We start from the raw sequence: 115,343 nt of genomic DNA on the forward strand, positions 1-115,343 counted from the left end.
TATCTGTTCATGCAGGATCTGGCCAAATTTCCGGTTGTCTCCCGGCGGCTCGACTACCCGTATCAGCGTCCGGTTCAAAACCCTGAATTCGAGGAAACGAAATCGGTTTTCGAGGTCATTCAACGGGCCGACCAAATGCTGCATTTGCCTTACCAGTCCTACGAGCCGATTGTACGGTTTTTCAATGAAGCGGCTGTGGACCCGCATGTGCGCGAGATCCACGTTTCGTTGTATAAGATCAGCCCGAATTCTTTTATCCTCAACTCGTTGATCAGCGCATCCAAAAACGGGAAGCGTGTCACGACGTATGTGGAACTGAATACCAAACTGGATATCCAGGAAAACCTGCAATGGTCGAAAAAGATGCGCGACGCGGGGGTGAAGATATTGTTAAGTGTGCCTGGTTTGAAGGTGCATGCGAAAATGGCATTGGTAAAGCGCAAGGTGCATAAAGGCTGGGAGCGTTATGCCTTCCTGGGGACCGGCGGTTTTTACCGGCTTACCAGCCGTGAGATCGTCGATCACGCGCTACTCACCTCGCATCGCGAGCTAACCAATGAGCTCGAACTGCTTTTTGGGTACCTGTCCACGCAGGATGAGCCGAAGAAATACAAATACCTTCCATTCAATACATTACAGGTTACGCAGTTCAACCTTCAAAAGCGGCTGCTCGATTTGATGGACCGGGAGATTGCCAATTGCAATGCGGGGCTTAAATCATTCATTACCATTAAAATCAACCAGTTGCAGGACCATATCCTGATCGACAAACTTTATCAGGCGGGTCAGGCGGGTGTGCCTGTGCATGTGATCGTGAGTGAGAGCTGCGGGTTGATCTCCGGGCTGCCTTCTATCAGTGATAATATTGTGGTGAGCAGGCACGTCGACCGGTATATCGAAAACACGCGGATATTCCATTTCGGTAACCGCGGGAATGATGAGATTTACGTCACATCCTGCGACTGGACACACCGGAACCTGCATCGACGGATAGACATTTGCTTCCCGATACTGGACGAAACACTGAAAAACCAGATGCGGACCGTGCTGCGGAACTATGTGAATGACAACCAGAAATCGGTGCGGCTGGACCTCTACCAGAATAACCTGCGTATTGCCGACGACGCCCGCGGGAAGCTGCGCGCACAGGAGGCCAACTACCGGTTAGTGGAGAAAATTGAGCGGAATGGGCTCTCGCGACGTTCAGAAATATAAGCTTTCCAATGGCTTAAAAAAATTTTATCAGCATTAAATTTCTGAATCGGCTGTCAGATTTAATGGACGGCATTTGTAGAAAACATAAAGAAATTTCGAAGGACTTTTTTCGTTGTCACCGCTTGCATGGTCTTGAAGTGTAAGGGGTATATGCTTATATTTGAAACACATCATTCTGAATCAATCCTAAAAGACATTTTTAAGCATGGGAATAGTAGAGCGAAGAGAGCGGCTTAGAATACAGGTACGCTCAGACATCGTGAAGACAGCCAAGGATATAGCCCGCGAGGATGGCTGGACGGCTGTTTCAATTCGCAAAATTGCTGATGTGATTGAGTACAGCCCGCCTATTCTCTATGAGTATTTTGAAAGCAAAGACAAACTCCTGGAAGCCATCCGCATGGAAGGTTTCGACTATTTACAGACGGAGTTTGTGAAGATAAAAGGGCATTTCAGCAACCCGCAGAAGCAGCTCGTCGAGGTCGCGCAGACGATCTGGCATTTCGCTGTCGAAAATCCGGAGGTTTTTCAGGTGATGTTCAATCTCGAAGGCGCTTATTGCGATTCGAAGAAGGCCTATTCGCAGGCTATGAGCATCAAGGATAACCCTGTTTGGGAAATGATCGCAGGCCTTCGCCCGAAATCGGGTGACCTGGTTACCAAAACATATTACGAATGGTGGTGCCTAACCTTCGGGTTTATCAGCATTACCATGACCACCCAGCCACGTTACGCATTTCCACAGGCCGAGCCTGTTTATATGGAAGGCATCCGGAGATTCATCCGGAGCATTATGTAACAGAAGGCGAAGAATGTTGGCGTATCTCTATTTTACTTTGGTGATAAACCAGTGAATATGGAGGTACGCTTTTCGTTAGCCAGGCGTTTCCGCCGATGATCGAGTCGTGACCGATCACGGTTTCTCCCCCCAGGATTGTCGCATTGGCATACACTACCACATTATCCTCGATCGTCGGGTGCCGCTTGTGTGATGCGAGCGACTTCGAAACGTGCGTCGCACCGAGTGTAACACCCTGGTAGAGCTTCACATTATTACCAATATGCGTCGTTTCACCGATCACCACCCCTGTGCCGTGGTCGATAAAGAATGAATGGCCGATGGTCGCGTTCGGGTGGATGTCGATCCCGGTCTGGCTGTGGGCGAATTCCGTGAGCATGCGCGGGAGCAGCGGAATGCCGCTCTTGGCAAATGAATGTGCAAATCGGTAGGTAGCAATCGCCATAAAACCGGGATACACTGAAATCACCTCTTCGATGCTCACCGAAGCCGGATCATTATCCGTAATCGACTGGGCGTCCTTCAAAAGCGATTCGTAAATACCGGGGATTTGTGCAAACACTTCGTCCAGTATTTCCTCTGTATCGCGTTCCAGCTGAGGCAGAAGCGGTTGCAGCATGCAGTCCAGATCGTGGCGTAAATCAGCATATTTCATAGCCAGATCCTTGGCCGGGCAACTGGGGCAATCCTTGCTGATCGGGAAGAGAAAATTGATCAGATTTTGGATAAATTTCCCCGCGTCCTGCCTTGAAGGCAGCTTATACCGGTATTTTTCGTTCTGCGCGGACAGGCGCTCAAAGAAAAGTGCTTGCTGGGTGGCTGTCATTAAAATAGAGGTTAACCTATACCGTTAAACCATTGCTGGCATTGCTTTTGAGTATCCAACAACGAAATGCACCGAAAAATTTTGAGAGTGGCATCTTCTTTTTTAAAAAGGCCATTTATCAGTTTTTTCTCCCGATAAAATCGTATATTGAAATATCCTGTGAATTTAGGAAATAAGGCAAGATTCTTTACGGCGTATGTTAAGTTTTAAATTACTTCGTTCGGCTATCCTGTTCCTTTCCTTATCCGTTTCACTGAGCTCCTGCTTTTCGCGGTACATTATTTCAGCCAAGGAAGTGCGGAGGCATTATGCTGATAAGAAGGTCAAGCCGAAGGAAATATTCATCAAGAACGACACACTTTCTCTCTCGCTGGCCAGCATGGGGCCTGATACGCTTCCGATGCTGCTGCTCATTCATGGTGCTCCGGGGTCATTATGGGGATATATGAACCTGATGGACGACGAGGACCTGCAAAAGCATTTTCATATCGTTTCGGTAGATAGGGTAGGTTACGGCAAATCGCGCTTGAAAAAACGGCGCTATGTGACGTCGATCGAAACACAGGCTCACGCGCTGCTCCCGGTGTTCTCGCTGAATAAAAGTGACCAGAAGGTGATAGTCCTTGGCCGGTCGTATGGCGCGCCCATTGCTGCGAGACTGGTCTCGTTGGCTTCCGAACAAGTGAAGGAGCTTATCATGGTGTCGCCGGTTATCGACCCTGAAACCGAAAGGTTCTTCTGGTTCTCCAAATGGGGAAGGCTGAGCTTTGTGCAGCTTTTTCTGCCTGCTTCATTCAATGCAGCCACTGCTGAAAAGTATAGTCATGCCGATGAACTGCGCAAGTTGCTGCCGGTTTGGGAAAAGCTCAGCGTCCCTACTACGGTAATTCAGGGCGGCAACGATTGGATTGCCGATCCTTCGAACATCGATTTTGCCAAAAAACATATCAAGAGCAAGCGTGCCCAATACATATTCCTATACAACGCGGGTCACATGATTACTTTTTCCCATGCGGCAATGATCAAGGAAATGCTGCTGAAAAGCAGGCTGTTTCAGGACAAGATCACTGCGTTAGAGCCCAGGGGCGAGGAAATGGGGAATGAATAGGTGTTTCTAACAAGCATTTAAGAAGAAAGCGGCAGATCACAGGACCTGCCGCTTTTCTATTTAATAATTAACCTATGGTAATACGTGAAATTGTATTTCACCTAAAACAACTATATCCCATAGGACGACATTCACGCCGGGCACCATTACAAGTAGCCGGCATTATCTCAATACTTTCTGCGTCACCGAGTCTTTCGCATTGCTTGCGCGGATCAGGTACATGCCTCGTGCAAGGTTGCGCATATCAAATACTTCCTGGACGGAAATCTCGGGTGTTTTACTGGCGATCTCCGTCAGAATGCGGCCGTTCATATCGATCAACTGCAAACGGATGATAGCCCGTTGTTTGCTGTATGCTTTTACGGTTACGAAATTTTCGGTGGGTACGGGGTATGCCTGGACGGCCATCGAAACCTCCGAAGATGAAACAACCGGTGTAGAGGTGATCACGCCGCCATACTCGGATGATTCATAAGGCGGAATTTCAACGGTATCTCCCGGTTTATCGATCACGGTCACCATCCCTTCGCGATAGCTTTCAGAGATTTTCACACCGCCGCGCCATTCCGTGACAACCATGGCAACAAGGTAGTTGCCTACCACTTCGGGAGCTGTCCAAACCAGTTTTTTCTGCGCCGCATCCACTTTAAATGTGCCGGTAGCGCTGATTTCGTTCGGGAACAAATAGGTGTGGTCGAGCATTCGCACGCCGCACGTACCGGGCGAAGGCTTGCTCAGCCGCGCAACCCGCACCGTAATGCTGTCGTTATCCGCGACAGTTGGTTTTAAATCAATGGAAAAGACCTGTTTTACACCTGCTTCGAAAGACAGATAAGGTAATACGGGAGTAGAGTTTGGTTGCTGAGTGTCAATAACCGTCCATATGAATTGGGTGGTTCCGAGCGCGTCGGGAAGATTTATGATATTGGGACTTCGCTCGTCATTCGCGACGGATATCTGATAAATGCCCGAACTATTGAACGTGTAATTGGTCTCATACTTGTGAACAACCGCGCTTCCGGGCAGAACTTCCGGATCGATAGCCACACGCGGCATATCAATTACATTGCCATCGCCCATACATACCTTGATGCTGCCCATAGATTCTGCCGGACCGCCGCCATTAGGATCCAGGTACATCCTTACCGCGATTTTATAGGTTTGCCCGGAGATGTAAGTCGCCATAATCTCCCCGCCTCGCAGGTGGGTAGCGTGCGCATACACCGAAAGCAGGATCAGTAAGAGAATGCTGTAAACTGATTTCATATAGAGGAAAAAGAAGCCGTGAGGTTACATAGTATATATGTTTCAAAACGCGCAGAGAGCGTGTTTTTGTATGGCTTCCTTAAAACAAACTGCTAGTCCTTATAAATCAATATCTCACGTTTGCCGTCACTTTTGATATAACCGCGGTACATTCCTTCACTGTTGAAAGGCATCGCAACATTTCCGTTCCGGTCCACCGCGATCACGCCGCCTTCCCCACCTCTCTCGACCAGCTTTTTCATCACCACTTCGTTGGCTGCGTCGGCCAGGGAAAGTCCTTTGTACTCCATTAAAGCTGAGATATCGTGCGCAACCACCGAGCGGATGAAATACTCGCCATGGCCCGTTGCCGAAACCGCGCAAGTGGCATTGTTGGCGTAAGTTCCGGCACCGATAATCGGCGCGTCGCCGATACGCCCGTACCGCTTGTTGGTCATTCCGCCGGTGGAGGTTCCTGCCGCCAGGTTACCGTATTTATCCAATGCCACACAACCGACAGTTCCGAATTTCTTACCCTCTGTGAAAATAAGGGAGGAAGGGGAGGAAGGGGAGGAGGGGCTCTTTCCCTTTCCTCCTTCCTCCGTTCCTCCCTTTCCTCCATTCTCCTCTTTCGCATTATGATCCAGCTCTGTTTTCTCCTGTGCTTTGGCGCGTTCCAACGCTTTGTACCGGGCTTCGGTGTAGAAGTACGACGGGTCTACGATTTGCAGCCCTTTTTCTTTGGCAAATTGCTCGGCCCCCTTGCCGGCCATCATCACGTGCACCGACTGGTCCATTACCGCAATGGCCGCCGAAATGGGGTTTTTGATGGTCGTAACACCGGCCACGGCACCTGCTTTCAGCGTTTTCCCCTCCATGATGGCGGCGTCCATTTCGTTTTTACCCTCGTTGGTAAAGACAGCACCTTTGCCAGCATTGAACAGCGGCGAATCCTCCATTACGTGAATAGCAGCTTCGACGGCCTGTACGCTCGTGCCGCCCTTTTTGAGCACTTCATAACCTTTCTGCAATGCCAGATCGAGCCCCTCGCGATAGGCCTTCTCGCGCTCGGGGCTCATGTTCGCGCGCGTGATAGTGCCCGCGCCCCCGTGTATGACGAGTGTGATCTTGTCGGAATAGTCCTGCGCGAATGCGGAAATGCAGGAGAATGTAATTAGCAGGGTTAGGGAAAGCTTTTTCATGAAATAGTAATTTGAGTGATGATTTCAAATCTAGTAACTAAAATCCTATATCCCTATCAGACTGATAATCGGTGGGCTAGGCTCTGAATGTACGAAAAGCGCGTTTTTTTAGCAGTAGAGCACATTCTGGTGCTACTTTTGGTAGTTCTGATTAAAATTTATTTAAAAAACCGAAAACTGATGAAAAAAGTAGTGCTTAGCCTGGGAGTTCTTCTGGGCAGCCTGTATGGTCCGGCTCATGCGCAGCAAACGGCCGAATGGAAGTATGTGCAAGGCAAGATCGTAACGCCATGGGCGGAAAAAGTGGTGGCAGCAAACCCGCTTCCCGAATATCCCCGTCCGCAAATGGTACGCCCGAACTGGCAGAATATCAATGGGCTCTGGAACTACGCCATCGTTCCCCAAAGCGCCGGCGATACCAAGCCCTCCACTTTCGATGGTAAGATATTAGTCCCGTTTGCCGTTGAATCCGCATTGTCGGGCGTGGGCAAAACAGTGGGTAAGGATAGTATTCTCTGGTACCAGCGCTTAATCGATTTTGCACCGAAATTGAAGGACCAGCGCGTGCTGATCCATTTCGGAGCGGTGGACTGGAAAGCGGAGGTATTTGTGAATGGCAAACCCGCCGGAAGCCACCAGGGCGGCTATGACCCGTTCAGCTTCGATATTACCGACCTGCTTGTGAAGAAAAAGCAGCAGGAAATCGTCGTGAAAGTATGGGATCCGAGCAGCGACGGCCCACAGCCGCGCGGAAAGCAGATCAAAAACCCGCACGGGATCTGGTACACGCCCGTGACCGGTATCTGGCAGACGGTTTGGCTGGAAACGGTTGCTACCAGCCATATTACCCAAGTTACGCCGGTAGCCGATATCGATAAGCAGACGCTTACTGTAAATACGGAGGTAGCAAGCGCCGGAGCGACTGACAAGGTGAAAATCACTGCGTGGGATGGCGTGAATAAAGTGGCTGAACAAGAGGTAGCGCCTAACCAGCCGGCTACGCTGGCTATCAGCGACGCGAAGCTTTGGTCGCCGGATGCACCGAATCTTTACAATCTGACCGTGACGCTTACCCGCAACGGAAAGCCGGTGGACGAGGTGAAAAGCTACGCTGCGATGCGTAAAATCGGTGTGCAGGTGGATGAGAACGGCATTCAGCGTATGACGCTGAACAACAAGTTCTTGTTCCAATACGGTCCGCTCGACCAGGGTTGGTGGCCCGATGGTCTGTACACGGCGCCTACCGATGAGGCATTGAAGTTCGATATCCTGAAAACGAAGGAAATGGGCTTCAATATGATCCGCAAGCACGTGAAAGTGGAGCCTGCAAGATGGTACCGCTATTGTGATGAGCTTGGAATGCTCGTGTGGCAGGATATGCCGAGCGGTGACCTGGGTAATAACTGGGAAATGCGCCCGGGTATCACCGGCAACGAAACCGACAAAAAGCGTACGCCGGAATCCGAAAATATCTATAAAACAGAATGGAAGGCGATTATGGACGCCAACCGTTTCTTCCCGTCGATTGTGGTTTGGGTACCATTCAACGAGGCTTGGGGACAGTTTAAAACGGCCGAGATTACTAACTGGACCATGCAATACGACCCGTCACGCCTCGTAAACAGCGCCAGCGGCGGTAACTTTGAGCCGGTAGGACATATTATCGATTTGCATAACTATCCTGCGCCGGTGATGCCGCGCCCGGATTTGTTCGGTCAGAAGCAGATTATTGTATTGGGGGAATTTGGCGGACTAGGTTTGCCGGTCGACCAGCACGTTTGGCAACAGAAAGATAACTGGGGTTATCAGAGCTTTAAAAATCAGGAGGAGCTTTATAACCGCTATGCGACGTTCATCGACCGATTTGAACCTTTGATTAAAAAGGGACTTTCAGCAGCTGTTTACACGCAGACTACCGACGTGGAAGTCGAAACCAATGGTTTAATGACTTATGATCGCAAGGTGATTAAGTTTCCTGAGGCTAAGTTGAAACAAATCCATTCGAAGCTTTACGATCCTTCGTTTGTGAAGTTGAAGTGACCGCCGACGGCCGACCGCTGACCGCCGATTTGTAGTAAAGCAATCGGAGGTCGGCCGTCAGTGGTCGGCGGTCATTTTTGAATAAATCGGCGGTCGGTCGTCAGCGGTCGGCCGTCTATTTCCCTTTCAATTGCGCTTCCACAACGGCAATCGCTACCATGTTTACGATCTCCCGCACCGAGCTACCTAATTGCAGCACGTGTACCGGCTTTTTGAGGCCCAGAAGGATCGGTCCGATGGTTTCTAGTTCCGCAGCTTCTTTCAGCAGGTTGTAAGCGATGTTACTGGCGGAAAGGTTCGGGAAGATCAATGTATTCGCACCGCCGTCGACCAGGTCGCTAAACGGGTGATTTTCCTTCAACAACGTGGTATTGAATGCAAGGTGCGCCTGCAATTCACCTTCCACGATCATCGACGGGTTGCGTTTTTTCAGGATTGCCGTGGCGTCACGCATTTTCTCGGCGTCGGCACCTTTGGCGCTGCCGTAGTTGGCATAGGTCACCAATGCAATGCGCGGCTGGATATTAAAACGCTCCACGGCTTTCGCAGTCAGCTCGGTGATCTCAACGATGTCATCGACGGTCGGGTCGAGGTTAACGGTCGTGTCGGAGAAGAACAGCGGGCCTTTCGGTGTGAGCAGAATGTACATACCGGCCACTTTGTTGACGCCTTCCTGCTTGCCGATTACTTGCAATGCCGGGCGGATCGTGTCGGGGTAGGTTCTTGTCAGACCGGAAATGAATGCATCCGCCTCGCCGTTTTCGACCATCATCGAGCCGAAATAGCTTTTGAAATACATGGTCCGTCGCGCTTCGATAGGGGTGAGGCCCTTTCTTTTGCGTTTTTCGAACAGTTTCGCGGCATATTTTTCGATCATCGGCTCGCTTTCCGCTGCCCGTGGGTCGATGATCGATACATCGGCCAGGTCGAGCTTGCTTTCACGGATCAAATGCTGAATGGTTTCCTTGTTACCGAGCAGGATCGGCGTCGCGATGCCTTCGTCGCGCACCTGCTGAGCGGCACGCAATACCTGGATGTTCTCCGCATCCGCAAAAACCACCTTTTTGGGAGCGAGTTTCGCTTTGTTGAGGATCACGCGGGAAATCTGCTCATTGCGCCCCAGACGGCTCGAAAGCTCCTGTTCGTAGGCATCCCAGTCGGTGATTACCTTGCGTGCCACGCCGGTTTCGATCGCGGCTTTCGCCACAGCGGGGGCTACGGTCGTCAGCAGGCGCGGATCTACCGGTTTTGGAATAATATAATTTTTGCCAAAAACGATGTTAGTTTCATTATAGGCAAGGTTTACTATATCAGGAACCGGCTTTTTGGCCAGATCAGCCAATGCGTGCACCGCTGCCAACTTCATTTCCTCATTGATTTCCGTCGCGCGTACGTCGAGCGCACCCCTGAATATGTACGGGAAACCGAGCACGTTATTCACCTGGTTGGGATAATCGGAGCGGCCGGTAGCCATAATCACGTCCTCGCGCGCTTCTACGGCATCAGGATAGGGGATTTCGGGATTGGGGTTGGCCATCGCGAGCACGATCGGATCTTTCGCCATGGATTTTACCATTTCCTTTGAAACGATATTGGCAGTCGAAAGTCCGAGGAACAGGTCGGCACCTACCATTGCTTCTTCGAGCGATTCATAAGCCTTATCTGTCGCGAATTGCTTCTTCATATCCGATAGATCCGTCCGGCCGTTGTGAATGTGGCCTTTGGTATCGAACATGGCGATGTTCTTCGGACTGGCGCCCAGCGAGAGGTACAGCTTCGTACACGATACCGCGGAGGCGCCCGCACCCGATACGACCACGCGGATGTCTTCGATCTTCTTGTCGACGAGTACCAATGCATTGAGCATAGCCGCGGCACTGATGATCGCCGTTCCGTGCTGATCGTCGTGCATGACCGGGATATTCAGCTCTTTTTTGAGCCGTGCTTCAATATCAAAACATTCAGGGGCCTTGATGTCTTCGAGGTTGACGCCCCCGAAGGTAGGTTCGAGAATCTTGACAGTTCTGACAAACTCGTCTACATCTTTCGTGTTGAGTTCTATGTCAAAAACGTCGATATCCGCATATATTTTGAAGAGCAGCCCTTTACCTTCCATCACAGGTTTGGAAGCTTCCGGGCCGATATCACCCAAACCAAGTACGGCGGTTCCGTTGCTGATAACGGCTACCAGATTACCCTTGGCGGTGTATTGATAAGCATTTTCTACATTATCCGCGATTTCCAGACAGGGCTCTGCCACGCCGGGCGAATAGGCAAGCGAAAGGTCGCGTTGGGTACTCGTTTCTTTGGTGGGGATAACCTGTATTTTTCCTGGCCTACCCTTGGAATGGTAGTATAGCGCGTCTTCTTTTCTAATTTTTTTGTTCATACCTAAGTTGACGATGTTTCGTGCAAGGTACAAACAATCGGTTCACCGCAATGAATTCTCAGAAGGTATTCGCGAGAATTTCATCACGGCTTTTTGAGACGCCCGGTTACATTTTTTACTGGAAAGTAGAGAGGTCATCGTCAGCTAACGAGGGGCTTTTGACCATTTTTTTACGCTCTTTGACCGAAGCAATGCGTTTTTTGAGAAAATAGGCAAACACCATGTACAATCCGAACATTCCGATGTAAATGTAGAGCGAAGCGGTATTGGTAATGTCGCCGTGGAATGTGAAAAACAATGCCGTGTTCACGATCGTGACCATCCAGAGCGTGAATGACGCCCAGAAGTGGTTCAGGCCATTGTCTATCAAGATATGGTGCATGTGGTTGCGGTCGGCCACGAAGGGTGAGCCCCCTTTGAAAATACGTACAATAAAAACGCGCAGGGTATCGAAGATCGGGACAATCAGAAGCACCATCACGATGATCGGCGCATTGAAATACGCATTAGGATCGTGCAGGTAACCTACATTCAGCGAGAGGAATTCTACGGCGAAGATCGAAAGTAGGTAGCCTACGATCAGCGAACCTGTGTCGCCCATGAAGATTTTGCTGGTTTTCGAAAAATTGAAACGAAGGAAGCCAAGCAATGAACCCGACATCGCGAATGCAAGGCAGCCGAACGAGAAGTGATCATTGGCGATAAACCAGATACCAAATCCAAGACCTGCGATGAGGCTGATACCGCCGGCCAGACCGTCGATCCCGTCGATCAGGTTGATCGCGTTGATGATTGCGATGAATATGAAAACGGTGAGTGGAATGCTGATAAAGTCCGAAACGCCGTGAATGCCGAAGATACCGTAGAAGTTGTCGACTTTGAAATTCCCCATCGCGACGAGGATCAGCGACGCGAAAATCTGGATAATGAGCTTTTTGGTAGGGTCTACCGCCAGGATATCATCCTTAATTCCGAGGAAGAACAGGATGATTACGCCGGTCATGGCCAGGCTGATCAGGTTCGAATCGAGGATATTCTCCGAATGCGGCCACAGAAAGTAGGCGATCAGCGTAGCTGCGAATATGGCAATGCCTCCCAAAGTAGGCGTTTCCGTCTCATGTGAGCTCCTGAAACCCGGCTTGGCAGTCAAATGCAGCAGGTTAGAGAGGTTAATGATGATGGGTATCGAAATGATCGAAAGGAAGCATCCGATCAGAAATGAGAGAAGGCATTGATAAATGTCGTGATGGACAAGCGTATTGACGTTTCCTTCGGTCAATATTTGCAGAGGTAGTTGTAGTTCCATGTGCCTGTCAAATTAGGAAGTGCGTTGAGGGCGGATCGAAAAATCCAAATCAAATGTCGAAATATAAACCAATAATTGAAATATGCAAATGCCTGAATATCAAAATATTTACTATCTGGTTTAAGGTACTTGAGTTGACTTCCGGGCCCTAAATAAATTGAATAATTTTTCTCAAAGGTTTTAACCACAAAGTGTAAAACCGGGGTTTTAAATTGTTGATTTTCCAGGCTAGCCGATCGTTCTGGTTGGCCGCTATCCGGTTCTTTAGTGTGCTGTTGCTAACCCCTCCGGCCCGCATTTTCACGAGGACTTTGGGCAGGTAGGCAAGCTTGATGTTTTCACGATGAACAAACCGCAGCATCAGTTCATAATCTGCTGCGCTTCCCAGATCGAGGCGGAAACGCCCGTGTGTGTTGTAGACCTCTTTCTTGACGAAAAAGGTTGGGTGTGGCGGCATCCATCCATTCAGAAACGCGCCAACCTTATATGCACCAGAGACCCACTTTCTGCGTACCACCGTTGCATCATTCGCATCAATATATTCCAAATCGCCATAGGAAGCGTCGGCATTGCTGGATGCCAGCGCCTCTGCTACCTCGCTGACCACCGAAGGATATGCGTAAAAATCGTCGGCATTCAGGATTCCTATTACGTCACCGGTTGCCAATTGTATGCCTTTGTTCATGGCATCGTAGATTCCGGCATCGGGTTCACTCAAAAAACGGGCAATTTTGTCACCGTAAGATCGTACAATGTCCTGGGTACCATCCTTGGAGTTTCCATCCACGATAATGTACTCGATATCCGGATAGTCCTGTCCGAGCACGGATTCAATGCTGTGGCGAATCGTCGCTGCGCCGTTATATACAACAGTAAGTATGCTTACTTTCAACTGGTTATCGTTCTTGTTTTGATATACTTCGCAGGATTTCCCTGGTAAATTCCATAAGGCTCCATGTGGCTCGTAGCCACCGATCCGACGGTCAGCAGCGCGTGCGAACCTACTTGTACGCCCGGGCAAACCGTCGCCTGCGCACCGATCCAGGAGCCTGTGCCAAGCGTTATGGGCTTCACAATCAGGTCAAAAGTGCTTTTTCTGTAATTATGGTTGCCGGTCAGAAGCATCGCTCCCTGCGACAGGCATGCATTTGATTCAATAGTCACCAATGTGAGGTTGTCGATCCACACATTTTCGCCGATCCACACGTGGTCGCCTATTTGAAGGAACCAGGGGTATTTCACATTCACCTTCGGCTTGATCACCACTCCTTTGCCGATCTTCGCGCCGAACAAGCGGAGCAATGCGACCTTGAATGCAGAAGGATATGGAATGTGTGTGTGGATAAACAAACGGTTCAGCAAATACCAGATCACGAGCTTCGGATAACCGCCCGGATTGTACCAATCGTTGTTATAAACGGACAGATTGGTTTGGGTTTCTGAGGTCTTTTCCATATTCCGTCCTGAAATGTGATATAATAGCTTCCTTGTCGCGCCCTACCCGGTGATACACCTCGTAAATCTTGGCATCTACCAGGAAACGGTACCAAAACCCCTGTAAAACGTGCCATATGAGCCCCTTTGTTCCATCCAGAAATCCTAATTTGACAAAATACCTGTATGTGAAATAGATAAACGGCCTCGTGAAGAGGGGCATATTGGCATATTTGATTTTCAGAAAACGCGTACGCTGTTCCTGGCTGCCCCAGAAACTGGGTTCGACGGTTTCCTTGCTGTCAAAGTTATATTTAATGTTCAACAGGTCGATGACCTCCCGGATTGCGTAATTGTTATGCTTCTGCGTCCACCAGGTGAGGTTATTGAGCGTATGATCGACGATATCGTGCTGCAATTGAGCGGTGGTGCCGCTGCTGAGTTTGATATGCTCGTCCATCCAGAGCTCCTCACAAATTCCCAGCCCGCGCCGCCACACGCGCAAGAGCCAGATCGGGTAGTACCCGCCGCGACGAATCCATTTCTCCATAAAAATCACCCGACGCTTCACGTAAAGCCCCGAAACATTCTCCGGCACTTGCGCGAGTGAGTGGTTCAGTTCCTGCGCCAGCTCGGGGGTAAGGTACTCGTCCGCGTCCATGCGCATGAGCCACTGAGTCTGGAAAGGGCTATTCCGGATACCGAAATTGAATTGGAATGCGTAAGAAACCCACGGGTTTTGAACGACGGTAGCCCCGAGACTTTCGGCGATTGCCACCGTGTCGTCGGTCGAAAACGAGTCGACGATGAAAATCTTGTCGGTAACCTGTAACAGGCTTTGAATGCACCGGCCGATGTGCTTGGATTCGTTGTGTGTTAAAATGATGACGGATAAATCGACCATATCGGTTACTTTGCCCGTAAATGTAGTTACTTTTTTTGAACTTTCTTGTATTCTTCCAATAACTGGCTGGCAACCACGCGGATGTCAAAATTTTCGGTTACCATCTTGTAGGCTCGATTTGCGATGCCTTCCGCGTAGGGTTTGTCTTGTAATATTTTAAGAAGGCCATCCGCCACACCATCGCTGGTCAGTGGCGTCAGATAGGCAGCGTCGTAGCGGGCAATGTAGTCGCCGAAGCCCACTCGATCCGACACGAGCGCAGGTACGCCCGAGGTCATGGCTTCGAGCACCGCGATCGAAAACCCTTCGGAGTAGGAGGGCGAAACGAACAGATCAGCATCGGCTAATGCCTCCTTCTTGATCGTGTCGGTCAGCATACCTACCAGTTTAATGCGACCTTCGAGGTTATGTTTGCGGATAAAATCTTCGGTTTCTGCCTGGTAGCCGTCATCCGGCCCGGCCAGTATCAGCTGGGCATTGGGTATCTGCTCGTGAACTTTCTGAAATGCGGGCAAAAGCAGGTCGAGGCCCTTCTTGATGTTCAGCCTGGCCAGGAACAATATCATTTGCTGGTCGGGCGAAATGCCGTGCCTGGCTCTGAAAATACCCTTGGCAGGCAGATTAGCCCGGTTATATTCGTCGAGTTTCATGCCATTCGGCACGATCACCATGTTTTTGGGGCGGTAACCCAGGTAACGGATCACATCCTCTTCTTCGTCGGTGTTGTTGATCTGGATCAGATCGGCTTTACCAAGAAGTCTTTTTTGATAAAGTAAAGTCACCAGATCCTTCTTCCATTTGCTGTGCGCTACCGCCCATTTGTCGAGCAGGCCGTGGATGGTGATGACCTTCACTGCCTTCGAAGGAATCAGGAATGGCGCCAGGCTACCGAAATGCCAGATCCCATGCATGTGTATCACGTCGTATTCGTGAATATGCTTTTTCAGGTATTTGTACAATTCGACGGAAAATTCCCGGTAAAAGTTGCTCACGGGCGTGGTGCGTGCCACCGCGATCAGGCGTGCGCCATCGGGCACGGGGTACATTTTCTCGCCGGGCGTCATCGGGCTCAGGATCGTCACCTGGTGGCCTTGCTTTACGACCTCCGTGGTGTGGTCGTAGATGATGCGGGCCGGGCCTCCGATCGCCCATGTATATGCACAAATATTGAGTATTCGCATGCTTGGGGTTTAATGTATAGTTGTGTTCGCTGTGCTCCCGGTCATTGCGCGGCCAGGTCGCAGTACGTCTCGGCCATTTGCGCAGCCACCGGGCCGGACGCGAATGGAGCGATCAGTTTTAAAGATTCTTTTCCCATTCCGGCAATGCGGTCGGGATTTTGGATGAAAAACGTTAAATGATTTTCCAACTCGGCTTGTTGTGTGTGATTGAATGTAAATCCATTCACCCCATGCTGTACCAGATCGCCCGCGCATCCGCAGGTTTCGGATACGATCACGGGCATTCCGCACACCATTGCCTCGTTCACCACCAGTCCCCACGGCTCCGACTTGCTCGGCAGCACCAGCACATCGCTCTGCGCCAGCCAGCCGGGCACCTGGTACCAGGGAAATCCGCCTGCAAACAGGATCCTGCCCTCAAACCCGGAATCGGTCGCGAGCTTTTCCAAATTTTCCTTTTCTGGGCCGCCGCCCACAAAAAGCAGCTGCCAGTCGGCGCCGGTTTGTTTCACAGCCTGGGCAAATGCACGGATTAACGTATCCAGGTTCTTTTCAGGTGCTAGCCTGCCCACGTAGACGAATTTTCTTGCGGCAGCCTTTGGCGTCTTATCAAGCTCTTTTTTAGCTTCTTCGTACCGCTGGCGGATTACTTCTTCATCAATCACTGCCGCGTGTCGTACTTTAATGGCAGCTTTCGCCACGCCCAGGCTTTCCAGGTATTCAGCCGATGTTTTACCAAAGCAAAAAAATGCATTGGCGCGGCCGACGATCACTTTCTTGATTGCCTCTTTCCATCCCGAGCGGTTATGGTCCGCGGAGGACGATTCCGATGAAATCACCACTTTCACGCCTTTGGCACGCGCATAAAACATGAGCAACACCTGTGCCCAGTCAAAATAGCCGGTGATATTGAGTACATCGGGTCGGTACTCATTGAAAACCCTGAAAAGCGCTTTGCGCCGTTCATCGACGCTTGTCTGATCGAGGCTGCGCTCAAAAAGGACCTTATAGGGATAATCATAGACGATCGTATCGTCGTTTTGCATGACTTTCCGGCTCGCCTCATACAAGGCGATCTGCGCAACAAGCAGCTCGTCGGCGGGGTTGGACCGCTTCATAGCGAGGTGGATCTCACTGAAAAGCTTCGATTTATAATGTGCCCATAGTTGGTTGTGAACAATCAGTACGCGCATCATTTCCGAAGGTTAAGGTATTCCTGAAACAAGGGGTACAGATTATCGGCCAGGAAAACCTGCCCGCCGCTGTTGAAATGCACGACGTCCATCTTCCGGTAACGTTCCTTTGAAACACCGAACTGGAATTCATCTATCAGCCTGATATTCTTCTCTTTGGCGAATGCGATGATCTCTTGCCCCTGGTCGTTGAAATGGCCCAGGTCGATCTCCGAAATTTCCGGGTGCAGGTAGATGAACATCGGGATATTCTGCTGTTTGGCGATTTCATAAATCTGCTCGTAACCCGGATTAAATATCAGACCGGGCTTGCGGATACCCGCCTCGTTGAGCTTTTTGGCTTCAACCGTGTCCTCGACCGCTTTTGCGTCGGCCGCCACGTGCGCACTGTCGGTCACGTCGGGTTTTACAATTGCGATATTCTCCTCCTTTTTCTCTGGTTCGGGCGTCAGAAAAAGAGTATCCAGGAAATAAAAGAACATCCAGCGATACCGGTCCCAAAGTTCATAGAGTGCTACTTTATATTGTTTGTCGGGCCAGCCGGGATCGATGCCCACAGGGCTCTGGTGGGACATGATGTCGTGCGCATCGTGGCTGCTCGTCACCAGGCAAATCAGTTTTGCCTTGAATGTGCCGTATTTTTTGAGGTAGGCGGCGATATTATCCGGTCCCCACGATCCGGCGGAGATGTTCAGAACGCGCACACGTTTGTTGAAATCCTTTAAAAAACGCTTTTCTAGCAGGGTAGAAGCAATGCTGTCCTGGTCGGTGAGGCTTCCACCGTTGACGACCGAATCGCCGATCAGCAATATCACGAGGCTGTCCGTCGGCAACACCTCCTCATTCCGCATGGAGAGGCTATTGGTACGCAGCACCTGGCCGAACCGTTTTACGTCCTGGTTTGGTGCATATATATATTCAAAATCAGGATCGGATACGTAGAGAGGCGAATTACAAAAGCCATATTTTACCCTTAATACAACTTCGGTAATCCCGGCAAGAATGACAATGGCAATTAAAAAACCGTAAACAAACTTTAACATCAAGTGAACGTCTTCTGCGTCGAAAGTGAGTGCAAATTTAGGATTACTTTTTCCATTTACTGCTTTTTCGCTTTTCGTTAACTAAATAAGTCAGCATTAAACCCGGCATTATCGCTGTTGCCGACCTTCCTCCCCGGCGTTTACATAACTCCCCAACTACGTGGCACGGCAACAACGCCGGAATATCCCCGGACGTCTTGTGTTCAAGGCTCTGCCACTGGCACAAGTCTTTATCAAGGTGCGGTTTCAGTTTTGTATTAATCAAAACCTAAAAAAACGTATCATGGGATTTATAGAATCAAAAACGGGGATGAACGCCGAGCCGGTGAAGCTCTTTGTGCACGAGGTAGGGCAGGGTAAACCCGTCATATTCATTTCAGGCTGGCCGCTTAGCCATGAAATGTGGGAGTACCAGTTCAATGTTTTGCCTAAACACGGTATTCGCTGCATAGGCTACGACCGCCGTGGCTTTGGAAAGTCGGACAAACCGTGGAATGGCTACGATTACGACACGCTGGCTGCCGATCTTAAATCGGTAATCGATTCGTTGAATCTGGACGATGTGATTCTCGTCGGGTTTTCGATGGGAGGAGGCGAGGTAGTGCGTTACCTGAGCAAATATGGCAGCAGCAAAGTTTCGAAGGTTGTCCTGATCAGTACCGTACTTCCCTACATGCTCAAAACCGACGATAATCCGGATGGTGTGCCTCAGGATTTGTTTGATGGTTTTGTGAAAGAGATAGAGGACGACCGGCCCAAATTCCTGGCTGGCTTTGCCAGGGATTTTTATGGAAACGGATTCCTGAACAATGCCGTTAGTGACGAGCTGCTGCAATGGCATGGCATGCTGGCGTTGCAAGGTTCGGGGCGTGCCACCACGCAGTGCATCCGCAGTTTCAGCGCCACCGATTTCCGGAATGAAATATCATTGCTGGATATACCCGTGCTCATTATTCACGGCGAAGATGATAAGACGGTCCCTGTTGACGTGAGCAGCGAGCGGACATCTCAAATGCTGCCTGGCGCTGAGTACATCGTTTACGAAAGTGCTCCGCATGGCCTTTTTGTCACGCATAAGGAACGGCTGAATGAGAATCTGATCCAGTTCATCAACCAGGAAGTGGTGACGATCAGTAACCCGTACACCGACATTTCGTCTTAGCATCCGCAAATCCGATTGTAAGCATGCAGGGGCGAACCGTTAGATTCGCCCCTGCTTTTTTATGCGATCATTTCTATCAGCTCGATGCGGTTCCCGAACGGGTCGCGGAATGAGAAGCGGTTGCGGTCGGGGATTTTGCTGTCATTTTTTATGGCAACGCCATGCTTTTCAAGTATTGCACGGGCCTCTTCCAGATTATCGACTTCAAATGCGGGATGGCGCTGTGAAACGGCCTGCACGTCTTCTGCCCGGATATGCAATTGAATATCACCCATCTGGAACCATATTGCTCCATGGGGCAACGGGTAACCCAGGTCGTTAAGTTCTTGGAGACCTAATACTCCGCCATAGAAATCCCGCGCCTGCTGCTCGGTGCCCGGCGGGATGCAAAGCATAATATGATCGAGCCTTTTGAATTTAATGTTCATCACAAGGAGTGTTTTCGGCATCAAAGCTAGTGCCATATTTTGGATAAATCTTTCTGAGAACTACTATTCCTTTTTACAGCAAGCTAGCCATGTATGTTTTTACATTTTCCCGCAGGTTCGTTTTCACTGCTTCCCAACTTACATTTAGCAGGTCTACCGGATCCGGCTGCTCGTCGGCGTCGTCAAAATAAACGAGTGAACGAACGACCTGCCCGGGGTCGCTTGCAGGATACTTTTGGACGTAGTAGCCAATCATTTCCTTTATATCAAACGCTTCCAAAAGGGCGTGAACATCCCAAAAATCCTTCTTAGCGCCTCTACCCGCTACGGCTCCCAGTTTCATCGCAATCACATCTGGCAGCGAAGCGAGCCTCAGGCCTTCAATGTTATCAGCAGCCGAGATTTCGTTGTATTGATGTCTGATCAGGTCGGTCTTCACTCCGTTGATTTGATATAATAGGGTCTGATTACGGGCGCCTAACTCGACGGCTTTTGGGAATACTTCGGCGATAGCAGCTTTTACATCCGTCATATCAAACGTTTCAGCTGTGAACAAATCAATATCCACTGAAATGCGGTGGCCGAGCCGCAATGCAAGATTTGTTCCACCCACAAGGGAAAACGGCGCCAACTCCGGCAATGCCAGTAGCTGTTTTAAGAGTTCCAGGGTTGGTTCGGCGACTGTCTCCGTGTGTAACATTTAAAATCGGTTATTTGAAGGTCAAATGCGACGCAGATAAAATTGAGAACATCTTTTTTCAAATAAGCGGCGAATACGATCTTTTGCTTAAATCGATGGACGCCATAAAAGCGGACCACATTGATGAAATCCGCCCAGGTTCCGTAATTGGCAACCTTTTCCATTACATACAAATCCTTTTCCTGAAAATCGATTTGGTCGAAATCCACGTCCCAGAAAGCGGTTCTGGATATTGTTGGCTTAGCCATCAAGGAATTTTCCATTTATCAATCAGTTTTTCAGAGGCCCTTTACTCACTTCTTTCCCTTCCTTCCAAACGGATTCGATCTTTCTTGTGTTCCGGATGTCGTCGAAAGGATTGGCGGACAGGATGAGGAAGTCGGCTTTTTTGCCTTTTTCGAGGGTGCCTTTTTCGCGGTCGATGTGGAGGGCTGCAGCGGCATTTCGGGTGCTGATGGTGATGGCCTGCGCGGGGGTGAGGCCGGCTTTTACCATCAGTTCCATTTCCAGATGTTCTGTAAAGCCTTGGGTGCGAACGGGAAACGCTCCGGAGTCGGTGCCGAGGGCTACGCGGATGCCTGCGTCATGGATTTTCTTCAAATTGACCATCGCCGTTTTGAATGCCGACATATTGCGTGGGTAATCCGGCGAGTTCCTGATTTTTTCAGCATAAGTCTTGTCCGTGATCATTTCGAAAACGCCCGGTTCGAGTGATGCCTTGAAAAATGCATCGTTGATCCAGTCGGGATTGCCGGCGTAGACAAACTGGTACTCATCCAGGGATAGCGTAGGAATATAGGTTACGTTTTTCTGCTTCATTTTCGTCAGCAGGTCCTGGTCCACTTCCTTGTCGCGAATGCTGTGAGCGATAATGTCTATTCCGGCCTCTGTGAGCTTGCGGGCGTCTTCGACGTAGAAAAGGTGTGCCGCAACACGGATATTGCGCTTGTGCGCCTCGCGGATAATGGCCTGGTAAATCTCCGGCTTCATTTTTTGCGCATTACCGCCATGGTCATCTACCCAGATCTTCACGACCGCAGGCTTCACAGCAGCCAGCTTTTCCATCATTGCCGGCACGTCTTCGGGAGCGTTGGGACGCAGCAGCAGGTTCATCCACGAGCCGGGGTTAGGATCCGGCGTATTGAAGCCATAACCGGCCGAATACAGCCTCGCACCCGGGAGCAGTCCTGCCTGGGTGGAGTCTATAAACCCGTTGAAGATCAGCGGTCGGTCGGTACCCATGGCCAAAACGGCGCTGACGCCATAATTTTCGTACTTTTTAAGATGTCTCAACAGGTTTTCGCGGGTGTAATTATCGGCGGAGGATGTCGTTCCTTTGAGCGTCCCCACGTGTGCATGTGCGCAGATGAGCGAGGGCATGACCGTCTTGCCGCTCAAATCGAGCTCCCGGGCGCCCTGGGTTTTGATTCCTTTTTGAATGGCGGCAATTTGTCCGTCGGTGATCAGAATATCGGTTTGGGGGCGAGGTGCGGCACCTGTGCCGTCAATCACCGTAGCATTTTTGAGCAGAACCGAACCCGTGTTTTGGGCAAATACCCAGGCTGGGCAAACCGCACCGGCCATTTGTAATAGTAACAGAAATTTTTTCATGATTTACGGATTTAGGATTTAGAAATAGAGCCGGCGCATTGGTACGTATTTTGATGAGTAAAAAGCCGCGCCGACCAGGCGCGAAAATTAAAAAACATCAACACCTAAAAAATAATATCATGGCCAAATATTCGAAAAAAGCTGGTGAAAAGGTAGAAGAAGCCTTGCACGAGCAAAAAGAGGGAAAGCTCAAATCCGGTTCCGGAAAAAAGGTGACTTCTAAAAAACAAGCCATTGCGATTGGTTTGTCCGAAGCCCGCAAAGAAGGCGCCAAGGTGCCCAAAAAGAAAGATTAACAGCGTGTTAGGAAAAGGCCCTTCTTTCGTAGTCCGCAAAGAGGGCTTTTTTGTAAATAATATAAAGTGAATGGTCCGGATGCCGAATTTGCTTTGGAATATGATAAAATTAATTCCATGACGGTTTGTAGTCCTTAAAATAGTCGAATAACTGCTATATTGTACCAATACTACTGACGTTTCTAATTGTAAGTTTTTTGAAAATGAATGACCTGAGGAAGGAGCTCTTGAAGCTGCTGCAAAAGGATGAACGTGTTTTCGACTTTATCCAGGACTCGGCCACAGACGGATTACTAATATGGAGGCATTCAAATCCGGAAGATTGCTGGGCGGACAAGAGATTGCAGCAAACAATCGCCCCTGGTCCGGGTTTCCAACAAGGCACCGACGCACCTGCTCCGCTTTTTGAAAACGCTTCCTTTTCATTCCACATAAAAAATGCCCGTGCAGGCTTTCCGGCAAGCCAGGAGCCGCTTCACGGGATTGTAAGGCTCACGCGTGACAACGTACAGTCATTGCGGTTGGCTGTTACTTCCATTTGTACGTTTGCCGAACCTTACGGGTACCTCGTTTTGTCGGGTTTTCGACGCGACGAGCTGGTGCCTGAACTGCCGGGATTGATCACCAGTACCGAACTGCACCAGTCTTTTCTGAACAGCAACGCGATCTATATCACAAGCATCGATCTGGAAGGAAACTACCAATATGTCAACGATCATTTCTGCGAGTTTTATGGGCTCGACAGCAACGCGATCATCGGCAAATCGTCGCTCGGGGGCGTTGTGCCGGAGGATATCGAAAAATGCCTGCAAGTGGGCGAGCAATGCTTTATTAACCCGGGGACGCCTCAACCGGTGGTGCTGCGCAAGTATTCGTCGCTGGACGGCGTGAAAACCACGCAATGGGAATTTACAGGCATTGCCGATGAAAACGGGGTGGTGGAGGAGATACTATGCATTGGCTACGACATTACCCAGCAGCTCAAAGTGCAGGAAGACCTTTCGGTGCTGGTATCCAACATGCAGGACGTCCTGTTCACGATCTCTCCTGCGGGTGTTTTCAGTTATGTATCGCCGAGCTGGACGTCCATGTATGGGCATACCATTGAAGAAACCGTCGGAAAGCCATTTACCGAGTTTATACACCCGGATGATTTTCATATCTGTTTCGAGGCATTGCGCATTACTACCGAAACCGGCGTGCCCGTGCCGGGCGGGGTGGAACACCGGATCAGGCACAAGGATGGATCGTGGTCGTGGAGCAACACCAGTGCCAATATCGACCCGGTGAGCAAGGAAATTATTCTTACGAGCCACGACATTACCGAGTTGCGAAACTCCCGCGAGCGCCTTAAAGAATTGGCTGTTGTTGCTTCTAATACAACGGATTATATTGTTATTACGGACAGTAAGGGATTAATTACATGGGTTAATAAAGCCTACGAAATTCACACGGGTTACGAGCGGAGGCAGGTGAAAGGCATGAACCCGCTGGTTTTGCTGCGGGGGCCTGAGACGGACCCTGATACCCTCGACCGTATCTGGCTTTATTGCAGAGAGAAGAAGGTGGTGCGGGAGGAAGTGCTGTGCTACACCAAAACGGGGGTAAGCTATTGGGTTGACCTTAAAGTGACGCCCGTTTTCGACGACTTTGGCAACTGCACGCATTTTATAGCCGTTGAAAGGGACATTACCGCCCGTAAATCGGCCGACCAGGAGCTCAGGCGCATTAAGGACATTCAGGAACAAACCAACAGCGTAGCGCGCGTAGGTGGCTGGGAGTTGTACGCACGCACGGGAGAGCTGTACTGGTCGCCGACGACGAAGGAAATCCACGAGGTGCCGCAGGATTACGTTCCGGATACGGATACCGCCATCCATTTTTATAAAGAAGGGTATAGCAGGGACATCATTGCGAAGGCGGTGGCGGAGGGGTTGGCTCATGGAACGCCGTGGGACAGCGAGTTGCAGTTGGTGACAGCCAGGGGAAATGAACTCTGGGTCAGATCGATCGGAAAGGCCGAGATGGTCGACGGCGTGTGTGTACGTGTGTACGGGGCATTTCAGGATATCACGCACCGCAAGCAGGCGGAGATGGATATCAAAAGTTCAGAAGCCAAATTCCGGAGCTTGTACGATTCTACGAGCGACGCGGTAATCCTTTTTGACCATACGGGCTATCTGGATTGTAACGATGCCGCTTTGAAAATGTTCGGGATCGATTCCGTGGAGGCTTTTCGGCATATGCCAATGGGCGATCTGTCGGGATTGAACGATTTGGGTATGGAGGACCACAAGAGAGAGGGGAGCCGGCACGTGCAGATGGTTTATGAAAAGGGGACACACAGTTTTGAATGGAAATACAAGCGCTTCGGTGAGTCGAAGGAGTCGTTTATTGCCGAGGTTTTGCTTAACCTTATGAAAATCAATGACTCGGAGATTGTTCAGGCCGTGATCCGGGATATCACGCTGCGGAAACGCGCGGAGCTGGAATTGCTCGAAGCCCGCGAACACGCGGAGGCGGCCAGCAAACTCAAATCGGAGTTCCTGGCCAATATGAGTCATGAAATCCGAACACCGCTGAATGGTGTGGTCGGATTTACGGATCTGCTGATGAAGACTAACCTGGACGAAACCCAGCAGCAATATATGTCGATGGTTTTTCAGTCGGCCAACTCGCTGATGGACATCATTAACGACATCCTCGACTTTTCCAAAATAGAGGCCGGGAAACTCGAATTGACTCCGGAAAAGACTGATTTGCTGGAAATCTGCGGACAAGTGGCCGATATGGTGACATACCAGGCGCAGCAAAAACACCTGGAAATGCTGCTGAATATCCCCGCCGATATTCCGCAGTTTGTCTGGTGCGATTCGGTAAGGTTGCGGCAGATCCTCGTGAATTTGCTCAGCAATGCCGTCAAATTCACCAGCCGGGGCGAAATCGAGCTGAAAATCGAATTGCTGCAAAAGGTAAGCGGCCTCGACTACACATTCCGGTTCTCCGTCCGGGACACAGGCATCGGTATTGATCCCCAAAACCAGCGCCGCATTTTTGAAGCATTTTCGCAGGAGGATTCCTCCACTACCAAGCGGTTTGGCGGTACCGGGCTTGGCCTCACGATTTCCAACAGCCTGCTGGGCCTGATGGAAAGCCGCCTGCAACTGGTGAGCAAGCTCGAACACGGCAGCACTTTCTTTTTCGACGTGACATTCCGCGCTATTGAAGGCGAAGACCGCTTTGAATGGGAGAATGTGGAGCAGATCGAAAATGTGCTGGTAGTGGACGATAATATACACAACGGGCAGATTTTGAAGGATATGCTGGCCAACAAGCGGATCGCGGCAGATTACTTCCGAAGCGGGGAGGACGCATATCGCCAGTTGGCGGCAGGCAAGGAGTACGATGTGATATTGATGGACTCCCAGATGCCCGGCTGGGACGGAATCGAAACGATCCGGATGCTGAGGAAGCAGGAAGGGAATGCAGCGCATCACCCGGTCATATTGCTGAATGATTCGCTTGACGACGAGGCGCTGAGTACCTTCGGGAAGGAGTTGGACATCAGGCACTTTTTGGTCAAGCCGGTTAAAATACAGCAGCTTTTTCACGCGCTTTCCGATCTGGGCCTGAAAGCGAGAGCCCCGGAAAAGCCGGCAAAAACAGTGGCACAGGAAAAATTATCCGAAGAAACTTACGAAACACGCGACGTGAAAATACTTATAGCGGAAGATCACAAGATCAATATGCTGCTGGTCAAATCGATGTTAGGCAAAATATTGCCGGGCAGCGAGCTGATCGAGGCGGCGAATGGCAGGGAAGCGATCGAAGCGTTTCGCAGAACCAGCCCCGATATCGTGTTTATGGACATTCAGATGCCGGAGATGAACGGCTATGAAGCCACGCGCGAGATCAGGCAGGCGGGGAGTTCGCACGTGCCGATCATCGCGCTAACAGCCGGTACGGTCGTAGGCGAGCGTGAGAAATGCATCGAGGCCGGTATGGATGATTACCTCACCAAACCGGTCCTGAAAGACACGCTCGAAGCGGCGGTCCGGAAATGGCTCCACCGGCCGGACTAACCGTTCACTACCTGTCCGCCGTTAGGGTGCATTACCTGCCCGCTCATGTATGAGGCGTCCTCGCTGGCGAGGAATACATAGCAGGTCGCTACTTCGCAGGGCTGGCCCGGGCGCTTAAACGGGGTATCCTTTCCGAATTCTTTCACCCGCTCCGAATCAAATGTGGAAGGGATGAGCGGCGTCCAGATCGGCCCGGGCGCTACCGCATTCACCCGGATGCCTTTGTCGGCCAGATTATCTGCCAGTGAGCGCGTGTATGCTACAATCGCACCTTTGGTAGACGAGTAATCGAGCAGCGAGGGACTTCCGTGATAGGCGGTAATGGAGGTAGTATTGATAACGGTGTCCCCCTGACCCAAATGCGGCAATGCGGCCTGTGTGAAGTAGAAAAATGAAAAGATGTTGGTCGCAAACGTATCACTCAGTTGCTCCTGTGAAATCTGATCGACGCTTTCCTTCGGATGCTGCTCGGCTGCATTGTTGACAAGGATATTCAGTTTCCCGAACTCGTTGACCACACGGCTTACCGCTTCCCTGCAAAATGCCTCGCTGCGGATATCCCCCTGAATGAGCAGGCAACTTTTTCCTTCGGCCTCCACCATGGCCCTGGTATCGGCGGCGTCCTGATTTTCATCGAGGTACACAATGGCAACATCGGCGCCCTCGCGGGCGAAGTGAACCGCTACCGAGCGGCCTATGCCGCTGTCGCCACCGGTAATGAGTGCTGTTTTACCTGCTAATTTGCCGCAGCCACGGTAGTTTTCACGGATCACGACCGGCGCCGGATCCATAACCTCTTCTATTCCGGGCTGTGCACTTTGCGTCTGCCCGCGGGTGTCTATATCGAAGCTCATAATATTTGCATGTTTTGTGAATGTGGCGCATTGTCAAAAAGGATATGCCAATGGCCGGCCTGGCATCGTGCGGGGAGGAAAGCATAGCCCGCTGCCGGAAATGAGTAAAGATTTTCACAGTATAGTGTATGCATTCGGGTCCAGAAGGCATGTTTGGATGCTTCAAAAAGCAATGGGCATGGTTATTAACGCAAGCACGCGATGCGGCCGCAAATGCCGGCCGGCAAACTTATCGCGCTATGGATTCGAAAAAGGTAGTGATCATAGGCGGAGGTTTCGGAGGTATTAATCTCGCCCAGAAGCTTTCGCGCAATAAATCGTTTGAAATCGTGCTGGTGGACAAGAATAACTACAACTTCTTCCCGCCGCTGCTCTACCAGGTAGCGACCGGTTTTCTGGAAGCGTCCAATATCAGCTACCCGTTCCGCAAGTTTTTTCAGGACAAATCCAATCTCCGGTTTAGTCTGGGAGGCTTTGTCGAAGTTTTTCCGGAAGAGAGAAGAATATCGACCGAGAGCGGAGATATCCGTTACGACTACTTGGTATTCGCGACCGGTACGGAAAGCAATTATTTTGGCATGGAGAATGTGCGGAAGAATGCGGTGCCGATGAAAACCGTACAGGATGCACTCGCGCTTAGGAATCATATCCTGAGGCTGAAAGAAGAGGCTACCAAGGAGCCCGACGCTGCTACCCGTAAAAAGCTGCTTTCTATTGTGGTGGCTGGCGCGGGCCCGACAGGCGTGGAGGTTTCAGGAATGCTGGCGGAAATGCACAAGAGTATTTTCAAAAAGGATTATCCCGAATTGAAAAGAGAAGAAGTGCAAATCTACCTCGTCGATGCGCTGCCGGTCGTACTGAACCCCATGAGCAGGAAATCGCAGGAGGAGACACTTGCGGAGCTGCGCGGGCTGGGTATTGAGGTGCTGCTGAATCACGCGGTGAAGGATTATGACAACGGAATCGTCACATTTGCCGATGGCAATACCATCGAAACCCAAACGCTGATCTGGACTTCGGGAGTGACTGCCACCCCGTTGCCCGGCTTGCCTGCGGAGGTTTTCGGCAAGGGCAAGCGCGTACTTGTGGATGCGTATAATCGCGTGAGCGGTTTCGACGATATTTTTGCTATCGGAGATATTTGCCTGATGACAGCCGACGAAAAATTTCCGGACGGCCATCCGCAACTCGCCCAGGTGGCCATTCAGCAGGGACGGAACCTGGCGTCTAACTTGTCGAAATGGCGGGATGGAGGTTCGCCTAAGGCATTTGAATACAATGATAAGGGCACGATGGCAATTATCGGTGTCAACAAGGCTGTGGCCGACCTGCCGGGCTTGCATTTCAGGGGCTTTATCGCTTATTTTCTGTGGCTGGTGGTGCATTTGTTTTCGCTGATCCGCTACCGGAATCAGGTGAAAACCTTTTACAACTGGATGGTCGCATTCTTCACCAGGGACCAGTCCCTGCGTTTCATCCTCGATCCGAAGCCGGAAAAGCCAGCGCATTGAATGCCGCCGATTGCATTGAACATCTTGAATTTTAGCCGCATTTCTTTATGATCCAGACCATTGCCGCCCCCTCCCAATACCCGTTTGAATGGATTGACGTGACAGACCCCGGCGAGGAGGAGTTAAAGCAGCTCAGGGAAAAATATGGATTACACGACTCGTCGGTCAAAGACTGGCTGCAACCCGACCATCTGCCGAAATATGAGGATGTGGGCACTTATGTATTCATTATTTTCCGAATGCACAGCGAGCAAGTAGGAACCGAGGCCGATACCGTCACCGAGCTCACCAACAAACTCGCGATTTTCATGACCAGGGATAGGGTCATTACCATGCACAGGAAGGATTGGGGGGCACCGGAAGTCATTCGCGAGCAGCAGGTCGATCAGCATTCGTGTGAGGATACCGTTCACCTCGTGAATGAGATCATTAAAAACTGCATTGCCACCTATGAAGCACCATCATTGAAGCTGACGAAGGATATTGAGTATTACGAAGAAAATATGTTCCTCAAAAACCGTAAAGCGTCGCTTTTGAAGGGTTTGTATTACCTCAGAAGAAGAGTGGAGGTCACACGGCGCATTCTGATGCTCTCCCACGAAATTGTGGACAAAATAGACGCGCCGGGTCATTCCAATACTTACACGCGCGATACACGCGACCTTTATGTGAAGCTGCACAACATTTATGACACCCTATTTGAGAACATGAATCACCTGGTAATGGTCTATTTCTCCATTTCCTCGCAGCGTACCAACGAGATCGTGCGCGTGCTCACCGTGTTTTCCGTCTTTTTCATGCCGCTTACTTTTATTGTCGGTATTTACGGAATGAACTTCGATTTTATGCCAGAATTACGGCTGAAATGGGGTTATCCGGCTGTTATGATCCTGATGGGCGGGATTACTTTCGGGATTTATGTATGGTTTAAACGGCGTGGATGGCTGTAAGAGCTGGCATAAATGCATTTAACCTCTATTTTTGCCTCCCTATCGTCCCGAATTTATGAACCGAACCTTTACCAGACACGCATTTTCGTCGTTAACATTATTCTGTATTATTCTTTTGCTTCCCTGGCGCGTGTTGGGCGCTATTCCAAAGGCTCCCACCACGCTGGTTGCCGTTGCAGCTTCCGGGAGTCAGATTAACCTCGGATGGCTGGATCTCGCCACGGACGAAACCGGTTTTGAAGTAGAGCAATCTACGGATGGGACGAAATTTGTAAAAGTGGCCGATCTGGCTGCCAATACCGTTACTTATCAGGATAAATCGCTGAAATCGGCCACCAAATACTGGTACCGGGTACGGGCTAAGAATGCTTCCGGGGCTTCGGCCTATTCCAATGTCGCCAATGCGACCACGCTGGTAATCATTACAATCCCTAAAGCGCCGACGACATTGGTTGCCAATGCGGCTTCTTCCACGCAGATCAATTTGAACTGGACGGATAATGCCAACGATGAAACGGGGTTCGAACTCGAACGCTCAACGGATGCATTGGCGTTCACCAAAATCGCCGATCTCGGCCCGAACGTAACGAGCTATCAGCACACAGGCCTGGCGCCTGCGACACGCTACTGGTACCGCGTGCTCGCGAAGAATACCGCCGGGAAATCCGTTTATTCCAACATCGCCAACGCGACCACGCAGGAGGTAGCACCTAATGCGCCTACTAACCTGACGGCCGTTCCTACCGCGCCGGATCTGATCCAGCTGCGCTGGGCGAAACCCGCGGCCAATGCAACCGAAATCGTGATCGAACGCGCGAAAGGCGAGGGCAACTTTGCCCCAATCGCCAAAGTAGGAGCGACTATCCTGCAATATGAAGACCGGGCCGAGCTCGAAACGGCCGATTATTTTTACCGCATCAAGGCGGTAAATGCGGGTGGAGCATCACCGTACAGCCTGCTCGCGATCGTGCGCGCGGCTTCCATCATTACAGCAGTGGAAAACCCGCAAGATCAGCATTTGATTTACCTGGCGGGGCGGACGCTCGTTGTCGATATTAACCGTGCGACAGGAGCGAAAGTATCAGTTTATGACCTTTCGGGCAGGGCACATTTTGTGAAGCAAATCACACAGGAGGGGCGCATTGACCTGACTCATCTTGCGGCGGGCATTTATGTGGTTGTAACCGATACAGGCAAAGAAGTAATATCGAAGCGAATATTCCTTTATTGATATATCCTGAACCTAAATTTACTGACCTCTATGAAATGCTGTTCCTTGAAGCCGCTTCCAGGCTTCTCTTGCATGGCACTTGCGCTGTGCCTGCTCATTTCCGGTGCCGTTTCGGCGCAAAAGAAGAAAAAATACATTGTGAATGCTTACGTAGGCGGCTTCCGTGGTCTTGCGAATGTGGAAGAAATCGATGCTGAGAAGCTGACGCATATCAACTACGCATTTGTGAATGTGCAGGACAGCATGGCTGTGCTCACCAATCTGGCGACGGATTCTACCAATTTCAGGAAACTGAACGGGCTGAAAAAGAAAAACCCCGACCTGAAAATCGTGATCTCGATCGGCGGCTGGGCGTGGAGCGAGAACTTTTCGGACGCGGTGCTGACAGAATCTTCCCGATTGAAATTCGCGAAATCCAGTGTCGACATCGTGCGCCAGTACGACCTGGACGGCGTGGATATCGACTGGGAATATCCCGGGATGCGCGGCGAGGAGGGGAATATTTACCGTCCCGAGGATAAGCAGAATTTTACGCTGATGTTCAAAGCGATCCGCGAAGAATTGAATTTGCTCGAAAAAGAAAAAGGCAAGAAGTACCTGCTCACCACGGCTGTGGGCGGCTCGAAATCGTTTATCGAGCACACGGAGATGGGGCTGGCCCAGGTGTACCTCGACTACGTGCTGATCATGACCTACGATTACGGCGGCCGCAACGGCACCGTAGGACACCATACCAATTTGTACGACTACGACCCGTCCGGGGAAGGCTCATCTGCCGACCGCTCTGTGAAGAACTTCATCGCTGCCGGCGTGCCTGCAAGCAAGATCGGGCTCGGAGCCGCTTTTTATGGCAAAGGCTGGGAAGCGGAAACCACCGATAATCACGGACTGGGCGCAAAGCGCGTGAAATCGGTTCAGGGAGGAGGTTATACCAAGCTGAAAGATACGGTCATCGACCAGAATGGATACAAAAAATACTATGACAAGAAGGCCAAAGCGCCGTACCTGTTCAACGATTCCACCAAAGTACTGATCACCTACGAAGACGAAAAGTCGGTCAAAGGGAAATGCAAGTATGTGAAAAAGAACAAATTGGCGGGCATATTCTTCTGGGAGTATTTCAATGACCCGAAAGAATACCTGATCAACGAAATCCACAAAAACCTCAATTAGCGCGCTACCAGCCGCAGCAGATCGTCCCTGGTCAGTGATTTCAGAATATCGGAATCGGTTTTGATGAGATCATTGGCCAGGTCCTTCTTCGTTTCCTGCAATTCCATGATTTTTTCTTCGATCGTGTCAGGGCAAATGAGCCGCACTGCGATCACATGCTTGTCCTGCCCGATGCGGTGCGAGCGGTCAATGGCCTGGTTTTCAACGGCCGGGTTCCACCACGGATCGATCAGGTACACGTAATCGGCTTCGGTGAGGTTGAGGCCGGTACCGCCGGCTTTCAGCGAGATCAGGAAAACGCGCACGTCGGGGTTGGTCTGGAAATTCTCGACCTTCGCCGCCCTGTCGCGCGACTGGCCCGTAAGGTATTCGTATCCGATGCCACGGCTTTCCAGTTCAGGGCGGATGAGGTCGAGCATAGACACGAACTGCGAGAAAATCAGGATCTTATGCTGCGTCGCTTTGCTTTCGATCTGCTCCACAAGCGTATCAATTTTGGCCGATGCATTGCCGTAGAACTTTTCATCGCGGAGCAATGCAGGTGAGTCGCATATCTGGCGCAATTTGGTAAGTCCTTGCAATACATGCAGTTGCGAGCGCTTAATGTCGCCTTCGCTGGTGGTGTTGAGGTAAATGTAGAATTCCAGTTCGTAGGCATTGTACACGCGCCGCTGCTCTTCTCCCATTTCGCAATAGATCACCATTTCCGTCTTTTCGGGAAGTTCCGAAGCCACCTGCTGCTTGGTACGCCGCAGGATAAACGGACTCACCCGCTTTTGCAGCTCCACGGCCCGCTCGGCATCCTTGAAACGGTCGATAGGTGTCGAAAAATGATTCCGGAACTGCGTTTTGTTGCCCAGCAGGCCCGGGCAGGCGAACGAAAGCTGGCCGTACAAATCGAAAGTATTGTTTTCCACGGGCGTACCGGTCATCACAATGCGGTTACGCGCATGCAGCAGCCTCACGGCTTTGTACCGCTGTGATTCAGGGTTTTTGATCGCTTGCGATTCGTCGAGGATGATGTAGTTGAAATGGTACTTCTTCAAAAAATTAACATCCGAAAGCAGCGTACCGTAGGAAGTGAGGACGATTTCGTAGCGGTCAAAATCGGTAATGTCCTTCACACGGTCGGCGCCGTAAATGGTAAGCATCCGAATGTCGGGAGCAAACTTGGCAACCTCGGCCTGCCAGTTGAAAACCAGCGAAGTAGGCACGATGACCAGGTTCGTGTTCCGTACCTGTTTTTTTCTTTGTAATAAAATGAATGCAATGATCTGCAAGGTTTTACCCAAACCCATATCGTCTGCCAGGCAGCCGCCGAAGTTGAAATCGTCGAGGAAATTAAGCCAGTTGAGCCCCTGCTTCTGATAGCCCCGCAGGCTTGCTTTCAGCTTTTTGGGCACCGGTACCGGCTTGATCGAATCGAAATCCGTAAATCTGGACTCGTAAAATGCGATCTGCTCCTGCGCCTCGCGGTCGAGCATTTCGGCGTCGTACATGTCGTGTACCGCCGCGAAGCTGATTTTCGGGGTGTGGATTTCCTCGCCCACGATTTCTCCGACTTCGAAGTACCGGGCAAATTTTTCCAACCATTGTTCCGGCAAAATACCCAAAGTGCCGTCGCTCAGCTCCACGTATTTATTGCGGTTTTTGGCGGCCTTATGCAGGTTTTTGAGCGTCACTTTCTGCGAACCGAACTGCACCGTAGCCGTGGTATTGAACCAGTTGATGCCGCTGTTGACGTGGATCGAAACCTTTGCCTTGTTTACGTTAAGACGGTTTTTGGTAATCTGGTTGAAACCGAGAATGGTAATACCCTGGTTTTTCCATTCATCGAACGCGTCGGGAAACCAGTTTTCGTCCAAGACCCGGGAGCGGTGCAGGTAAAAGAAATGCTTGTCCTGGATGCCCTCGTCCAGCTGGTACTCGAAATCCGGATGCTGGCGCATCATGGCCGCCATGTAGCGGAGCTCCTCCTCTTCGTCGCGCTTCACAATGAACGGGTTGCCGTGCCCATCCACAGAATAGATGTCGTTTTTGGTGTAGAGCGGCACTTCCACGCTGCCATACTTCACTACCGGTGTGATGAGCACATAGTTGCCAAAATCTTCCAGGTAAATGATTTTTTCCACGCGTCCATCGAAGCCCTGTTCCGCGCGCTGCGCGGGTGTAGCGGGCTTTACGTATGTGTACGAGATACGTATGCGCGGGGGCAATTTGGCGAGCAGGTTCTGGCGGAAATCCTCAAATTTGGTTTCGTGGATGTAAATGCGCTGGTTATGCTGCCTGAAAAAATACAGTACTTTCAGAATGTCTTCGCTTTCAATCAGGTGCAGCGAATCTTTGTACAACACAAAATAATCGTAGCGGATCTCCACATTTTCGAGGTCGAGGTGGACGCTATCGATGATCAGCTGGCCTGAAATGCGGAAAAACGGATCCTTTTTATCGATCGTCAAATGCACGTCCACATCCGACTGCGCGAGTTTAACAGCTACCAGCGAACCTGCATTTATATTGTCGGATACCAATGGAGTATGGTAGTAAAAATCCAGTTTGTCGGGATTTTTGAGGACCGCGCGTAACCCTGCCAGGTCGGTTTCCGGGTTTTTCTTCCTGAAATTATTGCTGAACGACGCAATCGCCGTGTAAAACCGCGACAGGTCGTGATCCTGCGTTTTCCAGAGTTGTTCCAGCGGATTAAGCTGTACAAACGGGTTTTTCAGTTTGCCGTCCCGCGTCACGGGCGCGTCGTACATTTCGAGGAAAAAGTGGTCGTAATACTTGTTCAGGCCGATCGCTACGATGGTGCGGGTATTGGTGTCCGCAGGTTTGGCCTCGGGTAAATGCCGCGCCGGGTCCGAAAACAGCTGGTCCTGCATGGCCGAGACAGCCGCCTGGTTGATCGGGATAAGCTCCTTAATGAGGGGCAGTACGCGCAACTCGCGGTTAACGTATTCGATCGTAAAGTATTGATTCAGATCGGATTCCGCTTCCATGCCGTAGTCCGCCGCGAGGGCGCGAAGGCGGTCGTTGCGCAAGTTTTTATCGAAAAAAGCGCGGAAATCCCTTCGGTTCATGATGTTATACAACACCTGCACCTGGTGCTCGCAGAGTTTGCGTTTGGGACGGGTACATTCGCAGTAGAGGTTCACCATGCGGTCGTTCTGTTTCACCACTACTTTGAAAGCCTCGCCGCCCCATTGAATGCGAAATGCGGCATAATCCACCACCATATCGTCGGGCTGTATCTCGAAATAGCCCCGGCGCTCGGTAGCAGGCATGTCGGCGCTGTGATTGAGAATGTGCGTGGTGGAAAGCCCGGCGAGGTTAAAATCCAGGAAAATATAGTTATGCTGGCTCGGCGCGGTCCCCCCGGCTGGTTCATTCTTGTTCATAGGGCAAATTAATAACTGCGGCTGCGTTTGGCACCATTATTTTGCAAAATTTGCGTTAATGAAAAATCTGACCTGCTTCCGTTTCTTCACGCTTGCCGTCGTCCTATTCTCGCTGATATCCGCCTGTGCACGGGCGCAGGATGTCAAAACCGACACCTTGAAAGTAATTCCGGCCGATTCGGTTGCCGCTCCGAAACCCGACACCGCTGCATTGCCGCCACGGGTGCTGATCGACACGATCCGATACCGGCTCATTGGTGACGGCAATTTCACAAGAGGGAATGTCAACCGCAGTCTGATGGTGCTCCGCGCCGAACTGATTTTCAGCGGGCCGGTGATCAATATCGCCACCAATCCAAGATTTACTTATGGAAAGCAAAACGGTGTACTCGCCGAGCGCGACAGTTACGTCGACCTTTTTGTGGATGTTTTCAAAAAGCGAAAAACTTACGTTTTCGGCCTTGCCGCATTGGAAACGAGCAATCTACGCCGCATCGACTTGCGGCAAATGGCCGGTGCGGGGATAGGGTACCGGGTGATCAAAACAAAGTCCCACGACCTCAGCCTTACCGACGCGCTGCTTTACGAATCGACCAACTTTTTTGAAAAAGCAACGGTGACAACCGTCCGTAACTCGTTTCGGATCAAGGGTAAGCACTCGTTTTTGTCGGACAAATTCCGGTTCAACCACCTCACTTTCATCCAGCCGGCGCTGAACGACCTGTCGAACTTGCGATGGAATACGATCCTTTCGGCCGAAATGCCGCTCAACAAATGGGTAACACTGCGCACGAGCTTCGAGAACTCCTACGAAAGCGTGGTTGAAGTCGGCCGCAAGCGTACCGATTCACGCATTACTTTTGGGATTTCAGTAGGAAATAAATAGACGATTCAGGTATTGCGGTTGTCAGGGAGAAAGGCGTAGAATACTGTCCATATCACCAGCACATTATATCTGCCAAAAATGTGCTTTACTAAGTATTCACTACATTCCAAATCGAGCAATGAGAGACCAACAGGACAATCGCCGTGACTTCCTGCGCAATTCGCTTTATTCAGCGGCCGGCCTGGCCATGTTCCCGCAACTGACCCCCAACGCGTACGGTTCGATCAAGACCGTCGTAGCCGAACCCGGCCAGACATTTATCCCTGCGATGCCCCCTCGAATCAAGTTTGCGGTGATCGGGATGAACCACGGCCATATTTACGGACAGGTGGAGGCGGTGACGCGCGGCGGCGGCGAGCTGGTTTCATTTTTTGCCAAAGAGCCGGATCTTACCGCGGCATTTGCGAAGCGTTATCCCAATGCCAAGCAGGCCAAATCGGAAGCCGAAATCCTCGAAGATAAATCGATTCAACTTGTACTCAGCTCGGGCATACCCGACGAGCGCGGGCCGCTGGGCGTACGTGTGATGAAGGCAGGCAAGGATTATATGGTGGATAAACCGGGCCTTACCACACTCGAACAGCTTGCGGAGGTGCGTAAGGTGCAGAAAGAAACGAAGCGCATTTACTCGATCATGTACAGCGAGCGCCTCGAAAACCGCGCGACTGTGAAGGCAGGTGAGCTGATCAAGCAGGGCATTATCGGCAAAGTGGTGCAAACGATCGGCCTTGGCCCGCACCGGATGAACGCAAATACGCGTCCTGAATGGTTTTTTGACAAAAAGCGCTTCGGCGGTATCATATGCGACATTGCTTCGCACCAGTTTGACCAGTATCTATTCTTCACCAATTCTACCAAAGCACAGGTCGTAGCCTCGCAGGTAGGCAACGTCAATCATCCGCAGTATCCCAAATTTGAGGATTTCGGAGATGCGATGCTACGCGGCAATGGAGGCTCTGGTTACATCCGCGTCGACTGGTTTACCCCCGATGGGCTGAAAACCTGGGGCGACGGACGCCTTACCGTGCTCGGTACCGAAGGCTTTATCGAGATCCGCAAGAATATCGATATCGGAGGCCGCGAAGGCGGTAACCACCTTTTTGTGGTGAATAACAAAGAAACAACCTACGTCGATTGCAGCCAGGTGGAGTTGCCCTACGGCCGCCAGCTGGTGGACGACGTGCTTAACCGCACCGAAACAGCCATGTCGCAGGAGCATTGCTTCCTGGCGACAGAATTGTGCCTGAAAGCGCAGAAAAACGCGCAGAACGTTTCGGTGGTGAGCTAACGCAACTATCCCGTTCCTGACCACTTTCCAAACACTTCACAGACTATGATACGCAGACTGATTTTCATTTTCGGATTAATGGGTAATGCCTTTGCGCAGGGACCTGTCAGTAATGTCGACCGTGATATTGTCTTCCGATCGGTGAATGTGATTCCGATGGACCGTGAAACGGTTTTGAAGGATCAGACAGTGGTGGTCAGGAACGGAAAAATTGTTTCCATCGGCAGTCAGGTAAAAGCTGCGGGAAATGCACTGGTAGTGGATGCCAAAGGGAAGTACCTCGTACCCGGCTGGTCGGAAATGCATGCCCACGTGCCCGCGATCGACGATTTCGGGCCGATGAAGGATGTGCTGACGCTCTACCTCGCCAATGGCATTACGACCATCCGCGGCATGCTCGGCAATGCCAAACACCTCGAACTGCGCGAGAAAGTGCGGAGCGGGGAAGTTCTGGGACCGAATTTCTACACCACCGGACCGGCATTCAGCGGGCAAACTGTGAAAACAGCCGCCCGGGGCATTGAAATGGTGAAGGAAGAAAAAGCGGCAGGCTACGATTACCTGAAATTACTTCCCGGCCTTACAAAAGAGACCTTCCCCGGCATTGCCAAAACTTCGAAGGAGCTGGGGATTGGCATGGTGGGTCACGTTTCGTTCGCCGTCGGTGTCTGGGCCGCGATTGACGCGGGCTATTCCTCCATCGATCACCTCGACGGGTTTGTGGAAGCTATCGTGCCTGGTACCGATACGCTGGCCGAGCAGGAAACCGGCCTTTTCGGCACGTGGATCGCCTATGCGGCCGATACAACCCGCATTCCAAAGCTGATACAGGGCTTGAAAGACAAAAATATCCGGGTAGTACCCACGCAGGCCATTGCCGAGCGCTGGCTTTCGCCGTTGCCGGCATCGGCTTATGAAAATGATCCGGAATGGAAGTACATGACCGCCAGGGAGAAGGAGAACTGGCTGAATGCGAAGAGCAGTTATGTCAATAACCCCAAATTCAACAAGGAACGGGCGGAGGCATTTGTAAATATCCGTCGTAAACTCATCCTAGCTTGTCAGAAGGGCGGTGTGCAGCTTATGCTCGGCTGCGACGCACCGCAGGTACTGAATGTCCCCGGTTTTGCGACGCACCATGAATTGAAATACCTCGTAGACGCCGGACTGACGCCATACGAGGCATTGAAAACGGGCACTGTGAATGTCGCGAGCTATCTGAATAAATCCAATTCAGGTTCCATCAAGGCTGGTAACGTGTCCGACCTGGTGCTGCTTACCGCCAACCCTTTGGAAAATATAGGTAATACCAAAACCATTGAAGGGGTGATGATCGGGACAAAATGGCTCCCTAAAAGCTTTCTGGACAGTGAGCTGAAAAAGATTGAAAAGTAGCCGCTATTCCTCGTAAATCATTTTGCGCGTCATGCCGCCGTCGATGATCAGGTTCGTGCCGGTGATGAAATCGTTTTCAGGGTCGGTCAGGTAGAGGCATGCTCTTGCAATGTCGTCGGGTTTCCCGACTCGGCCAGCCGGATGTTGAGCGTGATCCGAAGCTTTCAACTGGCTGTAATCGCCCGTTTCGATCCATCCGGGGCTGATCGCATTTACTGTAATGTGGTCGGGCCCGAGCGAGATCGCCAACGCATGCGTTAATGCCAGGATACCGCCTTTCGAAGCTGCATAGGCCTCCGTGTTCGGCTCGGACATCAGCGCGCGCGTGGACGCAATGTTCACGATTGCGCCCCGGCCTTGCGTACGCATGACCCGCGTGGCCTCGCGTGCGCACAGGAAACTGCCCCGCAAGTTGGTGTTCAATACATAGTCCCAGTCATCCACTGCAAGGTCATAGGGAGATTGGGTACGGCCCAAACCGGCATTGTTAATCAGCACGTCTATTCTTCCGAACGATGTCTTCACCTGTTCGATACCCGTCACGATTTCGTCTGGATTGGTTAAATCGATGACCAGGGAACTGGATACGAAGCCTTCCTTTTCCAATGCTTCCTGAACAATCCGAAGCCCCTTCGGGTCGCGGTCCCATAATGCTACGCTTGCCCCTTTTCGGGCGTAATGGGTAGCTATCACGCTGCCGATGCCGTTTCCGGCACCGGTTACGATCACTACTTTGTTTTGATAGTCGCTCATGATCAGGATAATGCTTTAAAATCTGCTTCGGATAACCGGATGTCCCCTCCCTGCAAGTTTTCTTCCAAATGTTTGAGCGAGCTCGTGCCGGGGATCAGCAGGATATTCGGGGCGCGTTGCAGCAGCCAGGCCAATGCGATCTGCGCCGTGGTAGCTTGGTGTTTCTCTGCGATACCCGAAATCTTGTGCTTCAATTTCTCGGGTCCCGACGCGAGCGGGTACCAGGGAATGAAAGCCATTCCGCGTGCCAGGGTGTAATCCAGCACATCTTCCCACCGCCGGTTACCCAGGTTATACAGGTTTTGAACCGAGACGATCGGTATTGTCTTCTCCGCCTGTTTAACCTGATTCACATCCACTTCCGATAATCCGACGTACCGGATTTTTCCCGCTTTCACTGCGTCCACCACCGGGCCAAGCGTTTCTTCAACCGGGAAGCGCGAGTCGACGCGGTGCAGTTGCCACAGGTCGATCACATCTTTTTTCAATCTTTTAAGGCTTCCGTCAATGGCCTGCCGGATATGCTCCGGGTGGCCATTGACGCGCCACTGGTTCGGGCCGGTGCGCTCAAAGCCGCCTTTGGTGGCAATGAGCAGGTCTTTGGGATAAGGAGAAAGCGCGTCGGCGATGAGCGTTTCGTTGGTATGCGGCCCGTAGGAGTCGGCGGTATCGATAAAATTGACACCTGCCTCAACAGCGGCGCGGAGCACCTTCTTCGCATTGTCGCGGTCGGGCGCGTCGCCCCAAACTCCCTGGCCGGTGAGCTGCATCCCGCCGTAGCCCAGCCGGTTGATCTCTATTTCTCCGCCAATTCTGAATGTACCGGCGTGTTGATGATAGTCACTCATATTGATTTGTAGTTAAAGGTCACTGCATAACAAACTGTCGAATGTCGCTTTTCATTCAAGGAAGCGGGGATGTGTGGCATACTCATTTTTCACAAAGCAAATGTCACGCCAGGTTGAGAGAAGACTGTTGGCCCGAAAACTTTGGCACGATTTTGTTCTTTTCAGACTAAAACCAAACATCATCAACAAATGGAAACGACAGTATTTGAGGCCCGTGCCAGGGAATTGGTCGACGATATCAAGGAGATTGTAAAAGTGAAGGGGATTAACCTCACAGACGCGCTCGAAGAGGCTGGGATCCCCCGGAAATCGTCAGACAGGATACTGAATAAAGGAGTGATGCCTACACTATCCGAATTTCTGGCGTTGTGCCAGATTTCGGGCATCACTTTTCATTTACCTTATGTGGAGACGACCAACAGCCCGATGTAGCGCTACCCGACTTCAAAATTGAAGTCGCCATTCATTACGAGCCGCGCGTCGATCGGGTCGGGGCTGCCGGGGATCTGGAGGCCTTTGATTTTGGTGGTTTTACCTTTGCTTAGCAGGTCGAAAATGTGCTTATCCGTCAGTTTTTTACCTAAAAATTCAAAAGGTATCTTAAAACCACAAGCCTGGAAATTACTGCATCCGTAGGCGGTTTTGCCTTTCTTTAGAAGGTGCTCCTTGCATTTGGGGCAATTAAGGGTTTCAATCGAAACGTCTTCTTTCGGCTCGCGCGGTTTGCGTTCTTTTTTGGGCTTTTCCTCTTTCTCTGCAACTACCGGCGCTTCTTCGATGATGGTAATCGATCGCGCACGTTCATTCTTTACCTCGTGCGTGAGCTTCACTACCATTTCAATCAGCTCCTGTTTGAAAGTATCCATTGCGTATTCGCCCTTTTCGATCAAACGGAGCTTGCGTTCCCAATGCCCGGTGAGCTCGGCGCTTTTGAGCAGCTCATTTTGAATGGTATCAATCAGGTCGATGCCGGTTTGCGTGGCAAATACATTCTTCTTCTTTTTCTCGATGTACTTGCGCTTGAAGAGCGTCTCGATGATGTTGGCACGTGTCGAAGGGCGGCCGATGCCGTTGTCCTTCATGAGCTCCCGCATCTCCTCGTCTTCGACCTGTTTTCCGGCAGTCTCCATGGCGCGTAGCAACGTTGCCTCCGTATATGCTTTGGGAGGGGAAGTTTTACCCTGATGCACGCGCGGCTCGTGCGGGCCGCGTTCGCCTACTTCGAAAATCGGCATTACTTTTTCCTCTTCGGCTTCTTTTTTGGCGGCATTGTCGTTCACATACAATTCCCGCCAGCCCAGTTCGAGGATTTGCTTGCCCGTGGCTTTAAATTCCACCTGCCCAACCATGCCTAGCACGGTGGTGTTGGATACCTTGCATTCGGGATAGAAAACGGCGATAAAACGTCTGGCAATCAGATCGTAAATGCGCTTTTCGTCCTGGCCGATATGCACAGGCAGCACGCCCGTCGGGATAATGGCGTGGTGATCGGTTACCTTCTTATCGTCGAAAACGTTCTTCGATTTGGGGATCGGTAAGCTGGCCAGCAGCGGAGCCGTGTACTGGCTGTAATAGGTCAGCTCGCGAAGGATACCCTCTACTTTCGGGTGCAAATCTTCCGACAGATAGGTGGTATCAACCCGTGGGTAAGTTACAAACTTCTTTTCGTAGAGGTTTTGAATGTGTTTCAAAGTATCCTCTGCCGAGTAACCATATTTTTTATTGGCCTCAACTTGTAAGGAAGTGAGGTCGAAAAGCCTCGGATTGCCCTCTTTGCCTTCCTTTTTTTCAAATGCAGTTACTTCAAAGTCATGCTGTTGCAGGTAGGCGAGGCCTTTATTGGCTTTTTCGACGTTCTTAATGCGGTCGATCGTCGCCGTAAACTCGGTTTCGCGGTAGATCGTTTTCAGTTCCCAGTATTCTTCCGAAACAAATGCGTCGATTTCCTTTTGCCGCTGCACGATCAGCGCGAGGGTGGGGGTCTGCACGCGCCCGATAGACAGCACGGCTTTTCCGCCCCCGAATTTCTTGGTAAAAAGGCGGGTTGCATTCATGCCCAGCAGCCAGTCGCCGATTGCGCGCGCGCTGCCCGCGGCGTAAAGGTTGTCGTATTGGCTGCCTTCGCGGAGTTTGTCGAAGCCCTCGCGGATAGCTTGTTCGGTGAGCGATGAAATCCAGAGCCGCTTGACAGGCACCGCACATTTCGCTTTCAGCAGCACCCAGCGCTGGATCAGCTCGCCTTCCTGGCCCGCATCACCGCAGTTGATCACCTCTTCACAGTTGCGCACCAGGTTTTCGATCACGCCGAACTGCCGCATGGCACCTTCATTGTCGATCAGCTTGATTCCGAAACTGGAAGGGATCATAGGAAGGTCTTCCAACCGCCAGGATTTCCATCGTTCGGTATAGTCGTGTGGCTCTTTTAAGGTGCAGAAATGGCCGAAAGTCCAGGTTACCTGATAGCCGTTACCCTCGTAATAGCCGTCGCGGCGCTGGCCGGCGCCGATCACTGCTGCAATATCTTTGGCTACGCTGGGCTTTTCTGCAATGCAAACTTTCATAGATTCCTTTCCTCGGCCGCTTTCTTTATGACCGGCGTGTCTGTTGTCGTTCCTTTTCAGGGGGTGCAAAGATGGTCATTTTTGTCCAGACTTCGCGCCGCACCGGGCCCGATTTACCTGCCCATCAACCGATGAAAATGGTCGTGAACGTCGAATTTTGACCGAATAATCAGTCTGACGAAAAATTTTTAAAAAAATTTTCAAAAAAATTTCGCGGTTTTTGATTTACGCGGCGTAAAAGTTCGGTGATTTTGGGTATTGGTAGAATCCACTCCAAATATAATTTGGTTTTAGGGTCCTGGTTTAGAATAAAATAGAAGTGTTTAATAGTGCTTAACAATAAGGTAACATAAGGGCTCGGCGGTACGAAATCTTATGGGGTGAAGAAAATGGAAATTTCGCAATTTTTGATTTTTGAATCTTTGAATAGTTATATCAAGTTTGCTTCTTTTCTCCTGCTTTTTGCCATATAGAGGCGTTGTACTATTTTGTTGTGAAGTACGCTGGACGTTTGTTTTCGGAATATTGTATTATATTTGTACTCGAAATACGATTGAGAACACAAGAAAAACACAAAACACTATTACCAATGAAAAATGCAAAAAACCTGCTAGCCGTTGCTTTGGTAGCAATCACTAGCGCAGCTTATGCCAACAACAATTCTACATATACAGTTGAAGAAAAAACCAAAGTAGCAGTTGTTAACAACACATTGCCTGCTTCGGCACCCGTTCTGGATAGCCCGGCACCGCAAAAAGTGAAAAATACGCCTGACACCAATTATAGCGCAGCTCAGAAAGCCGCTATCGTAGGCCTCCAATTGAAAAGTGTAACTACGAAGTAAGTGATTGAACCTGATAGGGTTCGGTTAAGATTGATTGATGGTTTTAAAAAGGGAGAAATTTTTCTCCCTTTTTTTGTGGGTGAAAAATTAATATCGGATAGGAATCAAAAATTAAAGAACCGATATTAGTGGGATGTTTGAAGTAGACCTCACCGATTTGCGCCCAATGCAGCCTGTGTTCGACCGGCTGTATGAAAAGCGCGACCAGATCAAAAACAGTCGCCCCATTCCTGCTTCTGCACTTGCGAAGATCCGGGAGGGACTCGCATTGGAATGGACCTATAACAGCAATAGCATTGAGGGCAACACGCTTAGTTTGCGGGAAACGCAGCTGGTGTTGCAGGAAGGTATTACGATCAGCGGAAAATCGCTTCGGGAGCATTTTGAGGCGCATAACCACGAGAAGGCCATCCAATACCTGTACGGCCTGGTGAGTCCCGATTATGCGATGCGGAGTATAGATATTCTTTCGCTGCATGGGCTTGTGTTGCGGTCTATCGAGGATGATTTTGCCGGGCGCATACGCGATGCAGGGGTGCGTATTGTCGGCGCGAATTTTACGCCGCCCAATGCGCGAAAGGTGCCGGATCTGCTCGATGAGCTCATCGGATTCACGAATGAGAACCCACTTGGATTGAATGATATTCTGTTAGCCACGGTTTTTCACCACCGGTTGGTTTGGATACATCCCTTTTTTGATGGAAATGGGCGGACGGTACGCCTCGCGATGAATCTCTTGCTGATGCGTGCGGGGTTTCCACCGGCGATTATTCTTAAAAACGACAGGCAGAAATACTATGAAGCCCTGAATCAGGCTAATAGGGGATCGTACCAGAAGCTCGGCGTTTTGATGGCGCAGGCTTTGGAGCGGAGCTTGAATATCTATTTGAATGCATTGCCGGGGTATGAGTATGAATATGAGCCGATTGTGCGCATTGTGGAGGAGCCGGAAGTGCCTTATGGGCAAGAGTATGTAAGTCTGCTGGCGCGGCAGGGAAAGATCGATGCTTACAAGGAAGGGAATGTTTGGTATACTACACGAGAGGCGGTGAAGGATTATATGGAGAATCGGAAACGAAAGCGTTCCTGATGCGGCCAGAGGCTTTGAAATAGCGGGGCGAACCGGGAGGTTCGCCCCATCATTATCTGAAAAAGCTGCCGATCGAGATCATTAGCAGAAGCGACTCCTCGTTGGAGGTTCCGGCGCTGATATTGAATGCAAATTGCTCGCGGAATGGCGTGATGTAGAAGCCGCCGCCGTATCCCTGGTGCCAGTAGTTGGCGCTGTCCGGGTCGTTTTTGGCCCAAACCCTTCCCAAATCATAAAATGCCCGCACGCCCATTTTTAGCGGAACGAAGGTATTCCGGGTTTCGGTGAGCTGCCAGCGCAGTTCGGTGTTGAGAAAGCCCTTGGATTCTCCGGTGAAGCGGTTGCGTTTGAAGCCGCGCAGATCGTTGAGCTGGCCGAGCGAGAAGAGTTTGTAAAATGGCAGCTGGCCTTTGGCGATGCCGCCCCCTAACCGGAGGCCGAGCGTGAGCGGGTTTTTGCTGTGGTTGGACAAGTACTGCTCCATTTCAAGTTCAGAGATAGAGGCCAGGTCGTTGCGGGATTGTGAAACGTGGCCAGCCTGCTGGGTAAGTTGCAAGCGGAAGCCGCGCTCGGGCAATGCGGCTCGGTCGCGGAAGTCGAGGTTGAGAATGCCTTTGGCGAATATCAAATGCAACTGCTCCACACCGAAGACATCCGGGTGGTCGGCCAGGTAACTGTTGTTTCTTCGAATGCCTTCGGCCAGCTCGTAGCTTCCGGTAACTTCAATTTTGCTCTGTTTCCAGAACTGTCGGAGCAAACCGGCCGATACGGCGAACGAGTTGTATTGCGTGCGGTAGTAGTTGGAAGGCAGGTCGTTGTTTTTGGGCGTATCGTTACCTACGCCGAAGAAAAAGTTGTAATTGAGCGGCCGTGAGAGAGTCACCTGCGAAATGCCGTCCCATTTACCCAGTAGCTGCCGGAACTGGTTGTTGTAACTAAACTCATAATTCCCTTTCACGCTGACCGACGCGCTGAGTGAATGCTTCGCGGCGAAGTCGGGCTTGCCGAAACGTTGACGGGTGAAAGTAACGCCGCCATGGACGGCGAAGCCTACGAACGGGTTGTAAGTAAGCAATGCAATGGGCAGATAGGTGTTGTATTTGAATGCATTACGGTCGTATTCGTAATAACGCTCATCAACGGGCTTCACCTCTCGTGCTTCCGTACCAAGCTCATGGTGCGGGTTGGGATCTTTTTCATAGATGAGCGTTTGTTTGCCGCCTTTACCCACTTCCGACCTGTCGGAAATGTAATCGTCGCCGCTTCCGCTAATAATGCGGACGAGAATCGACTGGTCGGATTTTCCTTGAATGTCGAAAACATCGTCTCCACCAAGTCCATTCAGTCTGATTTCCCGGGTTTCCACTGGGTCGAAAACGCGATGGTAGTAGGTTTTCGAAGTGTCCGCCTGCTGGCTTTGTTTGAAAACGTCGAAGACAGTCACCGTTACCTGCCCGTTCTTTTCGCGCATTACCTTGAAATATTCCGCCTTGTTGGATCCTACGACATCCACTTCCCTCGCCAGCAATGCGTAATACTCGCCCGCATACCTTTGAAGGTCGCCGATGCGTGCTTTCAGTTTTCGCTCGATTTCGCGGCCATCCTTCTCATAAATCTCGGAGGGCATGTTGTGCACTGCTGCGGTAATATCCTGTTGCTGAATGGCGTTCTGGATTTCTGCGGCGGCTTTTATCCAATCCGCTTTGGTCAGCTCGCTGCCCACGAAGCGGTCGAGGTGGCGGGCTTGCCACATGAGGCTGCGGAGCCCGTGAATGCGTTCGGCGAAGTTTTCGCCGTTAGGCATGCCCCATTCGCGGTCGGCGAGCCAGGGGATAATACCATCCCAGCGGGAGAATGCATGGTCGCGGTCGCGGGGGATGGGGCGATAGAGCTCCCCGCCATCGGTTTTGTAGCCTGCCCATTTCCAATTGTCTTCGTGCTTGCTCCAATCGCCGATCCAGAGGTCGAACATGCGTGCCCGGGCGAATTCGGCCTTGTCGACGCGATTGTCGTGGTCGTGGTAGAGTTTGTTGAAGAGTTTGAAGCTCTTTTCAATGTCTTTGGCGCCCGCAAACACTTTCGGTTTGGCGATTTTATCGGTCGGTCGCTCTTCCAGCATGCCGAAAAGGTTGCCGTATTGTTCTTTGAATGCACCCAATTTATTGTCTTTGGGTAGTACAAACAGTTCAGGACTGGCATGCAGGATTCCGATCCTGTCGAGCAGCGGCGCTACCGCCATGGCGCCATAGGGTTGCTGGGTGGAGGTTTGGTCTTTGAGCACTTGCGAAACGACGGTCCCGCGCAGCTCATACGCAAGCGCGCGGAAGGGGTCCTTATCCACCGAGCGGAACACATATTCTTTTCCATTACCCGCCACGAGTTTCAGGGAGGTTGTTTGCCTGCCGCCGCCTTTTCCGGCGATGACCAGTCCGCCGAAGGTCGTGTCCATATCCAGATAAGGGACATTAACAGGTGTCGTCCAGGAGTCGCGGTAGTGTTTTCCGAACCATTTTTCCTTGAAGCGCTTGCTGGCATATTCGCTGCCCGCGGCAACGGTGGCTGGCTCAGGGCGCGGCGTATCCATTTTGTCGGAAGGCTTGATCACCGGGTTGCACGGCTGGAAAAGTGCGTTGGCAGTGCCTTTGCTTGCATTTTCGCAGGCAGACGCGAAAATCGGGCCGGCTTCTTTTTTCGAAACCTGGACGCCATTCACCAGCCAGTGTTGATAGGCTACCCGGCCATTTGAAGAATAGGTTATTTCAACAAAACCGGCTGACGAGGAGGTTAATGCGGCTTTGTTGCTATGCGCAATGAACGAGCCGCCTGCGACCCCGCCGCTGTTAATGAAGAAATTGTTGTCTTTCTGCACAACCGACTGGTTGCGTTCATGCCCGGAGGCAAGGATCACCGAGCTGTAATCCTGCAACACGCCATTCACTTTGTAGCGGTACACGCCGAGATTGGCGTTTGAAATGTCGCGATCGGTGCCGATGTTCTGCCGGAAACCAACCAACGCATTGCCTATCAGCGGAGGAGAAAAATAGGATGCTGCTGAAAACCTCCCGCCATAATTTCCCAGCGATTCAACCGGAAAATGGGAGATTACGAGTACGTTTTTATCGGTCGTTTCATCGAGAATACCTTCCAGCTCTTCTACGAAATTGTCGGTGTCGGCAATAGTGCAGGCGTCGGAGGAGGGTTTGGGCTTATCATGCGGATGGTTCCACCACTGGGAGTTGACCACGACGACTTCGAGCATCGGGAAAGAGACCGTCCATGGCCCGGGGCAACCGTGGCCCAGAAATAATTGAAAACGCTGGTGCTTTTCGCGGTCGAGCGCCTTTTCCAATGCCATGACCCTTTTCCATCCCTCCTTGCCCGAATCGAGCCATTCGCGGTCGCCCTGGTTGAGCAGCATATGCAGCTCCGGGTTGCGGTCGAGTAAGCCATTGGCCTTCCTTTTCCATTCGGCGACCTGTTCGATCGTCATCTGTTCTGGAAATGCGTCGCCGTTGAACACCCACAGCATCGGCCCCGGTTTGGTGGCGAGGTAATTTTCGATAATAGGAAAAATGTCGGCAGGATTTTCAAAGTCGGCTGTGTTGCCTGTAAGCACCACTTTGAAATCGGTGGCGTACAGGTTGGAGGCAGCCAGAAAGATAAGTAATACGGACGCGGCGAAGCATTTCGCGCAGATTTTGAGTCCGTTAGAGGTGCGTGGTAGAAGAATAGCCAAGGTATGGGAGCGTTGCGAGTGAAAACACTGACAATTTAATAGTAATCCCTGCGGATTGAAATGGTACCAACCACGGAAATGTCGGAAAAATGTATTGCCATGAGGTTTTTTTATACCTTACACTTTAAAACCTCTATTGCAATGCCGTTTTCCAAGCTACCCATGAAGCTCTTGCTCGTCGAAGATGAGCCTAATGTGATATCCCTGATCCAGCGCAGCCTTACCGCCAATGGCCACGAGATTACGATTGCTATGGATGGGCAATCGGGGCTGCAAATGGCTTTGCAACACCAGTTTGATGTCATTATTCTCGATCTGATGATCCCGATCATTAATGGTATGGAGGTGTGCCGCCGCGCGCGCCAGGCGCAGGTCACCACGCCGATCCTGATGCTGACTGCCCTTGGTACGACTGAAAATATCGTGTCGGGCCTTGATGCCGGTGCGGACGACTATATGACCAAGCCTTTCAAGCTGGCCGAACTGGAAGCGAGGTTGCGCACGCTCATCCGCAGGGGCAAGGAGCCGGAAAAGGAGAAAAACGATAAAATACTGACATTAGGCGATCTGGTGCTCGATAAGGTAACGAAGACGGTTAAACGCGGAGGGCAGCCGATCGAGCTGACAGCCACTGAATTCCGCCTTTTGGAATACCTTCTATCCAATACCAACCGCGTTTTGAACCGAATGGAAATCCTGGAAAATGTGTGGGATATTAACTTCAATCTGGGCACGAATGTCGTGGACGTATATATCAACTATCTCCGGAAAAAAATCGATAAAAACCATGATATCAAACTGATACACACTGTGTTCGGGATGGGGTACGTGGTCCGTCAGTCGTATGAAGATACAAAATAAGATCGCTCTGATTTTTACGGCATTGTCGGCTGGCATTATCGTGGCATTGAGCGTATTCGTCTATTTTTTCGCTTCTGAAAGTATCGCTACGAGTTTTTTTCACCGGCTCGAAGTGCGGTCGGATATTGTGGGGCATGCGGCTTTGCAGGAAAACAAATCCCTCACATCCATTTATTACGATATCAAGGAGCGGCATCTTGGCAGTTTGCCCTATGAGAAGCACCGCATTTTACCCGGTCAGCCCGATGAAGCGACCAAAAAGCGGCTCGCTCTGCCGTCGTCATTTTATGAACCTGCCCAAAATAATATTCCGGCGAGGTTTTTCAATCACGACACCTCCTATGTAGTGCTTCGCGTCGCGCGCGATAACCGGCATGTAATGGTGGTATCGTCGGCGCTCGATACTTACGGAATGCAGGAAATGAATAACCTGAAAAACCTGCTGCTGATCGGCTTTTTCATCGCGATGGTTTTTGTGTTCACATTCGGGAAGCTGTTTTCTAATGAAATCTTCAAGCCGATCCGCCGAATTATCCGCAATGTGAAGGGTATTAATGCCCATAACCTGCATCAGCGGCTTGTCGTAGAGCCTACCGACGACGACGTCGAAGCGCTTTCAAGGACCTTTAATGATATGCTCGACAGGCTCGAAGTGACTTTTGAAATGCAGAACAACTTCGTCAGCAACGCCTCGCACGAATTCCGGACGCCTTTGACGGTCGTGAGCGGAGAGGCCGAACTGGGCATGTCGATACCCGGTTTGTCCGATGCCGCCAAGGAGTCGTTTTTGAATATTTATAAGGAGGTCGAAAAGCTCGAACACCTGACCAACAGTATGCTCAGCCTCGCTCAGACCGGTTTTGACGGGAAGAAAGAGCAATGGGAAGAGGTCCGGATCGACGAACTGATTCTTTCGGTGAAAGAAGCCGCCGACCGCATCATTCCTGAAAATCAGGTGGCGATTGATTTCGACAATCTGCCCGACGACGAAGGCAAGCTCACCGTGAACGGAAACCTGGCATTGCTGAAAGCCGCTTTTTCCAATATCGTGCTCAACAGCTGCAAGTACTCCGACAACAAGCCTGTCACCGTTAAGATCAGCGCCGACAGCAAATACGTGATTGTGGAGATCACCGACCAGGGCATTGGCATTCCCGACCGTGAAATAGGGCAGATCTTCGTGCCGTTTTTCCGGGCCTCCAACACAGCCCGTTATAAAGGTTACGGGATCGGCTTGCCGCTGACGCACAATATCATACGGATGCATCAGGGTAAGGCTGATGTCCAGAGCCGCGTGGGGGAAGGGACGCGCTTCACCACCTACCTGCCTTTCAAGTATTTTTGAATACTCTTATCTCATTTTAATATTCTTACTTCATTCTAATAAGTCTCTCACTACATTATAATGCAGCTCTTAAACAGGGCTAATGTCTCGGCCGTAACATTGTATTGTTGATTGATTATCAACGCATTGTTAACTTAAAAAGACGGCATTTATATGAGAACAGTGGTGATACCAACGGACTTTACAAATGAAGGCATTCAGATCGCCGAGGCCATTGTGAGAGATATCCGCGACGAGGTGCGCGTGGTCTTCACACACCTTTTCCACGTGGCCGACGACATCCAGGACCTGCTCTTTTCCACCTATCGGGAAAAAGAATATGAACTCGTTCCGGAGGAGTTCTGGCAGGAATGCAGGATGCTCAAAGATACCTATTCGGATTTGGCCAGCATCAAGATCGACTTCTTCTACGGCAACAAGCTCGCACTTCTGAAAAATTTCCTGGAATACTACGAGACCGACTATATCGCTTACTCCGAGCAGTACGGCATTCCGAAGCTCACCCGGAGCAGTCTGGACGCGTTGCCGGTCCTGAAAAAGACAGGCTATCCGATGATCAACACCGATATGGTACGGATTTCGTCGCTGGCCGACAGCTACCGGTAGGGTACTCTGATTTGACAATGAGATTGTGAAAAAGGTAAATAACAGCGAATTATGCTTCTCAAAAAGAATATCCCCATAGGCTATATATTTGGTAAAATTAAATATGAAATCCTGTTCGTGACGATCTACGGTATTGCTATCGAGGTCATTTATCAGAACTTTCATATTACCAATATCTCGATCCCGATGACGGTACACAGTGTACTCGGGACGATTATCTCGCTCCTGCTGGCGTTCCGTTCCAACCAGGCCTACGACCGCTGGTGGGAGGCCCGGATCGTGTGGGGGGCTATCGTGAACGACTCCCGGACATTCGCGCGGCAGATACTTTCATTAATGGAGGATCCGCTGGACCCGGACCGGATCGACGGTTTCAAGAAGCGGATGATCAAACGCCAGATCGCCTGGTGTTATGCGTTGGGTAAGGGCTTGCGCCGCGACGATCCCATGCCGATGGTGAGCAAGTTCGTGTCCGAGGAAGAGTTGGAATATCTCAAAGACTTTGATAACAAGCACGTTGGCCTCGTGCAGCTGCATGCACGTGACCTGAATAATGCGTTGAAGCAGGGCTGGGTAAACCCGTACCAACAGGTGGAGCTCGATCAGACGCTCACGCGCTTGTGCGATCATATGGGTAAGTCGGAGCGGATCAAGAATACCGTGTTCCCGTCGACTTACAGTCTTTACATTCATCTGGCATTACACTTCTTCATCCTTCTGTTACCGTTCGGGCTCGTGCAGCTTTTCGGTTTCCTGATGGTGCCGGTGCTGGTGGTGATTACGGCGTGTTTCTTCCTGATCGAAAAAATGGCGATCCATTTGCAGGATCCATTCGAGAACAAGCCGACCGACACGCCTGTATTGTCGATCTCGAGGAATATCGAGCGCGATTTGAAGCAAATGATGCGGGACAAGCACGTACCGCAGGCTTTCCAGCCCGAGAAGTTTTATATTTTGTAAGGAATGGTGCGAAGCTCTTGCTTCGAACTCACTTATTCGCAGGCCTCCGGCCGGTCAGTACCGAAAAAGCGATCATCGCACGGTATCGACCGGCCGGAGGCCTGCGAATGGTATACACGAAGCCTTAGCTTCGCGCCAGCGGCACCTGGGCGCCGCTGCTATTTTTGCTTCATGCCATTATGAATATCGACGAGGATATGATGATCATCCCGCACCCAGTTTCCGCTTTGATATTTCTTGTGTTTCGCAGTAAACAGGTAATCCTCAAACATATCATAGGCCTTGTGCGCCTCTTCGACCGAGTAGAATGATCCCAGCCAGGTGGCTGGGATTTTATCTTTTTTGACCACACCGACCCCGACATTATAAAGCTTCACAATGCCCGGGGAAAACTCCATGGAGATATAATCCTGCTCCCTGACCTGGGCGCTGCTGAGGATCGATGCCGTGTGTGATAAATAGTTGAGCAGCCTGGCGCGGATTTGCCCTTCACTTTCCGATTTCACGGGTTTGATGCGCCACCAGTTGTTTTTTTCAAAGTAAGGATCATCCTGGAAACGGAGAAGCTTATGGCCGTATTCGATCAGTGAAACACTTTCACTTGGGGAGATCTCGAAGTTGATCAGCCGCATGCCATTACCTGCATAGGAAAAGAAGACGCCGACTTCCTCCGTCTTGCGGTTCGAAGTGAGAAAAATGGTGTGGGCGACGGTGTCGAAATCCCATTTTCCGGCTGTGTATTCGCCGGCGGTTCCCACCCGTGTGAAGGTACTGTCGGGGAAGAAAGAGATCAGCATGTTATGTTTATTACCCGCTTCGAATTGTCTCAAAGGTTGCCCATCGGGTTGAACGATTCCCTGCTCGGTGATACTCACGCCGGAGATCCGCCAGGTACCCAGCATATTTGCGGGTTTCGGTTTAATGCGTTCCTCCATAATTTCGCGGGGCTGCCGGGTTGGACGCTTCGAGGAGCCGGTGCGGTAAATGATACCGTGATGCTGCATCATGGTGATCATAATGAAGAGAATGAAGAGTTTCAGGGATGTCATGGCGCGGCTGTTGATGGGGGTTGTATTACCCTCAAGTTAGGTATTTTCTTTTAATCAAATTGAAGTAAACAAGCAGGAACATGAAATATTGAGTAATTCCGGGGTACTTTTTACTTATCTGCGCATATCGGGATGGTCATACTCCATCCGTATTTAATCCTAAACCCAGGACTTCTGCTCATGAACTTGCTCAGGTTGCTACCGCTGCTGTTTGTTTTTGTATTATTTGGATTTGAAGATGATTTCCACCGGCCCGCAACCGAATACGCGGCGACTCCTGCTGATACGCCGCTGCGTGCCGTGCAGGATGCCAAAGGTGAAACCATCAGTATTTTCAGAGGTAACGAGTCCAAGCCGATACTGACGCAGAATGCGAAACCGGATTTTCGTCCGTACCTGCACCCGCTCGTAGCCCCCGACGGCAAAGGCGTTCTCACTGAATACAGTCCGGGGCACCATAAGCACCAGACCGGCATTTACTGGGGTTATACCCGTGTGAACGGCCGTGACTATTTCCATCACCCAAGCGATGGCTACTGGAAAAAAGTATCGGCGAGTGTGATCGAAGGAAAAGGCACGGAAGTGAAATGGCAGACTGTCTACAACCTGCTCGATTCTACCGGAAAGGCCGTACTGACCGAAACACAAAACTGGTCGATGCGCGTGAAGGACGGTAAATACCTCCTCGACCTGGAATGGAACGGTGAGGCCCAAACCGACGTGACCATCGGCAAATACGATTATGGCGGCCTTTTTGTGCGTATGCCCTGGAAAGAGGGCATTAAAGGCGCGGTGATGAATGCGGCCCGCCAGAAGAACGAAAAAGCGGAGGGGCAAGCTGCCATGTGGGTGGATATTGGAATGCAGGTAGAAGGACGTACCGATTTAGCACACATTGCGATTCTTGACCATCCGGGAAATAAAGGATATCCGCAAACCTGGCGCGTGGACGGGCAGCTGGGCGCAGGTCCGGCGCGGGCACGTAAGGGCGATTGGCATATCAAGAAGGGTGAAACTGAGATCATCAAGCACGAGCTGGTCGTTTACACCGGTGATTTCAAGGATGTGGAATTAAACAAGACATTCGGCGAATTCATTGGTAATACAGGCCAGTATAACACTACGGCTCTTTGGGCATTAGCTCAGAAGGAGGGTAGGGAGGCTAAATTTCTAAGCGCGCAGGAGGCAGTGGCCGCGATGACGGTCAAAGAGGGTTACCAGGTCAATGCATTTGCTTCCGAACCCATGATGACCCAGCCGATGGCATTCTGCTGGGACGATCGGGGAAGGATGTGGATTGCCGAGAACAAAGACTACGAATCGCGCGGGAAAGGGTTTTCCAATGCCGGCACGAGCCGTATTCTGATCCTTGAAGACACCGATCACGATGGCGTGGCCGATAGCAAGAAGGTATTCATGGAAGGCATCGCATTTCCGGCTGCACTGGCGGTTGGCTTTGGTGGCGTGTTTGTTGGCGCGCCGCCTAACCTGCTATTTGTGCCCGATAAAAACGGCGACGACAAGGCAGATGTCGACGATATCGAAGTGCGCCTTACGGGCTGGGGCATCCGCGACCGTCATGAGACGCTCAACAGTTTCCATTGGGGCCCGGATGGCTGGTTATATGGCTTGCAGGGATTTGCAACGCCTTCCAAAGTGGGCAAGCCGGTTGGGAAAGGTAAATTATACCGGCATAACGATGCATTTCCGGAGAACATCGAGGTCGAGGACGGCGTCGATATCAATGGCGGCGTGTGGCGGTACCATCCTACAAAACGGAAATTCGAAGTGGTCGCTCATGGTTTCAGCAATCCCTGGGGCATTGATTATGATGCAAAAGGCCAGCTGTTCATCACGGCTTGCGTAATCCCGCATTTATGGCATGTGGTGCCGGGCGGGATTTACCACCGGCAGGGCGGGCAGCATTTCAATCCGTATGTTTACAATGATATCAAAACCATTGCCGACCACAGCCACCGCTCGGCGCACGGCGGAGCGCGCATTTACCTTTCGGATGCATTTCCGGCTTCGGAGCGCGGCAAGATATTCATGGCCAATATCCACGAACACGGCATTCTTTCCGACCAGCTGGTGCCGAAAGGCTCAGGCTTCTCGGGTAAGCATAGCGACGATTTCCTGATGGCCAACAACGCTCAATGGGTCGGTTTCAGCATGGAGATAGGGCCCGAAGGCGGCATGTACATTCTCGACTGGCACGACGCCGACATTTGCGGCTCGGACGTGCTCAACTCCGAAACCGGCCGGATTTTCAGGGTTATGCCGAAAAATTCGCTCGCCGAAAACTGGAAGGGCCGCTACGACGACCTGAACAAACTCAGCGACGCCGATCTTGCCGCATTGCAAACCAGCAAAAGCGAATGGCACGCCCGCCGCGCCCGGGTGATATTGCAAAGTCGGGCCGCGACAGGTAAGATTTCTCAGGATGCGGTGGCAAAATTGAAAACACTATATCAATCCAGGGACAACGCCGACAACCGCCTTCGTGCCCTGTGGGCTTTGAAAGTGACTGATAATCTGGATAATGGTACATTAAAACAGGCATTGTCGGACGGGGACGCTCATATACGCGCCTGGGCGATCCAGTTTTTGTGTGAGGATGTGCAGCCGGGAATGGAAGTCCTTCATCAGTTTGCGCAAATGGCGGTAAGCGATCCGTCGCCCGTGGTGCGGCTCTACCTGGCGTCTGCGTTGCAACGCCTGGATGCTAACGCAAAATGGAGCATTACCAAAGGTTTGCTTGCACACGCCGAGGATTCGCAGGACCATAATTTACCTAAAATGATATGGTTTGGGATTGAACCCCTGGTAAAGGATAATGCGGCAAAAGCATTGGAACTGGCTGCTGGGAGCAAGGTACCGATGGTAACCCAGTTTATTGCGAGAAGATTGGTAGATGCCGATCAGAGCAATGCATTGTTAGCAACCGTCGCTAAGTCAACCGCCAACCGGGTCGACATTCTGACCGGTATGCGTGACGGTCTCGAAGGGAGAACCGACATTAAAACACCAGAAAACTGGAATATGGCCTACGCCAAATTGAAGCAGGCGGATAAACCCACCGCTCAGCTTGCCGCGGATCTTGGTCGTCACTTCGGCGACACCGAATCGGCGAAAATTGCTTTGGCGACATTGAAAAACAAATCTGCCTCGTTATCGGAACGCAAGAAGGCTCTGCAATCTCTCGCGGTACGCCAGCGCTCCGAGCTTGCGACGGAGCTCCCCGCATTGCTGAATGACAATGCATTGCGCCTGGAAGCAATCCGTGCCGTAGCCGGTTACGACAGCGAACCATTGGCAAAGCAACTCATAGACGCCTATCCGAAATTCAATGCGCAGGAGAAATCCGAAGCCGTCCAAACTCTTGCTTCCCGCCCGAAATCAGGCTGGCTCCTTACGCAAGCCATTTCGAAGAATGTAATCCCTAAAAAGGATGTACCTACCTACGTTGCCCGTCAGCTTCGACGGGTTGTCGGCAGCGGCTTTGTGGAAGTATGGGGGCCGATAGATCATGTCGCATTCGATGAAAAGGCCTACAAAAAATACCGCACCCTGCTCACCGACAAAGCCGTAGCCGACGCCAGCAAAACCCAGGGGCGCCTCGTGTTCCAGCGTACCTGTGCGCCCTGTCACAAGCTGTACGGCGAAGGCGGTATCATTGGCCCCGAGCTCACGGGCTCCAACCGCGCCAACCTCGACTATCTCCTTGGCAATATCCTCGACCCCAGCGGTGAAATCCAGGACGACTACAAAATGGTCGTCATCACCACCCGTGACGGTCGCACTTACGTAGGTAATATTGCCAAGGAAACCGATAGACAGGTGACACTTCGCATTGTGGGGCAGGATGCTGTTCTGATCAATAAATCCGACATTCAAACCCGCGAGGTCACGCCGTCATCGATGATGCCGACCGGCTTGCTGGATAACCTTTCCGAGAAGGAAGTCACAGAGCTGATCGCGTATCTGCGGACCACCACGCAGGTACCGCTGACCAAGACCAGCGGCGGAAAATAAACAACAATGGCGCGAAGCTCCGGCTTCGTGCCGCCTATTCGCAGGCCTCCGGCCGGTCGGAAATGCGAATCACCGTTTGAGGCCAAACACCTCATTACCCAATTCCTGATGTGACGAAGCGTACTGCAAAACCGACTTCACAAAATCATTTAACGTGACATCGTATTGAGAAGCCAGTAACGCGATTTTTTTATGTAAATCAGACGAAATCCGCACGTTGAAAACGCCTTTGTAAGGCTTTTCAGGTGACTTTCCCAAAGCCTTACAAGTTTCAATATAATCATCAACGGCCTCCTTCATTCCCTGTTTGAGTTCTTCCACAGAGGTCCCTTCAAAAGTTATTAGGTCGTTCACACCGATCAGTTTTCCGAAGAATATTTCATCGGCGGCGCTATAATGAATATTAGCCGTAAATCCGTCGTAGGATAGCGAGTTGACCATTTTAGATTTGTCCATTTTCTTTAAGTATTGTAAGGATCTGTTCGATCACGTATAGTTTCACAATAGGAGTAGGGTGGGGTTTGTGTAAGGAGATGATTCGCATATGCCTATCGGCAAACTTGACTCTGGATCCGCCTGTCTTGCCGCAGGGAAGTTCGTTGTAGCCGTAAAACTTCAGAACCAGCACTAGTTCCTTCCAGGTAAGGTCTTTGGGTTTACCTCTGAACCGCGAGAGCAGTTTCTCAATTTGACTCATAAGTTATAGTGTGTAACTGAAAATTAGTTACAAATATAGCGCTATGATTGAGGCTTCCAAAAAAGTTTTGCTCACGAATTTCCACGGTGCTAACTCAAAGCTTCATCATCCTCAACCCCTTCAAAATAATTCAAAACGGTCATCAGCGGCAACGTTGTCTTATCCGCTGCATTCGACATCTGAATCACCGCCCGGTCAATGGAATTAGGATCGAATCCTGAGAAATAGCCTTCAATCACTTCGCCCGGCCGGAGCTGATAGGAAATTGCCTTGTTGAGGTATTTGGATGCGCGTTTTTGCAGGCCGGTAAGTTGTGGGGCGGACATGGTGATATGAGTTTGCATGGTCAGTGAATGCGGGCATTCATGCTAGCAAAGGTATCAACGGCGAAAAAAGTTTCACCGTGGGTGATTCGCGCGTTCGTTGCGCGCAGCCATTTCCACGGACTGTGTAATGCGTTTTTGCCGTGTTTCAGGTCTTTTGGCATTCAAAATCCATTCCAGGATTAGTCTTTTGGAAGAAGGGGCGAATCTGGCGAAGTTTTCGAACGCCGTCTGATTGGCATCGAATGCCTGTTGCAGATCGTCGGGGATGATCGCATTACCCGCTGTTTCAAGGGCATCCCAGGCACCGGTGTTTTTCGCGAGATCTATCATCGCCTGGCCTTCGGGACGCATCAGGCCTGCCGCGGTCATCCGGGCGGCGCGTTCTTTGTTCACGATACTCCATTTGCTTTTTGGGTTGCGCTTCGTGAATGTGAGGTAAAAGCTTTCTGCATCTCGTTTGATGGCCTTGCTATCGATCCAACCGTAGCACAATGCGTGCTCGATCGACTCGTTGTAGCCGATACTGGGCGTCGGGCTGTCTTTATGGTAAATGATCAGGAATACAGCGTCCTTCTTCCTGCCATTTTTTGCCAGCCACGAGCGCCATTCCTTGTTGCTTGGTGCCTGGATTGCTTCAATACCATTTTTAGTTTCCATCATTGCCTGGTTTGGTTTTAGGTTTATGCAAAACTAAATGGACCGCATGACAGCCTAATGTCAGGAGGTTTTTTAGTAGGGTATAAAAAAGCTTGCCATTTGCTCAGCCGTTTGAAAATCGGATTTCTATGTTAAACTCTGAAAATTTAAATTTGGAAAACAATCAAAATGAGTCATGGATCACAAAAACGTTATCAAATCATTTCATAGAGTTTCGGAACGGAGAGAGCCTGTTAAAGACCGGGATGCTTTTCTGAAAAAAATGGATAGGCTTTTTGAAGAACTGGATGCAGAGCTTCCGGATATCGAAATGTCAGAAGATGAAATTCAAGCTGAGATAAACGCATACAGGGATGAGAAAAGGCGTAACGGTTAAAGTTGTTCTGGACGCCAATTGGTATGTTTCTGCTTGTATTAATAGAAAATCGCGTCGCACGCTATATCAATATATTCTTAAAAATGTCGGCATTAAGGCCTATTACTCACAGGAGCTTCTCACAGAGTTTGCCGATGTTATTTCCCGGGCTAAATTTCGGAAGTACGTAACATTGGAGCAGGCCGAGCGCCTTAAAGCCATCGTGCTAAGATTTGTAATCAAAGTGCATATTGATTCACAACCTTGCGTGGCGAGGGATGTATGCGACAACTATCTACTTGGTTTATGCGAATCTTGTAGGGCACATTATCTGGTCTCCGGAGATCGGGATCTTCTGATTCTACGAAGCCATAAAGCTATATCAATCCTGACTATGGGGCAGTTTATTCAAGTCGTCGGTGTTATTCACTAGCAACGATCAGAAAATTGAAATGGCCTCCTCCCTTTTTAATGAGTAACTTTCAATAGTACAAAACCAGTATTTTGTTGCAATGTGCCCGCTTTTGGTTTAAATTCATTACTCAACCAAAAAGCCTGGACTATGCGTGTATTTCACAAACTGCTGTTAGCTATTACATTGTGCGTCACGGTATTCGGTGCATTTGCGGCCGACCAGCCCGAAACGTTGAAGATAGGCGCCCAGGCTCCTGACTTTAACCTTCTCGGGGTCGACGGTAAGCGATATTCACTCAAAAGCTTTGCTGGTGCGGATATCCTGGCCATCGTATTCACCTGCAACCATTGCCCGACCGCGCAGGCATACGAGGAGCGTATCAAGAAGCTTACGGCCGATTATAAAGCCAAAAAGGTTGCGGTAGTGGCGATATCTTCCAATGATCCTAAGGCGATTCTGCTTGATGAGCTTGGCTACACCGATATGAGCGATACCTACGACGAAATGAAGCTCCGGGCGAAGGATATGGCTTATAATTTCCCTTACCTCTATGACGGCGGCGACCAGAAGATCGCATTGGCGTACGGCCCCGTTGCTACACCGCATATTTTTATTTTCGATAAGGCAAGAAAACTGCAATACAACGGCCGGATCGACGATGTGGAGAAGCCAACCGGAACACCGAAAAACCTGGACGCAAAAAACGCCATTGAAGCATTACTCGCAGGAAAGCCGGTGCCAGTACCTGCTACCAAGACATTCGGCTGCTCGATGAAATGGGCGTCGAAAGAGGATAATGTGAAGAAAGAACAAACTGCCTGGGCAAAAGAACCCGTAACGCTGGAAACAATCGATGAGGCAGGTTTGAAAGAACTAATCCAGAACAAATCGGATAAGCTACGCCTTATTAATGTATGGGCAACCTGGTGTGGTCCGTGTGTGACGGAGTTTCCGGATTTCATGGTGATGCACCATATGTACCGCCGCCGTGATTTCGAATTTATCTCGATCAGCGCGGATAATCCCGATAAAAAGGACAAAGCGCTGAAATTCCTGCAAGGCAAGTTCGCTTCCAACAAAAACTATATTTTCAATATCGAAGACAAATACAAGCTCATCGAAGCGGTAGATTCGAAATGGCAGGGCGCTTTACCGTATACCATACTTGTAGAACCGGGCGGCAAGATCGTCTATTCGCAGCAAGGGCCGATCGACCCCGCGAAAATGAAGAAGCTCATCGTGGAGAACAAGTATGTCGGACGGTACTACTAAACCATATTCAAACAACCAATCTGACTTTATGGAAGACCTGGACAATTCAAGACGCCGTTTTTTGGGCACGTCGGCCCTTGCGGCGGTGGGTTTCGTGATAGCGCGCACGCCTATTTTCGGTGCACCGGCTTACATCAAAAAACTGGGCAAGCCCAACTCGCTGTTCAATGGCGTGCAGGTGGGGGCCATTACCTACTCCTGGCGAAGCCTGCCCGGCAGCGCTGAGGACATTTTGAAATACTGCATTGAAACCAATATCAGTGCCATCGAACTTATGGGACCTACCGGCGAGTCGTTCGCAGGCGCGCCCGAAGCACCGCCACGCCCGAACCTGGCCCCCGGCCCGGATGGCAAGCGGCCTGAAATGACCGACGAGCAAAAGGCTATTCAGAAAGAATATGCCACCAAAATGGCCGAATGGCGTGCGAAAGTGTCGATGGATAAGTTCGTACAGCTTCGCAAAATGTACAACGATGCGGGCGTAAGCATTTATGGTTTCAAGCCTAATGCATTGAATGCGAACAGTACCGATGCCGAGGTTGATTATGCGTTCCGCGCGGCGAAAGCGCTGGGAGCTAACCAAGCGAATGTGGAGCTGCCGAATGATCCCGCGCAAACGAAGCGCCTTGGAGATATTGCTGCTAAAAATAAGGTCTACTGCGGCTACCACGGGCACACGCAGCAAACGCCGACCTGGTGGGATACTGCGTTGAGTCAGTCGAAATACAATGCGATGAACTTTGATATGGGGCATTATGTGGCTGCTGGCTTCGATCCTTTCCCGTTGCTGGAAGCGAAGCACGATCATATTGTGAGCATGCACGTGAAGGACCGCAAAAACAAAGAACACGGCGGTGCCAACGTAGTGTGGGGCCAGGGCGATACGCCGATCGTGGCTGTCCTCGAAACGATGCGTGCGAAAAAATACAAGTTCCCCGCGACAATCGAGCTGGAATATGAGATCCCGGCAGGTTCCGATGCCTTGAAAGAAACTGCTAAATGCGTTGAATTCGCGCGCAAGGCGCTGGGTGCATAAATTAGTGCAGGCAATATGAAACGGGTCGTAGAGCAAAATGCTCCACGACCCGTTTTTGCTTTCAGGCGGAATGGCAGTTACAGCGAAACGCTGCCGGGATGCCGGGAGGCACTGTGTAGTTCCAAAGGTGCATAAGGAATTTCAAACGGTGCCGATTAGCAATCAAAAAACGGATTGATGATGGTGAGCTGTTCTTCTACAACCAGTAGATGCTGCATGTCCTCTGAGTACAGAACACTACATCCCGCTTCAAGGGCACCGGAAACAATAATGGCGTCGAAAAGTTGGAAGTCGTATTTTTGAGTCAGGTAGATAGCCTCGGCTAAATTGTATTCGGAAATGCCGGACATTTTGCAATCAGACATCATCTCATACCAGAACTCTGCCACTTCATGTTTGGTCCATCTTAACCTTTTCCAACAGACATTACCGACCTCTACCAACACCTGGACGTTGATGTGAGGATTTTGCCGAATTAGCCTTTTTGCTATTTCGCGTTTTTCCAGGTGTGTATCAAAGAGATAGAGAATAACATTGGAATCCAGAAAGCTGTTAGTCAAAGTCATTAGCCTCGTTTCTATCAAATTTGAATTTTGACATATCTATTCGAGGAAACTTTGAGTATCGTCTTTCTATGTCCTCCAAAGTCGCGACTTTGTGAGGTTTCTCTTCTTTTTCAACAACCACGGTAACTTTGACATGTTTCCCTACGAAGCTTGCAGGAAGCTCGATCGTGACCGAAGTAGTCTTTGGAGTGATGTTTTTCGTGAACATGATAGTGTGATTTTGTTTAAACAAATCTAGAAATTTTCTACTAAAAATTTTTTCGTACGAAATTTTTCCTACCTTTGAAAAGTTGAATGAAAAGCCAAAGGATGGAACCTACAAAATCAGAATTGGAAATACTGCAAGTGCTTTGGGAACATGGGCCGTCGACGGTGCGGTTTGTGAACGACAAGCTCAATGAAGAGAAACGCGCGGTGCAGTATTCTTCTACTTTAAAATTGATGCAGATCATGGCCGAGAAGGGTATCGTGATCCGTGACGAGAGCAGCATGAAGCACATTTACAGCCCAGCGGAGCCGGAGGATAAGACCAAATCGGCATTGTTGGAGCGCTTCGTGGACTCGATGTACAGAGGCTCGGCGTCGAGCCTGGTTATGCAGCTTTTCGGCAATAAGAACACCTCCGCCGAGGAACTCAGCGAGATCAAGGATTTCCTGAAAAAACTGGATCAGTAATCACCATACCATTTCAATCCGCTAGCCATGAATTGGAATATCATTGATCAGCCGACTGCCCACGAGTGGGTGCGCGCACTTTGCCTTACACTGATGCATTCGCTCTGGCAGGGGCTTGTGGCCGCTATCGGGGCGGGGATGATCCTGCTTTGTACCCGCAAGAGTAAACCCGCGTTACGGTACAATTTGCTGGCGTTGGTAATGTTGCTGTTCGTTATTGGAACGGTAGTGGCGTTCAATCTGATGATGCGGGATAGCGGCAAGATATCCGGTTCGGTGGTGGGTTTTTCCAAAGAATGGGTAATGCCGACGGCTTTTCAACACGCAGGTGATGTTGCCCTCGCTGCCGTAGAAACAGATTGGATGACCAGCATACTGGTGTTTTTCAATGCACATGCGCAGGCGATCGTCATAGGCTGGTTCCTTGTCTTTGTAATGAAATCAATACTGGCCGCGAGTGGCTTGTTTTACTTGCGGAAGGTCGCCCAGCAGGTTTCGATACCTGAAATGAAATGGATTGTCCGGTTTTACGAGCTGGCCGAAAGGATGCGGATACGGCAGGAAGTGGAGCTGCGCGAGTCGGTGCAGGTGGCCGTACCCATGGTGATCGGTTTTTTGAAGCCGGTGGTGCTCGTGCCGCTCGGTATGCTGGCCAACCTCCCGGCTGCTCAGGTAGAAGCCATTCTGCTGCACGAACTCGCGCATATCCGCCGCCGCGATTACCTGATCAACCTCGTGCAGATATTTTGTGAAAATGTCTTTTTCTTCAATCCGGCTGTCTGGTGGATTTCCAGGCTGATCCGGGAGGAACGCGAACACTGCTGCGACGACCTCGCAATCAGTGTCATGCAGAGCAAAACATCGTTCATTCACGCGCTCGTATCGTTCCAGGAATATAACCAGTCGCGGCCGGCGTTTGAAATGGCTTTTTCAAAAAAACGCAATCATTTGCTGGACAGGATCAAACGCATTGTCAATAACAATAATAAACCACTAGATGCCATGGAAAAACTATTTGTAACATTCAGCCTGGCGGCGGCGATAGCGTTGTCGGCGGCGACTGCACCGGAGAAACCGGCAACTTCCGGAAAACTGTCTGTCGTGAAGGAAGCCCGGCAGGACAGGGTCGAGCCTTTGCTTGGGAAAATCACGGAAGTCCCGTCAATCAAGGCGCAGAGTCTCGTATTCCCGGGGCCGGACACACTTCCTAAGAAGAAATTGCGGTCGGAAAAAATGGAAATACATTCCGCGAATGTGTACACGCCGCAGCAGGGAATCAGTACGTATAATGTTACACGTAACAACAAGCAATACGAGATCGTAAAGCGGAACAATAGGATCATTTCACTCTATGTCGATGATCAGGAAATACCTGAGAGCGACTATGCAAAATACCAGCCGGAGATTGACAAGATCATGGCGGAGGTGAAAGCACAACACGAGCTGGCTGAGAAACAGCGTGAGGAGGCCCAGGAGATGCGCAAAATCGCCGAAGAGCAACGCCGGTTGGCCGAGAAACAACGCGAGGAAGCACAAGTAATGCGCCTGGAAGCGGAGAAGCAACGGGAACATGCAAGTCAGATGCGCGTCGATGCCAAGAAGCAGCGCGAGTACGCGGACCAAATGCGGCAGAATATCAATTCGAACCGCGACGAGGCGGAGAAAATGCGATTGGAGGCTGAAAAGCAGCGCGAAGCTGCGGAAGATATGCGCAAACAAGCCGACCAGATGCGCCGGGAAGCCGAAAAACAACGTGAGCACGCCGCCGAGCAACGTGTGCAGGCCGAGGGGCAGCGTAAACAAGCGGAGGAAATGCGGCGGGTGGCTGAAAAACAGCGCGAAGTTTACATGAAACGGCAGGAAGCTGTGATTGAAGAGCTGGCTGGCGCAGGGCTGGTGAAGGATAAGGACGAGCTGTCATTCAAGCTCAGCGACGACGAGTTGATCGTAAATGGTGAAAAGCAATCCCCGGAATTGCACCAGAAGCTGAAAGCCAAATACCTGAACGACGGCGGTGACCAAAAATCGACCATGTATTACAACTATAACGGCAGGTCAGGTTATTCGACCAGAGCACGTTAGACTTACCGCCGGGCTTTATCAGTAAAACCGTCATCGGGATGTGTTTAGTAAGAAGTTACCACGAATAACTTTCGAACGGCATGCATCGCAGGACATTTGTTAAAAATACATCCCTAGCAGTAGCCGGGGCCGCATTAGCCCCCGGTTTTGCTGTTTCAGGCCAGTTCGCACAGAACAAACTGCCCAAATGGAAAGGCTTCAACCTGCTCGATTTCTTTGCTCCCGATCCGGCAAAGGGCCGCAAGGCAACTACCGAAGAGCAGTTTAAATGGATGGCCGACTGGGGTTTCGATTTTGTACGTATCCCGATGGCCTACCCGGCTTACCTGAAATTCGACCGAAGCCGCAATATCACACCAGAGGAAATTTATCAGATCGACGAGCAAGCCGTCGAGCGCATTGATAAGCTCGTGGCCGCGGCGCACAAGCACAATATACACGTAAGCCTGAACCTGCACCGCGCGCCGGGGTACTGCGTCAATGCGGGTTTCAATGAGCCCTACAACCTTTGGACCGACCAGAAGGCGCTCGACGCATTCTGTTTTCACTGGAATATGTGGGCCAAAAGGTATAAGAATACGTCGCAGAAACGCATTAGCTTCGATTTGCTTAATGAGCCGAGCATGCGCGCCGATATGAACGACCAGCATTCCAAACGGTCGTCGGTGCCAGGGGATGTCTACCGGAAGGTGGCTATCGCCGCATCGGAGGCGATCAGAAAGGAAAATCCGGGGCATTTGATCATCGCCGACGGCAATGATGTGGGCACTTCGGTAATCCCCGAGTTGGCCGATCTCGATATCGCACAAAGCTGCCGCGGATATCATCCAGGTATTATCTCGCATTACAAGGCACCTTGGGCGATGAAAGATCCCGACAATGCACCTGCGCCCAATTGGCCGGGACAGGTAGGGGATCAATATCTAAGCCGCGCCATGCTGGAAAAGTTCTACAAGCCCTGGATAGAGCTCGTCAACAAGGGCGTAGGGGTGCATTGCGGGGAATGCGGTTGCTGGAACAAAACACCGCACCAAGTTTTCCTGGCCTGGTTCAACGACGTGCTGGACATTCTCTCGTCCAACGGCATTGGTTTCTCGCTATGGGAATTCGCCGGGGACTTCGGCGTACTCGATTCACGGCGCGAGGATGTGGCTTATGAAGACTGGCACGGGCACAAGTTGGATCGTAAGTTGCTGACGCTGTTGATGAAGTACTAGAACGGGGATACGGGGCGGCTGTTGGATTGGGCAGCTATAAATGTTATATTTGAAAAACAACACACATGAAAACGATAAAAATAGAACTTTCCGACTCCGACGTCAACTTCATCCATTCGCTTCAACGGGAAGAGAATGGATTTACCAAAGAGGCAATTGAAGAGAAAATTGCCCGAGAACGCCGCCATTCCCTTGAAGAAATATTGAAAGAGGGTTATCAAGCCACGCGGGAAGAGGACCTTTCCATTACAAATGATTTTCAACACGCGGATCTTGAAAATTTGTAATGCAGAAGGGAGGTATCTTCTGGGCTAAACTCGATCCCGTGATCGGTAGCGAGACTGCCAAAACACGCCCCGTCCTGATTGTTTCGAATGACGTCAATAATCAATATGGTGCGACCGTCACCGTGCTGCCGGGGACTTCCAGTACGGCTAAAATTTATCCTTTCGAAGTTCCGCTGGATGCAAATGAAGGCGGCTTGCGCAGTGAGTCGAAGGTGAAAGCGAACCAGATTCGGACCATCGACAAATCCAGGCTAGGCAATAGAATAGGCCAGCTGAACAGCGCGAAAATGAAGGCTGTTGAACTGGCCATATTGATCCATCTGGATATTTTTTAGTTGTTATTTATTCAACTCAGCCAGTAATCCAGGGATATTCAAACTCCTGGTATACATTTCAATCGAGCCGTCAGGCAAGTATTCCCACTGGTCCTGCGGGCGGTCCCAGTAGAGCTCGACGCCATTTCCGTCGGGGTCGTTCAGGTATAATGCTTCCGAAACACCGTGGTCGCTGGCACCGGTGAGCGGGTAATTGGCTTTCAAAAGGCGGTTCAATGCAATGGCAAGGTCTTTCCGGGTAGGGTAGAGGATCGCGGTGTGGAACAAGCCGACGCCTTGGGGCTGTGCCGGAGGCGCTCCTTTGCTGTACCAGGTATTGAGGCCGATGTGGTGGTGATAGCCGCCGGCGGAAATAAACACGGCCTGGGTACCGTACCGGGTGGTGATCTCGAAGCCCAGCAAGCCGCAATAGAAATCGATGGCGCGGTCGAGGTCGGCTACTTTGAGGTGGACGTGGCCGATTTTTGTTTGGGCGGGTATGATATAGTTATCTGGTTCCATAGGAGGTTGAATGCGGTTTGTAAACAATCAATTTACATTCATTTGCGGTAAAAAATTCCGGAGGGCCGCTTTACAGTTAAATCAGTTAACCATTCAGGACATATTAATGAACCGCCGAGAAGCATTATCCTCGATCGCTGCCGTGAGTGCAGCAGGCATCGTCCCCGCCGAAGCTGCCAAAACCAAAACCCAGCCATTTATTTATTCACTCAATATGAGCACGCTGCGCGGCCAGAAACTCGGATTTCGCAAGGAGCTGGAAGTGGCGGCGAAAGCGGGTTACGGTTCGGTCGAGATCTGGATCAGCACGTTGCAGGATTATCTCAAAGGCGGCGGCACATTGCAGGAAGCCAAACGCATTATCGGCGACCTGGGATTGAAGGTGGAAGATGCGATCGGGTTTGCAACCTGGATCGTGGACGACGAGACAGCACGCAATAAAGCGTTGGATCAGCTGAAAGGCGAAATGGAGCAATTGGCTGCCATTGGCTGCCCGCGCGTGGCGGCCCCACCTATGGGCGCTACTACCGGCGCTTCGCTCGATCTTGCGCGCGTGGCGGAGCGTTACCGTGCTATCCTGGAACTAGGCGACAAAACGGGCGTAGTACCGCATCTGGAACTATGGGGTTTTTCAAAAAATCTCAGCCGGGTAGGAGAGATACTATATGTGGCCGTCGAATCGGGGCATCCTTCGGCACGTTTGCTCATGGATGTGTACCATTTGCACAAAGGCGGTTCCGGCATGGAAGCCATCAAGGATGTAGGGAAGCCATTGATCGAAATCTTCCACGTGAACGATTATCCCAAAACCCCGCCGCGCGAGCAGATCACAGACGCTGACCGCGTGTACGTGGGCGACGGTATTGCGCCTTGGAAAAATGTGATTCAAAGCCTTAAAAATCCCGATAAGCCCATTATCCTGTCGTTCGAAGTGTTCAATAAGGATTACTGGGCGCAGGATGCATTGGAAGTGGCTAAAACGAGCCTTGTGAAGATGAAGAAGATCGTCGAAGCAGCAGTATAAAAGATAGCGAGGCCGGTAGTGATACCGGCCTTTTTTATGAAGTCAGCTTTGCGCCAAGCTGGTGATGATCAAAGTACTTTTTGAGCAGAAGGTTGATAAACCTTTTCAGATAAATTTCATTCAAGAACACATTCGACCAGTTGTCGTACCGTTGCGACTGAATGCCCAAATAGAAGAAATACAAGCAGATGCCCAGTATCGGGATCAGTCGTTTTTCCTCGTCGCTCACGGGCGTGACCGCCTCGTAGCCTTGCAGGAATTGCTCCGTTTTCAGCTCGCGTTCGGCATCATCTTTTTCTGTGGAGTGGATTTGCAGCATATAATAGGCCATATCGAGGCAAAGCCAGCCATTTCCGCAAAAGTCGAAATCGAAGAATGTAATGTCACCATCGGTTGTGACATTCATATTATCAAACCAGAGATCGAGATGAACGGCGCCTTTCCGCAGCCGAGCTTGATCCGCATTTTGTAATTCACCAACCAGGTATTCCCGCACCGTTTTCATGTATTGCATTTCCTCGGTGTCGGCAGCGAGAAACTTGCCCAAATGCACGAATGAATCGATCAGCAGTTCTTTTTCGGTGTAAGTCACGCGCTGCAATGGGAAGTCTTTCGTCAGCAAATGCATTTCGGCCATCAGTTTGCCCACGCGGTAATGTGTTTCCGGGTCGAAATTGAGTACTTTCTCACCTTCGGCAAAAGAGAAAAGCACTCCAAAACGCTCGCCTTCCGGAGCCTGGAAAGTATGGATAAGTGTATGGGCAAGGTCGGCCAATGGGTAGGAAACAGACACGCCATTTTGACGTAAATGCTCCAATAGGCGCAGCTCCTCAGAAATTTCCGTCCATGTTCTCCACTGAAAACTGTACACACGGAAGATGTAGCGTTTGCCCGGCGTAGCGATCAGGTAAGTATCGCTGATTCCGGTTTTTAATATCCGGCATTCGACCTGTTGTTCAGGGAAATAATGCTTTTGAACAAAATGCCCCAGGTGAACGGGTGAAAGGTTGGAATTCGAGACGGGAAAGACGTTCATGGCGTAAGGCGATTGGGGCGGCAAAATTATGGATATATTTGCCCTGAACGTAACGCACTTTAAACAAAAATTTATGGCAGAGATCAAATTCAAGCTCGATAACCGCCGCCGCGGGGCTTTTTATGTCGAGGAGGATGGTAAGCAGGTAGGTGAAATGGTGATCGGGCTAAGTGAAACTACATTGACTGTGTATCATACCGAGGTCGACCCGGCGATGGAAGGCCGCGGGCTTGCGCGTAAAATGCTCGACGCGATGGTCGCCTACGCGCGTGAGCACGGGTTGCAGGTGTTACCCCTGTGCGAATATGTGCATGGTCAGTTTCGCCGACACCCCGAAGAATTTGCGGATATCTGGCAAAAGCGATAGGCCTGGCCGCGTTATCGTGGCTGGGGGAGATATACGATAAATGTAGCGCCCTTTCCCGGCTGGCTCTGTGCAGTAATGTAGCCGTGATGGTTCTGGACAACTTTTTTGCATAAAGCCAGGCCAATGCCGGAACCCGAGAATTCACTCCGACCGTGCAGCCGCTGGAACATCTGGAAAATGCGGTCGAGGTAAATCTCGTCGAAGCCGATACCGTTGTCGATCACTTCGAGGCGGATGTAGGGATGATCCGGTAAAAGCTTTGGTAAGGTCGCTCTTTCGGATTCACTCACAGTCCGGTACGACAGCCTGACGACCGATTGTTGCTCCGGTAGCCGGTATTTGATCGCATTGCTGATCAGATTTTGCATCAGCTGAGCGAGCTGAGAGTCGTTTCCCCATACAACAGGCAGGTCTTCGACGATAATATCGGTCTTTTGCTCCTGAATCGAAATTTCCAGGTCGGCCAATACCGAGTACACGATTTCATCCAAGCGCACCTCTTCAAATTCGCCTTCGCGTGTAGTCAGGCGGGAGTAGGCGAGCAAGTCGTCGATCATCGCCGACATTCTTTTCGACGCATCCTGAATGCGGTTGAGCATGTATTGGCCATTGTCGTCGAGCTTTTCGGAGTAGGTCGACAGCAGCCGTGAGCCGAATGACTGGATTTTCCTGAGCGGCTCCTGCATGTCGTGACTGGCTGCATAGGCAAACTGTTGAAGATTGTTATTTGAATTCACCAGTTCGATATTCGCCTGATGCAGTTCATCGGTACGCTGGCCCACACGCCTTTCCAGCTCGCTGGCGAGTTGCCGGTATCGTTCCTCACTCTGTTCGAGCTCTTGCCTGGAAATTACCTGCTCGGTCACATCCACGGCCATATCCAGGATGGCATATACTTCGCCCTTCGAATTTTTCAGCGGTTTGTAGGTGTAGTCGTAATAAAATGTCTGCAGCCGCCCATCCACCACAAGGTCGGCCCTGGCACCTTGCTCCGAATGTGCTTCTCCGGTTTTGTAGATGCGGTCGAGGATAGCGAGAAAAGGCTGGCCTTCGAGCTCAGGTAATGCATCTTTGAGCGGCTTGCCTATCACCGAGCGTCCTTTTCCCCATACTTTGAGCATCGCCTCATTCGGAATATCGATTACCATATCCTTCCCTACAAACAATGCGGTCGCTACGGGTGCCTGTTCGATCAGGGTCCTTAAATGCTCTTCATTCACTTTCAGCCGCTGTTCCGATTCAATGCGGTCGGTAATGTCCATCACAATGCCGGACAGTGAAATGGCTTTACCCATACTGTCGTACAAATATCGTCCGAGTACCCTCACCCAATGGACGGAAGAGTCGTTCCAGATAAACCTTGCCTCGTAACGAAGCTCCCCATTGTCCTCGGCTTCGGCGTAGGCTTTGTTACGGATGTCTACATCGTCGGGATGAAGGCTGGCGAGAAGAATATCGCGCGTCATATTGGCCGTCTCACTGCCGGTAATGATCCGGGCCATCGTGGGCGAATAAATAATCTCGTTACTAGCCAGGGCCACCATAAAAGATCCGGCTCCTGAACCCTCGATGGTCATGGCAGCCTGCTGATCAGCCCACGCGATCTTTTCCTGACTGGTAATCTCCGACGTGATTTCACGGGAAATCCCCGAAAAACGGTACGGGCTACCTGTCGGATCGAAATACGCCTGACCTGTGCAATGCAGCCAGCGGAGTTTCCGGTCGCTCGCACCGATCACCCGGTAGCGGACATCGTAAACGGCTCTCACCGCCGGGTCGAGCGCACGTTCCACGGCTTCAATTACCCTGGCGCGGTCGTCGGGGTGAATGAATTGGATCAGGCCCTCATAATGCATCTCCGCATCGGCGGGACGGCCATAGAGCTCCTTACAACGCTCGTTCAGTAATGCTGTGCAATCAGCCGGATTGAGGTTCCAGGTGCCTAGCTGGGCGGCTTGCATTGCAAACCGGAGGCTCTCCTCGCTCTCCTCCCTGGCTTTATCCGACCGTAATTGCTGGGAAATATCCATCATCGAACCCACCATGCGCACGGGCTTGCCTCCGCCCTGGATCGTGTAACCGCGGTCGTGCACGTGCGCATACGAACCATCGGCCCGCCGGAACCGGTAGAAATCCGACCAGTTGCTTTCACCTTTTTCGATGACGCGGTACATCTTTTTCACCACCTGCTCCTGATCGTCGGGGTGAATGCGGTCAAACCAGGAGTTGGGCCCGCTTTCGATATCTTCCGGGCGGTATCCGAAAATTTCCTGCATGCCCTCGTTCCACCAAACTGTGCCCCTCGCCAAATCCCAGTCCCAGATCACGTCGTGGGTAGCTTTCGCCACAAGTTTAAACCGTTCGATCGCCAGCAGCAGATCGTTCTTAGGCTCGTTCAGGGTAGTATCAGTCATTGGTAAAAACTTGCTCAGGTTTACGTATGCGGCATTTAAAGGCAGTCACACGTTGTAAAAATACGGATATTAAGCTAAAAGCAATGGTGGGTTACTTGCAGCGTACCATTCAAGTAAAAACCTCCCCGAAATCGCTTTAACCATCATCAGAAAAAAGCATACTAGCACCAAACCGACTGTGCCATGATGAAACCACCATTCTACTTTGCTTGTGCCGTCGCCCTGGTATTTACCGGCTGTATCATGATCCAGCCTGCTAAAAAGCCGGTTTCGCTATTCGACGGAAAAACTTTCCGGGGATGGGAGGGCGACACGGTCAAAACCTGGAAGATTGAAAACGGCAGTATTGCCGGAGGCTCGCTGGAAGAGAACGTCCCCCATAACGAATTCCTATGTACGCGTAAGGAGTATTCCAATTTTATATTGAAGGTTAAATTTAAACTGACCGGGCACGAAGGCTTTATCAATACGGGCGTCCAGTTCCATAGCGTTCGGCTGCAAAATCCGCCGTACGAAATGACGGGCTATCAGGCTGATTTGGGAGATAAATACTGGGCGAGCCTTTACGATGAATCGCGGCGAAACAAAACGCTGATCGCGCCGGACTCCGCGCTCGTCGAGAAAATCGTGAAGCGGAACGATTGGAATAACTACGAGGTGCACAGCCGCAACGGCCACATCCAGCTCTTTCTGAACGGGACAAAAACGGTCGACTATACCGAACCTGATAAGTCCATTCCGCAAAAGGGTCTGATAGGCCTGCAAATCCACGGGGGAGGAAAGGCCAAGGTATTTTACAAAGATATTATGATTGAAGAGCTGTAATGCAAAGCGGGCGGTACTTGAAATGCCGCCCGCTTTTGTAACGCAGTTACTTCCAGATTCCCAGCAAACGCCGGGCTACGACGATCTCCGCCAGATGGTAGGAGTTGTGATCGGCGATCAGCATCGCTTCGCGAACGATATTCTGCCCGCTGCCCCATGGTAAGGGACTGAAAAGGTCCTTGTCCTCATTCTGTAACAGCCGGAAAAAGCGCTGCTGGTCGTCGTTGATTTCCTTCACGCTTTCCTCCCATTGCTGGTCACTCACGCTGTCGGTCGGCTCAGGCCAGTATTCGTCGGGCCAGATCAGCGTTTTATAATCCTTCGAAATCGAAAAGTCGACAATGTCTTTCTGGGCGATCCGGATGTGCTCCATGAGCTGCCAGATGCTGTACGGGAGATTGTCGGGGATGACGGTGCGCAGGTTGGCCGGGATGCCGGCAAGCGCTTCATCGAGGGTGACGTGTGCATTTCCGCCCCTGATGAGGTCGGTCAGTTCATTAATCAGTTTTTTTCGCTGGTCGGCGTGCATGGAACGTTAGTTATTAGTAGGGTGGGGAATTCGTCGGCAAAATGTACATATTTTTGATTTACCTGCGCAACAAATCATGAATTGATTAAATTGGGAAATCATCTTCTTAAACCTTTGAAATTCTTCAAATGAAGCCTAATCGCCGTAGTTTTCTCAAAAATGTAACAGCCGCGTCTGCACTGTTAGCCACGGAAAGCATTGCCAAGCCTTTTCACATTATCAAGGATCTCAAAAAAATCAGTCCTAACGACAAGATCCGTTTCGCGACGATCGGAATGGGTATCCAGGGGCACAGCGACACGAAGGCTGCGCTGCGCAGCTCCCAGGACGTGGAGTTCGTCGCCGCCGCCGATTTGTATGACGGCCGCCTGACCCGCGTAAAGGAGCTTTATGGAAAGGATATTTTCACTACGCGCGACTACCGTCAGATCCTGGAAAGAAAGGATATCGACGCTGTGCTTGTCGTAACCCCCGACCATTGGCACGACCACATTACCAAAGCCGCATTGCAGGCCGGGAAGAATGTGTACTGCGAAAAACCCATGGTACACCATATCAACGAAGGCTTGTCGGTGATCGACGCCTGGAAAAAATCGGGCAAAACGATGCAGGTGGGGAGTCAGCGGATTAGTTCGGCTTCTTTTAAGGAGGCGAAACGGTTGTTTCAGGCGGGTGAAATCGGCGAGATCAACTATGTCGAATCCAATAACGACCGTTTCAATGCCATCGGCGCATGGAACTACTCCATTCCGACCGATGCTTCGCCGAGTACCGTGGATTGGGACACCTACCTGGGCGACGCGCCCAAGCGTGCCTTCGATGCGAAGCGGTTTTTCCGTTGGAGAAACTACCAGGATTACGGTACGGGTGTGGGCGGTGACCTATTTGTACACCTCATTACCGGCGTTCATTTCGTGACCAACTCACTTGGGCCGGAGCGGGTGATGTCGTCCGGCGAGCTAAGCTACTGGAAAGACGGCCGCGATGTGCCCGATGTGCTCGTGTCCATCCTGGACTACCCCAAAACCGATATTCACGCCAATTTCCAGATGGTACTTCGTGTGAACTTTGCAAATGCAGGTGCCATTGCCAATAATACCCGCATTATCGGTACCGAAGGCCAGATTGAATTTACGGAGAACAACCTCGTACTCACCAAGAAGAAATTGCCGAAAGCGCCCGGTATGGGAGGTTACGACAGCTTCAATACCTTCTCGGAAGCACAACAGAAGGAGTTTAAGAAACAATATGATGCGCAATATCCGGATGATACCCGGAGAGCGGAACCAGTTAAAGAAGTGAAGTTCGAAGCGCCGAAAGAGGACGATGCGCACGCCAACCATTTCAGAGACTTCTTCGAAAATGTGAAGAAAGGCAGCGTGGGTACGGTCGAGGACCCCGTATTCGGCTTCCGTGCGGCGGCTCCCGTGTTGGCGTGCAATGAAAGCTATTTCAGCAAGAAGATCGTTCACTGGGATCCTGTGGCTATGAAAATGAAGAAGAAGTAAAAACGCTTCATATCGGGCGGGAGATGCACAGCGTCTCCCGCTTTTGTTATTTCAACCCAAATCCAATTGTTTCCGGTATGAAGATCATATCTGCGATCGCAATGGCCGCAATGCTGGCCATCCCGGCCCTTGCCCAGACGGGGAAGGTGCTCGATAATCTGTCATTGCCCTCCAAGTTGCTCAAATCCGAAAGAAAGTTTGCCGTTTACCTGCCGCCGGATTATGCAACCTCCGAGCGAAGCTATCCCGTTATGTACCTGCTGCACGGCGCCGGCGACGACCATACAGGCTGGCTACAGTTTGGTGAGGTGCTGCATATCGCCGATAAGGCCATCCGTGAAGGCACCGCTACACCGATGATCATTGTCATGCCGGATGCGAATACGGGCAGGAGAGGGTATTTCAATGACGTGAAGGGAGATTGGAACTACGAAGACTTTTTCTTCACCGAACTGATGCCTTACGTCGAGAAGAAATTCCGCATTAAAGGAGAAAAGCGGTTTCGGGCCATTGCAGGGCTTTCGATGGGCGGCGGGGGTAGTTTTATGTACGCATTACACCATCCCGAGCTATTTTCATCGGCCTGTCCGCTCAGTGCATCTACCGGACCGATCACGGTGGAAGACGCGAAGAAGAACCTGATCAGGAACAACCCGAATATCGCCGATTCGACCGTAGAAAGATATTATAACCGGCACAGTGCGCTGGCATTGATCAACAATATCGCCGAAGATCAGAAGAAAGCCGTGCGCTGGTATATCGATTGCGGTGATGATGATTTTCTCTACGAAGGGAACAGTCTCGTTCACATTGCATTACGCAAAAAAGAAGTGCCGCACGAGTTCCGTGTGCGTGAGGGCGGACACACGTGGACGTACTGGCGCGAGTCGCTGCCGGAAGTATTGGCATTTGTTTCCCAAGCATTTCATCAGTATTGATTGCCATGGTACAGGACGTTCTACCAGGCATCAAACAATTTGACCTTACCGGGAAGGTCGCCATTGTCACGGGAGGCTCCAAGGGCCTTGGACTGGCAATGGCGGCGGGTTTGGCTTCCGCGGGCTGCGATATTTTATTGGTCAACCGGAGTGCTGTTGACGGTGAGCGCAGTGCTGCCGAGCTATGCATTTCGTTCGGCACGCGCGTGCTTTCCTACGCTGCCGATATTACCCGCGAGGAGCAGGTGCACGCAATGGTGGCTTTTGCCCTGGAAAGTTTCGGGAAGATCGACATTCTGATCAATAGTGCGGGGATCAATATCCGCGGGCCGATAGATGAGCTATCGACGGCCGATTTTAAGCACGTTATGGACGTTAACGTGACGGGTACGTGGCTCTCATGCAGGGCTGTGGCACCCCATATGAAAGCGCAGCACAGCGGCCGGATCATTAATCTGGCCAGCACGCTGGGGCTGGTGGGGCTCGCCAACCGCACACCTTATACGGCCAGCAAAGGAGCCATCGTGCAAATGACCCGCGCGCTGGCCCTGGAACTTGCTCCTTACGATATCATGGTGAACGCCATATGTCCCGGCCCGTTCCTGACTGAGATGAATATTCCCATCGCTGAAAGCGATGATGCCCGTGATATTATCCTTGGCGCCACCGCGCTCCGCCGCTGGGGCCATCTGCATGAAATTCAGGGTGCTGCCATTTTTTTGTCCAGTAATGCGGCCAGCTACATGGTGGGCTCGATTCTTACCGTCGACGGCGGGTGGACCGCCCGTTAATCGCTTTTTAATCTGCTAAAATATAATTTTTAAAAGATTGAATCGTTTACGTACGCGCATTTGCGGGTGAAGCTGCAAAAATCAGGTAAGTTTCTGCAAAATTGTTATTAGTATCTCTATAAATGCCGTTTCCATGCAATGGGAGCGGTTTTTTGTTGTCTATCCAACTAGTTGCTGCGTATAGAGACCGGTTAGTAGTATACGTTAAGTAACTAGTGGTTATTTTTCAAGAAAACATATTCAGAAAGCAGGAATGCTTGTTTATGTAAATAATTTCATATCTTTTTGTACATCCGGTTACTCATATAGTCCGCCTCGGTATTGCCGGATTACAAAATATAACATTTTCGAGTTTAGCTCCCCTGTCAAGTATAAATAAATCGCCGTCCGGTTACGGAGCGATATTTTAAAAATAGGACTTTAAAAATTATAAGTAAGACAAATTGTGTATGGTAGACACTTCTCTGACTTGTTGAAAAACAAGGGCTTATGCATGAAACCCAGTTGTAATATCTTTTCATTTTTTTATAATTTTTTTAACTATCTACTATCTATCTATACTTAATCTATGATGATTTCTGAACGGGAAAAGTACCGTAGCCTAACGCGGTATTTTTACTCCCTTCTGTTGACCTTGCTGGTCATGACCGGTGCGTACGCTCAGGACGTAACGGTGAAGGGAAAAGTGAATGATGAGCAAGGGCAGGGGTTGCCCGGCGTGAGCATCCTGGTGAAAGGGACCTCCACAGGTACGGTGACGGACATTGAAGGTAATTATACTGTGAATGCTCCGGGTACGGCAACGCTCGTGTTTTCCTTCATCGGGTACATTACGCAGGAGATTCCACTGGGCAACAAAACGAGCCTGGATGTGAAAATGGCAGCCGATACCAAAGCGCTTGACGAAGTCGTGGTCGTGGGTTATGGTACCGCCAAGAAAGCTACCCTGACCGGTTCGGTAACGGCCGTGAAAGGTGCCGAGCTTCAAAAAGCGCCTTCTACCAACCTTTCAAACACATTGGGAGGACGCCTACCAGGCGTTTCCGCGGTGCAATCGAGCGGTGAGCCAGGTTACGACGGCTCAGCGATCCGTATCCGTGGTACCAACTCGCTGGGTAACAGCAATGCGCTGATCGTTGTGGACGGTGTTCCTAACCGTTCCGGTGGTCTGGATCGTCTGAACCCTGCTGACATCGAAAGTATTTCGGTACTGAAAGATGCTGCTGCGGCGATCTATGGTTCACGCGCGGGTAACGGGGTAATCCTGATTACCACCAAACGCGGGAAAAGTGGTAAGCCACAGCTTTCATACGATCTGAACCTGGGTATTGCACAGCCAACCCGCACACCGCAAATGTCGAATGCAGCGGAATATGCTACTATCCGTAACGAGTTGCAGATCTACGACAACCTGCCGGTAGGACAGTGGCAGGGTGCGTTGCAAGGGTTCAACACGAACGGTTCTTATACCCGTACCGATAACGGCAACGTACTGAGCGCGGTGTATACTCCGACCGACCTTCAAAAGTTCCGCGACGGTTCCGACCCGCTGACCCACCCGAATACCGACTGGTATGGCTCGGTGATCCGGAATTGGTCACCTCAGCAACGCCACAACCTGCAATTGACAGGTGGTAGCGAGAATATCAAATACCTTGCTTCATTGGGTTATATCAACCAGGATGGTAACTACGTGAATTCTGCGACGGGCTACAAGCAATACGACATGCGTGTGAACCTCGATACGAAGATCAATAAATATGTGACTGCCAAGCTAGGTGTGGTAATGCGCGAAGAGTTCCGTCGTTTCCCCAACGGTGGTGGCGCGGGCGATATTTTCCGTATGCTCATGCGTGGTAAGCCAACCGAAATCGCGATCTGGCCGGATGGACGTCCTGGTCCGGATATCGAAAATGGCCAGAACCCTGCCGTAATTACTACCAATACAACAGGTTACAACAACGACAAGCGCGATTACATCCAGACGAACGGCCAATTGGACATCGACGTTCCTGGCGTACCGGGCTTGAAAGTGACTGCAATGGCGGCAGTGGATAAGCAAATGCGTCGTCAGAAGTCGTTCCAGAAGCCGTGGACGCTTTATTACTGGGATAAAAAGACTTACGAAGCCGATGGCACGACGCCTCTGTTGACCGGTACTGTACGTTCGACGTTCAACGATCCGCGTTTGACTGAAACTTCTTCGCAAGAGCTATCTATCCAGCTGACAGGCCAGGCTTCTTACGAGAAGACATTCGGCTCGCATAACTTCAATGCGATGGTGGGTGTGCAGCGCGAGACGGTGGATGCCGATGGTTTCTTCGCTTACCGTCGTTACTTCATCTCTCCGGTTGTAGACCAGCTTTTCGCGGGTGGTACGCCTGAGCAGAACATCGGAAACTCGGGTACCAACAATGGTGATTTGTACAAACGGGCACGTTTGAGCTATTTCGGTCGTGTGGGTTACAACTTTAAAGAAAAATACCTGGCCGAATTCCTGTGGCGTGCGGATGGTTCTTATGTGTTCCCGAAACAAGGCCGTTTTGGTTTCTTCCCTGGCGTATCGGCAGGTTGGCGTATTTCCGAAGAGGGATTCTGGAAAAACAATATCCACTTCGTGAACAACGTGAAACTGCGTGCATCGTGGGGACAAATGGGTGCTGAGCCGTATTTGCTCGGAACAGAGACACTGGCCGAATACCAATACCTCAATACAATGGGCTTTGGTACTTATATCGTGAACGATCAGGTAGTGAAAACCCTGCTTGAATCGCGCGTGGCGAACAACAACTTCACCTGGGAGGTTGCCAACAACTCCAACTTCGGTATCGAAGGTACTTTGTGGAAAGACCGTATCGCATTTGAAATCGACTACTTTATCAATAACCGCTCGAAAATCCTGATCCCGATGACGGGTTCAACGCCTTCGTCGGCAGGTATCGATGGCAAGCTTCCTCCTGTAAACCTTGGTAAGCTGCAAAACAAGGGTTTTGAATTTAAGGTGAGCTACGACGGCTCGGTCGACAATTTTACCTACTCGATAGGTGTGAATGGTGGCTATGCCAAAAACACAATCAAATACTGGAACGAAACACCGGGTATACCTTCCTACCAAACTACTACCGGCCGTCCTTACCAGGCATTCCTCGCATACCAGTATGACGGCGTTTTCCGCGACCAGGCCGAAATCGATGCCAATACGATCAATTACTCGGGTATCACAGGTACACTCCGTCCGGGTGATATGAAGTTCAAGGATGTAAACAATGATGGTAAAATCACTAAGGATGATATGGTTCGTTCGGAAAAAACCAACCGTCCGCGCTTCACCGGAGGTGTGAACATCAACCTTGGCTACAAAGCATTCGATTTGTCTATCCTGTTCCAGGGTGCTGCGGGTGGATTGCAATATGTGGGTCAGACAGAATCGGGTGACATTGGTAACTATTTGAAATACGCCTACGACCACCGCTGGACGATCGATAATCCAAGCTCGACGGATCCGCGCCTCGCTAACCGCAATAACACTTACTATACTAACCTTACGAACGCGGATTCTCCAGGTGCAAACACTTATTATCTCAAAAGCAATAACTACCTACGTCTGAAAAACATCGAGCTGGGCTATAACCTGCCTTCGGAAATCGGTTCGAAAATCGGTGTGGGTAACCTGCGTGTGTATGTGAACGGATTGAACCTGTTCACGTTCGACAAAATCAAGATCTGGGACCCGGAAGCGACTTCTACCAACGGACAATACTATCCGCAGTCGCGAGTTCTTAATGCAGGTGTACGTGTAACTTTCTAAGATTAAAAAAATGAAACTGAGTTATAAAAATTGGATTTTTCTGGCGGCACTGGCCACATCCGGACTGGTGTCGTGCGACACTGACTTTCTGGATGTAACGCCGCCCACCGAGATCCCTACCGACGAGGTCTGGAAAGACGGTGCATTGGCCGAAGGGTTTGTTACGGGGATTTACCAGGGATTGCAGCAGGGAGGTTTCAGTGAGCAAATGCTTGCCTCTCTTTCCGACGAAGCGGTATTTACCCACACCGGACGTAATATCAATACTATCAACGAAGGTAGTCTGAGTCCGTCCAACCTGGGCTGGGTGGACGATACTTATGGATGGGGGCCTATGTACACCCGCATTCGCGCCACTAACCAGGCAATCCAGGAGTTGCCGACGTCTACCTTCACAGATCAGACTTTGAAGGACCGTTTGAAAGGCGAAGCGCACTTCTTGCGTGCTTATTACTACCAGCAGCTGATTCGCTACTACGGTTCGGTACCTCTTATCACGAAGGTGTACGCATTGAATGAAGATTACTCCGTCGCAAGGAATACCTTCGAGGAATGCGTGAAGTTCATCGTGGCGGATTGCGACAGTGCCGCTGCATTGCTGAAAGGCAAGGCAGACCAAAAAGGCCGCGCGTCGGAAGTATCTGCACTGGCTTTGAAATCACGCGTTTTGCTGTACGCAGCAAGTGACTTGCACGATGTTCCTACCGCAAAAGCGAAATCGGCGGTGATCGCTGAATTCCCGAATCCCGAGTTTCTGGGTTACACCGCCGGCGAACGCAAAGCACGCTGGACGGCTGCGCAGGCTGCCGCGAAAGCCGCATTGGATGCGAAAGCAGGTTACAAGCTTAACCTTACCGCGCCGGTTACCGCCGCGCAGGGTAAAATCAACTACATTTCGATTGCCATGGCCGGATACAGCGCCGACAAAACCCTGGATGCTTCCGGTGGCGACGATATTATCTTCGGTCGCTATTTCACGGCCAGCCAGACTTCGGACGGCGCACGTCAGACCGGTTTGAACAACGGTCCTAACGGTTACCACAACTGGGCTGGTAACACACCGATCGGTTTGCTGGTAGATGATTATGAAATGATGGACGGAACAAAGTTCTCCTGGACCAATCCTACACATAAGGCTAATCCTTATGTGAACCGCGATCCGCGTTTCTACGCAACGGTGATGTATGATGGTGCTAACTGGAAACCACGTCCTTCCGATGCGAAAGATCCTGCTAACCAGATTCAGACCGGTTCTTACGATTTGCTTGATGAGAAAAATGCATTGTTCAACCGCAAAGGATTGGATACCCGCAGCAGCTCTATCGAAGATTGGAACGGAAGCCGTACGGGTTACTACATGCGTAAGTTCATCGATCCGAACCCTGCGCTGTACGACAACACCGACCGTCAGAATATCCCATGGCCGTTCATTCGTGTGACCGAGGTTGCATTCAACTATATCGAAGCCAGCATCGAGCTGGGCCAGGATGCGGTAGCACTTGAATGGCTGAACAAAATCCGTTTCCGCGCTGGTATGCCTGCGTTGAAAGTTTCGGGTAATGCTTTAAGAGAGGCTTACCGCCAGGAAAAACGCATTGAAATGGCTTACGAAGAGCAGCGTTACCACGACGCACGTCGCTGGATGATCGCTCCGACTACTTTGGGCCGTTCGTTGCAGTTCATTACTGTGATCGGTAAGTTTAAGGCCGGCAAGTCGATGAAAGAGCCGTATCACTACGATCCGACCGTTTACGACTATACTTACACGCCGACCGAGGACAAAGCGCACGAAAACCGTACGTGGGTGGATAAAATGTATTTCCGTCCATTCAGCCGCGACGAAATCAACCGTAATGCGAAGCTGGTTCAAAACCCTGGTTACGACAAGTAACAGGTTTTGAGCAACCTACCTTATCAACTGCCCGTGCTGTACAGTACGGGCAGTTTTTATTTTGAGGTTTTTTGAAGACAAATTCCCACAAAACGTGGATTTAGGTAAACACTATTAAACTAATAGAATATTTGTAATTATTTAAAAATCAGATAGTTGCGAGTTTTGGCATAATCCTGTTGGAATAAATGGGCAACAGTGCGAATGCACGAGACCAAAAACATTAATAGTTGTCTAAAAAACAAGGATTATGAAAAAGCTAGTAGTATTGGCATTGGCCCTGACGCTCATCTCATTTGTTTCTGTACAAGCCCAGACGGCTGATCATTCAGCGCATCAGGAAGCGGTGGCACAAAAAACAACCAAGGCGAGCCAGCAAGAGAAGGTAGAGGTGAAAACCGCAGATCTACCGGAGGGGATTCAGAAAACAATCAAGAGCGACGACTTTAAGGGCTGGACGGTGAAAAAGGCATTTCTGGTAACCGAGCCCGACAAAGCACAGTATTATGAACTACAAGTAGCGAACGGCAAAGAAAACGCCCTCGTGAAACTCGATAAAGACGGAAGAAATGTAGGATAACCATAGTATTCCTTCATGAGTCAGTGAATGAGCCGGAGCGATCCGGCTTTTTTTGTTTCCGGGTGGGTTGCTAACTTTAACGTCGTATTTGAAAATACCTAACCCATCACTGAATGACCTTAATTCTACGTTCTGTTTGCTGCATTACCGCGGCCTCATTCCTTCTATTGAACTGCGCGGGCAGAAAGCAATCCGCACCTGCCGGCAACCAGCTCACCACTACCGATTCAAAAGGCGAAGAGCTTTTTACAACGCATTGTGTTTCCTGCCATACTATGGAGCAGGAGGAGATCGGCCCGCGCCTGGGTGGTGTTACTAACGTGCTTTCGGAGAAGGAGCTCATCGCTTTCATTAAAAACCCCAACCACGCGATCGAGTCGGGTAATGCGCGTGCAGTGAGTCTTTCCAAACGGTACAAGATGATTATGCCGCCGTTTGATTTTTTGAAGGACGAGGAAATACGTTCGATCCTGGGGTACATTGCTTCGGAAACGAAAGCGCACAATATAGCCCCGTTGGAAGTTAAAATTGATACTGCTTCGAATGCCCGCCTGGCGCAGCCGGTGATTAAGACCAGGCTGAGGATAGAAGTGGAAGACTTCGTGACAATACCGCCATCCAGCGACAAGATGCCCCGCACGCGTATCGCGAACATGCGCCCGCACCCGTCGCAGGACGGCACGCTTTACGTGAGTGATCAGCGCGGACTGATTTACAGGATCAGCGGAAAAGATGTATCGACATTCGTGGATCTGAGGAGTGAAGTTGAAAACTTCGTCAATGAACCCGGCCTGGGTACCGGGCTCGGCAGCTTCGCATTCCATCCGGATTATCTTAATAACGGTTTAATTTACATTACCCACACGGAAGCACCCAAAGGAAAGCCTGCCGACTATTCGTACAGCGATACCATCAAGGTGGCATTGCAATGGGTGGTCTCGGAATGGAAGGTCGACGATGTCAAAAGCCCGGTTTTTAAAGGGAAAAGAAGAGAGTTGCTGAGGATCAATGTGCCTAATGTGGTCCACGGCACGCAGGACATCGGTTTTAACCCCGATGTCGCGAAAGGAGACAAGGACTACGGCTTGCTATATATAGGTACCGGCGACGGCGGCTCGACGATCAGCAAATACCCGCAGCTTTGCCACAGCCTTTATTCGTTGCTGGGCACGATCATCCGCATCGATCCGCTGGGCAGTAATAGCAGGAATGGGCATTACGGTATTCCGGCAGATAATCCGTTCGTGAACGAAAAGGGGGATATCTATAAAGAAATCTATGCCTACGGTTTCCGCAATCCGCACCGTCTGGCCTGGCACAATGGAACACTTTTCAGTGCGGAGGTGGGCGAGTCGAACTTTGAAGAGGTGAACGTGATTACGAAAGGCGGTGATTATGGGTGGAATGTGCGGGAAGGGAACTATGGTATCTCTTCCAAAGATCTCAAAAATGTGTATCCGGTGCCCGCGACCGAAACCGGCAAATTCGAGAAGCCGTTCTTGCAATACGATCACATCGACGGAAATGCGATCAGCGGTGGCTACGTGTACGAAGGCCCGATTGCGGCTTTAAAGGATAAATACATCTTCGGGGATATCGTTAACGGACGTATTTTTTATGCCAATATCGATTCCCGGCTGAGCGATCAGTCGGTATACGAGCTGATGATCGCCCGCGATGGAAAGGACACGAACCTGATCGAAATGTCGGGTTCGAAGCGCGTCGATATCCGTATCGAATACAACCGCTACACGAAAGAATTGTACGTTATGACCAAAAGCGACGGCAGGATACGGCGGGTTAGCAAGGCGTATACGTTAAATCAGCCGTGAAGGCGCTAAATAGTTTGTAATGGCCGATAAATAATTGAATTGTCCTGATTTTCAGTGGGCGTTGTTTCTTTGCAGCCCTCATTAAAACGAAAATCAGGACAACTGTTATGGCCAATGTTAAAACCGTACTCGACCAATGGTCGGTGAAAGACCTCGAAGACAATTCCAGCATAAATGTACTCGTAGAAGGCTGTACCGAGCTCGGTAACAACGCGCAGCCGGGCGTACAGATTATATGCATGGGGCACTACGTCACCTACGAACCCAATATCGTAGAGCAATGGGCCTACAAAGCCGGCAAACAAGGCATTTCGGAATATTTGCTGGAAGACAAATCCTGGACTTTTCACGAAGATCAGTACGTGAAATATTTCCTGGTGCTGGGCAGCCCGCTGAAAGCGCGGATCATCGTGAAAACACGTAGCTCGAAGCCCAATACCAGGGAGTATGATCTTCCTTTTGAAGTCTGATCCGGAATAATACTCACACACACATCCTGCTGAAATGATCAAGTTCTCCTACCTCGCATTGCTGGGTATTTTCTCCATTATTCTTCTGATTGCGGTAGTTTACTACCTTCTGAAACCCACCCCGACCGGCGACAGCTCGGTGGGGTGGGCGCTCGGGATCTTCTACGTGGCCGGGCTGGTTGGCGTGGTGCTGCTCGCAGCCTTGTTCTGGAAAAACAAAACCATCGGGTTGGCAATCCTCTGCATTCCAATACTGATTTTGCTGCTGCCGGTCATCAAACAGAAAGCAACAGACTTGTATGCCTGGTTCCCTTCCCAACAGCGCAGCCCACTCACATTACACATTGCCAATAACACGCCGGCGCTGGTGAATGTGAAGCTCGAATGCTGGTTCGGTAAAAACGAAGGTGCCCAGCAGTCTCTTTACAAAACATTGGAATTTACCTCAAAACCGTTGGCGGTGGACCAGCATGTGCTGTCGGATTATGATGCGCAGCTGCTTGCATCGAAGTCCGCATTTGTACGGCTGGTTTTCTTCGAATGCTTGCAGCAAAGCGGAAACGGTTACTCATTCGTCCGGGAAGTGCAGCCTTGCATGCAATATCATGATGTGCCCGTTAAGGACTTTCAGGTGAAAGATTACCTGATCGCGATTGACGGCGAGAAAAACTCGGAGGCGTTTCAGGCGGAGGTCAGGAGGTTGAAAACAGACAGTCTTTATACGAACGGGGTGTTCTGAAAATCGGAATCTTATGAAATTGATTTTATCGAAAATAATCCCCTCGCCGCTCGATGTACCATTGCAGCTCGCGCACGCGCTGGAAAGAACCGGCGCTTTTTTAATGGCCGACCGTTGGAGAATACTGCTTCTCCGTCCAGATGGTGCCACAGACCTGATATGGCAAACCACCGACGAGGATGTCGCATACCAATGGCGAGGCTTTTTCGACGATAGGCTCACCGATTCGGTTTACGATGAAATCAGGCAACAGGCCAATGGCTTCCGGTTGCTTTCAAAAGCAGATTATCAACGGGTTGGGGCATCCGGCCTTTACAAAACAGCCAACACGCTGCCGTTGCTCTTCGAGGCGCAGGATGGTACTTGGATCGCCTTTGCTGGAAAGAAAATATCGATTTTAAAATCGGAGGAAGGGCATGTTCGTGAATGTGCTGCAACGAAGACCAAGGGCAAAGACCCGATTTGCCAGGCTTTGCACCCCCACCAAAATCTGCTTGTATACGGGACCAATTACGGAGAACTATTTGCTCAGCCACTTAATCAGAATCAGTTCGGCAAGACCATTAAAATTAGTCAGCTCCCCAATACTTGCTACCAAATAGCATTTGCGACGGACGGTAAAAAAATGTTCGTCGGAGGCCTGGGCTACGTTAAAATGTTTGAATACGACGGCCAAGGATTTACAGAGACCGCATCCATTTCTTCGGCACTGAGGTCTTTCGAAATGGTGGACGATTACCTGATTCTTAACAAGGGAATGCACGGTATCGATATCATTAAAGTAACGGATAAGCTGCAAAGGGTCGATTCAATGGATTTACCGTTTTCGATCGATAAAATGTTCTGTCTCGCTTCGCAGAAATCCCTGTTGCTCACATCCGGGTCCACAAACGAATGGGCTTTACTCAACTTATCGGCGTAACTACAAATATATCTTCACCATTTCCCGCCAGTACCTGGGCCGGTGGGCTTCATCGTCCCAAATGTAAAACTGGTGCGGCACGCTGAGTTGATGAAGCGAATCGCTTAAATGGCGGTTATTGTCCAGAAAAGTATCCTCACGCCCGATCACGAGCGTAATTTCCATTTCTCTTAGTTGTCGCAGCAACTTAGGATCCGAAATGCCCGGCACAAAATGATTGGGCATATTGTAATAGATATTTTCATCAAAATACCCGTCGAACAGGTCCGCGAAATAGGGTAGCGCCTGCGTAAGATCGTAGCGCGCGCTCATGCCTACAACTTTGGTGAAAATGTCAGGATGCTTGAATGCGATGTTCACAGCATGATAGCCTCCAAGGCTGCAACCTGCGGCGATCAACTCGCGCTTTTTGTTCTGTGTCCGGATGAATGGGATCACTTCTTCCAGAATGTACTTTTCGTATTGGATGTGGCGCGCGATGCGCAGGGGAGGTGGGGAATCGGAATAAAAACTCTCGCTATCGATGCTGTCGACGCAGTATACCTGTATGTAACCGGCGTCGATCTTCTCTTTCATGGCATCAATTACCCGCCAGTTTTCGAAATCGTAAAAATGGGCTGAGCGCGTCGGGAAAAATATGACCGGAGTTCCCGAGTGACCGAATACAAGCATTTCCATCGACTTACCCAAAATCGGACTAAACCACTTGTGGTACGCTCTTTCCATGACGAAAAGGTTTGTTTAAGAAGTTTTCTGAAGTGCGCCGTTGACGGCATATATGTTTTCACTAATCACTTTCTTCCAAATTGCATACCCGTCCGCGCTCAGATGCAGCCCGTCCGCTTCAAAAAGCGACTTGCGCGGATAGCCCTGGTAGTTCACCATGAGCGGGAAAATATCGATGTAATGCTGATGCGGGTCTTTTTCGATTTCCTCCCGGATTAATTCATTGGCAGTCCGAATGGAGGCGATAATGTCCCATCGCTGTAAGCTCGGCTTTATCGACACAAAAAAGCATGGAATATCCCCAAAACGTGCCCGGACGAGCGCAATAAGCTGGCGGTAAAAGAGCAGCACTTCCGTGGGATGGCGGCCATCTCCCAGGTCGTTGTCGCCGGCATATATCACCATGCGGGCCGGGGCCGTTACGGTGGTCATAATACGTTCGAAGAACCACACACAAGCCGCCAATGTGGAGCCTCCGAAGCCCAGGTTAATCGGTTTCAGTTCTGCAAAATCCTCGTACAAGCCCGTCCATAATGTAAAGCTCGAACTTCCGTAGAAGATCGTATCCGGTTCATAGTTTAGTGTGGATCGTTCTTTTTCGACTCTTTGTACTTCCTCTTCGTACCAGACCATATTTTCCTGATTTTCGGTATCCCGCTGATTTTTGGGTGTTTAACCGTAAAAATAGGCACTGGAAATTAACATATGGTTAAATAATAGTCACGGGAATGAGAATTATCACATAATCCGGCAAATCGTCGTCGCTATACTACAAGAAATATAATTTTTTATAAATCGGTTACAACCATCGGTCTGCATTCAGTTTCTCTGCATTATAATTCAAAACTACTATTGGCATGAAAAGAACGATTTTACTCGCATTGATCTGTATTGCAGCTATTTCCTGTGACAAAAAGGACGACGCCGCACCTGAGGCTGACCTGAATCCGACCAGCCTGACTTACCAGAAGGCAGCCACAGTTCGTACTTCGGGAAGCGATCTGAAAGTGGAGCTCAAAGAGGTGGCCGACAGCCGCTGTCCGATGAACGCCAACTGCGTTTCGATGGGAAGCGCGAAATTGGTGCTCTCGATCTCCGACGCTTCGAATCAGGTGAATGTGAATTTCGAATTCAAGGGTGATTCTAAAAACCAGCAAGGTTTTAAGCTTGGAGGAACAGAGTACGTTTTGACTGTCTCGGAGGTGCTTCCTTACCCCGAACTTCCAAAATCACCCAAGCTGGAAGATTACAAGATTGGAGTATCCATCGAAAAAAAGTAATAGATTCAGATTTGGTGTGAAGTGCAGCAAAAGGAGTCAGGTGTATCCTGGCTCCTTTTCTCATTTTTGGCCTTTCAGGTGCTCCCAATGCGATTTGTTCGTAACTTGAACATTTCAAAAACCCATTAACCAGCCAATGAAGCATATTTTTTCAAGACGGGAGGCTTTGGCCGGACTGGCTGCTGCCGGTGCCGGACTGGCATTGAGCCCGTTTTCTTCCTCAGCCCATAACGATCCCAAAATGATACTGGAAAGAAAGATCCCCTCGACCGGCGAACGCCTGCCGGTGGTTGGACTGGGCTCATGGCAGCAGTTCGACGTCGGAGCCGGCGCTTCCGAGCGTGCCCCGTTGAGAGAAGTTTTGCAGAAAATGCAGGAAATGGGTGGAAAGTTGATAGATGCTTCGCCTATGTATGGGCGCGCGGAGCAGGTAATCGGTGACCTGACCACGGATTTGAAGCTGAACGAGCAGTTCTTCTTCGCCACAAAAGTGTGGACAACCGGCAAGCAGGAGGGGATCGATCAAATGAATGCTTCGTTGCGAAAAATGAAAAGGAAAAAGATCGACCTGATGCAAGTGCATAATTTGCAGGATTGGGAAACGCATCTTAAGACGCTCAGAGAGTGGAAAACTGCGGGAAAGATCCGCTACATCGGTATTACCCATTACACCGATGCCTCCCACACGCGCCTGGAACAGATCGTGAAGTCGGAAAATATTGATTTTGTACAATGCAACTATTCTATACGCTCGCGAAATGCGGAGAAAAGTCTGCTGAAAGCGGCGAAGGATAAAGGTGTGGCGGTGATCATCAATGAACCCTTCGAGCAGGGAGCACTGTTCCGAGCCGTGAAAGGGAAGGAGTTGCCCGCCTGGGCCGCCGACTACGATATCAAAAGCTGGGCGCAGTTTTTCCTGAAATATATTATCAGCAATGACGCCGTCACTTGTGTGATACCAGGTACTTCGGATGTGAAGCACCTGGTAGACAATCTCGGCGCCGGCGAAGGACGCTTGCCCGACGAAGCGGGGCGGAAAAAAATGATCGAGTGGATTGCGGGAATTTAACTATTCCAATGCGAAAGCTACATATTGGTTACCTTTTTTGGTCCCGAGTTTGGTACCGCCGCAGGCAATCACCACATATTGTTTTCCATTAACTTCATACGTAGCGGGTGTAGCAAACCCGGCAGCCGGCAATTGCGTTTCCCAGAGCAATTTGCCGGTTTTTTTATCAAATGCCCTGAACTTCCCATCTTTCGTGGCAGCGATGAAAAGCAACCCGCTGGCCGTGACAACGGGTCCGCCATAGTTTTCGGTACCGGTGGTGGGAACACCTTTTGCTTTGAGTGACTCCACTTCACCAAATGGTATTTTCCAAAGGAACTTACCGGTGTTCAAATCAATCGCATTGAGCGTGCCCCAGGGCGGCGAAATCGCAGGTAGGCCGTTGGCATCGAGGAACTTGTTGTAGCCCGTGCTCTGGTAAGGCAAATAGACTTTTTTAGAAGCAGGTGTTTCCGACACAGCCTCCACTTTTTCATCTCCAAACAGGAATGAAACCAGGGCCTGCTTTTCGTCGGCTGTCAGCATCGTGAAACCAGGCATCATACCTTTGCCGGAGCTGACCAGCTGGTTCACAAATGCCTTATCGCGGCGGGTACCGATATCGACCAGCGACGGGTAGCCGCTTTTAGCGTTGCCTTTTCGCTGTGCACCGTGGCAGGTTACGCAATACGTGGTGTAAACCTTTTCACCGGGACTCAGGTTGGACAATTCGCTTTCCTTCGGCGTATCTTTCATCGTCAGGATCCACGCCATTTCGTTGCTGTTCACATACAAAATGCCTTCGTTCGGGTCGGCTGCCGCGCCACCCCATTCCGCGCCCCCATCGAAGCCGGGAAGGATTACCGTGCCTTCTTTACTTGGTGCTGCGAAAAGGGCCTTTTTGTAGCCTTTGAATTTGATTTTCAACGAATCGCGGTCAGGTGCGTGAATGCTGATGTCATTCTCCGTCAGCGTGTAAGCTTGCCGGGCATAGGGGGCTGGTTTGCTCGGTACGGGCTGGGTCGGCCATGGATATTCACCGGGCAATGCGTCTTTGGGGGCAGTAACCTCTTTGATAGGGAAAAGGGGCTTGCCCGTAACCCGGTCGAAAAGGAATATATAACCTTGCTTGCTGACCTGTGCCACGGCGTCGATCTTGCGTGGTTTGCCGTCGGCTCCGGTTTGTGTGACGGTAATCAGGTTCGGTGGAGCGGGGAGGTCGCGGTCCCAGAGGTCGTGGTGCATTGTCTGAAAATGCCAGAGACGCTTGCCCGTGCGTGCGTCGAGCGCGAGCAAACAGTTAGCAAACAGATTGGCTCCCTTGCGTTTGCCGCCGTAAAAATCGTAACCTGCCGATCCGGTAGGTACATACAATATGCCTCGTTTACGGTCGATGGCCGTGCCTGCCCAGTTGTTCGCAGCCCCAGTAAATGTGTTTTTGTATGCGTCGGGAGGAAAGGTTTCATACCCGAACTCGCCGGGATAGGGGATGGTATGAAAGGTCCAGACGAGCTTACCTGTACGCACATTGAATGCCCGGAGGTCACCAGGCGCCGCGTCGGATTCCTCCGAAAGCCTTAAAGGCATAATGATCAGGTCTTCGAAGATTGTCCCCGGTGTGTTGGAAACCATGTATTTGCTTTTGGCGGTTTCCGGTAGTCCGGTGTGCAGGTCGATACGCCCGTTGTCGCCAAAGCTCTCAATCACTTTCCCCGTGCGCGCGTCGAGCGCGTATAGGTATGAGCCCATCGCGTGCATGATGCGCTTGTCGTCTCCGTCTTCCCAGTAGGTAAGGCCGCGGCTGGTGTTGGAACCGTTTTTGGACTTATCACCAAATAGCCACAGCTGCTTTCCGGTGGCCGCATCGAGCGCAAAAGCCTGCACGGTGGCCGTAACCCCGTATAACACGCCGTTCACGACGATCGGGTTCACCTGCGTTTGCCCCGAATCGGGCATGGACCAGGTCCAGGCGACTTTCAGGTTTTTGACATTATTCTTATTGATCTGCGTCAGCGGGGAGAAATGATTGCGGTCGGGGCCTCCGAGATATTCACGCCATTCGCGTTGGTCGTCATTCGGGATGGAAACTGTTTGTGCACCGGCCAGTATCAAGGCAAGGCCGCCAACACACCACGATAAGGGTTTTAACATAGAAACTTCAAAAATCAGATGTAGAAAGAAGGTTATTCAAAACGGGTATTTACTGTGAGGCCCGGCCACGAGTCGGTACGGAATGCGCTGGCTGGGAATCCGTCGGCATTGTACAAGTTGGCGTCTTCCGGCGCATCCGACCATGCATAACGTACTGCGACGGGCTTGCTCACTTTCGGGCTCGACACAACCACTTTGCTACCCTGGATTTCCGCTTGGGCGTAGTGGAAAACCTTATCCTCACCTGCAATCTCAAAGCCTTTCAAATACCCGTAACGGTCCTTGACCGTGAGCCCGTTTTCCGCATTTTTGAAAGAAATAATCGCTTTGGTGCCGTCCACCTGCATTTGGTCATAAAGTGGAGAAGCATAGGGGATGTTTTGGCCGTAATCCTGTTTCAAGGCATTGGTGGCCAGGCGGTGGGCCACGTCCTGTTTGTTGGTCGGGTGAATGTCGAGCGGATTACCCACGTCGGTAGTAACGGCCATACCGGTTTTGGGGAGGCTTAAAGTCATGTTTTGAGCCTCACGGAGTTCGGCCCAGTTACTTCCTTTGTTACTGTCACGGTCGGCGCCGAAGCTGGATAGTTGTACCCAGTAAAACGAGAATTCATCATTCCAGAGCTTACGCCAGTCGTTGATCATGAGCGGAAACGATTGGCGGTACTGATATGCGCGCCCGGCGTTGCTTTCGCCCTGGTACCAAAGCGTACCGCGAATGGCGAAGGGAAGCAAAGGCACGATCATCGCATTGTAAATCGTGGTACCTACATTGTTCATCAAATGTGCGTACTCATGCTTTTCCGCGAATGCTGGCATCAGGTACCAGTCTTTGGCGAGGCTGGTTTTACGGCTTCCGTCCTCTACATACAGATCGTTGGCGGACCCCATCAGCCCCGGGCCAAACCAGGCCGCACTCACCATATTGCCGGTTTTGAGGGTCAGGATATTCTTCCCTTCTTTCCAGGTACCGGCAGGCAGCTGGATTTTGCGCGCGCCTTTCGCGGTGCCTTCATGCACGGGCTTGCCGTTGATATACACCTCAACCGGCCCGTCGTTCTCAGCCAGTGAGAGGGTGGTTTGTTTTGCGACCCAGTCGGAAGAGATCGACACTTCTTTGGCCATATAACCCTTGCCGCGGAAACCCATCAGGCCTTTCCAATCCCATTGCCCCACGCCGTCCGCGGTTTTTTGCCAGCTGGTGAAATCCACGTCCGGCGAAAGGTATTTCTTTTCATCTTCCCAGGTCGGGTCGTAGGTTGCATTTTTAAAAAGCTGCTTTTTCAATTTCTTGTCCATAATGGCGTCCGCTTCCTGCCAGGTCTTCGGCAGGTTTTGAGCGTAGGAGCGGAGTTGGTCATCGCCCAGCATGGCCTCTTTACTGATCCAGCCTTCTATTTGCGAACCTCCCCACGACGAATGCAGCAGGCCGATCGGGACATGCAGTTTTTGATAAAGTTCGCGGGCGAAAAAGAAACCCACAGCCGTGAAGCCGCCGACGGTCTCCGCACTGGCTACTTTCCATTCCCCGGCTGACAGGTCCTGCTCGGGTTGAAGCGTCACGACGTGGTCGACGCGGAAATGGCGGATCTGTGGAAATTCGGCATTTTTGCGTTCCTCCTCATAGTTTTTCGCCGCCGAAACAGGCCATTCCATATTCGACTGTCCCGAGCAAAGCCACACTTCGCCGATCAGGACGTCGTTCACGGCCGCATTACCCGATTTGGCGCTTGCCTGCAACGAATGCGGCCCGCCGGCTTCCAAAGCCTTGAAATTCACCCGCCATTTGCCGGAAGCATCCGCTTTCACATCCATCGATTGCCCCGCCAGTGTTACTTTCACTTTTTCACCCGGTTTGGCCCAGCCCCATACGGGAATCGGCTTTTGGCGTTGGAGCACGACGTGGTCGGAGAAAAGCCGGGCGAATTTGACTTGCGCAAAGGCGGGCGACGCGCAGGCGAGAAGCAGCAGTATAAAAATGCGTTTCATGAAAGCAGAAAATGTTTATGGATACCTATAAATGCCGGAAACCGTCATATTCTACTGGAATAGCAGCCACGAGCGCCCGCATTAGTGAATTTGGCGTTACTTTTGGCCTTGGTTAAATATATCTGATGATCTCAATTATTATTTGCTCGGCCAATGATGTGGAACTGGCTCACGTCTCGGAGAATATCCGGAAGACGGTGGGTGTGGCGTATGAAATTATCGCTATCGATAACCGGAGGGAGCCGCGTGGGATTTGTGCAGTGTATAATGAAGGTGCCAAACGTGCCCGGTTTGATCTGCTATGCTTCATGCATGAAGATATTGAAATGATGACGGCGGACTGGGGGGCCAGGGTCTTGGATATTTTCGATCAAAATCCGCAGCTTGGTCTGCTGGGCATCGCCGGCGGCGGATACAAATCCCTGGCGCCGTCGAGCTGGTATAACTATCATTTGCAGGAAAACGGCGGCTTTTACTGCAATCTCGTGCAGGGGTACAGGCATACGGGAAGGGAGGATACGGTTGAATACCGGAACCCGCGGAATCAGCCGCTCTCACGGGTAGCTTGTATCGACGGCTGCTGGATGTGTACGCGGAAGGAAGTGGTTCGACGATTTCCGTTCGATGAGAAATTGTTGACGGGGTTTCATGGCTATGACCTCGATTTTTCGATAGCGGTAAACCAGGAATACCAGGTGGCGGTTACTTTCGAAGTATTATTGAAACATTTCTCGGAAGGCAACTTTAACCAGACCTGGCGAACACAGATGTTGAAGGTTCATCAAAAATGGCCGCATTTACTCCCCCTGAATATCGACGGCGTGCCTGATTCCAGCCTGAAACGGATCGAGCGTGATGCCTATGAAGTTTTTCTTCAAAAGGCGGTAGAGGAAAAGTGGTTTTCCAAATGGGAGCTTGCGCGACTTATCTGGACGAGCCGGCATTCTCGTGTCGCGACGCTGTCCTTCCCTTATAAACTGATGCTCCGGCTCCGCAAAATGAAGCCGGACTGACCTTATTTCATTTTGCGCAGTTCCTTGTTAAATTTCCGTACGCGGTTCAGATAGGAGAAGAAACTGCGGCCTTCCCATTTGTATTCATAATAAAACCGCTCCCTGCTGGTGAGCTGTGCTTGTTCGGTGGCCGTCCTGGTTTTCAGCGTCCGGCTTTCGAGGTGATCTACCAGCGATGAAGTTACCAGTGCATGTTTTAAATGGTGCTTTTGAAGCGTATTGCCATAATCATTGTCCGCAAACCAGAATTTGAATGCAGGATCAAGTTTCCCCGTGATTTTAAGCATATCCCTTTTGAAGAAAATGCACCAGCCTACGAGCTCTTTGCGCACTTCATAGCCATAATGCAAGCCGCTATTCAATGCTACGCCGTGTTCGGGGTGGTGGATACTGCACGCGGGACAGGCGCTCCAAAGTTCGGGATCCGATTCAAATGCCCGTAGGATTTCGGTGGCCCAGTTTGGGTGGAACAGCAGGTCATTGTTGCAAATGCATACCCAGCGCGCCTTCGTCATGCCGATACCGATATTCATGTAACGATGATAGCCAAAGGGCTGCCATGGGTACACCGTTTTCGTGCCCGGGTATTGGTAGGGCTTCATTTCCTTATTGGACTCTAAAACCACGATATTGAATCTGATCTTTTGAGGATCTTCCGATTTCAGAAGGGTATCGATCCCTTCCAACGTCACCTTTTTCAGCTCTTCGTTGCGGGCGTAACTTAATATGATAATGTCAATTTCAATAGGCAGCATATTACCTCCCTTTTTTGAACAGCGCTTTCCGCTTGTAATTCAGTGATTTAAAATAGTATGATATGAAGGTCTTCCGGTCTACCAGCCCTGAGAGTAGTTTCATTTGCCCGGGACTCAACAAGTTGGCATGGTACATCATGTATTTGTACAGTTTTTGCGTGCTGGCATTGTTCCGGTCGAGCAGCTTTTGTTTTTCATCCTGGGTCAGAATGGACGATTTGCCTACCGCCTCCACAATGCGTTTCCGGAATTCCAGCTCTCCGGCCTGCATTACCTGGATGTTCCTGCTCGTGTTCCGTGCATGAATGCGGATGAGCGTCCGTGCGTTATCATCGCCAATGAATGTGTACCGGGCGCCGCTGATGGCACAATTGAACCAGAACTCCCAGTCTTCTGTGTAGTTGCTCAGTTCGGGAAAGCCATTCACCTTTTCAACGATCGCCCTGCGCAAAACGGGACTGCTTACCACCGCGATGTTCGAGTAAATCAGCGTATTCACCGCCTCAAATCCCCTCGCATCGATTTTGGGCAACCAGTTGTTATGGTTCATTTCATAATCGGGATAGTAGATATCCGGCTTGTCCGTCTCGAAATAGAGGTGGTCGGTGTAAGCAATGTCCACATCGGGATGGCGTTCCAGGAAATCGACCTGAATGGCCAGCTTGTCGGCACTCAGGAGATCGTCGGCATCCAGAAACTGGATGTATTGCCCTTTCGACATCCTGAAACCCCGGTTCCGCGCTACTGAAACACCGCTGTTAGCCTGACGGACGTATTGAATACGGCTATCGCGGGCGGCAAATTTCGCCACTACTTCTTCGGTATTGTCCAAAGAGCCGTCGTCGACAACGAGAGCTTCCCATTCATGGAAGTTTTGGGCTAAAAGGTTTTCAAGGGTTTCGCCAATGACAAAACCGTAGTTATAGGACGGAATGATGATGCTGACTATTACACTCATAGGAGTTTTTTTGCTTTGCTACCCCAGATCTTTCTTACCACATAGAAGAACTTACTGATCCCGGATTTTTTCAAAAGGCTTAACAGGGTTGTGCGATGTTGCCAGATAAGGAAGCCATATTGCGGACTTGCGAACGAGTGGATACGCGATTCGCTCAGTACCGCCAGCCGACTGAGCAGGTCACGGGTGCCTCCGTTCGCCTTCGCAACGCATTGGGCGATCCAAAGCGATTCTCTCTTGATCTCTGAGAGTTTTACGTCAAGGCTCCGTTCCATTTTGTTTCTGGCAAGGATGTCGGTCGAGTTTCGGCTGTGTTGCCTGTATTGCACAAGTACCTGTCCTACGAAATCGATGGATCCGGCACTGGCAGCGTTAACAGCGAGCCACTGGTCGTAATAAAAGCCTTCCGGAAAAGGTTGTGCTTTTGCTACCAGCTCTTTTTTCATGAGGATGGTATGGCCCGACACGCAATTCAGATACAAAAATGCCTCCGGTGACGAGCCTCTGTAAAAATTGAACTTATCCGAGATTTTGAGGCCCATTGAATTTCCCGTTTCGTCGATAAATTCGGAGTCATGGTAAATCAGGAAGCTATTTCCGATCGCTTCCAGTTGCAGCCTCAGTTTGTCGGGATGCCATCTATCGTCCTGGTCGCAAATGGCGATGTATTCACCCTCGCAAAGGCTCAGCGCCTTTTGGAAATTCTTGTTATAACCCAGGTTTTTGTCGTTTCTGAATAATCTGAAACGCTCGTCGCCGGCAGCATATGCCTGTAAAATATCCCAGGTCCCATCCCTCGAAACATCGTCTACGATCACCAGCTCCCAGTTGTCGATAGTTTGACCAAGGATCGAATCGAGCTGGGTTTTCAGAAACTGCTCGCCGTTATATGTGCATAATGCGATCGATATCTTTGGGGTATCCGTCATTTAAGCTTCTGAAAAGGTCTGCATATCGATCAGGCGCTTGTACAGCCCCTCGCGTGCGATGAGTTCCGCGTGGTTGCCTTGTTCGATGATCTTGCCCTCTTCCAGCACCAGGATCGTGTCCGCATTCTGGATCGTGCTCAGACGGTGCGCGATCACAAGCGACGTTCTGTTTTTCATCAGGTTGTTCAATGCTTCCTGCACCAGTTTTTCCGATTCGGTATCCAGGGCTGAGGTCGCCTCGTCGAGGAGCATGATCGGAGGGTTTTTCAAAACGGCCCGTGCAATGCAGATACGCTGCTTTTGCCCGCCGGAAAGCTTCATTCCGCGGTCGCCGATATTGCTGTAATAGCCCTCTTCGGTTTCCATGATAAACTCATGCGCATTGGCGATGCGGGCTGCGGCCTCAACCTGCTCTATTGTGGCATTAGGGCTTCCGAAGGCGATATTGTGGAAAATCGTATCGTTAAAAAGCATCGATTCCTGGTTCACCAGCCCGAACATCGACCACAGTGACTCCTGCTTGATCTGCCGCACATCGACGCCGTCGATCAGCACCTGTCCTTCCTGGGTATCGATAAACCGGGGCAACAAGTCCATCAAAGTGGATTTTCCTCCGCCCGAAGGTCCTACCAGCGCCACCGTTTTACCTTTCGGGATCGTCACATTAATAGATTTCAGCACAGGCCGGGAAGGGTAGGAGAACGATACATTTTCCAGGCGGATGGATTCTTTGAAATCCTTCATTTCTATCGCATTCGGTGCATCTTCGATCTCCGGTTTCTCGTCGATCAGTTCGAGTACGCGCTCGCCGGCTGCGATACCCGCGTGTATGGTGCTGAAAGAGTCGGTCAACGCCTTAGCCGGGCGCATCACCTGGGAGAAAATACCGATATAGGCAACAAATTTGGCTACCGTCAGCTCCGTGCCCGATGGATTGTTCAGGATCAGCGAACCGCCGTACAAAACGATGATCGCCACCATCGTAACCCCGAGGAATTCCGAAACGGGCGAGCCCAGCTGCTGCCGTTTCGCCATTTTTCGGCCCAAATCGGAGTAGCGGATGTTTTCTTTGTGAAACTTCTCCTTGATATCGTCGGTAGCATTGAAAGCCTTGATGATTTTAATACCGGTAAGCGCTTCATCGAGGTAGCTGATCATCAGTCCGAAATAATGCTGGGCAAGGGTAGCCTGCTCTTTCAGTCTTTTTACAATTTTTGAAATCAGGAATGCTGAAACCGGTATGACGAGAATCGCGAAGAACGTGAGCCGGGCCGAAGTGGCGAAAAGCATGAACACATAGGCAATCAGCTGCAACGGTTCCTTAAAAACAACCTGCAAGGTGCTGGTAACAGAGAACTGTACAACCTGTACGTCGGATGCGATCTTTGAAATAATATCCCCCTTGCGCTGGTTGCTGAAATACCCCACGTGCAGGTTCATCACGCTGTCGAATACCTTTTTGCGAAGGTTCAGCAAGGTATGGATCCGGAGATTTTCCATGATCCGCTGCGAGAGGTATTTGAAAATATTCGAAAGTAATACCGAAACTACGATTACCGCACATACGATCTGCAATGCGCCAAGTGGTCCGAAGGTCAGGTTGGCCTCCTGCGCATAGTAATTGAGCATTCCTGTCGGGTCGAGCCAGCCATCTGTCGGCCTGGGTAGCGCCACGGCGCCCTGGTTGCTGAACAGCGTACTGAGAAGCGGCGCGAGAAGAGCCAGGTTTAATGTATTAAATACAACCCCCAGTACAATGCAAACAAGGTAAGGGATGGCAAATTTGGCAATCGGTTGGGCAAAAGATAATAATCTGAGGTACGTTTTCATTCTTAGATAATGGCATACCCGCTGTATGCCGGAAGTAAAAAAAACCGAAACCGGGTTTTTCGGATTAACGCGCAAATTAATGCTTATCTGGCGAAACAACTGTCCGTGACTTCAATTAATTCCCGGCAGGCCGCCGGTTAGTACGATGCCAGGGTTACCGGAAAGGTTGGAAACCGTAGGAAAAAAGCCGGCAATAAGCGCCGAGCCCAACTTTTTAAAACAAGTCGTTGTTCAAAAGTAAACCGCCAGACAATGATTACGAATTCCGATATATTTTCGATTGAAACAGGGGACTCCCTACCTGTAACTACCTATAAGGCAGCCCGCTCGGTTGCAGGGCTTGTTGCCAGTCATTTTGAGCGGCACCACGAGGCGGTTTCCAAATACTACGAACAGGAACTCGCGCCCCGTCCGGATGCCCGCATTATTGAAACGATCATCGATACGACGTTCTGGGCGAGCCTGCGCCGCGAGGAGGGACGTTCGCCGAAAGTGTCTATCGCCTACCTTCCGCCCGAAGCTGCCGAACACCCGCTCGTTTTTGCCGAAAAGCTTGCGCTCACCGCCAATGTGCTTACCAAGCTCGCGCCTGCGGTCGAGCGTTCGGGTATACACCTGGGCGTGTGGCTCGAAGATGGGGAGCTGCGCATTTGGGGTACCACACGCGTGATTCCGGGGCTATGCTTCGTGCTGGAAGTGATTGAGCCGGGAATGCTCGTGGTGAAACACCGCCGGGTAGAGGGCTTCGGCAAATTTGTGAACGTAGCGGTGCTCAAAGGCGACCAGGTAAAGATTGTCAATGAGGAGAGCCGTAAAGTGAAGGATTGCCCTTCGCTGATCAACTCGCTGATGGGATTCTCGTCGACGACATTATGGAGTGACTATCCTAATCTGCTTGTGCAATTGGCCGCGTCGATGCGCAGCCATGAGCGGGGCGGCATATTGCTGGTGGTTCCCAAAGGCAAGGAACGCTGGCGGGAGTCGATCATCCACCCGATTACCTATGACGTGCAGCCGCCGTTTTCCGAACTGGCCGATCTGCACCGCAAATACGTAGAAGATCCTAACCCCATTACCTGGCAGAACCAGTTCAGTTCTGCGGTACATAATATGGCGGGCCTCACGGCTGTGGACGGTGCCGCGATCATCAATGACCGCTACGAATTGCTGGCATTCGGTGCAAAAATCGGGCGGGCGCAGGATGCGAAGCCGGTGGAGGAAATCCTGATCACCGAACCTATTATCGGTAATACGGCCATGGTGGTGCATCCGGTACAGAATGGAGGTACGCGGCATTTATCAGCGGCTCAGTTTGTATACGATCAGCGCGATTCGATTGCGCTGGTGGCTTCGCAGGATGGCCGCTTCACGATATTCTCCTGGTCGAAATGTGAGAACATGGTGCAGGCACATCGGGTGGATGCGCTGCTGCTATGACCCGAACGGGAAGAGTTCCAGCTGCTCCGGATCTTTGTATTTCCGCGATTTGACCTCCGGTTCGTGGAAGTTGGATAGCGAGATTCCGAGCAGCCGCACGGCTTTCTCTTCCAGATCGAGTTTTTCGAGTAGTTGCTTGGCCGTGTCGGTGATGGTATCGAGGTCACCTACCGGGTGGGCGAAGGAATGGTTGCGGGTTATCTGGGTAAAATCACTGAATTTAACTTTCAATGTCACTGTCCGGCCTTTCAACTGGTTCTTTTCGAGCCGGTTGGCTACCGTGACGCCGATGCGGTCGAGCTCTTTGTTCATTTCATCCAGCGTGGTAAGGTCGTAGGTAAAAGTGTCCTCCGCTCCGAGCGATTTGGTTTCGCGGTGCGTTTGTACCTCACGATCATCGATTCCGCGCACGATTTTGTAAAAGAAATGGCCTGTCTTTCCAAAATGACTGACCAGCTCGTCTTCCGTCAGTTTTTTGAGGTCCGAGCCGGTAAACAGCTGCATTCCCTTCATTTTGTCGGCAGTCACTTTTCCTACGCCGTGAAACTTCTCCACTGGCAGCTGGTCCATGAAACTCTCGATCTTGGAAGGGCCGATGAACTTCAACCCGTCGGGTTTATTGATGTCGGAAGCGATTTTAGCTACGAATTTATTGACCGACACACCCGCCGACGCGGTGAGGTTCAGTTCTTCTTTGATGGACTTCTTGATTTGCTTTGCAATTTCCACCGCTGAACCGATGCCCATTTTGTCCTCAGTCACGTCGAGGTAGGCCTCGTCCAGGGAAAGCGGTTCGATCAGATCTGTATAGCGGGAGAAAATCTCGCGGATACTTCTCGAAACGGATTTATAAACCTCAAATCTCGGATGTACGAATATGATGTGCGGGCATAGCTGAATGGCCTGACGCGAAGGCATTGCCGACCGTACCCCGAATTTGCGGGCCTCGTAGCTCGCGGTGGCCACCACGCCCCGGCCGGTAGGGGAGCCGCCGACGGCCAGCGGCTTGCCGCGGTATTCAGGAAAATCGCGCTGCTCCACCGATGCGTAAAATGCATCCATATCGATATGGATAATCTTGCGAAAGGGTTTGATAGCGGGCGTTTCCTGCATTGGAAATGGCAAATTTTCGGGTAATAAGTGTATCCTCCAATTAAAAACAAATTAAATAATATTGCATTCGCATCAGGAGGCACTTTTTTTTCGTAGTAGGTGAATAAATCCGCAGTCAGTCTGTAACTAGCGGGCCGATTCTTTTACTCAGTTCCCCGGAAATTCGATGCGACATACTATACTCCTGTTCAAATCCCTTTTTATCATTATTCTTTTGGGCCGTTTCGGCGTCGGCGCTGCGTACGCGCAAGACCGCTGTGCTTCGATGGAGCTCCTCCAAAAGCGTTTCACCGACAAGCCCGCGCTCAAACTGATGTTCGACCAGCGTCAAATTCGGGTTCAACAATTAGTTAATGAAAGAATAGCCTCGGGTAAGTCGCTTCGAACGGCTGGCCCGATTACTATCCCCGTTGTCTTCCACGTTGTACTTAATAGGCAATCTATGGTGACGGATGCGCAGATTATGGCGCAGTTGGATACCATTAACAAAGACTACGCGGGAACTAATGCGAGCGCTTCAAAAGTTCCATCATATTTCCAGTCTCTCTTCGGGCAATCAGGCATTCAGTTTTGCCTGGCGCAACGCACTCCCAATGATGCACCGTCCACAGGTATTGTACGTTATCCGACGACCCGTAACTCATTTGACTATACCACCAATCAAGTGAAACACGCGGAATCGGGCGGTGCTGACGCCTGGGATACCGATAAATACCTCAATATCTGGATATGTGATCTTTCTGGAACCACACTGGGCTATGCTACATTTCCGGACGATGGCGTGAAAGACGAGCAGGGAGTGGCGATTGATTATGCGTCGCTGCCGGGTGGAGCAGCCACTGGTTTTAACCAAGGTAAAACATTGACCCATGAAATTGGCCATTATTTTGACCTTTACCACATTTGGGGCGATGATAATGGAGCTTGTACGGGTGACGACAAAATAGCCGATACTCCTAACCAAAGTAACAGCACTACTACATGCCAAACCGGCATTGTTACCGATCGTTGTACGCCCTCCGGTTCTGGCATTATGTATCAGAATTATATGGATTATACACCAGATGCGTGCCTTTTTATGTTTACAAAAATGCAAGTGGCGCACATGGAGGAGATCTTTGAAAGGTATCGTTCATCACTGCTGCTTTCAAATGGCTGCACGCCTGTGGATGTGAAGAAAAAAGACGCCTCCCTGAAAGCGATCCGCCAGCCAGCACAACGCATTTGTGCCAACTCGCTTACCCCGCAGGTAACGCTGGTGAACAGGGGAAGTGAAACACTTACGTCGGTTACGATCCACGTCGCGATTGACAACGGAACCGGGCAGAATTATAATTGGACCGGTTCATTGGCCACCTATGCCGAAGCAACGGTGACTTTGCCGGCCCTTACTACCGTCGAAGGCAACCATGTGCTGAGCATTACCACGTCGAATCCAAACGGCGCGGCGGATGAGGATACGTCCAATGATGCTTTGAGCCTGGATTTCATCTATTACGAGCCGTTCGCGGCTCCGGTGAAAGAGGGTTTTGAAGGGCTCTTCATACCGCAGGGTTGGGATATTGTGAATGAAGACGGCGGCTCGACCTGGGAGAAAACAACTTCCGCATCCAAAACAGGCAGCGGTTCCGTGAAAATAGGAAACTTTGATAACCAGGTGGTAGGGCAGCGCGATTACCTGCGCTCACCGACGGTGCGCATTGCCGGGGTCGATTCCGCATTCGTGTCGTTCCAGGTGGCAGCCGCGACTTACACCAACGCTTCCGCTCAGGGTAACGTATGGGATACCTTGCAGGTGCTTATTAGTACAGATTGCGGACAGACTTACACAAGTGTCTACAAAAAATGGGGATCGAGCCTCATTACCCGCAGCACGGCCACGCGTACCGCATTTACGCCGGGCGTGAACGAATGGCGGCGCGAAGAGATCAATATCGGCAGCTTCATCGGGCAGGGTGAAATACTCGTCGCATTCCTGAATACCAACGGAAACGAAAACGATATCTACCTCGACGATATCAACATCCGGACGGTAACCGTGAATCCGAACCTGAAAGAAGCAGGTTTCCTGGTGACGCCGAACCCGACGAGCGGACAGGTGTCGGTGCAATTTTATCCGCATCCCGAGAAGCTGAAATCGGTTTCGATTTACAATGTGGCAGGACAAAAAATAAGGGAGACGATCATTACCGGCGAAGTAGCTTCCAATGTTTACAATTTCGATCTGACGACCTATCCGTCAGGGTTATATGTAGTGAAAGCGGAGTTTGAGGACCGGGTCCTGACGAAGAAGATTGTGAAGAACTAAGCAAAAAAGTCAGGAAGTCATTAGGTCATTTGTTGATTTAACAATACACCTAACAACTTCCTGACTGTCAATGACTACAAATGACTATCTCTGACTACAAATGCTATCACTGACCACGAATGACTATCTCTGACTACAAATGACTGTCTCTGACTACAAATGCTATCACTGACCACGAATGACTATCTCTGACTACAAATGACTAATATATCCGCTTAACAACCACTTTGCTATTCGTCTGCGAAACGGCAAACTCCTTGGCATTTTCATTGGGTGGCGCGATAAAAATCTGCTTCTTCTTCTTGCCGTCGGTATTCACCCAGTTGGCCGAATAGATCTCGGGGAGCTGACCGGTGTAGATCGGGTGATGGTCGGAGTACATGAACACTTCTTCCTGTTCGTAAGCCAGCTCGAGGTCGCTTCCTTCGATCACATCACAGATGATCTTCAACCCGCCTGCCTCATCGTCTACCAGACCTTTGATCCGGGCTTTCCCGTAAAAAGGATCTTCTTCAAATTCCCACCGGATGTAGTATTCGATTACGTTTCCGATCTGAGACTCAATGTAGTCGGCAGTTAGCAGTTGTTCCTGGCGCATGGTCGAAGTTGGTTTTTACACTCCTTAAAACTAGGCAAAATTCAAACCCGCCCCGTGTGGGCGTTTTGACAAATGTAATCGTAAGCGGGATGTTTCCAAAAATAATAGGACGCGTTTCATAGATATTTGAAAAATTACGATCAAGTGGACATTTGAGGTGTGGCAAGCCGTTGGGAAGGCTTGGTTCATATAGCAGCATAGGTTAGTTATATAGATGTAATTCTAAATTGATTTGTAGAAATTTTTAGAGCTACGGGAGTGACTGTTTTATCACCTGGGGGAACATAGCGGTATGGTTTTTGTCGGGTACTGGCTAATCAACATAATTTTCCGGGCACTCGCCCCGTCACTTAGCCAAGATTGATATGAGAAAAACTCAACGAGTCAATGAGCCTGTACCCAGTTCGGTCCCGCTCATTTTCCTGAGGATCGGTTTCTTTCTGTTACTGTTCTCCGGCCCGATATCCCGAAGTCACGCACAGCAGGCCGGGCCGGATTCAAGCCGAAAGACCAAGCCCGATACGCTCACCAACCCGGTCCAGAAACCTGATCCAGCATCAACCCGACCGGCCTCCGATACCCTCCCCAAGCCTCGAAATACCACCGATTCTGCTTCCAAATCCTCCTCCTCACCACTGGTGAAACCCTCGCAGAATTTCGACCCGCTGGCCAAGCCGGCTCCTCAAAAAGATTCATTGAATAGACAAAACGCCGTAACGCCGGCCGGCAAGCCCGACAGCACTGCCAAGCCCGCGCAAACAGGCAATGCCAACGCAGCGCAGCCGGCACAGAATGCAGCGCCCGACTCCGCTACCGCGCAAAAACCCGCCCCGTCAGGGGAGACGGACGCCGGTCCCGATGCGCGCGCCATCAAGGGCGTGGTAAAGGACGAAAAGGGAGCAGGAATGCCCGGAGTGGCCGTTTTGGTAAAAGGAACCCAGATTCAGGCCATTACCGAGCCCGACGGTTCTTTCCAGATGAAAGTCCCCGCGAAAGGCGGCATATTGGTGTACAGCTTTGTGGGATTCACCACTAAAGAAGTACCTATTACCGGCCTCAGTACTTACGACGCGCAGCTCATTCCGGAAGCCAAGGCTTTGAAAGAAGTTGTGGTGGTAGGGTACGGTGCCCAGAGCAAACGCGACCTGGCAAGTTCGACTTCGAGGGTGGCCTCGCAGGAGTATAAGTCGGCGGTGATCAATACCATCGACCAGGCCATTCAAGGCCGGGCAACCGGTGTTCAGGTGGTGGAAAGCTCGGGTGAACCGGGCGCGTCAGCGGTGGTGAGGATACGTGGTAACAACTCGCTGAGCGGGAACAATGAACCGCTCTACGTGATCGACGGCTTCCCGATGCCCCCTTACCGCGAGGCGGGGGCCAATTTCTACGGATCCTATACACAAAACGGCTTGTACGGCATCAATCCGAACGATATTGAAAGTATGGAAATCCTCAAAGATGCTTCTGCAACAGCCATTTACGGTTCTCGCGGGGCCAATGGGGTAATCCTGATCACGACGAAATCGGGCAAGCGGGGCGAGGGCCGCGTGGAGCTGGTCAATAAGACTTCGTTCGGCCAGGTAGCTAATCCGATCCGGATGATGAACTCGCGGCAATATGCGGAGGTAATCAATGAAAGCTTCCGTGTTACCGATCGCAACCCGCCATTTGAAAACCTGGACAGTGCGATGACGAATACCGACTGGGTGGACGCTATTACGCAACCGAGTTTCCGGCAGGACATTACGCTGAGCCTCTCGGGCGGCAGCCCCAAGTCGTCGTACTACATTTCAGGTAATTATCTCAAAGACAAAGGCACGATTATCAACTCTAACAACGACCGGGCAAGCCTGCGCGTCAATCTGAATAACGAGATCAACAACTGGTATACGGTCAAAGGCCAGCTTTCATTCTCCCGCCAGAAAACCAACCGCGCGGTGACTGCTTCGCGTGCGTGGCCGAGCTCGGGCGGACTCATGGACGGTCTGCGCGCTGCGCCCACGCTGGAACTCGATTACCTGGGCAACAACAGTTTAGGTATTCCCAACTACCAGGGCTATTATTTTTCCAATCCCTATAATGAGCTGATGGCGAAAACCGATGTGACGCAGAGCGATTATTCGATCCTGAACATCGAGAATTACTTCAAGATCGCCAACGGGCTGCAACTGGTGGTAAGCTTGGCCGGTAACCAGAACCTCACCCGGCGTAAAGTATTTCTGCCGCCGTCCACGGCCGAGGGGAATCAGGTGAAAGGAAAGGGCAGCAACAATACAGCCAATACGTATAGCTATAACTTCAATTCCTACCTGCAATACGAAAAGACTTTCCGGAAGAACCATTATCTCAATACGACGCTGGGTGTGGAATATAACGACCAGACTGTTGAATTCGTCAACACCAACTCTTCCGGCTTCGATGTGCCGTTTTTCGGTGTCGACAATATCGGTACGGCCTCCTCGCAGGTGATCGCTTCGTATAAGGAGAAACGCATTTTGCAGTCAGGGTTCCTGCGGGCCAACTATACTTTCAAAGGAAGGTATGTGCTCAATGCTTCGGTCCGAGCGGATGGCGCTTCCGCATTTGCGGAGAATAAAAAGTACGGCATATTCCCGGCGGTAGCGGTGGCGTGGAACCTCGACCAGGAGGAATTTATGAAGGGCGTTACCTTCGTTACCAACACCAAATTCCGCGCGTCTTATGGTGAAACCGGTAGCCAGGCCATTTCACCTTACTCGTCGCTGTCGTTATACAGCGCCGGTTTTTATGAAATGGGGCCCGGCGGTGACGGCGCGGTGATCAATACGGGCGTGTTCCCGAATACGATCGCCAACCCGAACCTCTCCTGGGAGCGGACGAAGCAGTTCAACGTCGGAGTTGACTTCAATGCGGTCAAAGACCGGATCGTGCTTAGTTTTGATTATTACAACAAAGTCACCTCCGACCTCCTGCAACAACGGAAGGTGCCTACCCAATCGGGCGTTGGTACCATCATCGACAACTATGGAACGATGCGTAACCGCGGAGTCGAACTGAGTATTCAGGGGAATATCATTCAGAAGAAGAATGTGAACTACTCGACGCGACTCAATATTTCGAGAAACGTCAACACGCTGGTCAACCTCGGCGACCGCACCCAGCCCGATTACGTGAGTATCAATGGTAACCTGCTGGGAGGTGTTTCGGGCATCCTGATTCCGGGGCAGGAAGTAGGACAGTTTTTTGGATACCGTGTAGACGGCCTGAGCCAGAAAGACGATTTCGACGCCAACGGTAACCCCAAATTTCCTACGTTCGAAGGCCCTGCGCCTGCCGGCTCGAAAGGAAATCCGCTTTATGGCGCTTGGAAATATTCGGATGTCAATGGTGACGGTATCATTACCGCAGACGACCGTGTGAAACTCGGCAAATCCACACCGGACTTTACATTCGGATGGAGCCACGACTTTACCTGGAAAAACTTCGCAGTGAATGCATTGTTTACCGGTTCGGTTGGAAATGACGTGCTCAACCTCACGCGGTTCTACATCAGCAATGGCGTTGTCGATTATGGTGGGGTAGGGTTCAACCAGTCGGAAGAGTGGTTCCAGCACCGTTATACCGAGGCTAACCCGCACAACAATCCGAAATACCCGGGCGTGCAGCGCGGGATCGCGTCGGGAGATATCAACTCTGTGATGCTGGAAGACGGCAGTTTTGCCCGGCTGAAAATGCTGACGGTCTCCTACACCTTCCCGAGGCTCGGCCCGATCCAGAACCCGCGGCTTTTTGTGACGGGCACCAACCTCTGGACCTTGACCAATTACTCCGGCTTCGATCCCGAAGTGAGCTCTTATGCGCAGTCCCTGCTGCAACAGGGTATAGACTACGGTGCATATCCCGCACAGCGCTCGTATACCATCGGGTTCTCCTGCAATTTCTAGTGTTGACCAATGTATCTGAAAACATGAAAATACATATCAAGATATCCGTAATGCTGCTGGCGCTGCTGGCCATTGCATCCTGTAAGGACAATCTCGAAGAATCGCCCTATTCTTCCCTGGGCAAGGATGTGGCATTCAAAGACGAGGACGGCCTGAACCAGGCGACGATCGGGGTGTATCAGGCCTGGACGACCACCGACCACTCCGATATTTTCAATCGTTTTGTGCTGGCCGAATCGGGCCACCGGTATGCAACCGCCGGTATTCTCGGCTCCGGCGCGGACCCGTACTATCGTTTTGCGCATACGCCCGTTTCGGGCGCGTTCGAATCGGTTTGGGCGCGGTTTTACAAGATTATTTACCGGGCTAATACCGTCATCGGTAATGCAAAGCTGGCTGTTCCCGGTGAGGAAGAGGAAGCGGACCCGTACATCGCCGAGGCGCGCGTGCTGCGGGCTTATGCCTACTTCAACCTCGTCAGGCTGTTTGGCGGCGTGCCGCTGATATTGAAGGAGATCGGGTCGTTTGAGGAAAAAGACCTCATTTTCGCGCCCCGTGCAACCGATGCAGAGGTGTATGAAGCCATCCTGGCCGATCTCGCATTTGCCGAAACCATCCTGCCGGATTCGCGCGGCGGGGCGGAGCTGGGACGTGTTTCGGCAGGCACGGTGAAGGCGCTGATGGGCAAAGTGTATCTTACCATGGCAGGCAAGCCTTTGAACCGTACGGAAAATTATCAGAAGGCCGTTGAAAAGCTAAGCGAGCTCGTGGGCGCAGTGAATGAGGAAAAGTACGATATGGAGCTGCTTCCCAACTTCGCCGATGTATTTGCATTGGCCAATGAGCGTAACCGTGAAATCGTGCTGTCGTTCGGCTATTTCGTCAATCCTTCGAACCAGAATGGTAACATATTGCCGTTCCATTTATTCCCGTCCGGCCTGGTAAATGGCGATGAGCAGACGAACTACGGTTTGACTTATGACTTCTATAAACTATTCGACAAAACCGATACAAGGCGTGACTATACGCTGGTTTCCAGGTATGCATTCACAGGCGGAGCACGTGCGGGAGCCGAGCCGGGTGACAGTATCATTTATGACCCGAAGACCTCCCATTACCTGAACCAGCGGACCAAGGAGCCATTTTCACATGATGATTTCAAATATGGTATCGCCTTCGGGAAGCTCGCCCGGGAAGCACGCCCGGCCGGAGCACCTGTGCAGGGATATAGCTCGGACCTGATCGAAATGCGGTTTTCGGATGTGCTGCTGATGCTTGCCGAAGCATTGGTCGAAACCGGTAAGCCTGCGGATGCGCTTCCGCTGCTCAACCGCGTGCGGGCCCGTGCGAAGGCCGCACCTTCCAAGGCCGCCGGTACAGCCGCATTGCGCACGGCCATCCGCACCGAACGCAGGCTGGAACTGAGCGGGGAGTTTAATACCGTGTTCGATATCCGGCGCTGGGGAACGTTGCAGGAAGAAATCGGCGCGATGACCGACGAGCAGATCGTCGGCAACGTGCTGGTACCCTACGCGCCGCGCCTCGAACTTTATCCTATCCCACAGTCGCAGATCGACGCAAACCCGAATCTGCGGCAGAATGACGGCTGGTAGCAGGAATTTCGGAGTTTCAGATGTAATTTCAGGTTTTTAAATTACACTATGAAAACTCCTTTCAGATCGGGTGCAGCATTGCTTGCGGGCCTATGCCTGATGGCTTCGTGCCAGAAGCACCTCACCGTTTCCAAAAGCGAATACAAACAATACGGCATCGACCAGCAGGTCGGTGCCGATTCTGCTATAATACGGTACTATCAGCCGTATAAGGACAAAATGCAGGCCGAAATGAACCGGGTCGTGGGGCAGACAGAAGTGGCGCTCACCAAGCCTTCGGCCCCGGAAACCCTCATGGGTAACTTTTTCGCCGATGCGATGCTTAAAGAAGGTTTGAAGAAAGATCCTGCCATTCAATTCACGCTGGCGACCAAAGGTGGCCTGCGCACCACTTTTCCCAAAGGTAATATCACGGTGTCCCACGTTTTCGAGCTCATGCCGTTTGAAAATGAGATGGTGGTACTCAAATTGTCGGGGCCGAATGTGCAGCAGGTGATTGATTTTATTGCTAAAAAAGATGGCGAACCAGTGTCCGGCATCCGAATGAAAATCAGGGATAACAAAGCCTATGACGTTACCATCGGCGGCGAACCCTTTGATATAAACAAGACCTACAACCTGCTTACCTACGACTACCTGGCCGATGGCGGCGACGAGCTGGAATGCCTCCGCAACCCGCTGGAACGCCATGAAATCAATCAGAAAGTAAGGGAAGCATTGTTTGAAAATATCAGTGACCTGACGCGTCAGGGTAAGAAAATAACCGCTCAGCTCGATGGAAGAATTGTTTCAGATAAATAGGAGGGATTTCCTCAGAAAGGGTGGCCTCGCCGCTGCTGCATTGGGTTTGGGTTCTGTACCGGCCTTCGCTCAACGCGATTCAGTCGTGCAGCTTACCATTCTCCATACCAACGACGTGCACAGCCGTATCGATCCGTTCCCGATGGATGGCTCGCGTAATCAGGGGCTTGGCGGGGTAGCGCGGCGGGCGGCATTGGTAAAGCAAATCCGAGCTGAGCAGCCGAATGTGCTTTTGCTGGACGCGGGGGATGTTTTTCAAGGCACGCCGTATTTCAATTTGTACGGCGGCGAGCTCGAACTGACGATCATGAGCCAGATGGGCTATGACGCTGCGACGATGGGTAACCATGATTTTGACAACAGCATCGCCGGTTTTGCGAAACAGCTTCCGCACGCGAACTTCCCGTTCCTGGTCAGTAATTATGATTTCAATAATACCGAACTGAAAGGCAGAACACAGCCTTACAAGGTATTTAAAAAGCAGGGGTTGAAAATCGGTGTTTTTGGGGTTTGTATCGAGTTGGAAGGGTTGGTAAACAAAAAGAATTACCTCGAAACCGTTTATCTCGACCCGATCGCGAAAGCTAACGAAATGGCTTCAATGCTTAAAAACGAACAGCATTGCGACTTCGTGATCTGCCTTTCGCATTTGGGATACAAATACAAGGAAAACAAGGTTTCGGACCAGATTCTGGCCAAATCCACACGCAATATCGACCTGATCATCGGCGGCCACACGCATTCGTTTATGAAGGAGCCCGAAAATATCCTGAATCTGGATGGTAAGGTTACGACCATTAACCAGGTCGGCTTTGCCGGTATTAACCTCGGGCGGCTGGATTATTTCTTTGATCGGGAGAAGGGAGGGCAGAAGATGGTATCGGTAGTGTTGCCGGTGAGAGGGATGTTGGGTTAATAATGAGTGAATATGTGAATGAGAACGATCTTGAATAGGGATTAAATGCCGTCAGGCATATAACCTTCGTAGCAAACCGCAACCAGTATGCATATGGCGAATGCCCTTGGGCATGCAACAACAACGCATAGAACAGTGTCGCCGCCGGGTTTGTTGTTACATCCCTGACGGGATTTTCGATGAATGTGACTGCGTTGTGGCTACCGATATTTCATCGCTACGCGATTTGCATTTCGCCATTCAATGGGGCCATTTACTCAAGATGCAAAAACTGCTGCCGTACCTTCTCCTCTTCCAGGTCGATCTGGGCGAGGTGCTGGCGGATGATTTCTTCCTCGTAGGTTTCTTTTTTATTGAATTCGTGCAGAATTTGCCTCTTATGGGCAAGTAGATCCTTGTTAATGTCCTGATAGCGTGTTATATACGCATGGCTGGCTTTTGCTTCTTCAAATTCTTTCACGTGATCGAGAAAGCCCAGGTCACTTTCGAGCTTGAACTTCAATCCGCGTAGAAGTTCGTGGCTGTCGATTTCATCCGCATATTTCTCATTGATCAAATCCAGCGAGGCTTTTGCGAGTTTCCGGCGGATGATCACATCCTGTTCTTGTGCGGGGATTTCGTAATCGCGGTCCTCGGCTTGCATCCACCGGGCTACGGCTGGTAGGGTAAGTCCCTGGAAAACCAGTGTTACCAAAATCACCACAAAAGTGATGAAGAGAATCATATTCCGTTGGGGAAACGGCTGACCGTTGTCGAGCAGCAGTGGAATTGACAATGCCGAAGCGAGCGAAACCACCCCACGCATACCCGCCCAGCCGAAAATAATGGGCATCCTGTAACCCGGACTGCTGTCGGCGGTTTTGATGAACCGACTTATAAACACGGTGAAAATGGACGCGCCTACCGTGCTCGCAATTCGGGTGATGATCACTACTGCTGAAATGATCAGCCCATATTTGATAGCCTGGCCGAGTGATGCATCGCCCAAGCCTTGGATGATGACCGGCAGTTCCAGCCCGATGAGCATGAACACAATGCCGTTCAATACAAAACCGACTGTCGACCAAACATTGATGCCTTGTATGCGGCTCAAATGGCTCAGAATGCTGTGCTGGTTACGCGAAAGGAAGAGCCCGCCGGTGACGACGGCAATCACGCCCGAAAAATGAAATTCCTCAGCGGCGATGTACATCGCATAAGGCGCTACGAACGTCAGGATCGTATCGATGCTCGGTGTCGTAGGAAGCCAGCGGAGGATGGCGTAAAAGATCAGGGCAATGCCCAAGCCGATCGCAAAGCCCATCCCGATGACCAGAAAAAAGCTGCCGATTGCGTCGGTAAGGACAAAACTCCCCGAAGCAACCGCTACCAATGCGAAACGGAAAACGATCAATGAGGATGCGTCGTTCAGCAAACTTTCACCTTCGGCAATGGTGATGAGGCGCTTGGGGACTTTCACATTTTGCAGAATGGAGGAGGTAGCTACTGCATCGGGCGGGGAAATGATACCGCCCAGCAAAAAGCCCAGTGCGAGCGTGAATCCGGGTATGACCGCCTGCGATACGTACGCGATCACGCACGAGGTGAATATCACAATAATGAATGCAAATGAACCGATCACGCGCCGCCATTTCCAGAAATCTTTCCAGGAGGTTTGCCAGGCTGCTTCGTAGAGGAGCGGCGGCAGGAAGATCAGGAATATCAATTGCGGATCAATCTCCACCGACGGCAGGCCGGGAATAAGGCTCAGTACAAGCCCGCCGAGCACGAGCACGATTGGGTAAGCGATTTTGATCCTTTGCGCCAGCATGACCAGGAACATGATCACCACTACCAGCGAAAGATAGAGAATAATGGATTCGTGCATAAAATTCGTTTAGTGTCGGCTTATCGGAGGTACAATTTAATACCGTTGGTCGATTTTAAAACTATCTGCGGGTGCATTCCCACGCTGGAACCTGGCTCTCTTACGAAGTCGAAGCGTTTTACCATTGCGGAAAGTACGAGCTGCATTTCCATCAGGGCAAACTGCTGCCCGATGCAAATCCGTGGTCCCGCGCCAAAGGGCAGGTAGTTGAATTTCGCCCTGTTCCTGACAGTTTCTGCCTGAAAATTATCCGGGTTGAATGCAGAAGGGTTTTCCCATAGATTAGGGTTTCGGTGCAGTTCGAAGATCGACATGAATACCGAACTGCCTTTTGGAACTGCATAACCTTCTATTTCCTGATCGACCGTGCTCTCTCGCGTCATGGTCCACGCGGGCGGGTACAGGCGCAGGCCTTCCTCGACAACCTGCCGGGTGTAGGGCATTTGAATGAGCTGT

96 protein-coding genes (2 of these 96 running past the window's edge) are annotated in these 115,343 nt (G+C 50.8%); 53 read left to right on the top strand and 43 right to left on the bottom strand.

Annotation, left to right across the window (positions count from 1 at the left end):
- Window positions 1–1,215 carry the 3' portion of a polyphosphate kinase 1 gene (ppk1, locus tag CLV60_RS09465; protein ID WP_106595142.1) on the top strand. 885 nt of this gene lie to the left of the window's left edge, so 1,215 of the gene's 2,100 nt are visible here — the last part of the coding sequence; its start codon lies off the left edge, out of view; it ends in the stop codon at window positions 1,213–1,215.
- Window positions 1,216–1,420: 205 nt separating this feature from the next.
- On the top strand, window positions 1,421–2,014 hold the full coding sequence (locus tag CLV60_RS09470; RefSeq protein ID WP_106595143.1) for a TetR/AcrR family transcriptional regulator: 594 nt from the start codon (window positions 1,421–1,423) through the stop codon (window positions 2,012–2,014).
- Here the strand turns inward: CLV60_RS09470 and epsC are convergent.
- Window positions 2,007–2,840, bottom strand: coding sequence for a serine O-acetyltransferase EpsC (gene epsC / locus CLV60_RS09475; protein ID WP_106595144.1), 834 nt, complete (start codon window positions 2,838–2,840; stop codon window positions 2,007–2,009). The genes CLV60_RS09470 and epsC overlap by 8 nt on opposite strands.
- A gap of 196 nt (window positions 2,841–3,036) precedes the next feature.
- On the opposite strand from epsC, the gene CLV60_RS09480 reads away from it, so the two are divergent.
- Window positions 3,037–3,948, top strand: coding sequence for an alpha/beta fold hydrolase (locus CLV60_RS09480; protein WP_106595145.1), 912 nt, complete (start codon window positions 3,037–3,039; stop codon window positions 3,946–3,948).
- 162 nt (window positions 3,949–4,110) lie between these two features.
- Here CLV60_RS09480 and CLV60_RS09485 read toward each other — a convergent pair whose 3' ends face one another.
- Both CLV60_RS09485 and CLV60_RS09490 read right to left on the bottom strand, forming a co-directional pair.
- Entirely contained in the window at window positions 4,111–5,214 is a 1,104-nt protein-coding gene (locus tag CLV60_RS09485; RefSeq protein ID WP_106595146.1) for a T9SS type A sorting domain-containing protein, read from the bottom strand.
- A 92-nt stretch (window positions 5,215–5,306) separates the two neighbouring features.
- Window positions 5,307–6,395, bottom strand: coding sequence for an isoaspartyl peptidase/L-asparaginase family protein (locus CLV60_RS09490; protein ID WP_106595147.1), 1,089 nt, complete (start codon window positions 6,393–6,395; stop codon window positions 5,307–5,309).
- A gap of 180 nt (window positions 6,396–6,575) precedes the next feature.
- Here CLV60_RS09490 and CLV60_RS09495 point away from each other — a divergent pair, with 180 nt between their 5' ends.
- The gene (locus CLV60_RS09495; protein ID WP_106595441.1) at window positions 6,576–8,435 is read left to right on the top strand and encodes a glycoside hydrolase family 2 protein; all 1,860 of its coding nucleotides are present in this window, start codon (window positions 6,576–6,578) and stop codon (window positions 8,433–8,435) included.
- A gap of 115 nt (window positions 8,436–8,550) precedes the next feature.
- Here CLV60_RS09495 and CLV60_RS09500 read toward each other — a convergent pair whose 3' ends face one another.
- From CLV60_RS09500 to CLV60_RS09535, 8 genes are all read right to left on the bottom strand, one after another.
- The gene (locus CLV60_RS09500; protein WP_106595148.1) at window positions 8,551–10,824 is read right to left on the bottom strand and encodes an NADP-dependent malic enzyme; all 2,274 of its coding nucleotides are present in this window, start codon (window positions 10,822–10,824) and stop codon (window positions 8,551–8,553) included.
- A gap of 115 nt (window positions 10,825–10,939) precedes the next feature.
- The gene (locus CLV60_RS09505) at window positions 10,940–12,130 is read right to left on the bottom strand and encodes an MraY family glycosyltransferase (RefSeq protein ID WP_106595149.1); all 1,191 of its coding nucleotides are present in this window, start codon (window positions 12,128–12,130) and stop codon (window positions 10,940–10,942) included.
- 148 nt (window positions 12,131–12,278) lie between these two features.
- Window positions 12,279–13,022 carry a glycosyltransferase family 2 protein gene (locus CLV60_RS09510; protein WP_106595150.1) on the bottom strand — a complete coding sequence of 248 codons (744 nt, stop codon included), beginning with the start codon at window positions 13,020–13,022 and terminating at the stop codon, window positions 12,279–12,281.
- Complete coding sequence (locus CLV60_RS09515) at window positions 13,019–13,585, bottom strand: putative colanic acid biosynthesis acetyltransferase (protein ID WP_106595151.1); 567 nt, start codon at window positions 13,583–13,585, stop codon at window positions 13,019–13,021. The genes CLV60_RS09510 and CLV60_RS09515 overlap by 4 nt, the downstream gene beginning before the upstream one ends.
- Window positions 13,542–14,468: a glycosyltransferase family 2 protein gene (locus tag CLV60_RS09520; RefSeq protein WP_106595152.1), complete on the bottom strand. Its 927-nt coding sequence runs from the start codon at window positions 14,466–14,468 to the stop codon at window positions 13,542–13,544. Before CLV60_RS09520 ends, CLV60_RS09515 begins: the two co-directional genes overlap by 44 nt.
- Before the next feature lie 26 nt (window positions 14,469–14,494).
- The gene (locus CLV60_RS09525; protein ID WP_106595153.1) at window positions 14,495–15,649 is read right to left on the bottom strand and encodes a glycosyltransferase; all 1,155 of its coding nucleotides are present in this window, start codon (window positions 15,647–15,649) and stop codon (window positions 14,495–14,497) included.
- Window positions 15,650–15,690: 41 nt separating this feature from the next.
- Window positions 15,691–16,845: a glycosyltransferase gene (locus tag CLV60_RS09530; protein WP_229210892.1), complete on the bottom strand. Its 1,155-nt coding sequence runs from the start codon at window positions 16,843–16,845 to the stop codon at window positions 15,691–15,693.
- Window positions 16,842–17,885 carry a hypothetical protein gene (locus tag CLV60_RS09535; protein ID WP_106595155.1) on the bottom strand — a complete coding sequence of 348 codons (1,044 nt, stop codon included), beginning with the start codon at window positions 17,883–17,885 and terminating at the stop codon, window positions 16,842–16,844. The genes CLV60_RS09530 and CLV60_RS09535 overlap by 4 nt, the downstream gene beginning before the upstream one ends.
- A 283-nt stretch (window positions 17,886–18,168) precedes the next feature.
- Between CLV60_RS09535 and CLV60_RS09540 the strand changes: the two genes are divergently transcribed.
- On the top strand, window positions 18,169–19,047 hold the full coding sequence (locus CLV60_RS09540; RefSeq protein ID WP_106595156.1) for an alpha/beta fold hydrolase: 879 nt from the start codon (window positions 18,169–18,171) through the stop codon (window positions 19,045–19,047).
- A gap of 59 nt (window positions 19,048–19,106) precedes the next feature.
- On the opposite strand, the gene CLV60_RS09545 is transcribed toward CLV60_RS09540, so the two are convergent.
- The 4 genes from CLV60_RS09545 to CLV60_RS09560 all read right to left on the bottom strand — a co-directional run bounded on the left by CLV60_RS09545 (window position 19,107) and on the right by CLV60_RS09560 (window position 21,786).
- Window positions 19,107–19,475, bottom strand: a complete 369-nt coding sequence (locus CLV60_RS09545) for a VOC family protein (protein ID WP_106595442.1) — start codon at window positions 19,473–19,475, stop codon at window positions 19,107–19,109.
- A 73-nt stretch (window positions 19,476–19,548) separates the two neighbouring features.
- Entirely contained in the window at window positions 19,549–20,175 is a 627-nt protein-coding gene (locus CLV60_RS09550) for a nucleotidyl transferase AbiEii/AbiGii toxin family protein (RefSeq protein WP_106595157.1), read from the bottom strand.
- Window positions 20,130–20,438: a DUF6922 domain-containing protein gene (locus CLV60_RS09555; RefSeq protein WP_229210893.1), complete on the bottom strand. Its 309-nt coding sequence runs from the start codon at window positions 20,436–20,438 to the stop codon at window positions 20,130–20,132. Before CLV60_RS09555 ends, CLV60_RS09550 begins: the two co-directional genes overlap by 46 nt.
- Window positions 20,439–20,445: 7 nt before the next feature.
- A complete protein-coding gene (locus CLV60_RS09560; protein ID WP_106595158.1) occupies window positions 20,446–21,786 on the bottom strand; it encodes an amidohydrolase family protein in 1,341 nt (446 codons plus the stop codon).
- A 38-nt stretch (window positions 21,787–21,824) separates the two neighbouring features.
- Between CLV60_RS09560 and CLV60_RS34125 the strand changes: the two genes are divergently transcribed.
- Window positions 21,825–22,082 (top strand): DUF6496 domain-containing protein, encoded by a 258-nt coding sequence (locus tag CLV60_RS34125; protein ID WP_146151545.1) that lies wholly within the window; start codon window positions 21,825–21,827, stop codon window positions 22,080–22,082.
- Between the two features lie 203 nt (window positions 22,083–22,285).
- A complete protein-coding gene (locus CLV60_RS09565; RefSeq protein ID WP_106595159.1) occupies window positions 22,286–26,164 on the top strand; it encodes a PAS domain-containing hybrid sensor histidine kinase/response regulator in 3,879 nt (1,292 codons plus the stop codon).
- On the opposite strand, the gene CLV60_RS09570 is transcribed toward CLV60_RS09565, so the two are convergent.
- Entirely contained in the window at window positions 26,161–27,018 is an 858-nt protein-coding gene (locus tag CLV60_RS09570; protein ID WP_106595160.1) for an SDR family oxidoreductase, read from the bottom strand. The genes CLV60_RS09565 and CLV60_RS09570 overlap by 4 nt on opposite strands.
- Before the next feature lie 239 nt (window positions 27,019–27,257).
- Here CLV60_RS09570 and CLV60_RS09575 point away from each other — a divergent pair, with 239 nt between their 5' ends.
- Genes CLV60_RS09575 through CLV60_RS09590 form a run of 4 tightly spaced genes read left to right on the top strand, consistent with a single transcriptional unit; the run spans window position 27,258 to window position 31,883 of the window.
- Window positions 27,258–28,529 (top strand): NAD(P)/FAD-dependent oxidoreductase, encoded by a 1,272-nt coding sequence (locus CLV60_RS09575; RefSeq protein WP_106595444.1) that lies wholly within the window; start codon window positions 27,258–27,260, stop codon window positions 28,527–28,529.
- 47 nt (window positions 28,530–28,576) lie between these two features.
- Window positions 28,577–29,479, top strand: a complete 903-nt coding sequence (locus CLV60_RS09580) for a magnesium transporter CorA family protein (protein WP_106595161.1) — start codon at window positions 28,577–28,579, stop codon at window positions 29,477–29,479.
- A gap of 55 nt (window positions 29,480–29,534) precedes the next feature.
- Complete coding sequence (locus CLV60_RS09585; RefSeq protein ID WP_106595162.1) at window positions 29,535–30,710, top strand: fibronectin type III domain-containing protein; 1,176 nt, start codon at window positions 29,535–29,537, stop codon at window positions 30,708–30,710.
- 30 nt (window positions 30,711–30,740) lie between these two features.
- Window positions 30,741–31,883 (top strand): glycoside hydrolase family 18 protein, encoded by a 1,143-nt coding sequence (locus CLV60_RS09590; RefSeq protein WP_106595163.1) that lies wholly within the window; start codon window positions 30,741–30,743, stop codon window positions 31,881–31,883.
- Here CLV60_RS09590 and CLV60_RS09595 read toward each other — a convergent pair.
- Window positions 31,880–35,281 (bottom strand): DEAD/DEAH box helicase, encoded by a 3,402-nt coding sequence (locus CLV60_RS09595; protein WP_106595164.1) that lies wholly within the window; start codon window positions 35,279–35,281, stop codon window positions 31,880–31,882. The genes CLV60_RS09590 and CLV60_RS09595 overlap by 4 nt on opposite strands.
- A gap of 58 nt (window positions 35,282–35,339) precedes the next feature.
- On the opposite strand from CLV60_RS09595, the gene CLV60_RS09600 reads away from it, so the two are divergent.
- The 3 genes from CLV60_RS09600 (at window position 35,340) to CLV60_RS09610 (ending at window position 38,850) form a co-directional block, all read left to right on the top strand.
- Window positions 35,340–36,167, top strand: a complete 828-nt coding sequence (locus tag CLV60_RS09600; RefSeq protein ID WP_106595165.1) for a DUF481 domain-containing protein — start codon at window positions 35,340–35,342, stop codon at window positions 36,165–36,167.
- A 118-nt stretch (window positions 36,168–36,285) separates the two neighbouring features.
- Window positions 36,286–37,455, top strand: coding sequence for a Gfo/Idh/MocA family protein (locus tag CLV60_RS09605; protein ID WP_106595166.1), 1,170 nt, complete (start codon window positions 36,286–36,288; stop codon window positions 37,453–37,455).
- A 45-nt stretch (window positions 37,456–37,500) separates the two neighbouring features.
- Entirely contained in the window at window positions 37,501–38,850 is a 1,350-nt protein-coding gene (locus CLV60_RS09610) for an amidohydrolase family protein (RefSeq protein WP_106595167.1), read from the top strand.
- A gap of 3 nt (window positions 38,851–38,853) precedes the next feature.
- On the opposite strand, the gene CLV60_RS09615 is transcribed toward CLV60_RS09610, so the two are convergent.
- Entirely contained in the window at window positions 38,854–39,603 is a 750-nt protein-coding gene (locus CLV60_RS09615; protein WP_106595168.1) for an SDR family NAD(P)-dependent oxidoreductase, read from the bottom strand.
- Between the two features lie 2 nt (window positions 39,604–39,605).
- Complete coding sequence (locus CLV60_RS09620) at window positions 39,606–40,451, bottom strand: aldo/keto reductase (RefSeq protein ID WP_106595169.1); 846 nt, start codon at window positions 40,449–40,451, stop codon at window positions 39,606–39,608.
- Between the two features lie 189 nt (window positions 40,452–40,640).
- Between CLV60_RS09620 and CLV60_RS09625 the strand changes: the two genes are divergently transcribed.
- Complete coding sequence (locus CLV60_RS09625; RefSeq protein WP_106595170.1) at window positions 40,641–40,883, top strand: transcriptional regulator; 243 nt, start codon at window positions 40,641–40,643, stop codon at window positions 40,881–40,883.
- A 2-nt stretch (window positions 40,884–40,885) separates the two neighbouring features.
- Here CLV60_RS09625 and CLV60_RS09630 read toward each other — a convergent pair whose 3' ends face one another.
- Window positions 40,886–43,012 (bottom strand): type IA DNA topoisomerase, encoded by a 2,127-nt coding sequence (locus CLV60_RS09630; protein WP_106595445.1) that lies wholly within the window; start codon window positions 43,010–43,012, stop codon window positions 40,886–40,888.
- A gap of 589 nt (window positions 43,013–43,601) precedes the next feature.
- Between CLV60_RS09630 and CLV60_RS09635 the strand changes: the two genes are divergently transcribed.
- Entirely contained in the window at window positions 43,602–43,856 is a 255-nt protein-coding gene (locus CLV60_RS09635) for a hypothetical protein (RefSeq protein WP_106595171.1), read from the top strand.
- A 133-nt stretch (window positions 43,857–43,989) separates the two neighbouring features.
- Window positions 43,990–44,946: a Fic family protein gene (locus tag CLV60_RS09640; RefSeq protein WP_106595172.1), complete on the top strand. Its 957-nt coding sequence runs from the start codon at window positions 43,990–43,992 to the stop codon at window positions 44,944–44,946.
- A gap of 52 nt (window positions 44,947–44,998) precedes the next feature.
- Here the strand turns inward: CLV60_RS09640 and CLV60_RS09645 are convergent, their stop codons facing one another.
- On the bottom strand, window positions 44,999–48,682 hold the full coding sequence (locus tag CLV60_RS09645; RefSeq protein WP_229210894.1) for a BamA/TamA family outer membrane protein: 3,684 nt from the start codon (window positions 48,680–48,682) through the stop codon (window positions 44,999–45,001).
- Between the two features lie 162 nt (window positions 48,683–48,844).
- Here CLV60_RS09645 and CLV60_RS09650 point away from each other — a divergent pair, with 162 nt between their 5' ends.
- The 4 genes from CLV60_RS09650 (at window position 48,845) to CLV60_RS09665 (ending at window position 52,454) form a co-directional block, all read left to right on the top strand.
- The gene (locus CLV60_RS09650; RefSeq protein WP_106595447.1) at window positions 48,845–49,543 is read left to right on the top strand and encodes a response regulator transcription factor; all 699 of its coding nucleotides are present in this window, start codon (window positions 48,845–48,847) and stop codon (window positions 49,541–49,543) included.
- Window positions 49,527–50,888, top strand: coding sequence for a HAMP domain-containing sensor histidine kinase (locus tag CLV60_RS09655; protein WP_106595173.1), 1,362 nt, complete (start codon window positions 49,527–49,529; stop codon window positions 50,886–50,888). The genes CLV60_RS09650 and CLV60_RS09655 overlap by 17 nt, the downstream gene beginning before the upstream one ends.
- Window positions 50,889–51,041: 153 nt before the next feature.
- A complete protein-coding gene (locus CLV60_RS09660; protein ID WP_106595174.1) occupies window positions 51,042–51,494 on the top strand; it encodes a hypothetical protein in 453 nt (150 codons plus the stop codon).
- A gap of 51 nt (window positions 51,495–51,545) precedes the next feature.
- Window positions 51,546–52,454 (top strand): bestrophin family protein, encoded by a 909-nt coding sequence (locus CLV60_RS09665; RefSeq protein ID WP_106595175.1) that lies wholly within the window; start codon window positions 51,546–51,548, stop codon window positions 52,452–52,454.
- A 158-nt stretch (window positions 52,455–52,612) separates the two neighbouring features.
- Here the strand turns inward: CLV60_RS09665 and CLV60_RS09670 are convergent, their stop codons facing one another.
- A complete protein-coding gene (locus CLV60_RS09670; protein WP_229210895.1) occupies window positions 52,613–53,503 on the bottom strand; it encodes a hypothetical protein in 891 nt (296 codons plus the stop codon).
- A gap of 180 nt (window positions 53,504–53,683) precedes the next feature.
- On the opposite strand from CLV60_RS09670, the gene CLV60_RS09675 reads away from it, so the two are divergent.
- Window positions 53,684–57,538, top strand: coding sequence for a PVC-type heme-binding CxxCH protein (locus CLV60_RS09675; RefSeq protein WP_106595176.1), 3,855 nt, complete (start codon window positions 53,684–53,686; stop codon window positions 57,536–57,538).
- Window positions 57,539–57,607: 69 nt separating this feature from the next.
- Here CLV60_RS09675 and CLV60_RS09680 read toward each other — a convergent pair whose 3' ends face one another.
- The 3 genes from CLV60_RS09680 to CLV60_RS09695 all read right to left on the bottom strand — a co-directional run bounded on the left by CLV60_RS09680 (window position 57,608) and on the right by CLV60_RS09695 (window position 59,221).
- Window positions 57,608–57,994 (bottom strand): type II toxin-antitoxin system HicB family antitoxin, encoded by a 387-nt coding sequence (locus CLV60_RS09680; protein ID WP_229210896.1) that lies wholly within the window; start codon window positions 57,992–57,994, stop codon window positions 57,608–57,610.
- Window positions 57,995–58,324: 330 nt separating this feature from the next.
- On the bottom strand, window positions 58,325–58,561 hold the full coding sequence (locus CLV60_RS09690) for a hypothetical protein (protein ID WP_106595179.1): 237 nt from the start codon (window positions 58,559–58,561) through the stop codon (window positions 58,325–58,327).
- 72 nt (window positions 58,562–58,633) lie between these two features.
- The gene (locus CLV60_RS09695) at window positions 58,634–59,221 is read right to left on the bottom strand and encodes a YdeI/OmpD-associated family protein (protein ID WP_229210897.1); all 588 of its coding nucleotides are present in this window, start codon (window positions 59,219–59,221) and stop codon (window positions 58,634–58,636) included.
- Window positions 59,222–59,393: 172 nt separating this feature from the next.
- Between CLV60_RS09695 and CLV60_RS09700 the strand changes: the two genes are divergently transcribed.
- The 4 genes from CLV60_RS09700 (at window position 59,394) to CLV60_RS09715 (ending at window position 62,296) form a co-directional block, all read left to right on the top strand.
- Window positions 59,394–59,594, top strand: a complete 201-nt coding sequence (locus CLV60_RS09700) for a hypothetical protein (RefSeq protein WP_106595180.1) — start codon at window positions 59,394–59,396, stop codon at window positions 59,592–59,594.
- Window positions 59,572–60,006, top strand: coding sequence for a putative toxin-antitoxin system toxin component, PIN family (locus CLV60_RS09705; protein ID WP_106595181.1), 435 nt, complete (start codon window positions 59,572–59,574; stop codon window positions 60,004–60,006). Before CLV60_RS09700 ends, CLV60_RS09705 begins: the two co-directional genes overlap by 23 nt.
- Window positions 60,007–60,135: 129 nt before the next feature.
- The gene (locus CLV60_RS09710) at window positions 60,136–61,260 is read left to right on the top strand and encodes a redoxin domain-containing protein (RefSeq protein WP_106595182.1); all 1,125 of its coding nucleotides are present in this window, start codon (window positions 60,136–60,138) and stop codon (window positions 61,258–61,260) included.
- Between the two features lie 28 nt (window positions 61,261–61,288).
- On the top strand, window positions 61,289–62,296 hold the full coding sequence (locus CLV60_RS09715; RefSeq protein ID WP_106595183.1) for a sugar phosphate isomerase/epimerase family protein: 1,008 nt from the start codon (window positions 61,289–61,291) through the stop codon (window positions 62,294–62,296).
- 155 nt (window positions 62,297–62,451) lie between these two features.
- Here the strand turns inward: CLV60_RS09715 and CLV60_RS09720 are convergent, their stop codons facing one another.
- Entirely contained in the window at window positions 62,452–62,862 is a 411-nt protein-coding gene (locus CLV60_RS09720; protein ID WP_106595184.1) for a PIN domain-containing protein, read from the bottom strand.
- Entirely contained in the window at window positions 62,849–63,070 is a 222-nt protein-coding gene (locus CLV60_RS34995; protein WP_106595185.1) for a DUF2080 family transposase-associated protein, read from the bottom strand. Before CLV60_RS34995 ends, CLV60_RS09720 begins: the two co-directional genes overlap by 14 nt.
- A 101-nt stretch (window positions 63,071–63,171) precedes the next feature.
- On the opposite strand from CLV60_RS34995, the gene CLV60_RS09730 reads away from it, so the two are divergent.
- The 5 genes from CLV60_RS09730 (at window position 63,172) to CLV60_RS09750 (ending at window position 67,458) form a co-directional block, all read left to right on the top strand.
- Window positions 63,172–63,537, top strand: a complete 366-nt coding sequence (locus CLV60_RS09730; RefSeq protein WP_211302227.1) for a BlaI/MecI/CopY family transcriptional regulator — start codon at window positions 63,172–63,174, stop codon at window positions 63,535–63,537.
- A gap of 27 nt (window positions 63,538–63,564) precedes the next feature.
- Window positions 63,565–65,619 carry a M56 family metallopeptidase gene (locus tag CLV60_RS09735; RefSeq protein WP_106595187.1) on the top strand — a complete coding sequence of 685 codons (2,055 nt, stop codon included), beginning with the start codon at window positions 63,565–63,567 and terminating at the stop codon, window positions 65,617–65,619.
- 80 nt (window positions 65,620–65,699) lie between these two features.
- On the top strand, window positions 65,700–66,836 hold the full coding sequence (locus tag CLV60_RS09740) for a glycoside hydrolase family 5 protein (protein ID WP_106595188.1): 1,137 nt from the start codon (window positions 65,700–65,702) through the stop codon (window positions 66,834–66,836).
- A 65-nt stretch (window positions 66,837–66,901) separates the two neighbouring features.
- Window positions 66,902–67,123 (top strand): hypothetical protein, encoded by a 222-nt coding sequence (locus tag CLV60_RS09745; RefSeq protein ID WP_106595189.1) that lies wholly within the window; start codon window positions 66,902–66,904, stop codon window positions 67,121–67,123.
- Window positions 67,123–67,458: a type II toxin-antitoxin system PemK/MazF family toxin gene (locus tag CLV60_RS09750; protein WP_106595190.1), complete on the top strand. Its 336-nt coding sequence runs from the start codon at window positions 67,123–67,125 to the stop codon at window positions 67,456–67,458. Before CLV60_RS09745 ends, CLV60_RS09750 begins: the two co-directional genes overlap by 1 nt.
- A 3-nt stretch (window positions 67,459–67,461) precedes the next feature.
- On the opposite strand, the gene CLV60_RS09755 is transcribed toward CLV60_RS09750, so the two are convergent.
- The gene (locus CLV60_RS09755) at window positions 67,462–67,959 is read right to left on the bottom strand and encodes a VOC family protein (protein ID WP_106595191.1); all 498 of its coding nucleotides are present in this window, start codon (window positions 67,957–67,959) and stop codon (window positions 67,462–67,464) included.
- Between the two features lie 106 nt (window positions 67,960–68,065).
- Between CLV60_RS09755 and CLV60_RS09760 the strand changes: the two genes are divergently transcribed.
- On the top strand, window positions 68,066–68,983 hold the full coding sequence (locus CLV60_RS09760; RefSeq protein ID WP_106595450.1) for a sugar phosphate isomerase/epimerase family protein: 918 nt from the start codon (window positions 68,066–68,068) through the stop codon (window positions 68,981–68,983).
- A gap of 34 nt (window positions 68,984–69,017) precedes the next feature.
- Here the strand turns inward: CLV60_RS09760 and CLV60_RS09765 are convergent, their stop codons facing one another.
- Entirely contained in the window at window positions 69,018–70,019 is a 1,002-nt protein-coding gene (locus CLV60_RS09765; protein WP_106595192.1) for a phosphotransferase, read from the bottom strand.
- Between the two features lie 73 nt (window positions 70,020–70,092).
- Between CLV60_RS09765 and CLV60_RS09770 the strand changes: the two genes are divergently transcribed.
- Window positions 70,093–70,386, top strand: a complete 294-nt coding sequence (locus CLV60_RS09770; RefSeq protein ID WP_229210898.1) for a GNAT family N-acetyltransferase — start codon at window positions 70,093–70,095, stop codon at window positions 70,384–70,386.
- Window positions 70,387–70,397: 11 nt separating this feature from the next.
- Here CLV60_RS09770 and CLV60_RS09775 read toward each other — a convergent pair whose 3' ends face one another.
- Window positions 70,398–72,800: a PAS domain-containing sensor histidine kinase gene (locus CLV60_RS09775; RefSeq protein WP_106595194.1), complete on the bottom strand. Its 2,403-nt coding sequence runs from the start codon at window positions 72,798–72,800 to the stop codon at window positions 70,398–70,400.
- A 183-nt stretch (window positions 72,801–72,983) separates the two neighbouring features.
- Here CLV60_RS09775 and CLV60_RS09780 point away from each other — a divergent pair, with 183 nt between their 5' ends.
- Complete coding sequence (locus CLV60_RS09780; protein ID WP_106595195.1) at window positions 72,984–73,625, top strand: 3-keto-disaccharide hydrolase; 642 nt, start codon at window positions 72,984–72,986, stop codon at window positions 73,623–73,625.
- A 46-nt stretch (window positions 73,626–73,671) separates the two neighbouring features.
- Here CLV60_RS09780 and CLV60_RS09785 read toward each other — a convergent pair whose 3' ends face one another.
- Window positions 73,672–74,154, bottom strand: a complete 483-nt coding sequence (locus CLV60_RS09785; RefSeq protein ID WP_106595196.1) for a DinB family protein — start codon at window positions 74,152–74,154, stop codon at window positions 73,672–73,674.
- Window positions 74,155–74,282: 128 nt separating this feature from the next.
- On the opposite strand from CLV60_RS09785, the gene CLV60_RS09790 reads away from it, so the two are divergent.
- The 10 genes from CLV60_RS09790 to CLV60_RS09835 all read left to right on the top strand — a co-directional run bounded on the left by CLV60_RS09790 (window position 74,283) and on the right by CLV60_RS09835 (window position 87,633).
- Entirely contained in the window at window positions 74,283–75,662 is a 1,380-nt protein-coding gene (locus CLV60_RS09790) for a Gfo/Idh/MocA family protein (RefSeq protein WP_106595197.1), read from the top strand.
- A gap of 77 nt (window positions 75,663–75,739) precedes the next feature.
- Window positions 75,740–76,600, top strand: coding sequence for an alpha/beta hydrolase (locus CLV60_RS09795; protein ID WP_106595198.1), 861 nt, complete (start codon window positions 75,740–75,742; stop codon window positions 76,598–76,600).
- A 5-nt stretch (window positions 76,601–76,605) separates the two neighbouring features.
- Window positions 76,606–77,391 (top strand): SDR family NAD(P)-dependent oxidoreductase, encoded by a 786-nt coding sequence (locus CLV60_RS09800; protein WP_106595451.1) that lies wholly within the window; start codon window positions 76,606–76,608, stop codon window positions 77,389–77,391.
- A 568-nt stretch (window positions 77,392–77,959) separates the two neighbouring features.
- Window positions 77,960–81,199 (top strand): SusC/RagA family TonB-linked outer membrane protein, encoded by a 3,240-nt coding sequence (locus CLV60_RS09805; RefSeq protein ID WP_229210899.1) that lies wholly within the window; start codon window positions 77,960–77,962, stop codon window positions 81,197–81,199.
- Between the two features lie 10 nt (window positions 81,200–81,209).
- Window positions 81,210–83,090: a RagB/SusD family nutrient uptake outer membrane protein gene (locus CLV60_RS09810; RefSeq protein ID WP_106595199.1), complete on the top strand. Its 1,881-nt coding sequence runs from the start codon at window positions 81,210–81,212 to the stop codon at window positions 83,088–83,090.
- Between the two features lie 250 nt (window positions 83,091–83,340).
- Entirely contained in the window at window positions 83,341–83,670 is a 330-nt protein-coding gene (locus CLV60_RS09815) for a hypothetical protein (protein WP_106595200.1), read from the top strand.
- 113 nt (window positions 83,671–83,783) lie between these two features.
- Window positions 83,784–85,502: a PQQ-dependent sugar dehydrogenase gene (locus CLV60_RS09820; protein ID WP_106595201.1), complete on the top strand. Its 1,719-nt coding sequence runs from the start codon at window positions 83,784–83,786 to the stop codon at window positions 85,500–85,502.
- Window positions 85,503–85,609: 107 nt separating this feature from the next.
- On the top strand, window positions 85,610–85,972 hold the full coding sequence (locus tag CLV60_RS09825) for a hypothetical protein (RefSeq protein ID WP_106595202.1): 363 nt from the start codon (window positions 85,610–85,612) through the stop codon (window positions 85,970–85,972).
- A 34-nt stretch (window positions 85,973–86,006) separates the two neighbouring features.
- Window positions 86,007–86,711: a hypothetical protein gene (locus tag CLV60_RS09830; protein WP_106595203.1), complete on the top strand. Its 705-nt coding sequence runs from the start codon at window positions 86,007–86,009 to the stop codon at window positions 86,709–86,711.
- Between the two features lie 13 nt (window positions 86,712–86,724).
- The gene (locus tag CLV60_RS09835) at window positions 86,725–87,633 is read left to right on the top strand and encodes a hypothetical protein (protein WP_106595204.1); all 909 of its coding nucleotides are present in this window, start codon (window positions 86,725–86,727) and stop codon (window positions 87,631–87,633) included.
- On the opposite strand, the gene CLV60_RS09840 is transcribed toward CLV60_RS09835, so the two are convergent.
- Window positions 87,634–88,359, bottom strand: coding sequence for an esterase family protein (locus CLV60_RS09840; RefSeq protein ID WP_106595205.1), 726 nt, complete (start codon window positions 88,357–88,359; stop codon window positions 87,634–87,636).
- A gap of 15 nt (window positions 88,360–88,374) precedes the next feature.
- On the bottom strand, window positions 88,375–88,992 hold the full coding sequence (locus CLV60_RS09845; protein WP_106595206.1) for a GDSL-type esterase/lipase family protein: 618 nt from the start codon (window positions 88,990–88,992) through the stop codon (window positions 88,375–88,377).
- Between the two features lie 224 nt (window positions 88,993–89,216).
- Here CLV60_RS09845 and CLV60_RS09850 point away from each other — a divergent pair, with 224 nt between their 5' ends.
- Complete coding sequence (locus CLV60_RS09850; protein ID WP_106595207.1) at window positions 89,217–89,639, top strand: hypothetical protein; 423 nt, start codon at window positions 89,217–89,219, stop codon at window positions 89,637–89,639.
- Between the two features lie 136 nt (window positions 89,640–89,775).
- Window positions 89,776–90,708, top strand: a complete 933-nt coding sequence (locus CLV60_RS09855; RefSeq protein ID WP_106595208.1) for an aldo/keto reductase — start codon at window positions 89,776–89,778, stop codon at window positions 90,706–90,708.
- Here the strand turns inward: CLV60_RS09855 and CLV60_RS09860 are convergent, their stop codons facing one another.
- Both CLV60_RS09860 and CLV60_RS09865 read right to left on the bottom strand, forming a co-directional pair.
- A complete protein-coding gene (locus CLV60_RS09860) occupies window positions 90,709–92,838 on the bottom strand; it encodes an outer membrane protein assembly factor BamB family protein (RefSeq protein ID WP_106595209.1) in 2,130 nt (709 codons plus the stop codon).
- 32 nt (window positions 92,839–92,870) lie between these two features.
- Window positions 92,871–94,826, bottom strand: coding sequence for a sialate O-acetylesterase (locus CLV60_RS09865; protein WP_106595210.1), 1,956 nt, complete (start codon window positions 94,824–94,826; stop codon window positions 92,871–92,873).
- Window positions 94,827–94,951: 125 nt separating this feature from the next.
- On the opposite strand from CLV60_RS09865, the gene CLV60_RS09870 reads away from it, so the two are divergent.
- Window positions 94,952–95,839, top strand: a complete 888-nt coding sequence (locus CLV60_RS09870; RefSeq protein WP_106595211.1) for a glycosyltransferase — start codon at window positions 94,952–94,954, stop codon at window positions 95,837–95,839.
- Between the two features lie 2 nt (window positions 95,840–95,841).
- On the opposite strand, the gene CLV60_RS09875 is transcribed toward CLV60_RS09870, so the two are convergent.
- The 4 genes from CLV60_RS09875 to CLV60_RS09890 are packed head-to-tail and all read right to left on the bottom strand — an operon-like array spanning window position 95,842 to window position 100,311.
- Window positions 95,842–96,594 (bottom strand): glycosyltransferase family 2 protein, encoded by a 753-nt coding sequence (locus CLV60_RS09875; RefSeq protein WP_106595212.1) that lies wholly within the window; start codon window positions 96,592–96,594, stop codon window positions 95,842–95,844.
- 1 nt (window position 96,595) lies between these two features.
- On the bottom strand, window positions 96,596–97,552 hold the full coding sequence (locus CLV60_RS09880; RefSeq protein WP_106595213.1) for a glycosyltransferase family 2 protein: 957 nt from the start codon (window positions 97,550–97,552) through the stop codon (window positions 96,596–96,598).
- The gene (locus CLV60_RS09885; RefSeq protein WP_106595214.1) at window positions 97,549–98,481 is read right to left on the bottom strand and encodes a glycosyltransferase family 2 protein; all 933 of its coding nucleotides are present in this window, start codon (window positions 98,479–98,481) and stop codon (window positions 97,549–97,551) included. Before CLV60_RS09885 ends, CLV60_RS09880 begins: the two co-directional genes overlap by 4 nt.
- On the bottom strand, window positions 98,482–100,311 hold the full coding sequence (locus tag CLV60_RS09890) for an ABC transporter ATP-binding protein (protein ID WP_106595453.1): 1,830 nt from the start codon (window positions 100,309–100,311) through the stop codon (window positions 98,482–98,484).
- 252 nt (window positions 100,312–100,563) lie between these two features.
- Between CLV60_RS09890 and CLV60_RS09895 the strand changes: the two genes are divergently transcribed.
- Window positions 100,564–101,748 carry a putative sensor domain DACNV-containing protein gene (locus tag CLV60_RS09895; RefSeq protein ID WP_106595215.1) on the top strand — a complete coding sequence of 395 codons (1,185 nt, stop codon included), beginning with the start codon at window positions 100,564–100,566 and terminating at the stop codon, window positions 101,746–101,748.
- Here CLV60_RS09895 and dinB read toward each other — a convergent pair.
- A complete protein-coding gene (gene dinB / locus CLV60_RS09900; RefSeq protein WP_106595216.1) occupies window positions 101,743–102,861 on the bottom strand; it encodes a DNA polymerase IV in 1,119 nt (372 codons plus the stop codon). The two genes, CLV60_RS09895 and dinB, sit on opposite strands and share 6 nt — an antisense overlap.
- Before the next feature lie 166 nt (window positions 102,862–103,027).
- On the opposite strand from dinB, the gene CLV60_RS09905 reads away from it, so the two are divergent.
- A complete protein-coding gene (locus CLV60_RS09905; RefSeq protein WP_106595217.1) occupies window positions 103,028–105,169 on the top strand; it encodes a M43 family zinc metalloprotease in 2,142 nt (713 codons plus the stop codon).
- A gap of 202 nt (window positions 105,170–105,371) precedes the next feature.
- Here the strand turns inward: CLV60_RS09905 and CLV60_RS09910 are convergent, their stop codons facing one another.
- On the bottom strand, window positions 105,372–105,767 hold the full coding sequence (locus CLV60_RS09910) for a hypothetical protein (RefSeq protein WP_106595218.1): 396 nt from the start codon (window positions 105,765–105,767) through the stop codon (window positions 105,372–105,374).
- Window positions 105,768–106,132: 365 nt separating this feature from the next.
- Between CLV60_RS09910 and CLV60_RS09915 the strand changes: the two genes are divergently transcribed.
- From CLV60_RS09915 to CLV60_RS09930, 4 genes are read left to right on the top strand one after another with little or no spacing between them, the layout of a single operon-like run.
- Window positions 106,133–109,690, top strand: a complete 3,558-nt coding sequence (locus tag CLV60_RS09915; protein ID WP_106595219.1) for a SusC/RagA family TonB-linked outer membrane protein — start codon at window positions 106,133–106,135, stop codon at window positions 109,688–109,690.
- A gap of 23 nt (window positions 109,691–109,713) precedes the next feature.
- Window positions 109,714–111,303 carry a RagB/SusD family nutrient uptake outer membrane protein gene (locus CLV60_RS09920; protein WP_106595220.1) on the top strand — a complete coding sequence of 530 codons (1,590 nt, stop codon included), beginning with the start codon at window positions 109,714–109,716 and terminating at the stop codon, window positions 111,301–111,303.
- A 48-nt stretch (window positions 111,304–111,351) separates the two neighbouring features.
- Window positions 111,352–112,104, top strand: coding sequence for a 5'-nucleotidase C-terminal domain-containing protein (locus tag CLV60_RS09925; RefSeq protein ID WP_106595221.1), 753 nt, complete (start codon window positions 111,352–111,354; stop codon window positions 112,102–112,104).
- Window positions 112,079–113,020 (top strand): bifunctional metallophosphatase/5'-nucleotidase, encoded by a 942-nt coding sequence (locus CLV60_RS09930; protein ID WP_106595222.1) that lies wholly within the window; start codon window positions 112,079–112,081, stop codon window positions 113,018–113,020. Before CLV60_RS09925 ends, CLV60_RS09930 begins: the two co-directional genes overlap by 26 nt.
- A gap of 253 nt (window positions 113,021–113,273) precedes the next feature.
- Here CLV60_RS09930 and CLV60_RS09935 read toward each other — a convergent pair whose 3' ends face one another.
- Both CLV60_RS09935 and CLV60_RS09940 read right to left on the bottom strand, forming a co-directional pair.
- The gene (locus tag CLV60_RS09935; RefSeq protein ID WP_106595223.1) at window positions 113,274–114,887 is read right to left on the bottom strand and encodes a Na+/H+ antiporter; all 1,614 of its coding nucleotides are present in this window, start codon (window positions 114,885–114,887) and stop codon (window positions 113,274–113,276) included.
- Window positions 114,888–114,907: 20 nt separating this feature from the next.
- On the bottom strand, window positions 114,908–115,343 hold the final stretch of the coding sequence (locus CLV60_RS09940) for a cytochrome P450 (protein WP_106595224.1). Its footprint extends 890 nt past the window's final position; 436 of the gene's 1,326 nt are visible here — the last part of the coding sequence; its start codon lies off the right edge, out of view; the stop codon is at window positions 114,908–114,910.

The organism is Dyadobacter jiangsuensis, assembly GCF_003014695.1.
Classification (GTDB): Bacteria; Bacteroidota; Bacteroidia; order Cytophagales; family Spirosomataceae; genus Dyadobacter; species Dyadobacter jiangsuensis.

Coding starts and splice junctions, on each gene's coding strand:
- CLV60_RS09470 (WP_106595143.1), top strand. CDS start 1,421: ATGGGAATAGTAGAGCGAAGAGAGCGGCTTAGAATACAGGTACGCTCA.
- epsC (WP_106595144.1), bottom strand. CDS start 2,840: ATGACAGCCACCCAGCAAGCACTTTTCTTTGAGCGCCTGTCCGCGCAG.
- CLV60_RS09480 (WP_106595145.1), top strand. CDS start 3,037: ATGTTAAGTTTTAAATTACTTCGTTCGGCTATCCTGTTCCTTTCCTTA.
- CLV60_RS09485 (WP_106595146.1), bottom strand. CDS start 5,214: ATGAAATCAGTTTACAGCATTCTCTTACTGATCCTGCTTTCGGTGTAT.
- CLV60_RS09490 (WP_106595147.1), bottom strand. CDS start 6,395: ATGAAAAAGCTTTCCCTAACCCTGCTAATTACATTCTCCTGCATTTCC.
- CLV60_RS09495 (WP_106595441.1), top strand. CDS start 6,576: ATGAAAAAAGTAGTGCTTAGCCTGGGAGTTCTTCTGGGCAGCCTGTAT.
- CLV60_RS09500 (WP_106595148.1), bottom strand. CDS start 10,824: ATGAACAAAAAAATTAGAAAAGAAGACGCGCTATACTACCATTCCAAG.
- CLV60_RS09505 (WP_106595149.1), bottom strand. CDS start 12,130: ATGGAACTACAACTACCTCTGCAAATATTGACCGAAGGAAACGTCAAT.
- CLV60_RS09515 (WP_106595151.1), bottom strand. CDS start 13,585: ATGGAAAAGACCTCAGAAACCCAAACCAATCTGTCCGTTTATAACAAC.
- CLV60_RS09520 (WP_106595152.1), bottom strand. CDS start 14,468: ATGGTCGATTTATCCGTCATCATTTTAACACACAACGAATCCAAGCAC.
- CLV60_RS09525 (WP_106595153.1), bottom strand. CDS start 15,649: ATGCGAATACTCAATATTTGTGCATATACATGGGCGATCGGAGGCCCG.
- CLV60_RS09530 (WP_229210892.1), bottom strand. CDS start 16,845: ATGATGCGCGTACTGATTGTTCACAACCAACTATGGGCACATTATAAA.
- CLV60_RS09535 (WP_106595155.1), bottom strand. CDS start 17,885: ATGTTAAAGTTTGTTTACGGTTTTTTAATTGCCATTGTCATTCTTGCC.
- CLV60_RS09540 (WP_106595156.1), top strand. CDS start 18,169: ATGGGATTTATAGAATCAAAAACGGGGATGAACGCCGAGCCGGTGAAG.
- CLV60_RS09545 (WP_106595442.1), bottom strand. CDS start 19,475: ATGAACATTAAATTCAAAAGGCTCGATCATATTATGCTTTGCATCCCG.
- CLV60_RS09550 (WP_106595157.1), bottom strand. CDS start 20,175: ATGTTACACACGGAGACAGTCGCCGAACCAACCCTGGAACTCTTAAAA.
- CLV60_RS09555 (WP_229210893.1), bottom strand. CDS start 20,438: ATGGAAAATTCCTTGATGGCTAAGCCAACAATATCCAGAACCGCTTTC.
- CLV60_RS09560 (WP_106595158.1), bottom strand. CDS start 21,786: ATGAAAAAATTTCTGTTACTATTACAAATGGCCGGTGCGGTTTGCCCA.
- CLV60_RS09565 (WP_106595159.1), top strand. CDS start 22,286: ATGAATGACCTGAGGAAGGAGCTCTTGAAGCTGCTGCAAAAGGATGAA.
- CLV60_RS09570 (WP_106595160.1), bottom strand. CDS start 27,018: ATGAGCTTCGATATAGACACCCGCGGGCAGACGCAAAGTGCACAGCCC.
- CLV60_RS09575 (WP_106595444.1), top strand. CDS start 27,258: ATGGATTCGAAAAAGGTAGTGATCATAGGCGGAGGTTTCGGAGGTATT.
- CLV60_RS09580 (WP_106595161.1), top strand. CDS start 28,577: ATGATCCAGACCATTGCCGCCCCCTCCCAATACCCGTTTGAATGGATT.
- CLV60_RS09585 (WP_106595162.1), top strand. CDS start 29,535: ATGAACCGAACCTTTACCAGACACGCATTTTCGTCGTTAACATTATTC.
- CLV60_RS09590 (WP_106595163.1), top strand. CDS start 30,741: ATGAAATGCTGTTCCTTGAAGCCGCTTCCAGGCTTCTCTTGCATGGCA.
- CLV60_RS09595 (WP_106595164.1), bottom strand. CDS start 35,281: ATGAACAAGAATGAACCAGCCGGGGGGACCGCGCCGAGCCAGCATAAC.
- CLV60_RS09600 (WP_106595165.1), top strand. CDS start 35,340: ATGAAAAATCTGACCTGCTTCCGTTTCTTCACGCTTGCCGTCGTCCTA.
- CLV60_RS09605 (WP_106595166.1), top strand. CDS start 36,286: ATGAGAGACCAACAGGACAATCGCCGTGACTTCCTGCGCAATTCGCTT.
- CLV60_RS09610 (WP_106595167.1), top strand. CDS start 37,501: ATGATACGCAGACTGATTTTCATTTTCGGATTAATGGGTAATGCCTTT.
- CLV60_RS09615 (WP_106595168.1), bottom strand. CDS start 39,603: ATGAGCGACTATCAAAACAAAGTAGTGATCGTAACCGGTGCCGGAAAC.
- CLV60_RS09620 (WP_106595169.1), bottom strand. CDS start 40,451: ATGAGTGACTATCATCAACACGCCGGTACATTCAGAATTGGCGGAGAA.
- CLV60_RS09625 (WP_106595170.1), top strand. CDS start 40,641: ATGGAAACGACAGTATTTGAGGCCCGTGCCAGGGAATTGGTCGACGAT.
- CLV60_RS09630 (WP_106595445.1), bottom strand. CDS start 43,012: ATGAAAGTTTGCATTGCAGAAAAGCCCAGCGTAGCCAAAGATATTGCA.
- CLV60_RS09635 (WP_106595171.1), top strand. CDS start 43,602: ATGAAAAATGCAAAAAACCTGCTAGCCGTTGCTTTGGTAGCAATCACT.
- CLV60_RS09640 (WP_106595172.1), top strand. CDS start 43,990: ATGTTTGAAGTAGACCTCACCGATTTGCGCCCAATGCAGCCTGTGTTC.
- CLV60_RS09650 (WP_106595447.1), top strand. CDS start 48,845: ATGAAGCTCTTGCTCGTCGAAGATGAGCCTAATGTGATATCCCTGATC.
- CLV60_RS09655 (WP_106595173.1), top strand. CDS start 49,527: ATGAAGATACAAAATAAGATCGCTCTGATTTTTACGGCATTGTCGGCT.
- CLV60_RS09660 (WP_106595174.1), top strand. CDS start 51,042: ATGAGAACAGTGGTGATACCAACGGACTTTACAAATGAAGGCATTCAG.
- CLV60_RS09665 (WP_106595175.1), top strand. CDS start 51,546: ATGCTTCTCAAAAAGAATATCCCCATAGGCTATATATTTGGTAAAATT.
- CLV60_RS09670 (WP_229210895.1), bottom strand. CDS start 53,503: ATGACATCCCTGAAACTCTTCATTCTCTTCATTATGATCACCATGATG.
- CLV60_RS09675 (WP_106595176.1), top strand. CDS start 53,684: ATGAACTTGCTCAGGTTGCTACCGCTGCTGTTTGTTTTTGTATTATTT.
- CLV60_RS09680 (WP_229210896.1), bottom strand. CDS start 57,994: ATGGACAAATCTAAAATGGTCAACTCGCTATCCTACGACGGATTTACG.
- CLV60_RS09690 (WP_106595179.1), bottom strand. CDS start 58,561: ATGTCCGCCCCACAACTTACCGGCCTGCAAAAACGCGCATCCAAATAC.
- CLV60_RS09695 (WP_229210897.1), bottom strand. CDS start 59,221: ATGATGGAAACTAAAAATGGTATTGAAGCAATCCAGGCACCAAGCAAC.
- CLV60_RS09700 (WP_106595180.1), top strand. CDS start 59,394: ATGGATCACAAAAACGTTATCAAATCATTTCATAGAGTTTCGGAACGG.
- CLV60_RS09705 (WP_106595181.1), top strand. CDS start 59,572: ATGAGAAAAGGCGTAACGGTTAAAGTTGTTCTGGACGCCAATTGGTAT.
- CLV60_RS09710 (WP_106595182.1), top strand. CDS start 60,136: ATGCGTGTATTTCACAAACTGCTGTTAGCTATTACATTGTGCGTCACG.
- CLV60_RS09715 (WP_106595183.1), top strand. CDS start 61,289: ATGGAAGACCTGGACAATTCAAGACGCCGTTTTTTGGGCACGTCGGCC.
- CLV60_RS09720 (WP_106595184.1), bottom strand. CDS start 62,862: ATGACTTTGACTAACAGCTTTCTGGATTCCAATGTTATTCTCTATCTC.
- CLV60_RS34995 (WP_106595185.1), bottom strand. CDS start 63,070: ATGTTCACGAAAAACATCACTCCAAAGACTACTTCGGTCACGATCGAG.
- CLV60_RS09730 (WP_211302227.1), top strand. CDS start 63,172: ATGGAACCTACAAAATCAGAATTGGAAATACTGCAAGTGCTTTGGGAA.
- CLV60_RS09735 (WP_106595187.1), top strand. CDS start 63,565: ATGAATTGGAATATCATTGATCAGCCGACTGCCCACGAGTGGGTGCGC.
- CLV60_RS09740 (WP_106595188.1), top strand. CDS start 65,700: ATGCATCGCAGGACATTTGTTAAAAATACATCCCTAGCAGTAGCCGGG.
- CLV60_RS09745 (WP_106595189.1), top strand. CDS start 66,902: ATGAAAACGATAAAAATAGAACTTTCCGACTCCGACGTCAACTTCATC.
- CLV60_RS09750 (WP_106595190.1), top strand. CDS start 67,123: ATGCAGAAGGGAGGTATCTTCTGGGCTAAACTCGATCCCGTGATCGGT.
- CLV60_RS09755 (WP_106595191.1), bottom strand. CDS start 67,959: ATGGAACCAGATAACTATATCATACCCGCCCAAACAAAAATCGGCCAC.
- CLV60_RS09760 (WP_106595450.1), top strand. CDS start 68,066: ATGAACCGCCGAGAAGCATTATCCTCGATCGCTGCCGTGAGTGCAGCA.
- CLV60_RS09765 (WP_106595192.1), bottom strand. CDS start 70,019: ATGAACGTCTTTCCCGTCTCGAATTCCAACCTTTCACCCGTTCACCTG.
- CLV60_RS09770 (WP_229210898.1), top strand. CDS start 70,093: ATGGCAGAGATCAAATTCAAGCTCGATAACCGCCGCCGCGGGGCTTTT.
- CLV60_RS09775 (WP_106595194.1), bottom strand. CDS start 72,800: ATGACTGATACTACCCTGAACGAGCCTAAGAACGATCTGCTGCTGGCG.
- CLV60_RS09780 (WP_106595195.1), top strand. CDS start 72,984: ATGATGAAACCACCATTCTACTTTGCTTGTGCCGTCGCCCTGGTATTT.
- CLV60_RS09785 (WP_106595196.1), bottom strand. CDS start 74,154: ATGCACGCCGACCAGCGAAAAAAACTGATTAATGAACTGACCGACCTC.
- CLV60_RS09790 (WP_106595197.1), top strand. CDS start 74,283: ATGAAGCCTAATCGCCGTAGTTTTCTCAAAAATGTAACAGCCGCGTCT.
- CLV60_RS09795 (WP_106595198.1), top strand. CDS start 75,740: ATGAAGATCATATCTGCGATCGCAATGGCCGCAATGCTGGCCATCCCG.
- CLV60_RS09800 (WP_106595451.1), top strand. CDS start 76,606: ATGGTACAGGACGTTCTACCAGGCATCAAACAATTTGACCTTACCGGG.
- CLV60_RS09805 (WP_229210899.1), top strand. CDS start 77,960: ATGATGATTTCTGAACGGGAAAAGTACCGTAGCCTAACGCGGTATTTT.
- CLV60_RS09810 (WP_106595199.1), top strand. CDS start 81,210: ATGAAACTGAGTTATAAAAATTGGATTTTTCTGGCGGCACTGGCCACA.
- CLV60_RS09815 (WP_106595200.1), top strand. CDS start 83,341: ATGAAAAAGCTAGTAGTATTGGCATTGGCCCTGACGCTCATCTCATTT.
- CLV60_RS09820 (WP_106595201.1), top strand. CDS start 83,784: ATGACCTTAATTCTACGTTCTGTTTGCTGCATTACCGCGGCCTCATTC.
- CLV60_RS09825 (WP_106595202.1), top strand. CDS start 85,610: ATGGCCAATGTTAAAACCGTACTCGACCAATGGTCGGTGAAAGACCTC.
- CLV60_RS09830 (WP_106595203.1), top strand. CDS start 86,007: ATGATCAAGTTCTCCTACCTCGCATTGCTGGGTATTTTCTCCATTATT.
- CLV60_RS09835 (WP_106595204.1), top strand. CDS start 86,725: ATGAAATTGATTTTATCGAAAATAATCCCCTCGCCGCTCGATGTACCA.
- CLV60_RS09840 (WP_106595205.1), bottom strand. CDS start 88,359: ATGGAAAGAGCGTACCACAAGTGGTTTAGTCCGATTTTGGGTAAGTCG.
- CLV60_RS09845 (WP_106595206.1), bottom strand. CDS start 88,992: ATGGTCTGGTACGAAGAGGAAGTACAAAGAGTCGAAAAAGAACGATCC.
- CLV60_RS09850 (WP_106595207.1), top strand. CDS start 89,217: ATGAAAAGAACGATTTTACTCGCATTGATCTGTATTGCAGCTATTTCC.
- CLV60_RS09855 (WP_106595208.1), top strand. CDS start 89,776: ATGAAGCATATTTTTTCAAGACGGGAGGCTTTGGCCGGACTGGCTGCT.
- CLV60_RS09860 (WP_106595209.1), bottom strand. CDS start 92,838: ATGTTAAAACCCTTATCGTGGTGTGTTGGCGGCCTTGCCTTGATACTG.
- CLV60_RS09865 (WP_106595210.1), bottom strand. CDS start 94,826: ATGAAACGCATTTTTATACTGCTGCTTCTCGCCTGCGCGTCGCCCGCC.
- CLV60_RS09870 (WP_106595211.1), top strand. CDS start 94,952: ATGATCTCAATTATTATTTGCTCGGCCAATGATGTGGAACTGGCTCAC.
- CLV60_RS09875 (WP_106595212.1), bottom strand. CDS start 96,594: ATGCTGCCTATTGAAATTGACATTATCATATTAAGTTACGCCCGCAAC.
- CLV60_RS09880 (WP_106595213.1), bottom strand. CDS start 97,552: ATGAGTGTAATAGTCAGCATCATCATTCCGTCCTATAACTACGGTTTT.
- CLV60_RS09885 (WP_106595214.1), bottom strand. CDS start 98,481: ATGACGGATACCCCAAAGATATCGATCGCATTATGCACATATAACGGC.
- CLV60_RS09890 (WP_106595453.1), bottom strand. CDS start 100,311: ATGAAAACGTACCTCAGATTATTATCTTTTGCCCAACCGATTGCCAAA.
- CLV60_RS09895 (WP_106595215.1), top strand. CDS start 100,564: ATGATTACGAATTCCGATATATTTTCGATTGAAACAGGGGACTCCCTA.
- dinB (WP_106595216.1), bottom strand. CDS start 102,861: ATGCAGGAAACGCCCGCTATCAAACCCTTTCGCAAGATTATCCATATC.
- CLV60_RS09905 (WP_106595217.1), top strand. CDS start 103,028: ATGCGACATACTATACTCCTGTTCAAATCCCTTTTTATCATTATTCTT.
- CLV60_RS09910 (WP_106595218.1), bottom strand. CDS start 105,767: ATGCGCCAGGAACAACTGCTAACTGCCGACTACATTGAGTCTCAGATC.
- CLV60_RS09915 (WP_106595219.1), top strand. CDS start 106,133: ATGAGAAAAACTCAACGAGTCAATGAGCCTGTACCCAGTTCGGTCCCG.
- CLV60_RS09920 (WP_106595220.1), top strand. CDS start 109,714: ATGAAAATACATATCAAGATATCCGTAATGCTGCTGGCGCTGCTGGCC.
- CLV60_RS09925 (WP_106595221.1), top strand. CDS start 111,352: ATGAAAACTCCTTTCAGATCGGGTGCAGCATTGCTTGCGGGCCTATGC.
- CLV60_RS09930 (WP_106595222.1), top strand. CDS start 112,079: ATGGAAGAATTGTTTCAGATAAATAGGAGGGATTTCCTCAGAAAGGGT.
- CLV60_RS09935 (WP_106595223.1), bottom strand. CDS start 114,887: ATGCACGAATCCATTATTCTCTATCTTTCGCTGGTAGTGGTGATCATG.